The following is a 115343-nucleotide window of genomic DNA, read 5'->3' as shown; positions in this document are numbered from 1 at the left end:
CTGTGTTCTGAAAAGGGGTTACCCGGGTGTTTTGAAGGCAAAATTGATACGGCATTATCGGAATGGCAATCGACAACTTCATGGCAAGAGCGCTGGCGGGTTATCGACTTCAGAATCCTTAACGAATCCATAACGAATTCTTGATAAACCCTGACAATATGGGGTTTTTGACTATATTTGGTTTTTGGTACTGCGAAATGCTAAACACTTGTCGCTATTGGATAAGAACCCACTAATATAACTGCGTTAAGATGAACCCATGACAAGGTTGAGGCTTTGTCTAAACATGTATTTTCATGTTTACACCTCCTTAGTTTAGCCCTCCCGCATATTGAGGGCTTTTTTTTGCCCATTTTTCAATCGTCTTTCAGAATTCCATTCAAGTCCATATCTTCAAGATAATGGGTATCGACATGTTCGGCTTCATGTTTCAAACTTTTTGCCAGCAACGCCACCTTTTGCGCAATCTCATGTTTACATTGTGAGTCCACCACGCCAAGTGCTGCGGCAATCAAAGTTTCCAGTTCTTCGAAATGCTCTTCCGAAATGGTGTCTACCTGTTCCGGTTCCAACATTCTTTTAAAGCGGACGACGACTTCTTTCGCATGTCTTTTGTAATGCATCTCTACACCTCATTCCTTTTTAGCGTGTCACAACCCGCCCTATCAATCATCGGTAAAAATCGCTTCACCACTGGTGACAATAAGGGGGTCAACTTCACCGACAACTTTTGAATCTTTTTCAGCATAATCAAAATGATTCAGCACACAGCGCATGGCTTCCAAGCGCGCACGTTTCTTATCATTTGATTTGATAACCGTCCAAGGTGCATCGGCGGTATTGGTATGAAAAAACATGTCTTCTTTCGCTTGGGTGTAATCATCCCATCTATCCAAAGACGCTAAATCGATTGGGCTTAACTTCCACTGTTTCAAAGGATCGTGTTTACGTTCCTTGAAACGCTTCAGCTGCTCTTTCTGACCGACCGAAAACCAAAGTTTGATGAGCACAATGCCGTCTTCAACCAGCAAGCGCTCGAATTCAGGAGCCTGATGCATAAAGCGGGTGAACTCCAATGGGGTACAAAAACCCATCACACGTTCCACACCAGCGCGGTTGTACCAGGAGCGGTCAAAAAACACCATCTCACCAGCTGTCGGAAAATGCTCAACATAGCGCTGGAAGTACCATTGACCTTCTTCAGTCTCTGTCGGTTTTTCCAATGCCACCACTCTCGCACCACGCGGGTTCAAATGCTCCATGAACCGTTTGATGGTTCCTCCTTTACCGGCGGCATCTCGACCCTCAAACAAAACAATGAGACGTTTACCTTCCTGCCTCATCCAATGCTGCAACTTCAAAAGCTCTATTTGCAGGCTTTGTTTAATTTTCTCATAGTCTTGACATGCCATCTTTTCGTCATAAGGATAGCTAACATCACTTGATTGTATTTTTTTCATTTGCATATGCTCATGCCATCTTGATTTTCATGTGTGACGTCTTCATTCTAACCCTTGTATAATGTCCGAATAATGAATTTTTAATGTTAAAGAGACGTTTCCATGTCGAACCCTGAACTGATACAACGCTATCAACAAGTGCTGGATAAAATCCGTCAACATGATCCTGATCACCATGTTTCATTACTGGCGGTGAGCAAAACCAAACCGATAGAAGACATCATCACTTTGGCGGAAGCCGGGCAAACTTGTTTTGGCGAGAACTACCTTCAGGAAGCATTGGAGAAAATCGAAGTTCGCCCAGATTTGGAGTGGCACTTTATTGGCCCGATTCAATCCAACAAGACGCGTCCCATTGCGGAAAACTTCACCATGGTACATAGTGTGGATCGCTTAAAAATTGCGCAACGTCTAAGTGCACAACGCCCAACAGATTTACCGCCGCTAAAGATTCTGCTTGAAGTCAATATTGATGATGAAGCAACCAAGTCAGGCTTCACACCAACAGAACTACTTTCCGTTGCAAAAGAAGTTGCTCAGTTGCCTAACATCGAATTACGCGGGTTGATGGCAATCCCCTCGCCTCGAACCGGGTTGGAAGAACAGCGCAAACCCTTTAAGAAAATGAAAGATTTGCTAAAAACCTTACAACAACAGCTACCGAATCAAACATTGGATACTTTATCCATGGGGATGTCTGGCGACTTGGAAGCCGCAATTCTTGAAGGTGCCACGATCGTGCGCATCGGCACCGACATCTTCGGTGCTCGAAACTATAACACTCCGTAAATCCTAACTTAACCCGTCATTTCTTCTGCAACGACTTGGCTGTGATAGTCTGACCAGAAATGCGGATTGGCCTTATCCCAAAACCCTTGCCAATCCTCTGGAATGGTGTCGACGTCCAACAACGCGCCAGCAGGCATGACCGGATAAATTTCCGCCAAAGTCTTTACTTGTGTTTCACTGACTCGTCGATAAATATCACTCGCACTGATTTCTGTTGTTGACCTCAAACCCGCCGCTGCTAACATTTGCTTGAAATGGTGAATAACAGAACCCTGATAATTAGCAACCCGTTGTGCCTTACTTGGCACATCGAGCGCTTTAGAACGTCTAGGATTTTGAGTGGCGACCCCCGTTGGACATTTATCTGTATTGCAATGTAATGACTGAACACAGCCGAGTGCGAACATCATCCCCCTCGCGGAGTTTACAGTATCCGCTCCCAGCGCCAACGCACGAAACAAATGAAAAGCAGACAATATCTTACCGGAAGCGATAATACGAATCTGATCTCGCAAGCCACAGCCCACCAAACCGTTATGCACAATATACAACGCTTCTTTTAACGGTGTGCCCATTGAGTTAGAGAACTCAATAGGAGCTGCTCCCGTACCACCTTCACCGCCATCTACGGTAATAAAGTCCGGCACAATTTTGGTCACCAGCATTGCCTTACAAAGTGCAAGAAACTCCTCGGTACGCCCCACCGCCAATTTAAAGCCAACGGGTTTTCCCGATATTTCTCGTAATTCCTCTATAAACTTCAACAACCCGATAGGCGAATCAAATGCACTGTGCATCGGTGGAGAAACCACATCTTTTCCGACTTCCACTCCTCTTATCTCGGCAATTTCTTCCGTCACCTTTGCGCCGGGCAACAGGCCGCCATGACCAGGTTTGGCACCTTGAGACAACTTAATTTCAATCATTCTGACCTGTTCTAATTTTGCCGCTTGAGTGAATTTATGGTGGTCGAATTGGCCATCATGTGTGCGATAACCGAAATATCCGGTGCCGATCTGCATAACCAAGTCTCCACCATTCACGAGATGATAAGGACTCAGCCCGCCTTCACCGGTATTGTGTGCAAAGTTACCTAGCTTGGCACCTAGGTTCAGTGCGCGAATCGCATTTTGACTCAATGCGCCATAACTCATCGCAGAAATATTAATCAGAGCAGAACAGTAAGGATAACGGCAGCGTCCTTCGCCAAGAACCACTCTTGGATCTTCCACCATGGCTTCAACGGGAAAAAGCGAGTGATTCGTCCATTCATATCCGACACGGGTTACATCAAACTGCGTTCCAAACGGGATAGTATCTCTTTCCCCTTTTGCACGCTGATAGACCAAGGAACGGAATTCACGGCTAATGGGCTTACCATTGGTATCATCTTCAACGAAATATTGCTGAATTTCAGGACGAATGGATTCAAATAGATAACGAATATGACCTAAAACAGGGTAGAGTCTGAGAATGGTATGTTGGGTTTGCAAGATGTCATGCACACCAAGCAATAATAGTGGTAGCCAAACAGCGAATGTCCACCAGACTTGGTACCAGAAAAACCCTAACACTGTGATTAAGAGCGTAAAAACAACCGAAAAAATGACAAATGCATCCTGCATCGTTCTCATAAGCGTGCCACCATTTATTATTTTTTACACTCATAGTAAATGGGCTAAGCAAAATAGACTAGTTTTTTTGGCTGATATTTTTGAACGTTGGGAAATAGTTATGGCTGGAGGCAGACCATCCCCCCAACCTGGCAGTTTTTGATTGCTTATCGCTGACACCAAACAATCAGGCGACAGAAACATCCTGATTGGTAGCAGGCGTTGTATTCACGGCATCCGTAGCCGTTTCCTTATTAGGATTGATCACAATACCGCTGGGTTTCAATGTCGTTTCACTCAACGGTACTCTGTTGATAAGTGCATCATGCAAATCTTGAAGTCTTTGCAAAATAATCGACTGCGTTCCTTCTTCAGGGAAACGTGATGCGACCACATCAGCAAGCATTTTTTCAGCAATCTGACGGGCATTGTCAAACTGCTGACTCAAGGTATCGACCACGTTTTGCATTTTTTGCAAATACGCTGGCAATGCTACAACAGAAGAACCAGGGGTAGCGCCATTCGCACTGGCAACATCACTGCTACCTTGTTGCTGATAGGCTGCTGCCTGTTGGTAACTCGCCGCATAGGTTTGTGTTTGCTGTAAATTAACACTCACACTTTGCAACTGACCGAAATCAACATTCAAATCCACCGCTTTTTTGAAGGCTTTCTCAATGTCGCCCTTAAAGAAGTGATTTGCCAAATTATCCACCTGTTGAAAGACATCAAAAATCGCTTTCATTTCATTGTCATTTAAATCACCTTTTACCGAAAAACCGAAACGTTCTTCAAAGGCTGTGGATTCCATTGCTTGTGTGCTTTCAAAATAACGGGCGCCGCTTGGTCCTGACTTGACACTTTGCTGTGTTTGATAGGATTTGTACTCGGCATAAAGCTGGCGGAAGTCGACACTGACTTGGTCACCTTCTTTCGTGGTGAGATTCAAGGTCATGGTATTGCTATAGGCATACTGCGTCTGTGCGCTGGAAGCATAAGATGCCTGTTGCAATGCCTTGGAAGGCGAAAAGCTATCCAATAACGACGAAACCGGAAAACCGGACTTATTTTTGTTGTTGGCGTCTTCATGATCCTGACGGTTCTTCAATAATTCTGACAAAACCGTAGCAGCACGACCACTTTGGCCGAGCAAATCTGAAACACTTTCACTTGATGGCATGATTGAATTTGACACTGGTCTACACCTCACTTTTAGCCTTAAGCGCTACTCGTTCATAAACAAATCGAATTATCGACCGTCAGAACAACACATCCTATTGAGCGCTTGAACGTCCGTGTGAGCGGCATTTATTATTCTGTTTAACTTTTTATCGACCGTTTTTTTAGAACTTTAATGAAATTCAATAAGTTAAGTTCATCCGCCCCAAAAAAGTTTTATGGTGATCTAAGCAAAAAAACACTACAAAAAGTAATGTTATTCAGGCAATATTGAAGACAGTATGACTAAAAGCTATATTTTTAAACATCCGATTTTTGTACCTAACAAGGAAGCTCTTAGACGCTTATGAGAAATAACCAGCCAATAACTAACGAAGAGTACAAAGTTCCACAAGGCATTCACCTTGTTTCAAAAACAGATTTAGTTGGAAATATTATTGAGTGTAATGATGCTTTTGAGGCAGCAAGTGGGTTCACTCGTAATGAACTAATTGGACAACCCCACAATATCATTCGTCACCCCGATGTGCCACCAGTGGTATTTGAGGACATGTGGAAAACGCTCAAAAGTGGTCTTACTTGGAGTCAATTAGTAAAGAACCGTCGAAAAAATGGTGGATTTTACTGGGTTCTGGCACAAGCCACTCCTATTTTTGCAAATGGGAAACCCATTGGTTACATGTCGGTTAGATCTGCCATTAATGAAGAACAAAAGAAAGCTGCAACACAAGCCTATAAGGATATTGCTTCCGGCAAAGCCCATATTCACTATGGACAAATTTATTACGGAATCAACTGGCAAAAGCTCAATATATTCGCAGGCATCAAATTAACAACGCTACTTCCGTCCATTGCGACGATTGCACTCCTTCCTATCATCGCAACCAAATTTTTAGGCGCCCACGTTACACTGGAATATGCAGGGCTTACTCTTTTATTGGGTTCTCTTATTTGGGTTGGTTTTAAGCAAGAACGCAACTATGCGAAGTACACGAAACAGCTTTTGCAACTTGCTAGCGGTGACATATTAAATTCCAAAAATGTTGATGCTAGATCGTCATCTGGAAAACTAATCAAAAGTATGGAATCTGTTTCACTTGCTTACCTAGCAAGCTGCGAAGAAGCGGCTTCACAGCTAGACAAGGCTCGTCAAATGCAGTTAGTTCTTGATAAGACCGACTGCAATGTGATGATTGCTGACAAAAACTACAACATCACCTATATGAACGAGCGGCTAAAAGACCTTTTTGAAGAAAAGTATGAACAGATCAAATCAGAATTTCCCAGCTTTGATATCAAAAACCTGATTGGCTCGAACATAGATATTTTCCATAAAAATCCTGCTCACAATCGAGCCATGCTTGATCAAATGCCTGATGAAATGAAGGCAAATATCAAAATCAGTAATCTCCATTTTGAATTGCACGTTATGGCAATGAAAGATCGTACCGGATCACGTATTGGCACGCTCGTAGAATGGGTAGATCGTACACAAGACCTTGTCATCCTTGAAGAAGTCAAACACACTATTGATTTAATGAAGTTTGGAATCCTAGATAAGCGAATTGATGTTTCAAAAATATCGGGCGTCACCCGTGAAGTCAGTGAATCCATCAATGAATTAATTGATGCTTTAGAAATGCCAATCAACCAGGCCATTAAAGTTGCTACTGATATGGCTGATGGTGTATTAAACCACCACATAGAAACGCCTGCACATGGTCGTTTTGCACTATTGCAAGATGCACTGAATGTTGCTGTCGATAATCTCGGTTCTCTAATTGGGCAAACCAAAAATGCCATAGACAGCGTAAAAGGTAGCGCGCTTGAAATAAGTAACTCAAGCATTGAGCTGAACGACAGAACACAGCAACAAGCAGCCTCCATTGAAGAAACCGCTGCCAGCATGGAACAAATGACCTCCACCGTTAAACAAAACGCAGACAATGCTATTGAAGCCAGCAAAGTCACCAAACACAGCGCTCAACAAGCAGGCAGTGGCGTCACTGTGATGGAAAATGCCATTGCTAGCATGGAACAAATCCATGAATCCAGTCAAAAAATCAACGATATTATCAGCCTGATCGACAACATCGCTTTCCAAACAAATCTGTTAGCACTTAACGCAGCGGTTGAAGCGGCTCGTGCCGGAGAGCATGGACGAGGCTTTGCGGTGGTTGCCGGAGAGGTTCGTAATCTCGCTGGTAAATCAGCGGAAGCAGCAAAAGATATCCGCAACCTTATTGAGGATACGGTGCAGAAGGTTTCCGAAGGAACACAGCATGTCAAAAACTCCGGAGAGGCATTGAATGGTATTGCGGAATCCATCAATAAAGTCAACCAGATTATTGAAGAGATCGCGGCGTCCAGCCACGAACAATCGGAAGGTGTCGACCAGGTTAACTTAGCCATCACAAGCATTGATGGCGCTGTACAACAAAATGCGGCTTTGGTTGAAGAATCAACTGCAACAGCAGAGCAACTTGGCAACATGGCTGAAGCGATGGACCATACTATATTGGCTTTCACTATCAACCATTTCATGTCTCACCTTTACACACCCGCAGAAACCATGGGCTTCGACTTCTCAAGTGCTCGTCGAGGGCACAGACAATGGCGTGTCAAAGTCAGAGCCTATATCAACCATGTGGATATTGACTTTGATCGCAACACAGCATCCGATGGCACTCAATGCGCTCTTGGTAAATGGATTTACGGTCCTGGAAAAGTCGTGAGCCATTTACCGTCATATACGGAACTAGAACACGCTCACTCAAACCTGCATGCTTTCATCGGTTCCGTGCTGGATTTAGTGGATGTCGGTGACGTTGAGAAAGCCACTGAAGAAATGGATAAACTTGAGTCCATGAGCCTAGATGTGATTGATAAAATCACAGCCCTTGAAAAAGATATTGCCATGGGTGGGACAGAAACCCGACATACTTCTCAACCAAAACCTGTGACAAAGACTGTTTCAGCGACGTCAAATTCGGTAAAATCTTCCACAGACAAACCAAAAATAGCGGTAACACATAAACCGGCTTCTGATATCACTCTCCATAGCGATACAGACACCCAAACACCGCCACCTTCCACACTAGAAATGGAAAGTTGCGATGAATGGGGAGAGTTTTAGAGCTGATCAAATGCCATTGTGTTGACCGCTAATAGCAACAGGGAGTGGTTAACACAATGAACTCTAATATCAAAATCAGTTTTATCGGCTCGGGCAACATGGCGCTTAGCCTGATCAAGGGACTTATTGCCAGTGGCTTTCCCGCCACCAATATCATTGCCACCGATCCAAACGAATCTAAAAGACAATCCATTTCCCAAACACTTGGTATCGCCTGCCTGGAAGACAATGCTTCAGCAGTAGCGCAATCCGATATTGTGGTTCTGGCTATTAAACCTCAAGTTTTGCAGAACGTCTGCACAGAAGTCGGTGGTGCCATGCAACAGAAAAACCCGCTTATCATTTCTGTTGCCGCTGGTGTTCGTGCCACTGATATTGTACGCTGGCTTGGCGGCAAGGTTGCCGTGGTGCGCTGCATGCCAAACACGCCTGCGATGATTCAAAGTGGTGCTACAGGACTTTACGCAAACGAGTTCGTGTCCGAAGAACAAAAAAGTCAGGCTGAAAACATTCTTCGAGCGGTTGGAATCACCGTATGGGTCAAAACTGAATCCGATTTAGATACCGTCACAGCGGTCTCTGGTTCTGGACCTGCCTATTATTTCCTATTTATGGAAGCTATGCAAAAAGCCGCTCAAGGTATGGGATTAAGTGAGCAAGCTGCTAGAATTCTGACCATTCAAACTGCGTTTGGTGCTGCAAAAATGGCGCTGGAAAGCTCAGAAGACTGTGCTCAGTTACGTAGAAACGTAACCTCACCGAATGGCACCACTGAAAAAGCCATCCAATCTTTTGAAAGCAATCGTCTGGAGGACATTGTTGCAGAGGCGATGATGTGTGCTAAACTTCGTGCGGAAACGCTGGCAGATGAACTTTCCGACTGCCCGCCACCGAAAAAATTAGAACAGCATTAAACACTTGATCAGTCGTATCAAAATACACAAACGGAGAAGATTATGTCACCAATAGGTCAAGGCGGATTGTTCTTAATCCAGTTTATTGCCGGATTAATCGTATTCTCGCTGATTCTGAGGTTTTTACTCAGAGCAGCTTATGTTGATTGGCGCCATCCAATTGTCACTTTTATCGCCAAAGTCACCAATCCACTTTGCGTGCCTTTCAATAAAATCCTTACCCTTAGAGGTCGCTGGGATTGGAGCGCCCTACTTACCGCACTGGTAATTGAAGGTGTTTCCGCCTACTTGATTGGTTGGCTGGGTGGGCGTGACTACAGCTTCCTTCTGATTGTCATCTATTCTGTTACCGAGCTTTTAAATCAGATATTGGACATGATGTTCTGGATAATCATCATTCAAGCTGTCTTGAGCTGGGTCGTTCAAGGCTACAATCCGAATGTGGCAATTTTTTATCAACTTGCGGAGCCAATATTGCGTCCATTTCAACGAGTTGTTCCTCCGATTGGCGGGCTGGATTTATCCCCTCTCGTTGCGATTCTTGTCATCAAACTTATCCAAATCGTTGTTGTCGGTTCAATTGCACAAATCGGGCAAGGATTAGTTGCTTAATACCCTATAGAATCGAGTAAAATAACGCCCATGAAATCGGTCGGTATCGTCAGTTCCCAAACTTTGCATGTCTCCACACCTTTAAACATGGTGTGCGGTTCCGTATTGCCTGAATACGACATCGCTTATGAGACTTATGGTTCCCTTGACGCAGAAAAATCCAATGCCATCCTAATATGCCACGCTTTAAGTGGTCATCAGCATGTGGCAGGTTTTCATGAAGGGAATAAAAACCCAGGCTGGTGGGATGACTATATTGGCCCTGGAAAAGTTATCGATACTAACCAGTTTTTTGTTGTCTGCTCCAACAATCTCGGCGGGTGCCACGGTTCATCTGGCCCCGCCAGCACCAACCCTGAAACTGGAAAAGTTTACGGCCCTGACTTTCCGATTGTGACCTGCAAAGATTGGGTCAACAGCCAGAATGAACTACGCCAACACTTAGGCATTGACGCTTGGTCAGCCATAATCGGTGGTTCAATGGGCGGTATGCAGGTCATGCAATGGGCAATCGACTTCCCAGATAAAATCAAACATGCTATCGTGATTGCTTCTGCACCTAAGTTATCGGCGCAGAATATCGCCTTTAACGAAGTTGCTCGCCGCGCGATCATGACTGATCCTGAATTCCACGACGGGCGTTTCATTGAAGCCGGAACCACACCAAAAAGAGGCTTGGCGCTGGCTCGTATGCTCGGCCACTTAACCTACTTGTCCGACGATTTGATGGGCACGAAATTCGGTCGTGAACTGCGTGAAGGCAAACTGAACTATAACTTTGAAGTCGAGTTCCAGGTGGAGAGCTATTTGCGCTATCAGGGTGAAAAATTCGCCACCAAGCAGAACTTTGACGCCAACACCTATTTGTTGATGACAAAGGCACTAGACTATTTTGACCCGGCGTCCGAATTTGATGATGACTTAACAAAAGCCTTATCCAGTGCTACCGCGAAGTTTCTGGTTATCGCTTTCACGACAGATTGGCGATTTTCACCGGAGCGTTCGCATGAAATCGTCAAAGCACTGCTTGATAACGATGCAGATGTTAGTTATGCCGAAATCGAATCAAGCCATGGTCATGACGCCTTCTTACTACCAAACGAGCATTATGAAGAGGTCTTCCGCACCTATCTGAGTCAAGTTGTGCAAAAGGACTTAACCGCAAAAGGAGAGCAAGATGTCTAAAGCAACACTATCTCCTGAATTTAAACTGATTTCAAAATGGATTCGAGACGAATCCCGGGTATTGGATCTTGGTTGCGGTGACGGTCAATTGCTGAGCTATCTGAAAACGACTCGCAACACCACTGGCTATGGCATGGAAATCGACCCTAAAAAGAATATCCAGGCCATTGCCGCAGGCATCAATGTTATCCAAAGCAACTTAAACAGCCATGACATCTACGACTATTTTGATGAAGATTCTTTCGACTATGTCATCATGACTCAAGCGCTTCAAGTGGTCAGACGCCCGGATATTTTGCTTGATCAAATGCTAACAATCGGCAAAGAAAGCATTATCACTTTCCCTAACTTTGGGCATTGGCGCAACCGTGCACAACTGTTATTGGACGGCCGTATGCCTCAAAATGATGCATTACCGAATACCTGGTATGACACGCCGAACATCCATCTTTGTACTTTCAAAGACTTTGAAGACTTGTGCGCTGAAAAACACATCCAAGTCGTTGATAGAGCGGTGGTCAATCGTTATCATGAATCCAGTATTTTAATGAAACTGATCCCAAACCTACTGGGTGAAGTTGCTATTTACCGCGTAAAAAGAAAATAAAGCAGGTAAAAACCCAAATTTGCACGGTTATTGCTTTAATTAAGCAATTGTTTATATTTAAGAGTCAACTTATCGCATGAAAACCTGGTTTCTAAAACAGAACTCCCGTCGATATTTCCGTATTGATATGCCTGTTAGGGTTTTTATCGCGCCAAGTTCTCCCATCAAAGACCGTGAAATCTTTGCAACAGGTATCGACTATTTCCCGCCAACAATTAAAAGTCTGATTGCACAGCAGAAACGCGACACCTTGTATTGGCTGGATCGTGTCCAAGATCAAAAAGTTCTGATTACCGAGCTGTTTACCGAAGTTATAGCCTGCATAGAGTTCTTCGGGCAAGGTGCAGAGAAGATTTCCCGAGGGATCAATCCTCGCCTGGATCCGGCTTATTGGCTATCGGTTAATCAACAAAAGCAAGGGTTCACCAAGGTCAACGCCTTGAAAGAATCATCACCTAAGACCTATACTTATTTCAAACATATCGAAGAAAAATATTTGAGATTTTTGAGTGCGATGGTCGAGAGCATCGACAAATCAACTGACCAACATTTCGAAGCCGATCCCAACTTGCCTTTTGCTTTTAAGATCGACGAGATATTGGATCATTTCGCCAAAGAGCAGTTTGAAAAGATCCCTCTGGTTCAGGCAATTGTTGCGCTGTGTGGCTTCATGGAAACCTATTTGGAAGCTTACCGCCAAATCAACGACGATAACATTATGCGTCTTTTCCCAGACCAGTGGAAAGCCGTGAGAGGCAACGTTAGTGCTTGCGGGCTAGCAATGTTGTTCACCAAACGTTTCAAGGAGTTTGAACGCGTCGATATATTCTTCTTTTTCCCAGATGAAAAGCGCGTTTTGCAATTTGATGGAACGGTGGTCGATATTCGCAGTATCAACGATCAGTACAAAGAACGTATCGCGGTGAATTTCGATTTTCCAAATGGTCGTGACCAAGATTTTTTACAGCATAAGATTCAAGAATTTGAACTTGATGAATGCCTTAATTACGAGTTTTAGAGGACACTAGATGCCAGGTACGAATCATAGTATGGAAACAGGGTTTCTCGACCCGTTACCGAATCTGCTGAGACCAGCAGCGGCGGACCTGCTTCAGTACTATCGCCTGAAGCAACTGATCGAGATGCGTAAAGAAGGCCCTTATCCAGAGTTGACCAAACGTTTTCAACTTACCACTGCACAATGGTTCCGTGCGCTGGACGCTGTGATTTTGACCAAAGTAACCTATTTCGATTTGTTTCCTGAAATGAAAACGGAACACATCAAATTGCTACTCAAAGCCATTGGCTTAGCGATGAATGAACCGGGCATCACCATCAGCGAGTTGTTGAAACGCTCAGAAAACCGCTACCTTTATTTTGAAGAATGGCTAAGAAAACTGGTGGAAATCAATCGCGTTAAGATTGCTTTGGCACAACAAAGTCGCGCGACACAAAAGAATCACGTTAGTTAAGCGCTGACGCCCTACTTCATCAACACAAAGTCCATTTCCATCGCGTGCTTGAGTTCTGTGTGCTGAATGAAGTAGGTAATCTTTCTCGCGTTCTCCAAGCTTAGAAAGTCAAACTCCACTAATAAATCGTTTTTAGGCTCGCCTTCTTTCGCATTCTTAGCAGGCTTACTGGCGACCAGCTTACCTCGACAGATGAGAATATCATCCTTCAATCGCATAAACACATTCAACATCGTAAACTTAGGAAACAAGTCATCCGTTTTCGCTCGGAAGCCGCCAGCCGACAGATTCACCTGTCTTAACGGCCAGTTATCGGGATCGGAAATCAACTCACGACTTTCCTTCAACCGGATAAAAACATTCTCCCAAAGATTCAGCTTCTCAATGATCAACACAAACACTTTTGCTGCTGCAACGCCCTGACCACTCAAAGAATCCAAATTCGTTACAAACAAGGTTGGGTCAAACAGCGATTGTGTTTTACGAGGGAATAAGAAAATTTTGCCTTCGATATTGTTCTGAACCGACTCAATCAACTCAGCCAAATGCGCTGAAATACAGTCATCCATCCCCTCAATCAAAGACTTCACTTTTGAGTTGTCTTTTATCGATGGAAAATGCATGCGATTATTTTCACGAATACGGAATTTGTAATCATGCTTAGCAGAGGGGTCTTGATTGGAGATTAAGCAATCCAACAACCAAGCCATAAATTCAATGCGATGATTCAACACATGGAAAATATGCATCATATTGGAGTCGACGGTAAACACCTTCTCTAGATAGCTGTTGATTTGGTCGTTCAAATCCGCCAAATGCACTTCTTCCCGCTGCGACATCAACTGCGTTCTTGAGACGGGATTCAGAATATCCAATTCTTCTACTTTTTCGAAGTAGATCGGAATTTCGACATCATAGCGGAAAAATCGTCTGACATTTGGCATACAAAACCTAGTGCTAATCCTTGTTGTGTTTGACTTTTTAACTGTGTTTTCTAACTTCTATTTAACCTGTATCGACCCCAAACTTCAATATCTGAACGCGTGATCAAATAAAAATCTGCCAGGTTGGGGGAATGGTTATCTCTTAGCCCTAATCTTGTAGTAAGCAGGATTTGAGAAACTGGCTAATGTGCCTGACTTCATCGTAGCAGACTTGGTGTGCCATCGGATAAACATGCCACTCAATCTCTAACCCCAATTTCTCCAGCGTGTTTTTAGAAGCTTCAGCCGCCGCTAAAGGGCAAATAGGATCCGCATTACCATGCCCGTAGAACACCGAGAGATTCATTTGTTCAGCCTTGGGCTGTAAAAATTCAGATGCCTGTTCAGGGTCAGGAAAATACGTGGATAATGCCATGATGCCTGCCAGCGGTCGCTCATAAGTTAATCCTGCATACAATGCTATCACCCCACCTTGCGAGAATCCTGCCAGCAGTATATTTTGACTGTCGATTCCTGCATCCAATTGTTCCTGAATCAGGACATGTACATATTCAACACTTTGGGCAATTCCTTGCCAATCCGTCTCAGCCAGTAAGTTCAAACTTTTAATGTCATACCAAGCCGTCATCGGGTCACCCAGATTCACGGTGACCGGTTGTATGGGAGCCGTTGGGAAAACAAAGCGAATAGCCGCTTCCTGTGGTAAATCCAACTGAGGCAAAATACCCTCAAAATCATGACCATCCGCGCCCAAACCATGCAACCAGATAACACAGTTTTCAGCTTGAGATTGCTTTGGTTCAATCACAATTGGCGACTTGGGAGGACTAAAGGTATTCGACATAAAAAACTCTCTGATATGTTTTGTAGCTAATTTGCTAAAATAAGTCCCATTTTAAAACAGTTGGCTGCGTAAAGAGTAAGCACTATGAACCATTTTTCAAGAATCGGTCGTTTTCTTCTGCTTTCGGCATTGATGACATTGCTACTTGCAGGGTGCGGACGCAAAGCACCACTCTATATTCCAACGGACACTCAAAAGGCTCAAATGGAAAAAGACCAAGCCGAAAGAGACGCCGTACTGAAGGCCAGAGAAGAACGCGCTAAAAAGGCTTTAGAAACAGATAAAGCAAAAACAGCAACCGACGCACAGCCAACAACTGAACAATAACAGGATCATTATGAGTTTTGACGCATTTCAATATCGCAACAATACCCTTCATGCCGAAAATGTTGCTCTGACGGAACTGGCAAACAGCTATGGCACGCCGCTATACGTTTACTCTCGTAAAGCACTGGAATCGCGCTGGACAGCGTTTGACCAAGCTTTCGGCACTCAGCCACATTTAGTTTGCTATGCGGTGAAAACCAACTCAAATCTGGCGGTATTGAACGTGCTGGCAAAACTGGGATCCGGCTTTGATATCGTTTCACAAGGCGAATTGGAACGTGTTCTCAAAGCTGGTGGTGACGCGAAAAAAGTCGTTTTTTCCGGGGTTGCCAAAAAACCTTCTGAAATCCGTCGTGCATTGGAAGTCGGCATTCGTTGTTTCAACATCGAATCCCACGCCGAGCTAGATCGCCTTCAGGAAGTGGCAGAGTCCATGGACAAAGTCGCGCCAATTTCTGTGCGCGTCAACCCGGATGTCGATGCAAAAACCCACCCTTATATTTCTACGGGTTTAAAAGACAATAAATTCGGTGTCGATATTAATACAGCGCCTGCGCTGTATGCAAAAGCACAATCACTATCGCACATTTCCATCCAAGGGATTGATTGCCACATTGGTTCTCAGTTGACGGAAATCGCGCCTTTTGTTGATGCCCTGGAACGTGTCTTGAAACTAAAATCTGACTTGGCTGCACAAGGCATCGAAATCCATCACCTAGACTTAGGCGGTGGACTAGGGATTCAATACACCGATGAGCAACCACCGGAAATCGCAACTTACATTCAAGCATTGCTGACTAAATTGAACGATCCAAGTATCGAAGTCATTATTGAGCCGGGGCGAGCCATTGCCGGTAACGCTGGCGTATTGCTGACAGAAGTGGAATATCTAAAACCGACTGACCACAAGAATTTTGCGATTATCGATGCCGCCATGAATGATTTGATTCGTCCGGCGCTTTATCAATCTCACCAGCATATTCAAGCGGTCACACCAAGAACGGATGGTGAAGACACCAGCTGGGATTTGGTTGGCCCAGTCTGTGAAACTGGCGACTTCCTAGGCAAAAATCGCACGCTGAATTTAAAAGCGGGTGATTTCCTAGCGGTAATGTCTTCTGGCGCCTACGGCTTCACCATGAGCTCAAACTACAATACGCGCCCAAGAGCGGCAGAAATCATGGTGGATGGTGATCAAGCCTTTGTAATTCGTCCTCGTGAGACTTACGAAGACTTGATGGGAACGGAAACCCTACTGCCATAAAAAAATGCCAGGTTGGGGGTGTAGACAAATACCCCGACCTGGCAGATTTTTGATATTTTCTTTTTCGCAATCCAGCTTTCAGCTTGCAGACTTATTCATGTCATTCGCAATTTGCGTTGACCACAAATGAATGCGGCTAAGTTGTTCAGAGGTCGGCAACTGATTCTGCATTTGTCTGACTCTCAAAACTTCCTGGCGAGTTTCATCAAACAAAAAAGCAACCACCTCTTCATTCACCTGCATAGCGTACAGCCCGTTCATTGATTTGTCTGCACTTTGCCAATCGGCAAACCAAGCATGCCCCTGCAGCGCGCTTAAAGCCAAACCCTCTTCGTAGGTGGTCAGCTTTCTAGGAACGTCGGTCAGCGCCAGCTCTTGCTCGCTTGCGTCTCCATTAGTCGCAGACTGCAACCAATCGTTATAAAGCTTTTCGACTTCAACCAAATAGCGGGTATTGGCAATCTTATTGATTTCGGATATCGGCAATGCCAAATGTTCTGCCAAACGATAGACGTCTTCCAACAACGCAATCATGCTCTGGCATTGCATCGGGCGGCATGGCATGGATGCCAGCGCCAAATGCAGACGGCAACCAATCATCTCAGGGAATCTTGCCGCCAAAGACAATGCCATGGAATTAACTCTTGGCAATGCCTGCAATGCATTTAAACGTTTTTCATCCAGTAAACAGACATCAACCTGCTCGGCAATCTGTTGATTAACTTGTCGCAAACGGAGCTTTTTCAAAAAACGGAATGTTTCCACCTTGCCCGGCCAGCCCAGTTGTTCGACCAACTGAGTACGCTTATCGTTCAACATGGAAACCACATCCTCTTCGCTCAGATGTGAGGTCATCAGTCGCCATGCCAGTACCGGAGAATGATCCAACAATTCCAACAACTGAGGATAGCGCCCGACATAATGCAACAGTTTGAGCTGATGGGTCGGAAACAACGCACAACTTTCTCTCACCCAAGCCGGTATTTGCTTTTGCCAATAGGAAAGCTGTGGGTGCGCAGAGGGAGAGAGCAAAGCAAAGTCTTTCGGGTAATCCGGGATTGGATCAGAGCTCAGCATCATACGATCCCAACTTGGAATCGCCATCACACCATGCTCCGGTAAAACTTTGCGGCAATCCACCCACAACTGCTGCTCTTCTTCATCCCAGAAGCAGTTTTGCATCAGTCTTTTCAGCATCAAATTCGACATTGATGCCTTTGGTAAATGGGGGTGCATGATTTGGCTCCGTACCTGCCTTACGCGCTATAGTCGTTCTATTACTTTACCAAGTTTTGCTGACTTTGAAAAAGAATGATTTGAGGTATTCTGTTTCTGCAATCGCAGGATGCACCGGGTGATCCGGACCTTGATGTCCCTGGTCGAACATTTGTATCGTGCGGTCAATATGTTTTGCCGCCGATTGCACTTGTTGCAAAAGGTCGTCACGCGACATGTGATGCGAACAGGAAGCCGAAATCAATACGCCATCGTTTTCCACCAAACGCATTGCCAATTCGTTAATACGACGATAACCTTCTGACCCGGACTTCAAATCCTTTCTGCGCTTGACGAACGCTGGTGGATCGACAATCACCACATCAAATTTTTGCGCTTCACCAACCAAGACTTTCAATACATCGAAAGCATTGCCTTCATAGGTCGTCAACTTGTCGGCCACACCGTTCAGCTCCGCATTAATTTCCACACCATCCAAAGCGGCAGATGAGGCATCAACACAAACCACTTCTGCGGCACCCGCAACCGCGGCTTCCATCGCCCAGCCGCCAAGGTAACTAAAGACATCCAATACACGCTTGCCTTGCACCAAAGATTGCATGCGCTTTCTTGCCATGCGGTGATCATAAAACCAGCCAGTCTTTTGTCCACTCTCCACCGGAATCTGAAATTTGGCGCCATTCTCTTCAATGACAATGCTTTCTGGCAACGTGCCAATCGCAACTTCTTCGTAAGACTCCAAGCCCTCAAGCGCTCTACTGGCAGTATCGTTACGATAGACCAACGCGATAGGATGAAACAGGTTTTCGATGGTCTGCGTGATTTCCGCTTTCATCTTCTCCATACCTGCTGTCGTGATTTGCGCCACAAATACATCGCCAAAACGGTCAATCACCAACCCCGGCAAGCCATCAGACTCACCGAATACCAAACGATAATAGGGCGCATCAAAATTCAGCTCACGTAATGCTAATGCCGCTTGGATGCGTTTTTTAAGGAATGCCTGATTAAACTCTACCTTTGGGTTTCTGCTCAACAAACGTCCGCAGATAAGTGTATTCGGATTGATGTAGGCGATGCCTAACGGCTTGCCATTAGAGGACTCCACTGTCACTACTTGTCCGGACTCAAAGCTCTTCAACGGCGATACTTGAGTATCGACTTCATTACTGTAAATCCACATATGGCCTTGTTTAAGGCGACGGTCTTCGTTTTTCTTCAGCCTCAGTGTCATTGCCAAGTTTGGCGTTTCGGTAGTCATAATTAATCCTGTGTATTTATTTCATCATGCCATGCAAAGCACGGTTTAACAGCAGCCGCTAACGCTTAGTAACCGATTAACTGTTCGTATTCTTCGTCAGTTAAAAACACTTCCAGCTCTTCGCTATCGGCAGGCGCAATCTTTACCAACCAACCACTGTCGTAGGGTTCATAGTTAATTAGGGTCGGGTTGTGGTTGAGCTCTTCATTTACTTCAATTACCTCACCACTGATGGGGGCGAAAATCTCAAAATGGTTTCTTTCGCCTGCAAGCGACATCAACTCCGAGCCTTCGGCCAGCTCTTCCCCCTCTTGCGGCAAGAAGACTTCAACAATATCTCCCAAAGTCTCTTGAGCATAATCTGTCAGTCCCAATGTGACATAGCCTTCGGCATCGACAAACAACCAGAGATGGGCGTCGGAATATAAAAGATGGTGCGGCAAGATACCCATAGACTTTTCTCCACAAAAAACAGGCGTATGCTAACAGATTTGTAGCGGGAATGAATAGCTTTGCAGAACGGTGAATACCGAGTGGCTTAACTGGCAATCACTTCGGTGCGATTTCGACCTTTGTCTTTGGCTTGATACAGCGCCACATCAGCACGTTTGTAGAGCGTAGAAGCGTTATCCCAACGATTGAGCTTGGTTACCCCCAAACTGATCGTCACGGCACGCGGAACGTCAGAATAAGGAATTTCCTGAACAGCTTTTCTTAAACGCTCTGCCGTGGTGGCAGCTTCTTCCAAATCCGTTTCAGGCATCAAGATACAGAACTCTTCGCCCCCAATTCGGCAGAACTTATCGGTATCTCTCAAACTGCGAGCAACTTCTTTCGTCAATATTTTTAAGACGGTGTCACCGATGTCGTGACCAAAGTCGTCATTCACATTCTTGAAGTAATCGACATCAAAGGAAATCAGAGAAAAAGGTACTTGATAACGGTGCGCCCGCTTGATTTCTTCTTCCAAAGTTTCGTTGAAATAATGGCGATTGTAAATACCCGTCAACTCATCATGGATAATCAGGTGTTCCAACTCTTCTTTATATCGAATTTCTTCTGTAATGTCCGTCAGTAGTACACTGATATAGTCGTGACCAAAACTGTTACTGATGCTATTGATCCTGACCTTGAAGGTTCTGATGCCATCTTTTGTCTTCAGTTTCGCCAACAGGGTTTTGTGATGGTCTTGTAGCAAATACTCATGCCAAAGCATGCCATCAACATAACGACTCAAATACCCTTCTTCTTCAACCAACACGTTACTCAAGCAATCGAATTTGTCATTAAACTGCTCGACAGTCGAGATATCATCAAACAATGAGAAGAACTGTCTGTTGGCTTGCACCACGCGGTGCTTATCAGTGACATAAATCACTTCCGAAGATTCATCGAAGATCTGATAGAAGAAGCGGCGTTCTAAATCCGATTTTTTCTTGAAGTAGAACAACAACATGGACAATATCAAGAAAAGTATTGTCGCCGCCATTCCCATTGCATAATTCTTATATAGTTGACGTGTATTAGAGAGGTCAACCACTTTCATCGGTTTGAAGCTCAACCAAACCCCAATCTTTTGACCCAAGATATTTTTCAATGGTGTGGTGATAACCAAAGTACCATCAATAATGATATGACCCTTCGCATGAAACAGTTTGTCCACGCCATACTGAGAAATCATATTCAAAACAGATTTCGAAACCCCTGCATTCGCCACATAGTAACCCTCAACGAATGTGCCTGTGCGCGCTTTAGTCAACTGTGAGCGATAACGTTTATCGACTAGCACCACAGAACTCACACCACTACTGGTTTGCAAATCTCGATCAATAGAGTCAACTTGTGAAATAACGTCCAATATCCCTAAGAGCTTGCCATTTTCATCAAAAATCGGCGCCAAAGATTTAAAGGTCAATGAGAACTTTCCGACACTGAAGTTATTGATTTTTCTAGGATTCTTTAAAACATCCGCAATATCTTTACGCACCATTGCAAGGCTATCGCCTGCCACTGTTGTCCAGCTTCTACCAATGCTCACACCTTTTGTATCAATCACCTGAATCCAGATAGATTTATATCCCGTATGCAGCGCCAGCTCATCGGTGAATTTCTTTAATCTTTCATGCAGATTTGCGGGTCTTTGTTTAAGGACATTACGGAAATCAATAGAGTTGGAAAGCGCGATTGCCAATACCTGCGTCGTCGCTTGTTTCTGACGAACAAGGTTGCCGATAGTTTCATGCAAATACCCTTCATACTGATTAAGTTCATTCTTTTCTGCTTGGGTGATTTGCGAATGGAAAAAGGCATTCAGGAAGAACACCGCAGTCAACACAATGATAACTGCAGACAGCACAAGACGCCGAGTATATGCATTCCAATTTAAGATCAATCCTTCATCCTCGAATAGTACTGACTGACAATAATGTGCGCGTATCTACTAATTTAATCGTAAGCGCTGAAAATGTCTATTTTATTTCTAGCAAATGAGTAAGCCCATCGACAAACGGCTGTGGCTCGAATTGCAGGCTGTTAAAGTAGCGCATTTTACCATTTTATACGCATTATTATTTATTTTAAATATCGGCCTTGATGCCGATTTCTTTACCACCTGAACCCTTGATTTCACACAAAACAAGCCGCACACTAAAAGTGAATTACTGACTGGGTGACGAAGTTCACAACAAATTTCAGACATAAAAAAACCGTCGTAAAGACGGCTTTTGGAATATGGTGGCTACACCGAGATTCGAACTTGGGACCCCATCATTATGAGTGATGTGCTCTAACCAGCTGAGCTATGTAGCCTAAAGAAGTTGCGTATTATAATTTGTTTATGAATCTTGTCAATTGCTTGGCGCGATTTTTCTTCATATTTTGTTAACAAAAACGCAAAATCTACCAGGTTGGGAGCTGGTTGACAACACCCAACCTGGTAGATTTTTAATTAAACTTTACCTTATACATTTGAACTTGTTTGTGTAGTAAGCATCTATCAAACGTTGAAGCGGAAATGCATCACATCCCCGTCCTGTACAATGTACTCTTTCCCTTCCAAACGTTGTTTACCCGCAGCTTTTGCTCCTGAGTCACCTTTATACTCAATAAAGTCAGCATAAGCGGTCACTTCTGCTCGAATAAAGCCTTTTTCGAAATCGGTATGGATAACACCGGCAGCTTGAGGGGCAGTAGCCCCCTTTTTAACTGTCCAAGCGCGCACTTCTTTGACACCTGCGGTAAAGTAGGTTTGTAACCCTAAAAGGTCATAGGCGGCGCGAATTACACGGTTAAGCCCAGGCTCTTCTTGACCCATTTCAGATAGGAATTCTGCTTTTTCTTCGTCATCCAACTCAGTCAATTGCTCTTCAATCTCGGCACAGATCGGAACCACAACAGCACCTTGAGCATCGGCAATTTTTTGTACTGCATCTAAGTGCGGGTTATTTTCAAACCCATCTTCGTTGACGTTGGCAATGTACATCATTGGCTTAATGGTCAACAGGTGCAAATCTCTCAACAGTTGAAGCTCGTCTTTATCAAGTTCAATCAAACGAACCAGTTTACCTTCTTCAACTTCTTTCAATACGCGCTCGTAAACGGCCAGCTTGCCTGCAGCGGATTTGTCACCACTCTTGGCAACACGTTGTACTTTTTGAATGGCCTTTTCCAAAGATTCCATATCGGCAAACATCAATTCCATGTTGATGATTTCGATATCGGAAACCGGATCAACTTTGCCGGCAACGTGAACGATGTCGTCATTATCAAAGCAACGTACAACTTGAACAATAGCGTCTGTTTCACGAATGTTGGCGAGGAATTTATTGCCTAAACCTTCACCTTTAGAGGCGCCTTCAACCAGACCAGCGATATCCATGAAATCAACGGTGGCAGACAACACTCTTTCTGGCTTAACGATTTCTGCCAGCGCATCTTCTCTTGCGTCTGGAACTGGAACTACACCAACGTTTGGCTCAATAGTACAGAACGGGTAGTTAGCAGATTCAATACCGGCATTGGTCAATGCATTAAACAGGGTTGATTTACCAACGTTAGGTAACCCGACGATGCCACATTTAATTCCCATTCTGTTCTCCTAAATCTTAAATTCTGAACGGCTATTTTGTTTCGGTATGCAGTTGATTCATGGCTTTTTCGACATTGCCTACGAGCAAATCGGGCAAGACTCGAGTTGCTTGGTAAATAGCGTCATCAATCTGCTGAAATTCGGTTTTTGAAGGTGCTTTAAGCACAAAGTCGACTACCTGACTTTTGTCACCTGGGTGGCCAATTCCCAACCTTAAACGTTGAAACTCTTTTGTACCCAAAGCGGCAATAGTGTCTCTCAAGCCATTATGCCCGCCATGTCCGCCGCCCTTTTTCAAGCGGGCGACACCTGGCGGCAAATCAAGTTCATCGTGAGCCACAAGAATGGACTCAGGCTCTATCTTGTAGAAGTTTGCCAGGGCTTGGATCGAATGGCCACTTCGATTCATAAACGTGGTCGGCTTCAAAAGCCAACAATCCATCCCGTTTTGTTGAATGCGAGCGGCTTCTCCGAGAAATTTGGTTTCTGGACGAAATTGCGCACTGTATTGCCTGGCAACTTCCTCCACAAACCAAAAACCCGCATTATGTCTGGTCTGTTCGTATTTCGCTCCTGGGTTACCAAGACCGACGATTAACTTAACAGAGGACATATGCGGGCTTTCAGACTAGCTTTTTAGGCGCTTATTAGCGTCTAATTTTACCAATACCTACTACAGCTTGGTCATAGTCAGCACTACCGTGCGTCAAAGCTGTTAGCACAACACCAGCAGGCATTTCCAATTGTGAAAGACGTAGGCTTGTGCCACCTTCCATTTTAGAAACATCAACTGTGATTTTAGTTGGTAGGTCTTTAGCCAAACAACGAACTTCAACAGTTTGTTGCATGAAAGACATCAAACCACCCATTTTCACACCAGGAGAGCTTGCTCTACCTTGGAAGTCCAAAGGTACACGCTTAACGATGTAAGAAGCATCAGACGCTCTTTGGAAATCGATGTGAGAAATCATGCCAGTAGCAGGATGACGTTGTAGATCTTTGATAACGCAGCTTTCTTCATCACCAGCACCTTTAATGGTTAGCACAGTGTTGTACATATCGTTATCTTGTAGTGTGTGCTCAACCGCGTTGCTTGATAGTGAAACAGATTTAGCATCTTTACCAGCACCATAAATAATTGCTGGGATTTTCCCCGCATGACGAAGGCGGCGGCTCGCACCTTTCCCTTCTTCAGTACGAAGTTCTGCAGTCCATACTTGACTCATGTTTTTAACTCCAAAAAAACTGAGAAATCGCTATTTCTCAATATTACAGAAACTCCATGCCCGCGACCAAGCATGGAAATGAAGGCGGTATTATACAGAAAAACGATAAAAATAATAGACTTAGAAACAAAAAAGCCCCGATTTTTCTTCAAGGCTTTTTAGGTATTTGATATTTGTCGTTCTTAGCGAATCGGCATGATCTCAGAAACCGATTCTTCCTGATGAACACGGCGAATGGTTTCACCCAACATCGGCGCGATGGTCACCTGGCGAATCTTGCTGGATTCAATGGCTGCGATTGACAATGGAATCGTGTCGGTCACCACCAACTCAGTCAAGGCAGAGTTATTGATATTTTCTACTGCTGGACCCGATAGTACCGCATGCACAACATAAGCCGTGACGCTTTTTGCACCGTGCTCCATCAATGCTTGAGCCGCTTTACAAAGTGTTCCTGCGGTATCGACCATGTCATCGACCAAAATACAGTCACGACCGGCAACATCACCGATAATATTCATGATCTGTGCTACATTAGCTTTTGGACGGCGTTTATCGATAATCGCCATATCGCAACCTAGGGCTTTAGCAACTGCTCTAGCGCGAACTACCCCACCCATATCCGGTGATACCACCATCATATCGTCTTCAACAATATGTTTAGAGGTACGCATGTCTGCAACCAATGTTGGTGAACCGTAGATATTGTCTACCGGAATATCGAAGAAACCTTGAATCTGGTCTGCATGCAAATCAACCGTGATAACACGGTCTGCGCCTGCTACGGTAATCATATCCGCAGCCAATCTTGCTGTAATCGGTACACGAGCTGAGTGAGGACGTCTATCCTGACGGGCAAAACCATAGTAAGGGACAACTGCTGTGATACGTTTAGCCGATGCACGCTTAAGTGCATCAATCATCACCAACAACTCCATCAAGTTGACAGCAGGTTCTGGTGTACAGGTAGGTTGAAGTACATAGACATCTTTCCCACGAACAGATTCGTTGATCTGTACCATGATCTCGCCATCACTAAAACGACCGACATCAGCTTTGCCTAGAGGGATTTCAATTGAGGAAGAGATGTTCTCTGCTAGACTAACGTTTGCATTACCAGCAAACAATCGGACATTTTTATAGGCCATTCAAGGCGTCTCCTAATGGGTAGGACAAGGAAAAATGTTTTGATGAATTCTGTAAGGATAATGGCTGGGCTAGCAGGATTCGAACCTGCGCATGACGGGATCAAAACCCGTTGCCTTACCGCTTGGCGATAGCCCAACTATATGTGTCATCGAAGACAGGAGCGTATTATCCACTTTATGGAATTCAAATCAAGAGGATTTTAAAAAAATAAATCCTAAACGATGAAGGAATGATAGCAAAATTGGAACCTACTTCTCCAATTGAATTATCAAACCCTGTAACTCTGTATTTTCAGGAAAGTTTCGATGATATTGATTCCAAAGGTTTTTGGCATCATCTTGCTTACCTAGCTTCCATTTCACCTTAATCAGATGAATCAAAACTTCGTCATCTTTCTGCATACTGAAAGCACGTTTTAAATCCGCTTCCGCTTGGTCGTATTTACCCTGTTGGTAATACAACCAACCGCGACTATCCAGTATGTAGTATTCATCCGGTGCAAGCGCTAGTGCTTTTTTCAGCAACTTCTCAGCGTCATCTAAATGTTCATTGCGCTCAACATAGAAATACGCCAAAGCATTCAAGGCTTCAACATTGTCTGGTTCAACCTTCAATGAACGTTTAATATTCGAGACATAAGAATTATATTGCTTCAAGTCATAATAAATCATCGCCTGAGACAACAGCACCGTGACATTTTCTGGTTGCAACTGCAGCGCGGCAGAATACATATTGACGGCTTTTTGCTTTTCGCCCGCTAACTTATAGAAAATGGCTTGTGCACGATACAACTTAACGCGTTGATCATCGTTTCTTGCTTGCAGGCTGTTCAGGATTTCCAGCGTACGCTCCAGCCCAACTTCCGGAAAACGGATTTCGGCAATATGTAGCTGCGCATCCAAGTAATAGTCCGTTGTCTTGACTGACTGATAGTATTTAACGGCCTGCTTGAAATCGCCCTGCCCTTGGCTGGCCAAACCTAAATAATAGTTTGCGGTTGAGCGATACTCAGGCAATTGGCGCAATTGCTTCAGATTGCTAATGGCATCTTTGTAATCTTTGCGTTCTAGCTGCAACAATGCTACAGATAATCTCGAAGTAAATGCTTTAGGTTCGTGTTCCAAAACCTTTAGGTAGCGTTTTTCCGCATCAGCAAAGCGCCCTGCCTTCACTTCTAAGCGCGCAAATTTTTCTTGCAGCTCCCAATCTTCTTCATGATCGTCAAGGTAAGGATGAACTTTTTCCATCCCCAACTCTGGTTGGTCTGACTTCAAATAGGCTGTTGCCAGCAACAAATAAATTTCTCTGTTAATTTTTTCAGGATCAATTGAGTCTTCTGAACTCGTACTGCCACTGCCCTTTTGATACAAATCAGCAGACTTTTCCAACACTGGAATCGCTTTGCGGTAAGCGCCGTAGTTAACAGACGCCAACCCTAATGCAAAATAAGACGCAGGTTCTTTTGGATAGGTGTCTTTTAGCTTAGTTAAAAACTCTAACCCTTTCGCACGGTCAGCCGACTGACTGACTTTTAGCCCGGTTTCAATCAAAACGGACTCAATCGGCGCGCCAGATAAGGTCTTGTAGTGGTCCCACTGCGCCATGGCAGTATTGATGTCACCGGCGCGAACCGACATCAAATAAGATGCTTTCCAAGGCAAAGCTTTGTTTGGTTCAACTTCTCGCCACAAATTGGTGGCATCTTCAATGGCTTGTAAATTAAAAGTCGTCATCGACAATTGGAATGCGCGCTCGGCCAACCCAGGATCTTTCGACTCCTGTGCGGCTGAATACATCAATGGATAGGCAGCAGAAGCTTGGTCGCGCTTGATTAACAATTCAGCAACCATCACTTTATACATAACATCCGGCGGAAAGTGTCGATAAACCACTTTTGGCTCAGGTTTAGTCACTTTTGGCGTGGCGGATTTTGTAGGCGTCTTCCCTGTTTGCCCATCTGGTTTAACGTTTTGACTGCAGGCAGACATCAAAACGATGAGAGAGGTGATGGAGAAAAAGGATAAAATCGTCTTGAAATTTGAAGGGAAATTCTGCACAGAAATCTATCCATAAACTTGCAATTAGATGCATAATTTAGCAAAATTACGCCTCTTTAGCGCAGTATTTTTTCTTTTTTATTAAAAATCGGTTCTTCAATGAAATTATTTGTGTTGGGCGTGAATCATAAAACAGCCCCTGTGGATGTCCGTGAAAAGGTGTCTTTTTCACAGGAACAGGTGCAGCATGCACTCGGAGAACTGAAAGAGAAATGTCCTAGTGATGAATACATGATCCTTTCGACATGTAACCGCACGGAAATCTATTGCAACCTGAAATCCTTAGAAGAAGGTGTCATTGAGCAATGGCTACATGACTACTTCAATCTTCCGCCAGAAAGCCTGCAGGATTATCTCTACAAGAAAACCAACCTCGATGCCATCAAACATATCATGCGTGTTTCTAGTGGATTGAACTCATTGATTCTTGGCGAGCCTCAGATTTTCGGACAGATTAAAGATGCCTACGCGCTGGCGCAAAAGTCGGACAGCATCCACCAACGCATGGACGCTTTGTTCCAACATATTTTCAAAACGGTCAAGCAAATACGCACCGATACGGCAATAGGTTCAAGCCCAGTTTCTGTCGCTTTTTCTGCTGTAGCACTTTCTAAACAGTTTTTTGGTGACCTGTCCGATCAAACGGCTTTGTTGCTTGGCGCCGGAGAAACCATTGAGCTGGTTGCCCGCCATTTGAAAGAGCACCATATCGGCAAGTTGATTATTGCCAACCGTACGTTGGCGAAAGCTCACCAGATCACCGAAGCACTTGGTGGCTATGCGATTGGCTTGAACGAAATCGGTGACCACCTTCATGAAGCAGATATGATTATTGCATCAACTGCAAGCCCGACACCTATTCTAAATCAAAATGATATCAAGGCAGCACTTAAGACTCGCAGACACAAGCCTATGTTTATCGTCGACATTGCTGTGCCTAGAGATATTGCGCCGGAAGTTGGGCAACTGGATAACGTCTACCTTTATACGGTAGATGATCTCACCGCCATCATCGAAGAAAACAAACAATCTCGCAAAGACGCTTCTTTGGAAGCGGAAGAAATCGTCAGTTCTCAAGCTGAAAACTTCATGATGCAATACCATGCATCGCTACAGGCAAGCCCGTTGATACAGCATTACCGTCAGCAAGCCTATCAAGTCAAAGACCATGCGATTGAAGATGCCTTAGCCCTTCTGCAAAAAGGTGAACATCCAGAACAGGTCATCAAAAAGCTGGCTAATCAGCTCACCAACAAAATTCTGCACACGCCAACGGCAAACCTACATCATGCGGGACTTAAAGGTGAGCAACACATCATTGATGCTGCAAAACAACTGTTATTTGAAGCTGACAAACCAAACAACACGCATACTTCTTAGTACGCCACACTTTATAAAGACAACTCGTAATGAAAGACTCTATTCGTAAAAAACTCGACCTGCTCGTAGAACGCTTGGATGAAGTGAACCACCTGATGTCTGATCCTGAAATCATCAGCAATCAGACCAAGTTCATGAACCTCAACAAAGAGCATTCGCAAATCAGTTCCGTGGTGGAAGCCTATACACAGTTTCTACAAGCTGAAAGTGATCTGGACGAAGCCAAGGATATGATTGCCTCTGGCGACCCTGACTTGAAAGAAATGGGGCAAGAAGAGCTTCCAATCCTATCCAAGAAACTTGAAGAACTTGAGTTGGCGCTACAAAAAATGCTGCTTCCAAAAGACCCTAACGATGATTCCAACATCTTTTTGGAAATTCGTGCGGGAACAGGTGGGGACGAAGCCGCTATTTTTGCTGGAGACTTGTTCCGCATGTACAGCCGCTACGCGGAAAACATGAAATGGCAGATTGAAGTGCTTAACGCTCAGGAAGGTGAGCATGGTGGTTATAAAGAAATCATCACCCGAATCATTGGTGATGGCGCTTATTCTCGCTTGAAATTTGAGTCCGGTGCTCATCGCGTACAACGCGTTCCTGCAACGGAAACGCAAGGGCGTGTTCACACCTCCGCAGCAACCGTTGTTATCATGCCGGAAGCGCCTGATGTTGAAGCGGTTGAACTGAACCCTGCTGACTTGAAAGTAGACACCTTTCGCGCCTCCGGCGCAGGGGGACAGCACGTCAACAAAACCGACTCGGCAATTCGTATCACCCATATTCCGACTGGAACGGTCGTTGAATGTCAGGATGAACGTTCTCAGCACAAAAACCGTGCCCGTGCCATGTCACTATTGGCGGCGCGCATCATGGATGAAAAGCAACGTAAGCACGATCAGGAAATCGCACAGGAACGTAAGAGCTTGGTCGGTTCCGGAGACCGCTCCGAACGTATCCGTACCTACAACTATCCGCAAGGGCGCGTTACTGACCACCGCATCAACCTCACGCTTTACAAGCTTGACGATGTTATGCAAGGCGGCTTACAACAAGTCATTGATCCATTAATCAATGAATATCAAGCGGAACAACTTGCCTCCTTGAGCGAGCAATAACAAGGTCAACATGACGATTGCCGAGGCACTCAATCTGGGGCGAAATACCCTAACCTCTGAATCGCCATTACTGGACGCGGAAATCCTGCTTGCCTACACTCTAGACAAAGACCGTACCTACCTTTTTACCTGGCCGGAACATGAGCTTTCCGCCCAGCAGGCAGAACACTTTTCTGAATTGCTGAAAAAACGCCAGGTTGGGGTACCTGTCGCCCACCTCACCGGTAACAAGGAATTCTGGGGATTGGATTTCAAAGTCACTTCTGACACGCTAATCCCACGCCCTGATACAGAAATACTGGTAGAGCAAGCATTGCTAAAAATTAAGCAACTCCATCAAGATGGGCTTAATGCCCGAGTGCTGGACTTAGGCACTGGATCAGGCGCCATTATTTGTGCACTCAAGCATGAAGCACCCTACATAGAAGCTCTCGCGGTGGATCTACAACCAGCGGCGTTGACAGTTGCCAAACAAAATGCCGAGCAACATGGCTTGTCCATTGATTTTCGCACTGGTAGCTGGTTTGAACCCATGGTAAATGCTCGTTTTGAAGTAATTGTTTCCAATCCACCGTATATTGTTGAAAACGACCCTCATTTATCTCAGGGAGATGTTCGCTTTGAACCACTCACAGCATTAACCTCTGGGCAGGATGGATTGGAAGACATACGCACTTTGATATCAGAAAGCAGAAACCATTTAGTTGAAGGCGGATGGCTGTTGATAGAACATGGATTTGATCAAGAAGTTGCCCTACAAAAGCTCTTTGCCGACAACAGTTTTGAACAAGTGGAAACCATTTACGATTACGGACACAACCCAAGAGTGACCCTAGGGCAATATAAGAACAAAAAGGATTCAAGATGAAATCATTGAACGATGACGAACTGAGCCGTTATAGCCGCCAAATCCTACTCTCGGAAGTAGATTATGATGGTCAATTGAAACTCACTCAGTCCCATGCCGTAATTGTCGGCCTCGGTGGCCTAGGTTCACCGGTATCGCTCTATTTAGCTGCTGCCGGCGTAGGTACTTTGAGCCTTATTGATTTTGACAATGTTGATGACTCCAACCTGCAACGCCAAATTGTTCATCGTGAGAACAATATTGGCATGGCAAAAGTCAGGTCTGCCGAAGAAAACCTCAAAGCACTGAATCACTTTGTTGACATCTTTGCCTATGACTACAATTTATCCGAACAAGAGTTTGAAGCCATTATCGAAAAAGCGGATGTCGTGATTGATTGTACTGACAATTTTTCGACACGATTTATGTTGAATCGCCTTTGTTATGCTCAGAAAAAACCTTTAATCTCTGGCGCAGCCATTCGTTGGGAGGGGCAACTGTCGACTTTTGACTTTAGAAAAGACACTTCCCCATGTTATCAGTGCTTGTATAAAGAAGATTCAGGTCAGGAGCTGACTTGTAGCGAAAACGGTGTACTGGCACCCGTAGTGGGTATGGTTGGTTCGATACAAGCAATTGAAGCCATTAAAGCTTTATTAGACAAGCCTACACTGACAGGAAAATTGATGATTTTGGATGCCTATACGATGAATATACGCACCCTTAACTTGAAGAAAGATCCACACTGCCCGATCTGCTCGAGCAACTAACTTAGCGTGAAGTTGGCGGTGCTACTTGTCCGGCTACCGGTCGAGGAGGCTGAGCCACTTTCTTGTTCTTGATCATGATAACCACTCGGCGGTTCAACGAACGTCCATAAGAACTGTTATTCGGCGCAACAGGTTCATTATCCGCTTTACCTTCAATGGTGATGTATTTTTGCTCTACTCCCATATAGATAAAGGTTCTGGCAACAGTTGCCGCCCTAGCTGCCGACAATTCCCAGTTTGAAGGGAATTGGAAGTTAGAAATCGGTACATTATCGGTATAACCGGTGATGGTCATATCCTGTTTGCGCCCTGCAAGGGTTTCACCCAGATTTTCCAACTGTTCTCTAGTTTTGTCAGTAATATTGGCACGCCCACTTTCAAAGAAGCTATCCGATCTCAAAGTAATTTTGATACCTTCTGGCGTTTGCTCAATGTCGATATCTTTTGGATTGACTTTGGCAACTGCATTCTTAACTTCTTGTTCTGTGACGGGCTTTTCTTGCTCAATTGGTGGTTTGATAGGCGCTGTCTGTGCAGTGACATCCTGTTTTAAAACCTTATCTCCCCCGCCACTTTCACCAACAAGGTTCTCAACAAAGGCTTTTCGTTTTTCAGGATCAATAATAGAGGTCAGCCACATGACCAAAAAGAACACCATTAAAACGGTCATCAAGTCGGCAAGTGCAATTTCCCATGCACTGTCTTCTTGTTCGCAATGATTGCCTCTACCTTTTGACATTCTGGATCCACTCATCTCGACGCCTCATAATCACAATTTAAGGACCATCGCGCTTAATTTCAAAATCTGGCGGAATACGTTGTCTACCAATCTCTGCGGCCATACTAGGCGATACCCCATGAGAGAACGCATAAAGGAAAGCCGCCGCCACTTCAAAAATTGCCTGATCCTGACGAATCATCACTTCTGTTGCATGCGTAAAGGGCGCAACAACAGCAAATGAGAAAAAGATACCCGTCAAAGTCCCTACAAGAGCGGCACCGATTGAGCTACCAATTTTTGCCACATCCATGTCACCACCCAACAAATTCATTGTCAGGATAACGCCCATTACCGCAGCCACGATCCCGAAACCAGGCAGTAACCCGGAAATCTTACCGGTCGCGCGCGGCACTTCCATCATAGAATGAATGATATCGTGAATCTGATCTTCTAAATAATGTTTGAAATCCAACGCTTGTGGTGGGTTCAACAATAGGTAAGAAAAGTTATCGACGATAAATTTCTTAAGCTCTCTATGCTTAAGAATCAGTGGATAGTTCATAAAGATTGAACTGTCCTCAGGTGAAGTGATGTGAGCCTCCAACGCAAGAACCCCTTGCGCACGAGCCAAACGGGACAATTCATCCAGTAAGCCCAATAGCTCAACATATATCTTTTTATTGACGCGGCCACCTTTGAAAAAGCGCCCCAAGTAAACCATCGTCTTACCCCAGACATAGACAGGTGTCGCTGCAAGGAACACACCAAATGCAATCCCAAGGATAATGACCAACTCAGAAGGGTGCCATAACGAAGAAAGCACGCCCCCTTCCATGAGGAAACCGCCAATGAAACTTCCGATAATAATCAGTATGGCTAAAGGTTTTGAAATAATATTCATAATGTTTCTACAAGCCTAAAAATCTCTACAGTCGCTTAAGCAACTTTAAGACCAACTTTATTTTTTTAGACTCTATTCCTTAACCAAACGAATTTCAGTGACCTGTTTCAGGGTTCTTGGCAAAGTGACTCCTTTCTTAGCCCTAGCGGAGAAGGCTTCTTCTATTGCCGTAGGGCCGAAAGGCTTCGCATAATCACCGGCAACCAACTCTAATTTAGCGCCAGGACTAAAGGCAAATACTGCCGTCACCGCTTCCCCCTTGGGCATTTGAATCAATTTATTACCTTTCCCTTTTGCGATTTCCGGCAACTCGGATTGTTCAAAAACAAGCATTCTTGGCTCGCTAGTCGTCACAATGACCCAATCTCCTTCTTTCACGATAGAAGGCGGAAGCACTTTTGCGCTCTTATCGACACTTAGTGCCGCTTTTCCGGACTTGTTCTTCGAAGATAAGTTCTCTAACTGGGCAATAAAACCATACCCAGCAGAACTGGCAAGGATAAAGCGATCTTGATCCTGCCCTAAAATTACACTTTCAATACTGGCTCCTGTCGGCAAGCTCAAGCGACCGGTTAACGGCTCACCATGGCTTCTTGCCGAAGGTAAACTATGGGCTGCCAATGCATAAGCCCGCCCAGTCGAATCCAAAAAGATTGCCGTTTGTCGGCTTTGCCCTTGCGCTTGATGCTTGAAGGAATCTCCTGACTTATAACTCAGAGCACGACCGTCAATATCATGACCTTTTGCCGCACGCACCCATCCTGTTTCTGACAGTACAACTGTAACCGCTTCAGACGGCAAAAGATCTTGTTCGCTCATAGCTCGAGCCATTTCAGCGCTAACAATTGGAGAACGACGCTCGTCACCATAAAGCTCAGCATCGGCAATCAATTCTTTTTTCACCAAGGTTCTCATTCTGGTTTCGCTGCCAAGCGTTTTTTCCAGCATTTGACGCTCTTTGTCCAACTCGTTCTGCTCGGTACGGATTTTCATCTCTTCCAAGCGCGCCAAGTGACGTAATTTCAACTCAAGAATGGCTTCTGCCTGTGTTTCCGTTAGGTTAAAACGCTCCATCAAAACCGGCTTAGGCTTATCTTCTTCTCGGATAATGGCAATCACCTCATCAATATTGAGGTAGGCAATTAGCAAACCATCCAAAATATGCAGCCTTGCCAGCACTTTATCCAAGCGGTATTGCAAACGTTTTCTAACGGTCTCAAGACGGAACATCAACCACTCGGTCAAAATATCTTTTAAGCTTTTGACTTGAGGGCGCCCGTTCAATCCAATCACATTCAGGTTAACGCGATAACTTCTTTCCAAGTCAGTGGTGGCAAACAAGTGAAGCATGGCTGCCTCGACATCAATGCGGCGTGAACGTAGTTCGATAACAATTCTGACTGGATTTTCATGGTCAGACTCATCTCGTAAATCTACAACCATCGGCAATTTCTTCGCACGCATTTGCGCGGCGATTTGCTCCAATACTTTGGAACCGGAAACTTGAAACGGCAAGGCATCAACCACCACATTCACACCATCTTCCACTTCGTAACGCGCACGCTGACGAATGGTTCCATTTCCAGTCTGATACAAACGCTGCATTTCGCTTTTTGGTGTGATCACCAACGCACGGTTTGGATAATCCGGCCCCGGAACGTGTTCAAAAATTTCTTCATCGGTAATGTTTTTGTTTTCCAGAATGGCAACGCAGGCGCCGACGATTTCTTTGAGGTTATGAGGCGGGATATCCGTCGCCATCCCTACGGCAATACCAGAAGTACCATTCAATAGAACGTGAGGCACACGAGACGGCAACACACTGGGTTCATTTAGAGAGCCATCGAAGTTCGGTACCCAATCCACCGTACCTTGCCCAATCTCTTCCAGCAACAACTGACTGAATTTTGACAGTTTGGCCTCGGTATAACGCATGGCAGCAAACGATTTCGGATCATCGACAGACCCCCAGTTGCCTTGCCCGTCAACCAATGGATAGCGGAAAGAGAAATCCTGTGCCATCAACACCATGGCTTCGTAACAGGCAGAGTCACCATGTGGATGGAATTTACCTAACACATCCCCAACGGTACGCGCAGATTTTTTGTGCTTTGAAGAAGCCTTCAACCCCAGCTCTGACATCGCATAAATGATCCGTCTTTGAACAGGCTTCAGACCATCTCCGATATGCGGAAGTGCACGATCCAAAATAACGTACATCGCATAATCTAAGTAGGCCTTTTCGGTAAATTGAGCTATGGTTTGATGTTCGATGCCTTCGTAGTTGATTGATTGCTGGCTCATGCGTCGTCTTTTCTCTAAAGGTTTAAATTAGGTTCGTTCGATTATGCTTTGTCAGACATGCTACCAACGGCACAGGAAATAAAAGATTTCGCTTTTGCGCCCACCGAAGCCATTCCCTGAATCGTACCGGCTTCAGGATATCCCATGCCGGCCAATTGTGCTTTAACCTGCTCAACTTGATTTTCGTTGTCGGCCTCAAAGCGGACTTCACCGTTTTCAATATCGACCTGAACATCAGCGACACCTTCCAACGATAAAAGTTTTTTGGTGATGCTATTGGCGCAACCACCACATTTAATATTCTCTACCTGAAGGCTATACATTATGTTATTTCCTCTAAATCCGGTATGATGAATCTTGTCCATGATTATCAAGTTAATTTATCATAGAAATCTATTCGAATAAATGCGCAATCTCTAAACACATGAAATCAATAATACCTAACAGACGCCACTACGAACGGGTTTCGACCGAAAGACCCGTTACCTTATTAACGCCTGAAAACAATACATTACAAGGCAAAATGGTCGACCTTTCCATTCACGGTGCAGGGATTATCGTCTATTCAGAGTACATCACTTGCAAAGAAGTGCAAATCATGTTCAATTTACCGACCAACGGCGGAACGCCACTTACCCTTTCAGCAGTCATCACGCATAACAGCTCAATTAGAGGAGACTGTTTTTTAGGGCTAGAATTCGTCGGGATTCTAAAGAACTACGAATCGGCAATCCACGAATTTATTCGATTTCATCATCGATTGGATTAAAATAACTTTCAAAACGATAATAACTAAGAGTTTCAGAGACACCACATGCTCTTCAACAATCCATCTGTACATACCGAACGTGCTGCAAGGGTCAGAGGCCAAACCGTTACTGTTGACGCTGTCTTAACAGAGATATCCATCAGTGGCGTGGTAGTTATCAGCCCGAAAAGAGCCAGTATCGGCACACGTGTTGAAGTGTTCTTTGAGATTCCTGCAAAAGGCTATTTTAGAGAGCTGAGCACAACAGGATTTGTCGAGCACTTTCACAGTGCGGACAATGGATTTCTATTAGGCATCCGTTTTGAAGACGTTCCTGACGAGATCAAAGACTACATTCAAGACTTTATCGACTATAAAGAACGCCTACATCAGCTTGGCAAAAAGACTCACCACAAACCCGACAACAGCTAACCCCAACCTGGCAGATTTTTATTAACTTTCTCTGCCTAGGTCAAATCTTAAATCACCGCAGCCAAGTCGCCTTTTTCTTCCAGCCACTCTTTACGATCAGCTGAACGCTTCTTCGCCAACATCATATCCATAATGGGAATTGATTCCGCTTCGTCCATGCTCAGTTGAACTAAACGACGAGTTGCCGGCAACATTGTAGTTTCACGTAATTGCGAAGGGTTCATTTCCCCTAGACCTTTGAATCGCGTTACCTGTATCTTACCCGGTAATTTTTCGGTCTCTATGCGATCAATAATCCCTTCTCTTTCAGCTTCATCCAAGGCATAGAACACCTGCTTACCGACATCGACACGATACAACGGTGGCATCGCGACATAGATATGTCCATTTTCAATAAGCGCAGGGAAATGCTTAACAAACAGCGCACAAATCAAGGTAGCGATATGTGCACCATCAGAATCCGCATCCGCCAAAATACAAACCTTACCGTAGCGCAAACCGGACAAATCTCTGGAACCTGGATCAACCCCCACAGCCACACTGATGTCGTGAATTTCCTGTGATGCAAGAACCTGAGAGGAATCTACCTCCCAAGTATTCAAAATTTTTCCACGTAGCGGCATAATCGCCTGATAGTTTTTATCTCGTGCCTGTTTTGCGGAACCGCCGGCCGAATCTCCTTCCACCAGGAATAGCTCGGTCATATTAATGTCCGACTCAGTACAATCCGCCAACTTCCCTGGCAATGCAGGACCGGAAGTAATCTTTTTACGGGTAACTTTCTTGGCTTTCTTATTACGGCTTTGTGCGTTATTGATAACGATTTCAGCAATTTTCTCGGCAATCTCAGTGTGTTGGTTCAGCCACAAACTAAAAGCATCTTTAACCACACCGGAAATAAATGGCACACACTCACGCGAAGACAAACGCTCTTTGGTCTGACCAGCAAACTGAGGTTCTCGCACTTTGGCTGACAAAACAAATGCGACATTTTGCCAAACGTCTTCAGGCGTCAGCTTTATGCCACGCGGCAATAAATTACGGAATTCACAAAACTCACGAATGGCATCAGTCGCTCCCGAGCGTAAACCGTTGACATGTGTCCCGCCCTGTGGGGTAGGAATCAAGTTAACATAACTTTCTAAAAGCGCTTCCGCAGGTTCTGCTAACCAAGCGATCGCCCAGGAAACACCTTCATGTTCCCCATTCACATCCCCAACAAATCCTTCAACCGGGAAACGCTCAATACCATCCAGCGCATGATTCAAATAGTCTCTCAAACCATCTTCATAGTACCATTCGCATTTTTCGTCGCTGATTTCATCAAAGAAAGTTACCTGCAACCCGGGACTCAACACCGCTTTTGCACGGAGCAAATGCTTTAGCTTCGACAGCGCATATTTAGGCGTATCGAAAAAGCTGGCATCTGGCCAAAAGGTAACTTTGGTTCCTGTATTTTTTTTGCCGACTTTGCCTATTTCCGTCAATGGTTCAACAAGGTTGCCGTTTTCAAAAGCAATCTGGTATTTAACACCATCACGTCTAATCTCAACCTCAACACGTTTTGACAAGGCATTGACAACAGAAACGCCCACACCGTGCAAACCACCTGAAAACTGATAGGCCTTATTGGAAAACTTTCCACCTGCATGCAACTTAGTGAGAATAACTTCAACACCAGGCACGCCCTCTTCAGGGTGGATATCTACCGGCATTCCTCGCCCATTATCTTCAATCGACATACCGCCATCTTTATAGTGAGTGACGATAATTTCACTGGCATAACCTGCTAGCGCTTCATCCACAGAGTTGTCGATAACCTCTTGTGCCAAATGGTTAGGTCGAGTGGTATCGGTATACATCCCAGGGCGTTTTCGAACTGGATCCAGCCCTGTTAGAACTTCGATTTCTGAGGCATTATAGTTTCCGCTCACTAGCAACAACTCCTGCAAACAATTTAATGACGATTTTAGCTTTTCGGTAATGCTCGTATGTTGAGTTACAAACGAGTCTCCGCTATATTACATAAAAAAAGAGACAACACCAAGATTCAACCCAAATCATATCTGTGAACAATAGGTTCACTGACATCAAATTAACTCAAAATAGAGACATATCAATGCCGAATCGTGATTATCACTCTGAGAGACGCGAGTACAACTTCGCTTCACTTGATAGAGACCAGATTGACACCAATCCTTTTGAGCAGTTCACGAAATGGATGACTTTCGCTCACCAAGAAACAGAGATTAAAGATCCGACCGCCATGTCAGTCACCACGGTCGATGCTGAAGGACAACCCCACAGTCGAGTCGTACTCTTAAAGGAATTTTCCTCTTCAGGTTTTGTGTTCTACACCAACTACAACAGTGCGAAAGCTCATGAACTTGCAAATAATGCCAAAGCTGCACTCTTGTTTTTCTGGCCAGAGCTTGACCGACAAATTCGCATTGAGGGAACAATTTCTAAAATTGACCCCGAAAAATCCAAGGCTTATTTTCACAGCCGCCCAAGAGGCAGCCAGCTAGCTGCATTAATTTCCGAACAAAGTGAAGTGGTCACAGATCGTGCGACACTTGAGCAGCGACTACAACAAGCTGAAACGACTTACCAAGACCAGGAAATTCCTGCCCCGTCTAACTGGGGTGGCTATCAATTGAAAGCCAATCTTTTTGAGTTTTGGCAAGGTAGACCAAACCGCTTACATGATCGTTTTCGCTACCTAAAAGAAGGCGAGGACTGGCAAATAGATCGCCTTTGCCCTTAAACACGCGTGACCAACTAAAAGCTATGACAAATACCAACCACATGATTGACTTAGAAGCATCCTGGCTATCAAAACTCAAACAAGAATTCGATATGCCCTATATGCAGCAGTTGAAGGCTTTTTTACTCGCGGAAAAACAACAAGGCAAAACCATCTTACCGAAAGGAAGCCTTTGGTTTAACGCGCTTAACTCTACGCCATTCGATCAAGTTAAGGTAGTTGTACTCGGGCAGGACCCTTACCCCACACCCGGACACGCCCATGGGTTAAGTTTTTCTGTACTACCGGGCGTCTCTCCCTTGCCAAAATCCCTACTTAATATCAATCAGGAGCTCTTAACCGATGTAGGCGTGAACAATGCCCATACAGGCTACTTGCAGCCCTGGGCAGATCAAGGTGTCTTGCTACTAAATGCCGTTCTAACCGTGGAAGCGGGTAAGCCCAACGCACACCAAAACAAAGGCTGGGAGCAGTTTACCGATAAAATCGTACATCTATTGGCCGAAAATAATGAGCATTTGGTGTTCATTTTGTGGGGCGCTTACGCTCAGAAAAAAGGAAAATTTATCGACCGAAAAAAACATTTTGTGATTGAGTCTCCACACCCATCACCCCTTTCTGCTTACCGTGGTTTTTTTGGTAGCCAACCCTTTTCTAAGACCAACAGTTATTTGCAACAGCATGGCCAAACACCGATAAACTGGCAACTTCCAGTTGCTTCATCTTAAAAATCCAGAATTTCCACATCTATATACCCCGTTGTTAAAACCCGTTTTTTAGGCAATTACCCCCTATAAAACCGTGGGTTTCTCCACTTTTCACCTAGGTAAGAATCCATAGGTTTTATGCTAGACTGTAAATATTAAAACCAGCACTCTTGTGACCAAACGAGCTTTAATATTATGGACAACAACATCGAAATCCAAAAAGCTGGCTTATGGAGCCGGGCAAAAATATCAACCTTGAGTATCATCTTACTTGTCATGATGGCCGGTGCAGGTGTCTTTTTCACCACCGCCTTTAGTGTTCTCCACATTCAACTAGATCGAGCATTAAAGGACTGGTTGACCATCCAGAAAATTCTGTCTGACACTGGTGCATTAAAGACATCGAACCTTCAAGCACACAGTGACCAACTTTCTCATAGCATTGAGGGCGTAAAGTCTATGACCATTTACTTCATCATTGCTGTGCTCGTTGCTGTCGGTGCTTTTTTCATTTTGATGTATAACACGCTTATTGGAAAAATCGTCAGACCAATCAAAGAAATGGAAAAAGGCATTTTGGAAATCACCTCCACCAATGACTTCTCAAAGGTTTTGAATGCCAAATATCAGGACGAAGTTGGACAGGTCATTCGCTGTTTCAATGGACTGACAGGCGACCTAAAAAACGTATTCGATCGCATCAACAGTAATCTAGAACAAGTAGCAAATGGTAACTTTGAACAACGCTGTACAGTGAATGTTCACGGGGATCTTGAAACCTTGAAAAACCGAGTAAACGCATCTGTTGATAGTGTACATGTCACCATGAATTCTTTGGAAGATATTGGAGATGCGATTTCTAATGGTGACTTCTCCATACGCATGAACCCTGAAGTCAAAGGCAATATCCGCATTAAAATCGACACTGCCATGCAGAACATGGATACCATCATTCAACAAATCAACGGCGTGATGCAAAAGGTAATGGTCTCAGACTTTAGTGAACGTGTTACAGGCGAAGCAAAAGGACAAATGGCAGAACTCAAGTCCTTCATCAATGAAGCGGTTTCCGAAATATCCCAAAGTATTCAGGAACTGAACACTGCAACCAAACACCTGAGCCAAGGTGATCTTGCCTACAGTATGACCAGAACATTCAGTGGTGACTTGAAAGCTTTGCAGGACAACCTGCAGCATGCAGTGAGTCAACTGAATGACTCTATGACACAGGTCATCAGTACCTCGTCAGAAGTCGCGCAAGGGACATTTGAAATCTCTCAAGGCAACGACAACCTATCGGAAAGAACACAATCGCAAGCAGCCTCTTTAGAGGAAACTGCATCGGCTGTCGAGCAAATCACTTCTACGGTACAACAGACTTCCGATCACGCCCAACGCGCACACCAATTGGCTACGGAAACCATGAAACTTGCCAATGATGGTCGTCAGGTTATGCAAAATTCCGTTGAGTCGATGTCTCGCATTCAAGAGTCCAGTGAACGCATCAGTGACATCATTGCACTGATTGACAGCATAGCTTTCCAAACAAACCTATTGGCACTTAACGCGGCGGTTGAAGCTGCTCGTGCCGGAGAGCATGGTCGAGGCTTTGCGGTTGTTGCCGGTGAAGTCCGAAGCCTCGCCGGAAAATCTTCGGATGCCGCCAATGACATTAGAAAGCTCATAGATGAAGTTGTCGCAAAAGTAAATCAAGGGGCTTCGCAACTTAATGAAACCAACGAAGCTTTCGACAAAATCAATCACGGTGTGCAAACTGTAACCGAAATTGTAGCTGAAATCACCGTCAGCGCTAGAGAGCAGGCAACAGGTATCGGTCAAGTAAACCAAGCTATTTCGCAATTAGACAGTGCTGTTCAACAAAATGCAGCATTGGTTGAAGAAACTGCCGCCAACGCGTCTCATCTGACAGAGCAGGCTATAAAACTTCAACAGGATGTGTCTGGGTTTCAAGTAAAGGGAGTAACCTCTCACAAAGGCAATTATGCGCTACCGCACAAAGACTAAATTAGCATAGCAGTTACTTTTCCAACTTCTCTTGATGTGTGAAGTTAGCCGTGATGACAATTTTCACCCGGCGGTTTTTGGCACGACCGTTCAAGGTGTCATTTGAGGCAATCGGACGATACATACCATAACCTGCAATCCCGAATAAATCCTGCGGCAACCCACTCGAAGTGGACAGAAGCTGCATTACACTTTCCGCCCTCATGGTACTTAAGAACCAGTTATTTCTTAGACTTGATTCCGGATTGATTTTTGCATTATCAGTATAACCGGCAATGGAGATTTCCCGCCGTAAATGCAACCCTTGTTTTCCTGCATCATAAGCAATACCAGCAGGCAGGACTTTCGATTGCTCTTCAGTCAACAATGGAACTTTTTTCAATTCTTCTCCCACTTCTGTTAACTCTTTTGCCAGTCTCTCGGATGGTTTAAATCCTCCTTCTACAAAAGCTTGGTCGTTATTAATATTAATCTCCACCCCCAGCGAAGTTCTTTTTACCTTGATGAAAATGGCATCTTTCAATCTATCCGTCAACTCAATAGATATCTGATCTAAGTCATCTTCCAGCCATTTCTGAACTTTTGAAATTTCACCTTTGTTCAACACAATCATCAAAATAAAAAACGTAATCAAAAGCGTGACCATATCGCCAAAAGACAAAAGCCAACCTGACTTGATCTTTTCGGATTTAACACTCATGACTGCTCCTCTGGCCTGGTGATGATTTGAGGCAACAGATAGATTTCAACACGACGATTAATGGGATCCATAGAATTACTGGAAATAGGTCGCAAGCTGCCGTAACCGGCAATACCAAATCGATCTCCGGGAATCTGACTATAGAGCTGAATGTAATTCATAATGGCGTAAGCCCTGAAGCCACTAAGCTCAATATTGCTCTGATATAAAGCGGTTTTTGCCAAAGTGCCTGCATCAGTATGGCCTTCTACACGAAGCGTCATGATCAACTCATCGCCATTCTCAATCTGAATAGCCTTAACCAAAGATTTATGCGTTTGAGCGTAATTTTCAAAACCCACTTGTTTCAGCAATTGAATCAATTGGTTCAAATAGGGTAAATATAAAGGGTTTATTTTTGCACGAGCAGCTGCGAAAAGCTGATTCTTCTCAAAGAGCTCAGGTTTGAAGGTAAGTTTGACACCTTTTGCAACCGTATTATCAACCTCCAACCAGCTCATTCCATCTTTCTGAGCTTGCGTTTTTACATCTCGGTAGAGTGCATTGATGACTTTTTGATAGCTGCGTTTTTCCTGACTGGTTTCGATACCGACTATGGCGATAATAATGACAAACAATGCTAATAGAGAGGTAAACAGCGCGATGAAAATAATTTGAGACGAACGATAGCGCTTAAGCTGTAAAAAGCCGCTCGCTTCGACTTCCGCTTCTTGTTTGGACTGATTAAGGAGCATACGCTTCATGGTTTCTCCTTGGCCTCTAATGAAGCTCTAAATCTAGCTTCTGCTTGGTTTTGTGATTAACGTAGGAAAGTAGACTTTCTTTCATCATCAATGGTGGCAGTTTCTGTTTCAGCCCCATCACACCGTAGATAATGATTTCATCTTTTACCACTTCTGCATCGGAGAGCACTTTTAGCTTCCCTGCCATTGGAATGAAAATAAAATTTGCGAACAGCACCCCATAGAAAGTTGTCACCAACGCCAACCCCATCCCGGTCAACAGCGAGTTCAACATGTTTTCAGACTGCCCAACCACATTGGCAGCATCGCCTCCACCGACCTGTGAAGTCATCATCATAATCAACCCCATTACCGTCCCCATCATACCGAATGCTGGCGCATAGGAAGCCATATTGTTAAAGACATCCTGGCAATTCAAATGGCGCATGCGCATGGAGTTAAGGTGATTCTCAAGACTTAATCGTAGATGTTCTTCATCACGATAAATCATCATTTCTGTCAAAGCAAACGTCAGGAATCGGTCTGACTGATTCTCTATCTCTTTTTCCAAGGCCAATTCTCCCTTGGTATAGGCTAGATGAGATAGATACATGAGTTGTTCGATGATTTTTGATTCCGACTCCGGCTCGGCAACAAGCACTTTACCGATACCTTTGAAGAAACAGGCTATCTGATTCAAAGGATAATTTATGAAAGCGGCAGCGAATGTACCGCCCAAAACCACCAATAAAGCCTGCAAATTAAAGAACGCGGATAGCAATTGACCTGATTTAAAATCGACCATATTGAACAGGACGACAACTAAACCCAGAATTAATCCGATGATGCTCGCTAATTTGCTCATTTATTGTAGGTTTTAAGCACCTCCACTCTCTTCGGGAGGGGACGGTAGGTGCGTTCTAAACCAATCCTCTAGTTGTTGGTTGATTTCTTCAACTGAAAATGCCGTTGGATCAATCGATGGACTGATGTAAACATCTATCATCCCCGGATGGATAAGCAAACTGCCTGAAGGCCAACATTGTCCTGCATTATGCGAAACAAAATAGGTTTTGGCTTTTGATCGATTGGCAAGGATTGCCCCGCCCGTATTGATTTTGCCTATCTTTCCATATGATGTTCGGGTACCTTCCGGAAAAATTACGACCCAAACACCCTCTGCAAGCTTTTCATTCCCTTGATTAATGACTTGCATCATCGATTTTCGGCCAGCTTTACGATCAATCGCAATCGGCCCCATCATCCTTAAACCCCATCCAAAAAAAGGAATTTTCAATAATTCTTGTTTTAATACAAAGGTTTGGCGAGGAAAAAACTCCTGAAACGCAAAAGTCTCCCATGCCGACTCATGTTTAGCAAGGATTACGCCAGGTTGGGATACATCCAGATTTTCGCGCCCGTAGACCTGATACTTCACCCCACAAGTCCACTTCAACCAACGAATCGTAAAACGCGCCCATAGGTGAATGTACGCATAGCGTGCAGAGGGTGATGCAACCCATAAAACCTGAGCAGTCGTCACAAAAAAAATCAGTGTAATAATTTGTCCTGTAAAAAATATGATCGATCTTATTGCTGTCAAAAACTTCATAACAAACTCTCCACAGCCGTCAAAAGATTGTCGTAAACCGGTACATCAGACAATTCAGACGCATTTTTTGCCATCGTTCGTTCGCCCTTGCCGGTTTTAACCAATAGTGGTTGCATGTTCATTGCCTGAGCGACTTGAATATCGGCAATTGAATCGCCAATCATCGGGCATCCGGCCAAAGACACATCGAAGCGATTTTGTATGGCTTGTAGCATTCCTGTACCAGGCTTTCGACAAGGAGAGTTATCTTCAGACACATAAGGCGAGTAGCTAATCCAATCAACTGCAACACCATGCTCGGCTAGCAGTCCAACGAATTTTTGATGCATTGCATGCAACGTCTGACGGGAATAATATCCTCGTCGTACACCGGATTGGTTGGTGGCAATAGCAACTGTCCACCCTGCTTTTTTCAGCTTTGCAATGGCTTCAACACTACCTGATTCGGGAATCCATTCATTCGGGTGTTTGATATAGGCGTCCGAATCCTGATTGATAACACCATCACGATCCAAAACAATGATTTTATTCATAAGACAACAATATACACAAAAGAGAACGGGCGAATGACATCGCCCGTTTGGTTGAATTAAGCTGACAAGCGTGAAATATCAGCAATCTGCAAAAAGAGTTGATAAATCTGGTTTAACAAAGCCAAACGATTGTTGCGAACGTTCAAATCATCTGCCATAACCATGACGTCATCAAAGAATACATCGACAGGCTGACGGATTTTCGCCAATGTCTGCATCGCTTGCGCGTAGTCTCTATCCGCAATCAAACGACTGACTTCTTCTCTCAGCTCATCTAAAGTAGCAAACAGGTTCTTTTCTGCATCTGTTTCGAACAAATTAGTATCAACCGTTTCTGCAAAAGGCTCATCCAACTTTTTCAATATGTTCGAGATACGCTTATTTGCTGCACTCAAACTTTCCGCTTCGTCCATCGCACTGAACTGCTGAACCGCAGCAATACGCTTGTCAAAATCTATCGGATGACTTGGTTCACAAACCCTAACCGCCTCAAACTCTTCAGCTGAAATACCTTTATCAGCATAGTAAGCTTTCAAGCGACTGACAATAAAATCGTAGATATCTGCTGCCAATGCATCCGATGCTTCAACCTCATCATGAAGTTTCAAGCTTTCGCGAATCAGTAACATCAAATCCAGATTCAACTGCTTTTCAATCATGATTCTTAGCAAGCCTAATGCTGAACGACGCAACGCAAAAGGATCTTTATCTCCAGTAGGCACCTGACCCAAACCAAAGATACCGGTAATGGTATCCAGTTTGTCAGCGATCGCCAAAGCCTGCGCAACGCCGGAATTTGGTAAATCATCACCCGCAAATCTCGGCTGATATTGTGCGTCTAACGCATCTGCAACTGCGGCATTCTCGCCTTGCTCCAGAGCATAGTAACGCCCCATAATGCCTTGCAATTCAGGAAACTCACCAACCATTTCAGACATCAGATCACACTTGGATAAACGTGCAGCCCTTTCCAAAAGCTGTGGTTCTTCACCTAATGGCTTGCCGATTTTGACCGCCAAGGTTTCAAGGCGTTCAATCTTATTGAACAGAGTTCCCAGCTTTTGTTGGAAAACAACCGTTTTCAGACGTGGTAAAAAGTCGTCAAGCGATTGCTTACGATCTTGATCCCAGAAAAACTTGGCATCCGACAATCTTGGTCGAATAACGCGTTCATTCCCCTTCTTCACTGAATCCGGGTTATTACTTTCAATATTTGAGAAAGTAATGAACTTCGCCATCAAACTACCGTCTTGGTTTAGCAAGTGGAAATACTTTTGATGCCCTTTCATTGCAGAAATCAGCGCTTCAGACGGTACCGATAAAAATACTTCATCGAAATCACCCACCACAGCCTGCGGCCATTCATTCAATGCTGTGACTTCTTCCAACAGATCTTCATCAATGTCGGCAATACCGCCCAACGACTGTGCAGCCGCTTCAACCTGCTCACGAATCATGTCAGAACGTGAAGCAAAGTCAGCTTTCACTTTCCCTTCTGTTTCCAGTGTATTCAAGTAAACAGAAGGAGAAGTAATTTGAATTTCTTGTGGCGCATGGAATCGGTGACCACGCGTGGTGTTGCCTGTTTTCAACCCTAGAATTTCGGCAGGAACAACGACACCATCCAACAACATCAACGCCCAATGCACTGGACGAACAAACTCAACATCAGACGCCCCCCATCTCATACGCTTCGGTATCGGCAGTTTAGCCAAGGATTGATTGACGATTTCAGGCAACAATACTTCGGCAGCTTGCCCTTGTTGCGCCTGATAGTAAACCATCCAAGTACCCTTATCGGTTTCAACCTCAGAAAGTTCACTGACCTCTGCGCCACAACCACGAGCAAACCCAAGCAAGGCTTTGGTAGGCCGACCTTGGTCGTCAAAAGCCGCTTTTTTCGCGGGCCCTTTTTTCTCGACGGTTTTATCTGCTTGAACACGCTGAAGTTGTTCAACTCTCACCGCCAAACGACGAGGAGAGGCATAGATACTGACTGTGCCATAAGACAACTCAGCCTCATCCAAACCTGCTTGAATACCTGAAGCGAAGGCTTCAGATAATTTTTTCAATGCTTTCGGTGGAAGCTCTTCCGTCCCGATTTCGACCAAAAAATCTGCTGTCGTCATCGTCATTATTGGGCACCTCCATCTTTCACTAATGGGAACCCTAAGGCTTCACGCCCCTCATAATAGGCTTCAGCAATTTGTCTAGCCATTGCTCTTACTCTTCCGATAAATCTCGCTCTCTCGGTCACACTGATGGCATGACGCGCATCCAGTAAGTTAAATGCATGAGAGGCTTTCAATACTTGTTCATAAGCTGGTAAAGGCAACTTGTCTTCTACCAACTTGGCAAAAATCGTTTCACACTCATCAAACGTACGGAACAAAATATCCGTATCCGCCTTTTCAAAGTTGTATGCCGACATTTCGACTTCATTTTGATGGAAAACATCTCCATAGGTGACTTTGCCTTCTGGCCCATTTACCCAAGTCAAATCGTAAACGCTATTCACCCCTTGCAGATACATGGCGATACGTTCCAAACCGTAGGTAATCTCACCTGTCACCGGACGACACTCCAAACCACCAACTTGTTGGAAATAGGTAAACTGAGTCACTTCCATGCCATTCATCCAGACTTCCCAACCAAGCCCCCAAGCGCCCAATGTTGGTGACTCCCAGTTATCTTCCACAAAACGAATATCGTGTTCTAACGGATCAATCCCTAGATTGCGCAAAGAATCCAAATACAACTCTTGAATATTGTCTGGCGACGGCTTCAGCATGACCTGAAATTGATAATAGTGCTGCAAACGGTTAGGATTTTCACCATAACGTCCATCTGTCGGGCGGCGACAAGGCTGCACATAAGCCGCTCTCCACGGCTCTGGCCCGATTGATCTTAGGAATGTGGATGGGTGAAAAGTTCCTGCACCCATTTCGTTATCATAAGGCTGCATGATAACGCACCCTTGTTCAGCCCAATAGGCTTGCAATGTTTGGATTAACCCTTGAAAAGTTAAAATATCGGTTGCTGCGTTTGAAGACACTTGAATTGTTTCCTATCTGAGTGTTTCGGGATGTTTTTTCGTTTAAAATGTTTCTATTCGTGTTCGACACGTAAAATTCTGATAATTATACCAATTTAAAGTCACAAAATTAGGAAGAAAATGCCTGAAAACTACGCAATAGACGCTAAAGGACTTAGATGTCCAATGCCGGTGATCAAACTGCAGCAAGCCATTCGCAATGCAGCGTCGGGTGATACCATCACTATTGAATGCACAGATATGGGAGCCGAAAAGGATATTCGCAGCTGGTGCAAAGTGAACAAGCACCAAATGACAGACTGCTCAAAAAAAGAAGGGGAATTTAAAGGCCAAACAACATCCGTACTATTCATTACAGTTGCTGTCAGATAGCATCAATTTGCCAATCTGACAATTGACTCCGCTAGATTCTATTCCGGTTTTCAGTATAATCAGAAACCATACATTCAAAAATTTCAGTTAGGTAAGAACACTCTCGTGCAGGCTTTCATTAAAAAATTGGGGTTTATCGTCACATCGCTCCTATTGGTGAGTCTCTATGCATTTAATTCTGATGCGAGCCAGCCCTTTGAGAAACAAACCTTACCGCTACCACCACTTCACTCACAACTAGACCCTTCTTTAGGTCTTGATATCTCAAACAAAACTAGCTCAGCTAAATGGGCTAAATACTCGGTCAAGATTCCAAAAAACGGTTCTTTATCCGAGGCGCTGGATAGCCTAGGCATCAGCGCAGCTACAGCCTTTGAAATCAAAAAACTGAAGAATAGCCGTTACTTGACCCAACTCCGTGTTGGAGACACCTTACACATCTGGGTTGATCAAAGCAGAGAACTACAAAAGATTGACTACCCAAGAACTCGCGGGCTTCACTATCAATTAACACGCTCTGACGAAGGGTTCAAAATTCAAGCCGTTGAGCACCCTGTCGAAACCAAAATAGTCTCAACCGCCGGCGTGATCAAGCACTCTTTTTACTTAAGCGGCCAGGATGCAGGGTTAAGTGCAAACACCATTATGAATCTTGCCGACATCTTCAATTGGGAAATTGACTTTATCCGCCAGCTTCGCCCTGGCGACCCATTCAAAGTTATTTACGAACAACGTTTTATTGACGGCCAATATGTCGGCGATGGTGACATCTTAGCGGCAGAAGTAACAACAGCGGGCGATGACAAACACACCGCATTCCTCCTTAGAAGCGCTAAGGGTAAAAACATCGGATACTACGATATCCACAAACACAACTTGAAGAAAGCCTTCCTGCGCAACCCGGTAGACTATGTGCGCATCACCTCCACTTACAAACCAATGAGATTCCACCCAGTACTCAAAAAATGGCGCGCGCACCGTGGCGTTGACTATGGCGGACCTGTTGGCACCCCAATTCACGCAGTGGGTGAAGGTCAGATCGTCAAGCGTGGCTGGAGCAATAGCTACGGTAGAGTCATCTATATCAAACATGCTGGGAAATACACCACGGTCTATGCTCACATGTCGCGTTTTGGAAAATTCAAACAAGGGCAATGGGTAAAACAAGGGCAAGTCATTGGTTACATCGGGCAATCAGGGTTAGCAACTGGCCCTCATCTACACTATGAATTCCGCATTAATGGTCGATTTGTCGATCCCATGAAGGTCAAATTCCCAGACGCTGCGCCGGTTCCGAAAAAGTACCGCACGCAATTTGTCGAGTATGCTGCCTTGATGCATAGCCAACTGGACAGATTAACCCCTCAAAACACGCAACTAGCGAGTCGCTTTGAGTAGCTTTCTCTACTTAGGGTTAATGTCAGGTACCAGCTTAGATGGTGTCGACATTGCGCTGACTGAAATTTCTGATGACTCTCGCACTATTAGATGCCTAGTATTTGACACCATTCCCTACCCGACTGAACTGAAAGACGAGTTACATGCACTAAACTTAAGTAGTGACGTATCACTACACTCGCTTGCCAAGCTACAATCAGAACTCGGTCAACTCTATAGCGATAACATCAACCGCTTCCTGAAAAAAAATGACCTCACTAATCGCCACATTAAGGCCGTTGGTTCACACGGGCAGACTATTTTTCATGACCCAAACGTTTCAATGTCAATACAAATCGGTCACCCGGCCTTTATCGCCAAACAAACCGGCATCAAAACTGTGGCCGACTTTCGCATTGACGACATGGCCAATGGCGGTCAGGGTGCCCCGCTGGCACCGGCATTCCACAAAACACTATTCCAAGAAAACAATGAACGCTTGGCTATTATCAACCTAGGCGGCATCGCCAATGTCTCTTTACTGTCGGAAAACGGGAATGTCATTGGCGCGGACACAGGCCCTGCAAACGGTTTAATGGATGAAATTTGCCAACGGCATCTGGGCATAAATTATGATGCAAACGGTGCTATTGCTGCCTCTCACAACCCCGACCAAACGCTGCTAATGAAAATGCTGGCAGAGCCTTACTTTGCAAAAGCCTTTCCTAAAAGCACAGGAAGAGATTTATTCAATCTGAATTGGCTAAACCAATTCGACACCAAACACCTGTCAACCGAGGTTCTAATATCAACGCTCAACCAACTAACGGTTGAAACGCTTGCGAATGCAATACGTGGCTTTGATGTTGAAAAAGTAATCTTATCGGGTGGAGGCGCTGAGAACAGCACTTTAAAAAGCAGATTACAGACTGCTTTGAACGTTGAAGTACAGACTGCTTTTGATTATGGCGTCAACCCGCACGCCATAGAAGCCATGATGATGGCTTGGCTAGCCGATCAAAGATTGAACAAAAAACCTGTCGAATTACAATCAATCACCGGTGCTTCTAAAGCTTCCATTCTCGGCGGCGTCTGGCTACCTTAACCCCAGAGTATTACACACCGACTCTTTGCAAAAATCTGCCAGGTTGGGTCATGCCTTTCGCAACAAATAAAAATGCCCAACAAAAGTCGGGCATTTAAAATTCAAGCTTGTTCAGCAGGTGGCTATTTATCCATAAAGTCTGGGTCACCGTGACCACGCTGCTCCAATGGAATATAACAAGCACTTCCAACACCTGTGTAAATCTGAGTTGGTCTAAAAATCTTGTTGTCTTGTAACTGTTCACGCCAATGCGCCATCCAACCAGCAGAACGCGCTACCGCAAAAATAGGTGTAAACAAACCAGCGTCAAACCCCATTTCTTTATAAAGAATACCAGAATAGAAATCGACGTTTGGATAAACCCCTTTGTGCCCCAGCAGCTCTTCACAGACTCTTTCAACTTCTTGCGCAGTATCAAACGCGATACTTAGACTGCCAGATTTACTTTTCAAGATATCACTGGATAGCTTTTGCAGAATCGTAGCGCGAGGGTCCTTGGTTTTGTACTCACGATGCCCCATCCCCCAAATCACTTTCTTCTTGGCAAGACGGTCTTCGATATAAGCTCGTGCATTTTCAGGGCGCCCGATCTCGTCCAGCATTTCGATAACCATTTGGTTGGCACCGCCATGTAAAGGACCTGACAAAGAAGCGATGGCAGAAGCAATAACCGAACAAGGGTTTGCCAAAGTCGAACCTGTCACCATTGTGGTGAACGTTGATGCATTGATGGTGTGCTCCGCATGCAAGATCAAGCAAGCGTCCAACAAACGCGCCCAGTCTTTATCCGGCTCTTCACCCGTCACCATATACAAGAAATTTTCGGCATAGCTTAAATCGGTACGCGGTTCGATTGGATCATAACCATTACGCATGTGTTCCCACATAGCAACCAAGGTCCCCATGTGAGCGATGATTTTTACGGTTACGTCATTGATATAGGCTTGGTTTTCAGTACCACCTTTCATATATTCGGTACTTGGATAGAAGCTCGCCAAGCTCGCAACAACCACCTGCAACATGTGCATTGGATGTGTTGTTGACGGTAGATTGCGCATCATTTCACGAATATTGAATTTAGCGCGACGAGATTGACGTAGAGACTGATCAAACGCTCCCAACTCTTCTTTGGTTGGCAAGCGACCGAAGAGTAGCAACAACGTCGTTTCTTCAAACGAAGATTTCTCCGCCAGCTCCATAATATCGTAGCCCCGGTATGACAAAATGCCTTTCTGACCATCAATGAAAGAAATTTCTGATTTGGTAGCAGGGACACCTGCCAATCCTGGGATATATTCCATAAGCCTATTTACAAATTAAACACTAAAAGATGACCCGCAACCACACGTAGTCGTTGCATTCGGGTTTTCAATCACAAAGCGTGCGCCTTGCAAGTCTTCAAGATAATCAATCTTAGCGCCCATCAAGTATTGAAAACTCATTGGATCAATCATTAGTTTGACGCCACTTTTTTCTACAACAGTATCGTCTTCCGCTTGGTTTTCATCAAAAGTGAAACCGTATTGGAAGCCAGAACAACCTCCACCGGTAATGTACACGCGCAGTTTAAGTTCAGGATTACCTTCATCTTCAATCAAACCACTGACTTTTGAAGCGGCGGCATCCGTAAAATTTACTGGAGTTGGGATTTCTGACATAACGACCTCCTTCAGAGCGTTATCAATTCTAAGAAAGGTATTATAACCCAAAACCCTTCTTTTAAGAATGTAAGGACAGCTTTGTCCTAGAAACTAATAGGTTAATTATGGCAATAGCGCTACTTGTTGTAGCCCCGTTGTTTCCGGCAAGCCAAATAAAATATTCATATTTTGCACTGCCTGACCGGAAGCGCCTTTGACCAAGTTATCGATAACAGAAGTTACCACAACCAATGGACTGTCTTCTGGACGATAAATCGCCAAACGACACATATTGGAACCTTTCACCATGCGTGTTTCAGGCAAACTTCCCGCCGGCATTACATCGACAAAAGGTTCATATTGATAAGCAGACTCATACAAAGCCTGGATTTCAGCCTGAGATTTTTCAACTGCCATCGTGGCATAAATCGAGTTTTCCATCCCACGAATCATTGGCACTAGATGAGGAACAAAAGTAAGCCCAACGTCTTTTCCAGCTTGTTGTGCAAGCTTTTCTTTCATCTCTGGCAAGTGACGATGTCCGGCAACGCCATATGCTTTAAAGCTCTCGCTCATTTCTGCGCCCAGCATCGCCACACTAGCACCTCTACCCGCACCGCTTACGCCTGACTTACCATCAGCTATGATTGAGTTCAAATCAATCCAGCCTGCCTTCACCAGCGGTAACAATCCGAGCATAATGCTGGTTGGATAGCATCCCGGATTTCCAATAATGTCAGCCTTTTGAATCGCATCACGGTAATATTCAGGCAAGCCATAAGCGACCTTTGGAAACAAGTGCTTTCCTGTATGCTCGTGCTTGTACCATTTTTGCCAGACATCCAAGTCTTCAAGACGGAAGTCAGCCGCCAAGTCGATAACTTTGACGCCTTTTTTCACTAGCGATTCCGCCATGCTCATCGCTACGCCATGTGGTGTCGCAAAAAACACCACATCGCAAGTTTGTAGTTGCTCGACATCAGGCACCGAAAAACACAGGTCGTAAAACCCTCTTAGGTTGGGATACATATCAGCGACAGCAACCCCTTCTTCACTACGAGAAGTAATCATCGCAACTTCGGCATTCGGGTGGTTTGCCAGAATTCTCAGCAATTCCACACCGGTATAACCTGTTCCACCGACGATTCCAACCTTAATTTGTTTCATTATTTACGACCTTCAAAATTCTTTTAGACAGACCTGTAATTTTGCCAGAAAACAGCAAAAAAATCAGCGTTAGTTTATTCAGCAACCTTTCTTTTAAGGACAAAAAAGCCGGCATAAGCCGGCTTTTTAGAAAGAGCGATGCTCGGTAGATATTACATCATACCGCCCATGCCCCCCATTCCACCTGCTGCGCCAGCATCAGAACCGCCATCTTTAGCTGGAAGATCAGCAATCGCTGCTCCAGTCGTCAAGACAAGTCCTGCGATAGAAGCTGCGTTTTGTAGTGCAGAACGCGTTACTTTAGCAGGGTCAATGATACCTGCTGCAATCATGTCTACATACTCTTCTTTCGCTGCGTCAAAGCCGAAGTTACCTTCACCTTCCATCACTTTGCTAACAATAACAGAACCTTCTAGGCCACAGTTAGTAGCAATTTGACGCATAGGCTCTTCCATTGCACGTAATGCAATCTTAACCCCTACGTCTTGGTCGTTGTTATCGCCCGCCACGTTGATTTTTGATTTAGCACGAACCAAAGCAACACCACCGCCTGCAACGATACCTTCTTGTACCGCAGCACGAGTTGCGTGCAGTGCATCGTCAACACGGTCTTTCTTCTCTTTCATTTCAACTTCAGTTGCCGCACCCAACTTCAATACTGCAACACCGCCTGACAATTTAGCCAAACGCTCTTGAAGTTTTTCTTTGTCATACTCAGAAGTCGTGTTTTCAACTTGAGACTTGATTTGTGCACAACGAGATTCGATATCATCTTTTGAACCCGCACCGTCAATCAACTTCGTTGAATCTTTACCAACAACTACAGACTTGGTTTCACCCAATAGATCCAAAGTTACGTTTTCTAACGTCAAACCAACTTCTTCAGAAATAACTGTACCGCCAGTCAATACCGCCATGTCTTGCAACATCGCTTTACGACGCTCACCGAAACCAGGCGCTTTAACCGCAGCCACTTTCACGATACCACGCATGTTGTTGATAACCAAAGTTGCTAGCGCTTCACCATCAACATCTTCAGCGATAATCAACAAAGGACGACCTGCTTTTGAAACAGCTTCCAAAGTTGGCAGCAACTCACGAATGTTAGAGATTTTCTTGTCATAAAGAAGAACGAATGGCGTTTCCAATTCACAAACCATTTTTTCTTGGTTTGTCACGAAGTAAGGAGATAGGTAACCACGGTCAAATTCCATCCCTTCTACCACAACCAGTTCATCTTCAAGAGAAGAACCTTCTTCAACAGTGATAACACCTTCAGTAGAAACTCTTTCCATTGCGTCTGCAATCATCTTACCGATTGTCGCATCAGAGTTCGCAGAGATCGTACCTACCTGAGCGATTGCTTCAGAAGTTGTACAAGGAACAGACATCGCTTTGATTTCCGCAACAACAGCTTCAACTGCTTTGTGGATACCACGATTCAAATCCATAGGGTTCATACCAGCCGCAACTGCTTTCATCCCTTCACGAACGATTGATTGCGCAAGAACGGTTGCAGTTGTTGTACCATCACCTGCAACATCATTGGTTTGAGAAGAGACTTCTTTAACCATTTGCGCACCCATGTTCATGAACTTGTCTTCAAGTTCGATTTCACGAGCAACAGAAACACCGTCTTTAGTCACAGTCGGTGCACCAAAGCTTTTCTCTAGTACAACGTTACGACCTTTTGGCCCTAGTGTGACTTTAACAGCATCTGCAAGGATGTTAATCCCTTCAACCATCTTTTCACGGGCATCTAAACCAAACTTTACTTCTTTTGCCATTGTGTATTCCTTTTACTTAAATCTATTTGTTCAAATATTTTAGACAATTCTAAAAAATGCACTATCCAATCATTAATCAATGATGGCGATGATGTCGTCTTCACGCATTACTTTCAGCGCTTGACCGTTGTCATCTTTTACTTCTTGACCAGAGTATTGGCCAAAAAGCACTTTGTCGCCTACCTTCACAGTCATAGGGATAATAGAACCGTTATCCGCAGCCTTACCTGGACCAACCGCAACAACTTCACCACGATTTTCTTTTTCTTGTGCAGAACCTGGTAGCAAAATACCACCAGCAGATTCTTTCTGCTCTTCAACTTGGCGAACTACAACGCGATCATGCAAAGGTTTGATATTCATACATTACTCCTAAAAAAATGATTTGATTTCATAAATATATCGCTTTCAATTAGCACTCTATCTATGAGAGTGCTAAACATTTTAGACAATCATTTAAAGCTGTCAAGAATATAGTGACGCTTTTCTGTTTTTCAAGGATAAGAAAGGAAAAATATTGAGCACCCAACCTGGTAGATTTTAATCAAGATCTGCCAGGTTGGGGTAAGCAGAACTCAGACGGGAAAGAAAAGAGATTATTCAGACAATACAAAGTTATCGCAATGAATCAAGAACTCGCCTTCGTTATACCCAAGCAAGGATTCTATTTCTAATGACGGCTTGCCGATAATTCTTTGTGCATCGTCAAAATCATAATTCACCAGACCTCGGCCCACTTCTTGATTCTGCTGATTGACACACACCACCATTTCACCACGACGGAATTGCCCCGAAGCTTCCAACACACCTATCGGCAACAAACTTCTGCCTGTACGTTTTAGCGCCTGTACCGCACCATCGTCCAGCACCAACTGGCCTTTTGCCTGCAGGTGGCCTGCTAACCATTGCTTACGCGCTGTCATTGGCTCCAAATCAGGAATCAACAAGGTGCCGATTTGCTCACCGGACTGCAACCTTGGCAAAATATTCGCCTCTCTACCCGAAGCTATAAAGGTTGCCGTGCCGGAACGAGCTGCACGCTTTGCAGCCATAACTTTGGTGTACATGCCGCCCTTACCTAACAAACCACCTTCTGGGCTCGCCATGGCTTCAATGTCTTTGCGACTCACATGCGCTTCGGAGATGAGTTTCGCATTCGGATTGGTACGCGGATTATCGTCATACAACCCTTGTTGATCGGTCAAAATTACCAAAATATCCGCCGACACCAAATTGGCGGTTAACGCTGCTAAAGTGTCATTATCCCCAAAACGAATTTCATCGGTTACGACCGTGTCATTTTCATTAATGATAGGGATCACGCCTTGCTGAAGTAGTGTCTGAATGGTATTTGAAGCATTCAAATACCGAGCACGATTTGACAAATCGTCATGTGTCATGAGAATTTGTGCCGTTAAAATTTGATGCTTTGAAAAAGCTGATTCATAGGCTTGAATCAAACCCATCTGTCCTACAGCAGCGGCCGCTTGAAGTTGATTGATTTCCGTTGGACGCTTTGCCCAACCTAAACGCTTGATCCCTTCTGCAACTGAGCCGGACGAGACAATCACCACTTCAACTCCCTGATTTCTCAAGGCTACCATCTGCTCAACCCATTGGTTCATTGCGGACAGATTCAACCCTTTGCCATCATCCGTCAGCAAGGCACTGCCGATTTTTACGACCCAACGCTTAGATTTTTTGACTGCTTCTCGACTTTGCACGCTAATTTTTCTCGCTAAAATCCAATGCAATTAATCCAAAATATCGCTTTCGGATGCTTCGTCCGATACTTCTCTGGCATACTGACGATTTTGATGCAGGGCATAGGCAATGTCTTTGACCAAAGCCTCAGTGCCTTCTCTATTGACCGCCGAAATATAATACACAGGTCCTTGCCAATCAATTTGCTGAACAATATTGTCACATAGTTCTTGCGCTTCTTCCGGCAACAAAAGATCTGTTTTGTTCAAAACCAACCAACGCTCTTTAGAGGCAAGATGCTCACTGTACTTTTCCAACTCGGCTTCAATCACACGAATCGATTCGACAGGATCTGACTCATCCATCGGTGCGATATCCACAACATGCAGCAAAAGACCTGTTCTAGACAAATGCTTCAAGAACTGTATACCCAGTCCTGCCCCTTCCGAGGCGCCTTCGATCAAACCAGGAATATCCGCGATAACGAAACTGGATTCAGGCGATACTCGCACAACCCCTAGGTTTGGATAGAGTGTGGTAAAAGGATAGTTTGCAACCTTTGGTCTCGCTGCAGAAACTGCGGTAATCAAACTAGATTTACCTGCATTCGGCAGCCCTAGCAGCCCGACATCCGCCAATACCGCTAGCTCAAGCTGCAGATTTCTTTCTTCACCTGGTTCACCCGGCGTAAATTGGCGAGGGGTACGGTTGGTACTGCTTTTGAAATGGATATTACCCAAACCATGACGCCCGCCCTGTGCGACCAAAAGCACTTGATCATGCTCAATCAGGTCACCGATCAATTCTTCGGTATCGACATCTCGCACTAAAGTACCCACTGGAACTTGGATATACAAATCCTCACCCGCTCGACCCGTTTTCTGTTGCCCCATTCCTGCCTGGCCATTTTGAGCCTTATAGTCACGGGTAAAACGAAAATCCACCAAAGTATTCAGATTGCGATTAGCCTTAAGATAAACACTACCGCCATCACCGCCGTCGCCCCCGTTAGGGCCACCAAATGGAATATATTTTTCACGACGAAAACTCGCCACACCGTTTCCACCTCGGCCGGCGACTACATGGATTGCCGCTTCATCTACAAATTGCATGCCTATCTCTTTTTTGACTTTGCATCTAAATAAAAACAAAAACGAATGCTCCATTATAAAAGCTTTCGTTTCTCAAATATAGTTGGTGAAATTTTCTTTCTTTGGAAACAAAAACGCCCCGTCAATGCGGGGCGTTTTCTTAGTAACAATTAAAGCTGAGCTTACGCAGACGCTTCAATGGTTACATAAGTACGTACTGGCTTACCTTTTGTTACAAAAGCGACTTTACCGTCAGCTGTTGCAAACAAAGTGTCATCCTTACCGCGACCAACATTATCACCCGCGTGGAACTTAGTACCACGTTGACGAACGATGATGCTACCAGCAGAAACTAGCTCACCACCAAAGCGTTTTACGCCTAATCGCTGAGCATTAGAATCGCGACCGTTTTTTGTACTACCTGCAGCCTTCTTATGAGCCATGGTGACAATCTCCTGTTAACCTGTCTACCCCCTACTCAGAAGTAGCTCAAGTTCTATTAATCGAAATCTAAGTATCTAACTCAGAGTATTAAGCAGAAATCTTACCGATTACTACTTCAGTATAGTTTTGACGATGGCCTTGCTTAGAACGTGATTTGTTCTTACGACGACGGAATTTGATGATCGTCACTTTTTTACCACGACCGTTAGACTTAACAGTTGCAGCAACTTTAGCGCCTTCAACAAGTGGAGCACCAACTTTAACATCAGCACCTTCACCAACCATCATAACCTGGTCAAATTCAATTGCATCACCTTCACTTGCGTTTAGGGATTCAACTTTCAATACTTGACCTTCACGGACTCTATATTGCTTACCACCGGTTTTAATTACCGCATACATTCTTGGAAACTCCCGGTTTCATAGTTACCTGAAACATCCCAAATAGCCAACTCATCCAGTCGTTTTTCCCGACCTACTGCTACAATGGCTCAAAGGACTACTTTTCAGAAATTTTTTTAAATTCTGTATTTCACGCCAAATTACGGCAAAGGCGGGATTATAATGAGTTTTTAAACTTAGGTCAATTGAATTTCAAAAAAAATCTAACTAATTAATACGAATGATAAATCCCCTCATCATTTCTTCATTAATTATACCCTTTTCCATATGAAAGCTTTGAATCCGACCCTCATTCATAATAAACTTTGCAAACTTATTTATATTCTAATAAAACTCTATGACTCTTAACGATATTCGCGCACTGATTATTGATGACATCAAACAAATGGATGATTTGATTCTAAACCGTTTGGCCTCAGATGTTGTTTTGATTAATCAAATCGGACACTACATCATCAATAGTGGTGGTAAACGCCTTAGACCCTTGCTGGTTCTTTTATCCGCCAGAACTTGTGGATATCAAGGCAGCCAACATCACAATATGGCTGCGGTCATCGAGTTTATCCACACATCAACACTTTTGCATGACGATGTTGTTGATGAGTCCTCCACTCGTCGAGGCAACAAGACCGCTAATGAAGTTTGGGGCAATGCAGCAAGCGTGCTGGTTGGTGACTTCCTTTATTCCCGATCCTTTGAAATGATGGTTGAACCGGGTTCGATGCGCATCATGGAAATCCTCTCAGAGACCACCAATGTCATAGCAGAGGGAGAAGTACTTCAGTTATTGAATTGTCATGATGCCGACACGACCGCGGAACGCTACCTGGAAGTCATCCATCGAAAAACAGCAAAACTATTCGAAGCCGCTGCTCTTTTAGGACCAGTACTGGCGAACACCCCAGAGTACGAAACGGCTTTCACTCTATACGGCAAACACCTGGGAGCAGCTTTCCAGCTAATTGACGATGCGTTGGACTATATGGCGGATGAAGAAGAACTCGGCAAAAACATCGGTGACGACCTAGCCGAAGGGAAGCCGACCCTGCCTTTGATTTATGTTCTGGAAAATGGATCGGAAGACCAAAAACAGATTATCCGTAGAGCAATCGAAACTGAAGGGCTAAAGCTACTCAAGGAAGTGACGGAAATCATTCAAAACAGTGGTGCAATCGACTACACCGTCCGCTTTGCAAAGGAAGAAGCTGAAAAAGCTAAGCAAGCAATCGGATCACTACCAGAATCTGCATTTAAAACAGCCTTAACCAGTTTGGCGGACTTAGCAGTCAATCGTAACCACTAAATCCATGTCATCCAATCAAGGTGCCATGTTCCTAATTGGCAAACGGCTTTCTTTGCCAAAATGCTTATCAAGGGTCTTTTGTAACTCCATCGCTTCCAACTGCGCGATTTCTTCTGCAACTCTCTCTTCGTATTCCTGACGCTCAACTTCTTTAAAACGCTTATACAAATCAAGATTACCGATTTTGGTTTTATTCCAATCAATGCGTTTTGCAATCCAATTCGAGAAAAAACGAATGACATGACACTCATCAATGCTCGCATACAATAGTTCAGGTTTTGGCCTGTAGCCATGCATACGCTCAACCACAATTAATTGCTGCTTATAACATGGTCTCAAACGAATATAACCTTGAACCGACTCATCAAAACTCGTGGAATAATACAATCGAACCACCTTATTGATACTGAACATGGCTTTCGATAAAATCGTTGACTCATGCTTACCATTCACCCCAACCGTATGAATAAAGATGTTCTGCGTCATCAAAGCACGAGAAAAAGTCTCTACCTGATCAAAAGGCACATCACGGCTTGAGGCAACAAAGGAAGCCCTTTCCTCGTCAAGCTCAGCGGATTTTTTCTCCAATTTTTTGAAGAAATATTTTAATCCCTTGGTAATGTCTTGCTTCTTCATAAACTCAATCTCCCTCTGTAAAAACTTATCGGCAGAGAACAAGCTTACTTAAGCAAAACAAAAAGAATTTTCACTTACAAAAAAACCTCGATTAACGAGGCTTTCCTATCAACATTAATTTTTCGAATAAATTTTCAATATCCATAAAAAAACCCCTTCAAAAAGGGGTTTTAATATTTTTAATCAACAAAATGAACTATTGTATTTTTCAGAACGGAACGTCATCGTCACCAAAGTCATTTTCAGGATAGGCTGGTGCTTGTTGCATCGGCGGGGCTTGATGTTGCATCGGCTGCGGTGCTTGCCCATAGTTAGGCGTAGCTTGTTGTGGCGCAAACCCTTGTCCTGCTGGTGGCATAGAAGAAGGTTGCCCACCCATTCCTGGTGACATACCGCCTGGAGCTTGTCCAAATGCTGCATCTCCTTGACGATTACCACCACCAAGCATTTGCATTTGTCCACTAAAATCAACCACAACTTCCGTTGAGTAACGATCTTGCCCAGAGTTTTGATCTTGCCATTTACGGGTCTGCAACTTGCCTTCAAGATAAACTTGAGAACCCTTCGTGAGATACTGTCCTGCGATTTCAGCAAGCTTTCCAAAAATAACAACCCTGTGCCATTCGGTTTTCTCTTGCTTCTGCCCGGAGTTTTTATCTGTCCAGTTTTCAGATGTCGCAATGCTTAAATTGGCAATCGCGTTGCCATTCGCCGCATATTTCATTTCTGGATCCCGTCCAAGGGTTCCAACCAAAATGACTTTATTCACTCCTCTCACGATTTACACTCCGTCTTATGTTCATTCCAGCTTGATTGATGCAGCCAACCTGGCAGATTGTCACTATCGAATTATCTTTTCTCGATCATTTAGCCATTTATTATAGCGAAGGGTGTTTCACCATGTTTGGAATTTTCAAGCCAATCCTCGTTCAAGGTAATTGATCAGTCCAACTTCATCAATTTTCTTGCGATCTATCTTGAAAAACACGCGATTTTCAGACAGAACAAATACCACTTCGTGAACACCGTCATAGGCCAGCAGCTGCTGAGTAAGGGCAGGTACATCGCCTTGCATCACAATACCTTGAATTGGCACAGAAGCAATACTCAATGGCAATGGTTTTTGCATGGTCGCAGCAACCGCTGCCCACAACAACGCAATAGCAGATGTAAACAGGAAGACCCCTTCAATGCCATGATGCTGATACATCCAACCACCGACAAAACCACCTAGTGCAGCACCAAAAAACTGACTACTGGAGAACACGCCGCTTGCCGTCCCTTTTTTGTCAGCGGGTGACAGTTTTACCACCAGTGATGGCAAAGATGCTTCTAACAAGTTAAATGCCGTGAAGAAAACCATCAAGATTAGGAAAATTGGCCAATACCCCCCGGAGAAACTTAACAGTGCAACCTGTACCAACCCGATGGTAACGATTGATCCGACAAAAATCTCTTTCATCTTGCCTTTGGATTCCGCCATGATAATAAACGGCACCATCAACACAAAAGACAGCAACATCACTGGCAAATACAACTCCCAATCATGTATTGAATCCAAATGCGCAGTATCTCGGATCATCAATGGCACCACCACAAACATCGCCGTCAAAATGGAATGAAGAACAAACACACCCATATCCAGTCGAAGTAGCTGTGTGTTTTTCAATACATCTTTAAATTGGCTCGGGTCAACCTCCGCTTCACGCTGGAAAGACTGATGTTCAATTTTCGGCACCGCGAAAATAACCAAAAAGATACCCGCCAAAGCCAACAGGGCAATCACCCAGAAAATACCTCGAACACCGAACAGCTCACCCAAAATCGGCCCAATAATCAGCGACAAGGTAAATGAAAAACCAATGGTCATCCCAACGATCGACATGGCCCTTAAACGAAATTGCTCCGTCACCAAATCCGCAACAGTCGCCATCAAAACAGCTGCTACCGCGCCCATACCCTGAATCGCTCGACCCACAATCATCATTTCAATCGAATCCGCCATGGCACAGACAATGGAACCAAACATAAACACCAGCATACCGGCAATAATCAGTGGTTTACGTCCAAAGCGATCAGACAGCACCCCATAAGGAATTTGTAAAAATGCCTGTGTTAAGCCATAAATACCCATCGCAATACCGATCTGAGTACCGGTAACATCTTTAAACTCTTGCTGAGCAAAAATAGCAAACACCGGGAAAATCATGAACAAACCCAACATTCGCGTCGCAAAAATACCGGACACTGAAAGGGCTGCGCGTTTTTCCATAGGTTGCATTGTCTGATTCTCTGAGGTCATGTCTTTTCCTAATCTGTTCCATTGAAATTCGTTTGTTAAATCCGTTTACTGAAATCGCTTTCTCAGCCGCCACAGCACAAGACGAATACGCGTCGAATTATAACAAAGGCCGAGGTTTAAAGGATTGAAGAACCCTGCTTTTTGCTATAATGATTGTTTTGATTAATCGTTTTGAGTCCCCTTTTATGCTAGAAGAAATTATCGTCCGTGGAGCCAGAACCCATAACCTTAAAAACATTGACGTCATACTTCCTAGAGATAAGTTGATTGTCATCACTGGATTATCCGGCTCTGGCAAGTCTTCTCTAGCATTTGATACTATTTATGCGGAAGGTCAGCGGCGCTATGTTGAGTCACTATCAGCCTATGCGCGCCAGTTCTTATCCATGATGGACAAACCTGATATAGACCATATCGAAGGGCTTTCTCCTGCAATTTCTATTGAACAGAAATCGACCTCTCACAACCCCCGCTCTACAGTGGGAACCGTAACCGAAGTCTATGACTATTTAAGGCTGTTATTTGCCCGCGCAGGAACACCTCGCTGCCCAACACATGGTTGCGACCTGGAAGCGCAAACGGTTAGCCAAATGGTTGATCACACACTTGAGCTGCCTGAGGGAACTAAGTGCTTGCTTATCGCGCCTGTTGTAAGAGGCAAGAAAGGTACACATATCAACCTCCTCAATGAACTGCAAGCTCAGGGGTATATTCGTGCCAGAATCAATGGCACGCTGATGGAACTAGACGGTTCGATAGAGCTGGACAAAAACATCAAACACAATATTGAAGTCGTTGTCGACCGCTTCAAGATTCGTGACGACATTAAGCAACGTCTGGCAGAGTCTTTTGAAACAGCGTTACACCTTGCAGACGGCATTGCCCAGGTGGTGCCTATGGATGAGAGTGATGATTTTGAGTTATTGTTCTCCGAACGTTTCTCATGCCCACATTGTGGTTATTCCGTTCCAGAGTTGGAGCCCAGAATTTTTTCATTCAACAATCCGCACGGTGCCTGCCCAACTTGTGATGGTTTGGGAATCAAAGAAAGCTTTGATCCAAACAAAGTTATTATCCACCCTGACCTTAGTTTAGCGGGGGGCGCTATTCGAGGATGGGACAGAAGACACAAATATTACTATGACATTCTGAAAGCGGTTGCGGATCATTACAAATTCGATATTGAAACACCTTGGAATGAGCTTTCCGAAAAACATCAGCAAGTCATTCTCTTTGGCTCAGGTAGGGAAAAGCTTCCACTGCCGCATGGCCGCTATTCAGACACCCGTCGTTTTGAGGGTGTCATTCCTAACATGGAACGACGCTTTACTGAAACTGAAAGCAAAAGCGTTAGAGACGAACTAGACAAGTATCGCATCTCCCAACCTTGTAGCAGCTGCCATGGCACAAGACTAAATGAAGCGGCACGCAATGTCTTTGTACAAGACCATTCGCTACCTAGCTTAACAGAGCTTCCAGTTGGGCAATTACACGACTTCTTTTCAAGCCTTACCCTAGAAGGCACCAAAGGACAAATTGCGCAAAAAATCATTAAAGAAGTACATGACCGCTTATCGTTTCTTGTGAATGTCGGTTTGAATTATTTAACGCTCGGCAGAAGTGCTGACACCCTGTCCGGTGGTGAGGCACAACGCATCCGCTTAGCATCCCAAATCGGAGCGGGGCTTGTCGGCGTCATGTATGTTTTGGATGAACCCTCGATTGGGCTACACCAGCGTGACAATGATCGACTTCTCAACACCCTGACACACCTAAGAGACTTAGGAAACACTGTCATCGTTGTTGAACATGATGAAGATGCTATTCGCGCGGCTGACTATGTGCTAGACATTGGCCCTGGCGCCGGTATTCATGGCGGCCGAATTATGGCTCAGGGTACACCAGAAGAAGTCATGGCAACGCCTGCTTCATTAACGGGACAATACCTATGCGGCACACGCAAAATAGAAGTGCCTAGCGACCGCCTACCCTACCCTAAAAAAGTTTTAACCATTGAGGGTGCCTCTGGCAACAATTTGCAGGATGTTACCCTGGAAATACCAGCAGGATTACTCACCTGTATCACGGGCGTTTCAGGGTCTGGAAAATCAACACTCATCAACGAGACGCTCTACAAAATTACGGCAACCAAGCTTAATAATGCTCAACTGGAAGCTGCACCCTATAAGAAAGTCATGGGGCTTGAGCACTTTGATAAAGTCGTCAATATTGATCAAAGCCCAATTGGAAGAACACCTCGCTCAAATCCTGCTACCTATACTGGACTCTTCACCCCTATTCGAGAACTGATGTCTGCCACTCCAGAAGCTCGCACGCGCGGCTACACGCCAGGTAGATTCAGCTTCAACGTTAAGGGAGGGCGCTGTGAGGCATGCCAAGGTGACGGCGTGCTCAAAGTGGAAATGCACTTTCTGCCCGATGTTTATGTCGCCTGCGACACTTGTAATGGCGCTCGCTACAACAGAGAAACCTTACAGATCGAATACAAAGGCAAAAACATTCATGAAATCTTGGACATGACTGTTGAGGATGCCCGTGCATTCTTCGATGCTATCCCAGTCATTGCTCGTAAACTGCAAATGTTAATGGAAGTTGGTCTTGGGTATATCAAACTTGGGCAGAGTGCTACAACGCTTTCTGGAGGCGAGGCTCAACGCGTCAAGCTTGCCAAGGAACTCTCTAAACGTGATACCGGCAATACGCTCTACATTCTCGATGAACCAACAACAGGCCTGCACTTTCACGATATTGAACTGCTGCTCCAAGTCATTAGAAACTTGCGCGACCAAGGTAATACCATTGTCATTATCGAGCATAATCTAGATGTCATTAAAACGGCTGATTGGATTGTGGACCTTGGCCCAGAGGGCGGTTCAGGCGGCGGTGAAATCATTGCCACTGGCACGCCGGAAGAAATTGCAGGGACAGAGCGCTCACATACAGGACATTACTTAAAGCCGCTATTAAATATGACCTGACAACTTTCACCATGAAAAATCTCTATATCATCGCTTTTTCCCTAATCTTAATGGGAAGCACTGATCCTAATAGCTGGCAAAAGCCAGCCTATATTGAAAAAGCGTTTATAGAGATTGCCTTAAAAAATGAATATCAACCTTCAGACATGAGAGTCAATAAATGGGTTACCCCCATTCGCTACCAGACAATTTTTCTTCATCTGAAGCCCTATGCCCCTGCCAAACAAATGATTGATGTTCACATGAGGCAATTGAAGCATATTACTCGCCATGACATCTCGGCCGCAAACAACAACCACCCTGCCAATCTAAAAATCTACATTACCAAAGATAAATATTACAAAGACGTTATCAAGAAATACACCGAGAGCAAGCAGCCGAACCTATCAACTGAGAGTAACTGCATGGCAACAATTCACAAAAATAAACGTCACGAAATTGATGGCGCTGTGGTAGTCATCCCTATTGACTATGCTATGACTAAAGGGCTGCTACCGGCTTGTGTTGTTGAAGAACTTACACAAATCATGGGGTTACCTAATGACTCGGATTGGGTTTACCCATCGATTGCTAATGATGTCAGTAAGATAGAGTTATTATCAGGACTAGACTATATGTTTCTAAAATTACTTTATTCACCTGAACTGAAACCTGGCATGAATTTGCCTGACACTAGGCGAAACATCAAAGCACTAATCAATGAATTCCAGAAACACGGCGTTATAAAGAGAGCGAATATGAAAGTTCGCCAAGAAGGACTTTATCAGCTTCTCTACTAGATATGACAGACGGTCTTTACTCCGCCAAATCCTGAATAACCTTACCAGCGATCATCAAACCAAACATACCCGGCATATAGCTGGCGGTACCATTGACAACGCGCCCTCTTGCCCCTTCTATTGACTCCATAGGGCCAGGTGCTTTGGGTAGCTCAGTAGAAAACACAACTGTCAGTCCTTTTCTATAGCCCTGCTTTCTCAAACGCTGCCTTACTTGGCGTGCTAGTCCACAAGTATGAGTTTTGTTTAGATCCGTCATCAGTATCTTTGTCGGATCAACCCTTCGCCCCGCGCCCATGCTAGCAATCACTTTATAGCCCTTTTCGAGAGCAGTGGATACCAGGTTAACTTTACAATTCAAGCTATCAATAGCATCCACCACGTAATCATAGGGTTGACTAAGTAAACCATCCATATCTTCTGGTTTTAAAAAGCTCTGAATCACCTCAATATCGCAAGTTGGATTAATGTCCAAAATACGCTGTTTCATCACTGCAGCTTTGTTTTGTCCCAATGTAGAGCTTAAGGCAATAATCTGCCGGTTCATATTTGATGGGGAAACTTTATCATGGTCAACAATAGTCAATTTGCCTACACCAGCTCGGGCTAATGCTTCGATAACAAAGCCTCCGACTCCACCAACACCCGCGACAAGTACATGCGAATGAACTAGTGAATTAATTCCATCTTCACCAAATACTAGCAAGCTACGTTCAAATAGTGGATTATTCAGCATCATGATTATTCAATCCTAAAATTAGCCGAGCAGAGTTGTAACTTGTGCTCACAACTTCTTCCAATGAAACCATTTTTATTGCTGCAATCCGCTCTGAAATAGCTTGCAGACGTTGTGGTAAATTCATTTCGGAACCAAATTTTGAATATGGAGCGTCGGTTTCAAGCACAAGAGAATCGAGTGGCGCATACTTTACCAGTTTTTCGTATTTAGTCGACTGAAGATTTAACACCTGAGGCCCAACTCCTAACTTATATCCCATTTCAATGAATGGCTTCGCTTGCTCATGTGAACCAGAAAAGCCATGCATAACAGCACGTTCAATATTATTTTCCTTTAGTTCAGATAAAACCGCATCAAATGCCTTTCTGCAGTGTATTGATAACGACAATCCCCGCTTGGCTGAAAGCTCAACTTGAGCAGCAAAATAGCGTTCCTGTATTGACTGCGTTGAAAGATATTCCTCTGCAAAATCCAGGCCTATTTCACCAAGCACTTTTATGTGTTCTGAACTAACGAGTTCATCAAGCCTAATCAAATCATCTTCAAGCGAATGACTGTTCCGAACAAACCAAGGATGAATACCCAATGCAGGGTAAATATTCTGATAATTAGAAGAAATATCAATATTCGGCAACCAATCTTCTGGTGACTTTGAAACTGACAAGAGCTCTATATGGGAAAGTAAGGGGATGAGACTGGTTATGGTATCGATGTCGAAATCGATGAAATGGCAATGTGTATCAAATAACTTTGACATATAAAAAAGCCAGCTTGCGCTGGCCTTAAAGCTTAAGCTTCTTCAGCTGATTCCACTACTGGACGATCAACCAATTCAACATAAGCCATAGGTGCATTATCACCATCACGGTAGCCGCATTTCAAAATGCGAATATATCCGCCTGGACGAGACTCATAACGAGGTCCCAAATCAGTGAACAATTTACCTACCGCAGCTTTATCACGCAAACGTGAAAAAGCAACTCTTCTGTTATGCACACTATCCTGCTTAGCCAGAGTAATTAATGGCTCAGCAATGGTGCGCAACTCTTTTGCTTTCGCAACAGTTGTTTTAATCACTTCGTGCTCAATCAAAGAAGCCGACATGTTTCTAAACATTGCCTTGCGATGTGAACTATTGCGATTTAATTTACGACCACTTTTACGATGACGCATGAGTGTTTCCTTTAAATTATGCTGACTCTTTGCTGACCAAGCTTGAAGGTGGCCAGTTTTCGAGTTTTGTTCCTAAACCAAGACCTCTTTGTGCAAGCACGTCTTTGATTTCCTGCAAAGATTTTTTACCTAAATTAGGCGTTTTCAATAAGCTTGATTCTGCTCTTTGTACAAGATCACCGATATAGTAAATCTGCTCAGCTTTCAAGCAGTTCGCTGAACGAACAGTCAATTCCAAATCATCTACTGGTTGTAGATAAATAGGATCAAATTCGTTTTCTTCTTCTTCCTGTACAACGATCTCTTTATGCTTCAGATCAACAAACGCAATCAACTGGTAATGTAATACAGTCGCTGCTTGTTTGATTGCATCTTCAGGATCTAGAGTTCCATCAGTTACAACATCAAGAATTAATTTGTCTAAGTCTGTTCTCTGTTCTACACGTGCATTTTGCACTTCATAGCTTACAGTTTGAACAGGGCTGAAACTTGCATCCAGTTTCAATGAACCAATAGAGGTATCATCAGACTGTACCGATGCACGATAACCAATTCCCTTTTCCACTTTTAAAGTCATTGACAACTCAGCGCCTTCGCTTAAGTGAGCAATAACCAAGTCTGGATTCATAACTTCAGTATCATGATTTAGCTGAATATCGCCAGCAGTAACAACAGCTGGACCTTTCTTGCTTAGAGTTAATTCAGCCTCAGAGCTTTCGTTTAATTTAATAGAAACCTCTTTTAAATTAAGAAGAATCTCTAAAACATCTTCACGTACACCTTCAATTGATGAGTACTCATGTAGTACACCATCAATTTGTGCTTCTACAATCGCAGCACCTGGCATTGATGATAAAAGAATTCTTCTTAGAGCATTTCCAAGCGTATGCCCAAAACCACGTTCTAATGGCTCTAAAGTCACACGGCTATGAAAACCATTTACTTTTTTGATATCTACTAAACGTGGAGTCAGTAGCTGCTCTAGCATTTCTTGCATGAGAAGTTATCTCCGTTTCAAAGGGTTACTTAGAGTAAAGCTCTACAATCAAGTTTTCAGAAATATCTGAAGATAAATCAGTACGATCTGGTACAGATTTGAAAACACCTTCAAACTTAGAGGTATCAACTTCTACCCAGCTAACGTTACCTGCTTGTGCACTCAATTCTAGTGCAGTTGCAATACGAGACTGATTGCGTGATTTTTCTCTTATGCTGACAACATCACCTGCAGAAACTTCAAAAGAAGGGATGTTAACAGCCTGTCCGTTTACTTGGATTGCCTTATGAGAAACCAACTGACGAGCTTCAGCTCTTGTAGAAGCGAATCCCATTCTGTAGACAACGTTATCAAGTCTTGATTCTAGAATTTGTAGAAGGTTAACACCAGTTGAACCTTTGCGACGATCCGCTTCTTTATAGTAAAGACGGAACTTCTTCTCAAGAACTCCATAGATTCTACGAACTTTTTGTTTTTCTCTTAACTGTAAACCATATTCGGTAACACGCTTACGACCAGCACCATGCTGACCAGGAAGCTGATCGATCTTACATTTTGATTCGATGCTACGAACACCGCTCTTCAAAAACAGATCAGTACCTTCACGGCGAGACAGTTTACACTTTGGACCAATATATCTAGCCATCTATCTACTACCTCTAATTAAACGCGACGTTTCTTAGGTGGACGACATCCGTTATGAGGGATTGGTGTTACATCAGCAATAGATGTAATTTTGAAACCAACGCTGTTCAATCCTCTAACGGCAGAATCACGTCCTGGCCCTGGGCCTTTAACCATAACGTCCATATTTTTAACACCATACTCTGTCGCTAGCTGACCCGCTTTCTCTGCAGCAACCTGCGCTGCAAAAGGAGTGCTTTTACGCGAACCACGGAAACCACTACCACCAGCAGTAGCCCAACAAAGAGCATTACCTTGACGGTCGGTAATCGTCACAATGGTGTTATTAAAAGTAGCATGAACATGCGCAACTGCATCAGTTACGACTTGTTTGGCCTTCTTTTTAACACGAGTTTTTGCTTTTGCCATATCTATTCTCTAAATTAGTGCTTAACGCTTAATAGGCTTCTTAGGACCTTTACGGGTACGTGCATTTGTCTTAGTACGCTGTCCTCTTAATGGAAGACTACGACGATGACGAATACCACGGTAACAACCCATATCCATAAGACGCTTGATGTTCATAGAAACATCACGTCTCAAGTCACCTTCAATTTTGTAATTCGTTACTTCTGCACGCAGAGCTTCTAACTGATCTTCAGTTAGATCTCGAACCTTAGTAGTTGGATCCAACTTTACAGCATCACAAATTTTTTGAGCTGTTGTTTGACCAACACCGTAGATCGATCTTAATCCAATAACAATATGCTTGTTTTGTGGAATATTTACGCCGGCAATACGAGCCATTTTGCGCTCCTTAACTATCCATCTACCGAAAAACGAGCAATTATACTCACTTTCACTTTAAATTACTAGCGATAATTTGAAGTAAATGTTTGACACTTAAATCAAATTACCTTCCTTTTAAATTTGCTTTCTTCATCATGTTTTCATATTGTCCTGATTGCATATGAGCTTGGACATTTGTCATAAAGTCCATAACAACCACAACGATAATCAACAGGGATGTGCCGCCAAAATAGAACGGTACATTCCAATACAAAATCAAGAACTCTGGCAACAAACACACCAAAGTAATGTAAATCGCCCCAGCAAGAGTCAATCTACTCATGACTGAATCTAGCCTTTTTTCGGTAGCCTTGTAAGGAGGGATACCCTTCAAGAACGCCCCTGATTTTGCTAGATTATTTGCTATTTCTTTTGGATCAAATACGATCGCTGTATAAAAGAAACAAAAGAAAATAATTGCCGCGGCATAAGCCAGAATATATAAAGGCTGACCTGGAGACATCGTTGTTGCAATGTCTTTCAACCATCCCATATTTTCAGCTGATCCAAACCAACCACCAAGGGTCGCCGGGAACAGAATAATGCTTGATGCAAAAATTGGAGGAATAACACCCGCCATATTTAGCTTTAAAGGCAAATGGCTTTGCTGACCACCATAAAGTTTTCTGCCTCTCATCTGTTGGGCATAATGGATAGGTAATCTTCTTTGACCCCTTTCCACAAAAACAACAAATGCGATAACAAGAAATACAAGAATCAACAGAACAAATGCAGTAATTGCATGCATCGCACCTGTATTAACCTGCTCAAAAGTTCCACCTAGTGCTTTAGGAAGCCCCGCAACAATACCTGCAAAAATGATCAGCGAAATACCATTTCCAATCCCTCTTTCAGTGATTTGCTCTCCAAGCCACATCAAGAAAATCGTCCCACTCACCAATGTCGTAACTGCAATCACCTTAAACCAAATTCCTGGTTCAAGCACAACCGCCATACCGTTGATGTTTTGAGATTCCAATGCAATGGAAACACCTAGAGCCTGGAACGTTGCCAACACCACAGTACCATAACGAGTATATTGTGTAATTTTGCGACGCCCAGCCTCACCACCTTCTTTCTTTAACTGTTCCAAAGAAGGCGATACTACCGTCAATAACTGCATAATAATGGATGCAGAAATATAAGGCATAATTCCCAAAGCTAGGATTGATAAACGCTGAAGGGCACCTCCAGAAAACATGTTAAACATGTCTAGAATAGTGCCCTTTTGTTGCTCGAACATTGCAGCTAGTGCAACGGGATCAATTAATGGAACAGGAACATGCGTTCCCAATCTGTATACAATCAACGCTCCCAAAACGAAAAATATTTTTCGACTTAGCTCGTTGGCGCCAGAATTATCAATTGATCTCGTTTTCATAATTAAGCTTCTACTGTTCCGCCTGCAGCTTCAATTGCAGCTTTAGCTCCAGCAGTCGTTCTAATGCCAGATAACTTAACTGCCTTAGTGATTTCACCAGTGTTTACAACTTTTACCGATTTAATGTTATCAGCAACTAAGTCAGCCGCTTTGATTGCAGCCAAGTCAATTACATCAGCATTAACTTTAGTTAAATCATCTAAACGAAGCTCCGCAACAAAACGGGATTTTCTTGAAGTAAACCCAATCTTTGGCAAACGACGTTGCAAAGGCATTTGTCCACCTTCAAACCCGATTTTTGGCATCCCACCTGAACGAGACTTCTGACCTTTATGACCACGTCCAGCCATTTTCCCGTTACCGGAACCTTGACCGCGACCTTTACGCTTAGCGTCAGTCTTTGCACCCTCAGCAGGTTTTAAACTATTCAAATACATCTTAAGCTTCCTCTACTTTTAGCAGATAGGAAACTTTATTGATCATGCCACGATTTTCTGGCGTATCAATAACTGTTACAGTTTGGTGCATTCTTCTTAGACCCAAGCCAGATACACAAGCCTTGTGTGCTGGCAAACGCCCAATAGTGCTTTTAACCAAAGTAACATTCAACGTTTTCTTATCTGACATATTACTCACCTAAAATTTCTTCAACAGATTTGCCGCGCTTTGCAGCAATCATGTCTGGGCTACTCATGCTTGTTAGTGCATTTACAGTTGAACGAACAACGTTAACTGGACGCGTAGTACCAACACATTTTGCTAATACGTCTTTTACACCAGCAGCTTCCAACACCGCACGCATCGCACCACCTGCGATGATACCTGTACCATCAGAAGCAGGAAGCAATACAATGTTTGCAGCACCTTGTTTAAAGTTGATTGGGTATTGAAGAGTTGCTCCGTTTAGATGAACATCTTTCATGTTACGACGCGCTTTTTCCATTGCTTTTTTAATTGCAACAGGAACTTCGCTCGCTTTACCACTTCCGTAACCAACACGACCTTCTCCGTCACCTACAACAGTAAGTGCAGAAAAACCGAATACACGCCCACCTTTTACTACTTTAGCAACTCGGCGAACAGATACCAATTTTTCGATAAGACCGTCTTGACCTTCTTGCATTTCTTTTGAAGACATCGTTATCCCTTCTCTTAAAATTGAAGACCGTTTTCACGGGCTGAATCTGCTAGTTCCTGAATACGACCGTGGTATTTAAATCCAGATCTATCAAATGCAACAGACTCAATACCTGCCGCTTTTGCTTTTTCAGCAATAGACTTACCAACGATTTTGGCAGCATCTTTATTTCCACCAAAACCAACTTCTTTTTTAATATCCGCTTGTACTGTTGAGCTAGCAGCAATAACGGTAGTACCGTCTGCAGAAATAATTTGAGCATAAATGTGCTTAGGTGTGCGATGTACGCACAAACGAGCCACTTTCTGTGCAGACACTTTTGCTCTAATCTTTTTAGCTCTACGTAGTCGGGTAGTTTTCTTATCCATATCTTTTCCCAACCTTTACTTCTTCTTAGCTTCTTTACGAAGGATCCACTCATCAGAGTACTTAACACCTTTACCTTTATAAGGCTCAGGCGGACGATAACCTCTAATTTCTGCGGCTACTTGACCAACAACTTGCTTATCAGCACCCTTAACTACGATTTCTGTTTGAGAAGGAGTTTCTACTGTAATTCCTTCTGGAAGCTCGTGATTAACTGGATGAGAAAAACCTAGGGTCAAGTTAAGAACTTTACCTTGTGCTTGCGCACGGTAACCAACACCGACCAAATTTAGACGCTTTTCAAAACCTTCTGTTACACCAACAACCATGTTGCTGATAATTGATCTTGCAGTACCAGCTTGCGCCCATCCTGTTTTTGTTTCAGTTTTAGGAGAAACATTAACAACTCCATCGTTAACATCAACAACAACAGCATCATTGAACACTTTTGTTAATGCACCTTTTGAGCCTTTTACAGCTACTTCAGTACCATTAACTTTAATTTCCACACCTGCTGGGACAGCAATAGGAGACTTAGCGATTCTTGACATTGCAACTTCTCCTTATGCTATGTAACAAATGATCTCACCGCCAACTCCAGCACTTCTCGCTGCGCGGTCAGACATTACACCCTTAGAAGTTGAAACAATTGCAACTCCAAGGCCACCGATTACTTTTGGTAATTCATCTTTGTTTTTGTAAACACGAAGACCAGGACGACTAACGCGCTTGATCATTTCGATTACAGGCTTACCGTCATAATATTTCAAATCCAAAGCCAACTCAGACTTACCATCTTTTTCATTCACGCTATATGCATTCACATAACCTTCATCTGCAAGCACTTTTGCAACTGCAACTTTTACTTTAGATGACGGCATAATAACACTCGAATGCCCAGCCATCTGGCCATTTCGAATGCGAGTTAACATATCCGCTATTGGGTCAGACATACTCATATTATTTTATCCTTACCAACTTGCTTTTCTTAAACCAGGTACATCACCCTGCATAGCCAACTGTCTTAGCATATTACGTGATAACCCGAACTTTCTATACACACCATGAGGACGTCCTGTCAAACGACAACGATTTTGTTGACGAACAGGTGAAGCATTTCTAGGAAGCTTATTCAACTTCTCAATTGCATCCATTCGCTCTTCAAAGCTCAAAGTCAGATCAACAGATACTTTTTTAAGCTCAGCGCGTTTTGCAGCATATTTAGAAACCGTTTTTGCGCGTTTCTTTTCTCTTGCAATCATTGATTGTTTAGCCATAAGAAACCTCTATTACTTTTTAAATGGGAAATTAAAGGCTTCTAAAAGAGCTTTAGCTTCTTCGTTAGTTGACGCAGTAGTAGTGAAGTTAATGTCCATACCACGAATTTTGTCAACCTTTTCGAATTCAATCTCTGGGAAGATAATTTGCTCTTTAACACCTAGGTTATAGTTTCCGCGACCATCAAATGCATTTGCTTTAACACCTTGGAAGTCACGCACACGAGGTAGAGCAATATTGATCAAACGATCAAGAAACTCATACATTTTCTCGCCACGGAGAGTAACTTTACATCCAAGTGGATAACCATCACGAACTTTAAAGCTTGCAACAGATTTACGAGCAACTGTTCTCAATGCTTTTTGACCAGTAATCGCTTCCATATCAGCAACTGCATTATCAAGGAATTTTTTATCACCAATAGCTTCACCGACACCCATGTTTACTGTAATTTTAGACAGTTTTGGCGCCTGCATTGGAGACTTGTAACCAAACTTCTCCATCAATTGTGGAAGAACTTGATCCTTATATACTTTTTGTAATCTTGCCATATCTAAACCTACTCTTAAGCGTCAACCGCTTTACCATTAGATTTAAAGAAGCGAACTTTCTTATCGTCCTCAACCTTAATCCCAACACGGTCAGCTTTCTTTGTCTCAGGGTTATACAAAGCAACATTTGAAGCATCGATTGGCATTTCCTTAGAAACGATACCACCCTGCTCTCCTGTCATAGGATTTGGCTTAACGTGTTTTTTTGCTAAATTAATCCCATCTACAAGTAATTTACCGTTCTGCATTACGTGAGAAACCGATCCACGTTTTCCCTTATCTTTACCTGCAATAACGATAACCTCATCACCTTTTCTTAGACGATTCATCATTAATTCCTTATAAAACTTCTGGAGCCAATGAAACAATCTTCATGAAACGATCGTTACGAAGCTCACGAGTAACAGGGCCAAAAATACGGGTTCCGATTGGCTCCAGCTTTGCATTCAAAATAACAGCAGCATTGCCATCAAATTTAATTTTTGAACCATCTTGACGTCTAACACCAGAAGCTGTTCTTACAACAACTGCATTATAAACATCACCTTTTTTCACTTTTCCGCGTGGAGTTGCTTCTTTTACAGCAACTTTAATAATGTCACCAACACTTGCATAGCGACGCTTTGAACCACCCAATACTTTGATACATTGGACTCTACGCGCGCCACTGTTATCAGCAACATCAAGCACAGTTTGCATTTGAATCATGATGGAACTCCATCCAAAATTATTTTATAAACAACACAAAAACCACCAAAGTAGCTAGTCCCTATCAAAATAGGCTTGGCCACAATGGCGGTTTTAAAAATTTTGCGTATTATATCAAAATTTTTATCTTATGCAACCCTTATTAAAGAGCTGCTTTCTCATCCACACTTACTAGTGTCCATGATTTGTTTTTTGATAAAGGCTTGCATTCTGCAATCGTTACCTTATCGCCAACACCTGCAGTATTATCTGCATCATGTGCCATTAGTTTTGTAGACTTCTTAACGAACTTCTTGTATTTAGAGTGTTTGATAAAACGTTCGATAGAAACAACAATTGATTTTTCCATCCCGTTGCTTACAACAACACCCTGCATTGTACGTGCTTTATTTTCTTGACCAGCCATTCTTATTTACTCACTTTTTCACGAATGATGGTTTTAACTCTTGCAACAGAACGGCGAACTGTTTTCAATTGAGCAGTGTTTTTCAACTGACCAGTCGCATGTTGCATTCTCAAGTTAAATTGCTCTTGAAGAAGAGCCAACAGCTCTTCTTTAAGCTCTTCAACAGATTTAGTTTTCAATTCTGCAGTCATTTACATCACCGTTCTAGTTACAAATTGTGTTTTGAAAGGTAGCTTAGCTGCTGCAAGCTCAAATGCTTCACGAGCAACCGTTTCATCAACACCTTGCATTTCATAAAGGACACGACCTGGTTGAATTTGAGCAACCCAGTATTCAACAGACCCCTTACCTTTACCCATACGAACCTCTAGTGGCTTATTGGTAATCGGCTTATCAGGGAAAACACGAATCCAGATTTTCGCACCACGGCGAACTTTACGAGTCATAACACGACGACCTGCCTCAATTTGGCGAGATGTCATACGACCACGCTCAACAGCTTTCAAACCGAACTGACCAAAGCTAACCTTGTTACCAACGTTTGCTAGACCACGGTTACGGCCTTTATGCATTTTTCTAAATTTTGTACGTTTTGGCATTAACATAACAAGCTATCCCCTTAATTACGAGCTTTCTTGGCTTTCGCCTGCTTCTTGTCATCACTTACCATAGAGATTTTTTCAAGTTTTTCACCTTTAAAGATCCAAACTTTTACACCAATCTTTCCGTAAGTAGTGTCAGCTTCGAAAGTTGCATAATCGATATCTGCACGCAAAGTGTGAAGAGGAACACGCCCTTCTCTGTACCATTCTGCACGAGCAATTTCAGCTCCATTCAAACGACCAGAAACATTTACTTTAATACCTTCTGCACCAAGACGCATTGCATTTCCGACCGCACGCTTCATAGCACGACGGAATTGAATACGCTTTTCAAGCTGTTGAGCGATACTCTCAGCAACCAATTTCGCATCAAGCTCAGGCTTTTTGATCTCTTCAATAGCAATATTCACTGGCATACCAGTTTTCGCCATCAAAGAAGCCTTCAATTTTTCAATGTCTTCACCTTTCTTACCGATAACGACACCAGGTCTAGCCGTATGGATCGCAACACGAATACCATTAGCCACACGCTCAATATTAATTTTACTTACAGAAGCATGTTTCAACTTCTCGCTAAGTTCTTTACGAATTTCAACATCACTGACAAGAAAATCAGAATAGTTTTTACTATCTGCATACCAGCGAGCGTTCCAATCTTTGGTAATCCCTAAACGAATCCCAATAGGATGTACTTTTTGTCCCATACTGATTCTCCTTACTTATCGCCAACAGTGACTGTAATATGACTTGTACGCTTTAGGATGCGATTTCCACGCCCTTTAGCTCTAGCTCTCATTCTTTTCATAACAGGAGCTTCGTCAACGTAAGCAGAAGTTACTTTCAACTCATCAATATCAGCGCCTTCATTATTTTCGGCATTTGCAATTGCTGAGTTCAGAACTTTACTCATCAGCTGGGCTGCTTTTTTATCACTGAAAGCCAGGATATTAACAGCTGCTTCTACATCTTTACCGCGAATTTGATCTGCAACCAGACGCGCTTTCTGCGGAGAGATGCGGGCAAATCTATGTGTAGCACTTACTTGCATTTAATTTCTCCTTATCTCTTCGCTTTCTTATCGGCCGCATGACCACGGTAAGTACGAGTCATTGAAAACTCACCCAACTTGTGTCCAACCATGTTCTCAGAAACATATACAGGGATATGCTCTTTCCCATTATGAACAGCAATGGTCAACCCAATCATGTCAGGAAGAATCACAGATCTTCTTGACCAAGTTTTGATTGGACGTTTATTACCAGATTCTTGCGCCTCCATCACCTTTTTTGCTAAGTGATGATCTACAAAAGGTCCTTTTTTAACTGAACGTGGCATTCTGTCCTTCCTTATTTGCTGTTTCTACGACGTACAATCATGTTATTTGTACGTTTGTTACTACGTGTCTTCTTACCTTTAGTCGGAACACCCCATGGCGTAACAGGGTTACGACCACCAGAAGTACGCCCTTCACCACCACCATGCGGGTGATCAACCGGGTTCATTGCAACACCACGAACAGTAGGACGAACACCTCTCCAACGTTTTGCACCAGCTTTACCAAGCTTTCTAAGCGCATGTTCAGAGTTACCTACTTCACCGATAGTTGCACGACATTCAGCAAGAATTTTACGCATTTCACCAGAACGCAATTTAACAAGTACATATGCACCGTCACGACCAGCGATTTGAACAGAGGCACCAGCACTTCTTGCGATTTGAGCGCCTTTTCCAGGACGCATCTCAAGCGCATGAACAATGGTACCAACTGGGATATTTCTCAAAGGAAGTGCATTACCAACTTTGATTGAAACTGTTTCACCAGACTCTACAACATCACCTGATTGAATGTTTTTCGGTGCCAAAATATAAGCACGTTCACCATCCGCATATTTCAACAATGCGATGTGCGCAGAACGGTTTGGATCATACTCCAGACGTTCTACAGTCGCAGGAATACCATCTTTTCCACGTTTAAAATCAACCAAACGGTAATGTTGCTTATGCCCACCACCTTGATGTCTTACAGTGATTCTACCATTTGCATTACGACCACCCTTCTTAGACTTTTTCTCCAAAAGCGCAGAATGTGGTTTACCTTTATGCAGGTCAGGCTCAACAATATTGACAACGAAACGACGTCCAGGAGATGTCGGTTTTGCTTTTTTAATAATAGCCATCTACTTAACCCTCTTATTCCGCACCAACAAAGTCAATTTCTTGACCTGGAGCTAGGCGAACAATAGCCTTTTTGATGTCATTACGCTTACCAACACGACCCTTGAAGACTTTCTTTTTACCTTTGATGTTAATCATATTTACTGATTGAACTTTTACATCAAATAATGACTCTACTGCCATTTTTACTTCAGGTTTTGTCGCACTAGGTAGCACTCTAAAAATATACTGCTCAGAAGCATCAGCAAGTCTTGCAGACTTCTCAGAAACATGAGGGGCCAACAAAACTTTTAATATACGTTCTTGACTCATCCCAAATTCTCCTCAATCTGCTTAACAGCTGCTTGTGTTACAACTACTGACTGAAAACCAACCAAACTAACAGGATCAAGTGAACTCACGTCACAAACATCCGCGTTATAAAGGTTACGACAAGACAAATACAAGTACTCATCAAAACCTTCTGTAACAACCAGTGCATCTTTAATTTTCAACGATGCCAATTTGGCATTAAATTCTTTAGTCTTTGGCGCATCAACCTTAAAGTCATCAACAACCACCAAACGACCACTTCTAGCAAGCTCAGAAAAAATAGCGCGCATTGCTCCACGATACATTTTCTTGTTAACTTTCTGAGAAAAATCGCGGTTATGGCCAGGGAATGCACGACCACCACCAATCCACACTGGGCTTCTAGATGTACCAGCACGAGCTCTACCAGAACCCTTCTGTGCCCACGGCTTAGCACCACCACCACTCACTGCCGAGCGATTTTTTTGACCTTTTGTACCAGAACGCGCACCTGCCATATAAGCAGTTACAACCTGATGCACAAGAGGTTCATTAAACTCAACACCGAAAACAGAATCAGACACACTCAATGCACCTGTTTCTTTTCCGCTTGATAATTCAATTAATTTCAAATCCATCATGCCCACCTTACTTAATTGCTTTGCGTACGATTACAGTACAGCCTTTCGCACCAGGCAATGCACCCTTGATCAAAAGCAATGAATTTTCAACATCAACCTTAACCAAATCAAGGTTAAGAGTGGTTTGTTTTACATCACCCATATGACCGGCCATCTTCTTGCCTTTAAATACACGACCAGGCGTTTGGTTTTGACCAATCGAACCAGGCGCACGGTGAGACAATGAGTTACCATGAGTAGCGTCTTGCATTCTAAAATTATGGCGCTTTACTGCACCTGCAAAACCCTTACCTTTGGTTGTTCCTGTAACATCTACTTTTGTTACATCTGTAAATTTTTCAACAGTAATCTCTGATCCCAATTCAAGACCCTCGATATCTGCATCATTTTCAAAACGGAACTCCCACAAACCAAGACCAGCTTCAACACCTGCTTTTGCAAAATGCCCAGCTTCAGGTTTAGAAACACGACCTGCGTGCTTTTTGCCCATGGTCACTTGAATGGCATTGTAACCATCCAATTGATCGTTCTTGATTTGAGTAATACGATTAGGAGAAACCTCCACAACCGTTACAGGAGTAGATACACCGTCTTCATTGAATATGCGAGTCATACCAATTTTGGTACCTACAACACCAATACTCATAACGTTACCTCATTATTATTGCCATTAATCATTACGATTGATGATTAACCTTAAAACCTTCGAATTAACGAAGCTCCAATTGAACATCCACACCAGCTGCTAAATCCAACTTCATCAAAGCATCAACTGTCTTATCAGTAGGATCAACAATATCTAGCAAACGCTTGTGCGTACGAATTTCGTACTGATCACGAGCATCTTTGTTTACGTGTGGAGAAATCAATACTGTAAAACGCTCTTTACGAGTTGGCATAGGAATTGGACCACGAACTTGCGCACCAGTTCTCTTTGCTGTTTCCGTAATTTCACGCGCAGATTGATCAATTAAACGATGATCAAACGCTTTCAAGCGAATACGAATATTTTGAGTCGCCATAACCATTTCTCTTATAACAAAAAAAAGAAAAGCAGCGGCTATTAAAAGCCACTGCTCAGTAGAGGGTGCGGATTATAGCAATAAATAATTAATTTTACAATTAATTTTCTTTACCAACATCCGCTCGACAGATGCGTTAAAAATTCTTATTCAAGAATTTTAGCAACAACACCTGCACCAACTGTACGTCCACCTTCACGGATTGCGAAACGTAGACCTTCTGACATTGCGATCGGGTTGATCAATTCAACTGTCATTTGTACGTTATCACCAGGCATTACCATTTCTGTTCCTGCTGGTAGTTCACACGCACCAGTTACGTCAGTTGTACGGAAGTAGAACTGTGGACGGTAACCGTTAAAGAATGGAGTGTGACGTCCACCTTCATCTTTTGACAATACGTATACTTCAGCTTCAAACTTAGTATGTGGCTTAACAGTTCCTTTGTGAGCCAATACTTGACCACGTTCGATGTCTTCACGCTTAGTACCACGCAATAGGATACCTACGTTATCACCAGCTTCACCTTGATCTAGAAGCTTACGGAACATTTCTACACCTGTTACAGTTGTAGTTGTAGTTGGGCGAATACCAACGATTTCGATTTCTTCACCAACTTTAACAACACCTGTTTCAACACGACCAGTTGCTACCGTACCACGACCTTGGATTGAGAAAATATCTTCTACAGGCATTAGGAATGGCTTGTCTGTGTCACGCTCTGGTGTTGGGATGTAAGTATCTAGTGCTTCAACCAACTCACTGATTTTTGCTTCGTACGCTGGGTCACCTTCGATTGCTTTAAGTGCAGAACCCATGATTACAGGTGTATCGTCACCAGGGAATTCGTACATATCTAGAAGTTCACGAACTTCCATTTCTACCAATTCTAGTAGCTCTTCATCATCTACCATGTCAACTTTGTTTAGGAAAACAACGATGTAAGGTACACCTACCTGACGAGATAGAAGAATGTGCTCACGCGTTTGTGGCATCGGGCCATCTGCAGCAGAACATACTAGGATTGCACCATCCATCTGTGCAGCACCAGTGATCATGTTTTTAACATAGTCAGCATGGCCTGGGCAGTCAACGTGCGCGTAGTGACGAGTTTCTGACTCATATTCTACGTGTGCAGTTGAGATAGTGATACCACGTGCACGCTCTTCTGGTGCGTTATCGATTTGATCGTAACCTTTTACGTCACCACCAAACTTCTTACCTTGTACAATTGTCAACGCCGCTGTAAGAGTTGTCTTACCATGGTCAACGTGACCAATCGTACCAACGTTTACGTGCGGCTTACTACGTTCAAACTTTTCCTTTGCCATTTCTCAAAGTCCTTTAATTAAAAATTAAAAATTAACCTTTTTTCGCTTTAGCGATAATTTCTTCTTGAATGTTTGATGGTGCATCATTGTACTTCAAGAATGTCATACTATAGTTTGCACGACCTTGCGTCAATGAACGCATCTGGTTTGAATAACCAAACATTTCAGAAAGAGGTACTTCAGCCTTAATTGACTTACCAGTAGGAATATCATCCATGCTCGAAACCATACCACGACGACGGTTCAAGTCACCAATAATATCACCCATGTACTCTTCTGGAGTTGTTACTTCAACAGCCATAATCGGCTCAAGAATTACAGGAGATGCCTTTTGAACACCATCTTTGATTGCCATACCACCAGCAATGCTAAAGGCCATTTCGTTCGAGTCAACATCATGGTAAGAACCATCATATAGATCAACCTTAACATCAACAATTGGGTAACCAGCAATAACACCTGATTCAAGCTGAGCTTTACAACCCTTCTCAACAGCACCAATGTATTCACGAGGTACAGAACCACCCACAGTTGAGTTAACAAACTCAAATCCAGACCCTGGCTCCAACGGCTCCATGCGAACCATTACATGACCATACTGACCACGACCACCGGACTGACGTACAAACTTACCTTCAGCCTCAACCGCTTTCTTGATTGTCTCACGGTAAGATACTTGCGGCGCGCCAACGTTTGCTTCAACCTTAAACTCACGCTTCATACGATCAACAATGATATCCAAATGCAACTCACCCATACCAGAAATAATGGTTTGGTTTGTTTCTTCATCAGTATGAACTCGGAATGAAGGATCTTCTGCTGCAAGCTTCTGCAATGCAATACCCATTTTTTCTTGGTCAGCTTTAGTCTTAGGCTCAATTGCAATAGAGATTACAGGCTCTGGGAATTCCATACGTTCAAGGATAATTCTCTTATCCATATCACAAAGAGTATCACCAGTAGTCGTATCCTTTAGACCTACCGCACAAGCAATATCTCCAGCGCGAACTTCTTTAATTTCTTCACGAGAGTTAGAGTGCATCTGCAATAGGCGACCTACTCGCTCACGCTTTTCTTTAACCGAGTTGTAAACAGCACTGCCTGACTCAAGAACACCTGAATAAACACGGAAGAACGTCAAAGTACCAACATAAGGGTCAGTCATGATTTTAAATGCAAGCGCAGCAAATGGCTCATCATCTGATGACTTACGAGACGCCTCTTCACCATCTTCAAGAACACCTTTGATTGCAGGCACATCAATTGGAGCTGGCATATAATCAATAACAGCATCCAAAAGCGTCTGAACACCTTTGTTTTTGAAAGCTGAACCACAGAACATAGGAACAATTTCAACATTGATACAACGCTGACGAATACCTGCCTTAATTTCTTCTTCCGACAAGTCACCTTCTTCAAGGTATTTTTCCATTAGCTCTTCATTAGCTTCAGCTGCAGCTTCAACCATTTTTTCGTGCCACTCTTGCGCTTCATCCACCATGTCAGCAGGAATATCTTCATAGGTATACTTCATACCCATGTTTTCTTCTTCCCAATAGATAGCTTGCATTTTCACAAGGTCAACAATACCACGGAAGCTTTCTTCAGCACCGATTGGCAACTGCATAGGAACAGGGGTAGCACCCAAACGATCCACAACCATTTGAACCACGTTCAAAAAGTTAGCACCTGCACGGTCCATTTTGTTTACAAAGCCCATACGTGGAACGCCATACTTGTCAGCCTGACGCCATACAGTTTCCGATTGTGGCTCAACACCTGATACAGAACAGAAACATGTAACCGCACCATCAAGAACACGTAGCGAACGCTCTACTTCGATAGTGAAATCAACGTGGCCTGGAGTATCGATAATGTTAATACGATGCTCAGGGTAGTTTTGAGCCATCCCTTTCCAGAAACAAGTTGTAGCTGCAGAAGTAATGGTAATACCACGTTCTTGCTCTTGCTCCATCCAGTCCATTGTTGCTGCACCATCATGCACCTCACCAATCTTGTGAGACACACCAGTGTAGTACAGAATACGCTCAGTAGTTGTTGTCTTACCGGCATCGATGTGCGCCATGATACCAATATTACGGTAATGTTCTAAAGGGGTTTTACGAGCCACTTTCTTAACCTTTTTAATTAGCTATAAACAATAAAGGCTCTATAAATAGAGCCAATGATTTTACCAACGGAAATGGGAGAAGGCTTTGTTTGCCTCTGCCATGCGATGCGTATCTTCTTTCTTCTTAATCGCCGACCCTCTGTTATCCAAAGCATCCGACAATTCGCCTGCCAGCCTTAACATCATCCCTTTTTCGCTTCGCTTACGAGCAGCTTCAACAACCCATCTCATAGCCAAAGCCATTTTTCTTTCAGGACGAACTTCTACAGGCACTTGATAAGTTGCACCACCAACACGGCGAGACTTAACCTCTACCATTGGCCCTACATTTTCCAAGGCTTCTTTTAGCAATCCTGCTTGGTCACCACCTTTTTTGCGCTCAACAACAACATCCAATGCGTCGTAAACGATTTTTTCAGCAACCGCTTTCTTACCGCTAACCATAATCATGTTTACAAACTTGGTTAACGTAGTATCACCAAACTTTGGATCAGGTAACACTTGTCTTTTTGGTATTTCTCTTCTTCTTGCCATTCTTACTCTTCCGGTATAAATATTACACTAATAGTCGCAAAACGTATGTTAAAGGCGATTAACCTTTAGGACGTTTCGCACCGTACTTAGAACGACCTTGTCTACGTTTATCAACACCAGCACAGTCTAATGCACCGCGCACTGTATGATAACGCACACCAGGTAAATCTTTTACACGACCACCGCGAATCAAAATCACGGAGTGCTCTTGCAAGTTATGCCCTTCACCACCGATATAAGTAGAAACTTCATATCCATTGGTCAAGCGAACACGTGCAACTTTACGTAGGGCAGAGTTAGGCTTCTTAGGTGTTGTTGTATAAACACGCGTACATACACCACGACGCTGAGGACATGCTTCAAGCGCAGGGACGTTAGACTTTTTAACTTTGTCTTTACGCGGCTTACGCACCAACTGGTTAATAGTAGCCATTAATTCTTACTCCATTTAATAAGATTTTGCTCTTAATAAAAAAATTGAGGGTAATTTACCCCCAAATAAGGTTTGAGGATTTTAGAGATCAAAACCCTCATTGTCAAGTATAAGTTCATGAAATATTTTAAATATTCACAAACTTAAACTATCAACTTTCTTCTGAGTCGTTTAACGCCATATCCACTTCAGCAACAACTTCTTCTTCCGTTGTAGACTCCATAAATACAGACAACTCTCTTTGTGTTTTTTCGTTAGCCAATCTTCTTGCTTGGTGGTAGGCAAAACCTGTACCAGCAGGAATCAAACGACCAACAATGACGTTTTCTTTCAAGCCGACCAGCTTATCAACTTTACCACTTACCGCAGCTTCAGTTAGTACACGAGTCGTTTCCTGGAAGGACGCCGCAGAAATAAATGATTCTGTTGCCAAGGATGCTTTTGTAATACCAAGCAGCACACGTTGGAAAGTAGCGTCAACCTTGCCTTCTTCTCTAGCTTGCTCATTTAATTCAAGAACGCGCGCATACTCAACCTGTTCACCAGGAATCAGATTAGTATCTCCGGCTGTTGAAATCTCAACCTTACGAAGCATTTGACGAACCACTGTTTCAATATGCTTATCATTGATACGCACACCTTGCAGACGGTAAACATCTTGAACTTCATCAACAATATATTGAGTCAACTTCTCTACTCCAAGTAGCCTCAAAATATCATGAGGGTTTGGATTACCATCAGCAACTACGTCACCTCGCTCAACACGCTCACCTTCGAATACATCAACCGTTCTCCATTTTGGAATCAGGGTTTCATGCTGTTCACCAGAATCTTCAGTGATTATCAGGCGTTGCTTACCTTTAGTTTCCTTACCAAAGCTAACCACACCAGAAACCTCAGCCATAATAGCTGGCTCTTTTGGTTGACGAGCTTCAAACAAGTCAGCAACTCGAGGTAGACCCCCGGTAATGTCCTTGGTTTTAGATGACTCTTGTGGAATTCTCGCCAAGGTATCACCGGCACCAATCTCATCTCCTTGAGAAACAACAATGATAGAGTTCTCCGGCAGGTAATACATTGCTGGAGTTTGCGTCCCAGGGAAGAACGCAGGCTCACCTTTCTTATCCACCAACTGAATGTATGGTCTAGCTTCTTTTGAAGCCAACGCTCTATCTTTGGCACCCTTAACAACATGAGTTGTTAAACCTGTCAACTCATCAGTATGCTCTTCTACTGTTCCTTCAAAGTTACCAAACTGAACAGTACCTTCAGCTTCTGTAATAACCGGGTGAGTATGTGCATCCCAAGTCGCCAAAACATCGCCAGAGCTAACTGAAGCACCATCTTTAACATTCAACACAGAACCATAAGAAATCTTATAACGTTCTTTCTCTCTTCCCATATCATCCAATACAGAAACTTCACCTGAACGAGAGGTTACGATCAACTGTTTCTCTGAGTTTGTAACTGTTTTTAAGTTCGCAAACTTAACTTTCCCACTATGCTTCACATCAATTTGGCTTTGCGCTGCAGCAGCAGATGCCGTACCACCGATGTGGAAGGTACGCATTGTTAGCTGAGTACCCGGCTCACCGATTGATTGTGCAGCCATTACACCAACAGCCTCACCCAAATTCACCAAGTGACCTCTCGCCAAATCACGACCGTAGCACTGTTGACAGATACCAAATTTGGTCTGACATGTAATGGTTGAACGCACCATAACTGAATCCACACCAGACTCGTCAATCTGATTAACCAGCCTCTCTGTTAACAAAGTTCCCTTTTCAACAATGACCTGGCCATTTGGCGAAATAACATCTTCTGAAACAACACGACCCAAGATACGATCTTTCAATTCCTCAACAACTTCACCACCTTCTACGTGTGAAGTCATCACAATACCAGCTCCAGTACCGCAATCGTTTTCTGTTACCACTACATCCTGAGCAACATCAACCAAGCGGCGAGTCAGGTAACCAGAGTTTGCAGTTTTCAAGGCTGTATCAGCCAACCCTTTACGAGCACCATGCGTAGAAATGAAGTACTGAAGTACGTTTAGGCCTTCACGGAAGTTCGCTGTAATCGGTGTTTCAATGATAGATCCGTCAGGTTTCGCCATCAATCCACGCATACCACCCAATTGACGCATCTGAGCTACGGAACCACGAGCCCCGGAATCAGCCATCATATAAACTGAGTTAAACGATGTTTGCTGAACTTCTTTACCATCAGCATCAATAACAGACTCGTATTGCAGTTCATCCATCATCGACTTGGTTACCAATTCATTCGTATGAGACCAAATATCAACAACTTTGTTATAACGCTCACCCTCGGTTACCAAACCTTGAGAGAATTGGTTTTGGATCTCTGCAACCTGAGCTTCAGCTCTTGCAATAATTTCTGATTTCGCATCAGGAATCAACATATCATCCGAACAGAAAGACAGACCGGCTAGCGTTGACCATTTAAAGCCTGCATACATCAACTGGTCAGCAAAGATAACCGTTTCTTTTGGACCCAAAATACGATAGCAAGCATTCAATGCATTGGAAATATTCTTCTTGGTCAGGTTCAAGTTCAATAAATCAAAACTCAATCCTTTAGGAAGAATTCTTAGCAACAATGCGCGACCAACTGTCGTATCAATAATACCCTTCTTAACAGACTCCACACCCGCATCATCAACCACAATTTGCTCTAATTTAAGCTTAATGCGAGTATGCAAATGCACTACCTTTGCATCCAATGCACGCTGAACTTCTGGCCAACTTGAGAAAGCTTTACCTTCACCTATTGCATTCACCGCCTCACGAGTAATGTAGTAAAGACCCAATACAACGTCTTGAGAAGGTACGATGATAGGATCACCGTTCGCAGGTGAAAGCAAGTTATTGGTAGACATCATCAACGTTCTAGCCTCCAACTGGGCTTCCAAAGATAGGGGTACGTGCACCGCCATTTGATCCCCGTCGAAGTCAGCATTAAATGCCGAACACACCAATGGATGCAAGTTGATTGCCTTACCTTCAATCAGTACCGGTTCAAACGCTTGGATACCAAGTCTATGCAATGTTGGAGCACGGTTAAGCAGTACAGGATGCTCACGAATAACTTCATCCAAAACATCCCAAACTTCTGGCAACCCTTGGTCAACCATTTTCTTAGCCGCTTTAATCGTTGAAGCCAATCCACGCTTTTGTAACTTGCTGAAAATGAATGGCTTAAATAACTCTAGCGCCATCTTTTTCGGCAAACCGCACTGATGCAACCTCAAAGTAGGACCAACAACAATTACAGAACGACCAGAATAGTCAACACGCTTACCAAGTAGGTTTTGTCTGAAACGACCTTGCTTACCTTTAATCATGTCCGCAAGGGATTTCAGCTGACGCTTGTTTGTACCAGTTACGGCACGACCGCGACGACCGTTATCCAACAATGAATCAACCGATTCTTGAAGCATACGCTTTTCGTTACGAACGATAATATCCGGTGCCATCAAATCCAACAGTCTCTTTAAACGATTGTTACGGTTAATAACACGACGATACAAATCGTTTAAGTCTGAAGTTGCAAAGCGCCCACCATCTAGAGGAACCAGAGGTCTCAACTCAGGAGGAAGAACTGGTAATACATCCAAAATCATCCATTCAGGACGGTTTCCTGATTGTAAAAATGATTCAATTAACTTCAAACGCTTAGAAATTTTCTTCTGCTTAGTCTCTGAGCTAGTTGCTTCCATTTCTTCTCTAAGCTTGGCCGCTTCAGCAGTCAAATCAATAGATTGAAGCATTTTCTTGATAGCTTCGGCACCCATTTGTGCTTCAAACTCATCACCATACTCATCCATTGCATCCAAGTATTCTTCTTCACTCAACAACTGCCATGGTTCAAGTGGCGTCAAGCCTGGATCAACAACCATGAAAGCTTCGAAGTAAAGAACTGCTTCGATTTCTTTCAATGTCATATCAAGCATCAAGCCGATACGCGATGGAAGGGATTTCAGGAACCAGATGTGCGCAACAGAAGTTGCCAAATCAATGTGCCCCATTCTTTCACGGCGCACTTTTGATTGTGTCACTTCAACACCACATTTTTCACAGATAACGCCTCTGTGTTTTAAGCGCTTGTACTTACCACACAAGCATTCGTAATCACGGATTGGACCAAAAATTTTGGCACAGAACAAACCATCTCTTTCTGGTTTGAAAGTTCTATAGTTAATGGTTTCAGGCTTTTTAACCTCACCATAAGACCATGAACGAATTTTCTCAGGAGAAGCAAGAGATACCTTAATCGTATCGAACTCATTCGATACATTTTGTTTTTTTAGAAAACCTAATAAATCTTTCATTATTCTTGCTCCAACTCAATATCAATACCCAATGCACGAATTTCTTTACGCAATACGCTAAAGGATTCAGGGATACCTGGCTCCATATACTCATTGCCATCCACAATGTTTTTATACATTCTGGTACGTCCATTCAAATCATCTGACTTAACTGTCAACATTTCTTGCAACGTGAAAGCAGCACCATATGCTTCAAGTGCCCATACTTCCATCTCACCAAAACGTTGCCCACCAAACTGAGCTTTACCACCCAATGGCTGCTGCGTAACCAAGCTGTATGGACCCGTTGAACGTGCATGCATCTTATCGTCAACCAAATGGTTCAACTTCAGATAGTACATGTAACCAACAGTAACTGGTCTATCAAACTGCTCACCAGTCACACCGTCAAACAAAACCATTTGTCCAGATTCTGGCAAATCAGCAAGGCGTAGTAACGCTTTAATCTGACCCTCAGAAGCACCATCAAAAACTGGAGATGCCATTGGCACACCTTTTCTAAGATTCATTGCTAACTCAGTAATTTCAGCGTCAGACAAGCTATCAAAGTCTACTGATTGCCCCTGAGTTTCGTTATAAATCTTATGCAAGAAAGCTTTCAATTCTTTGATATCTGCCTGCTGCTGTAGCATCGCATTAATCTTGGTTCCAAGACCTTCAGCTGCAAGCCCAAGATGCGTTTCCAAAATCTGACCAACGTTCATACGTGATGGAACCCCAAGAGGGTTCAAACAGATATCAACAGGTCTTCCGGTCTCGTCATATGGCATATCTTCAACTGGGCAGATACGTGAGATGACACCTTTGTTACCATGGCGACCAGCCATCTTATCACCAGGCTGAATACGACGCTTAACAGCAACATAAACCTTAACCATCTTAGAAACACCTGGCTGAAGATCATCACCTTGAGTCAATTTCTTTTTCTTCTCTTCAAATGCTGCGTTGAACTCAGCTTTCTTAGCTGCCAACTGCTTTTCAAGCCCTTCAAGTTGAAGCGCTAAATCTTCATTTTTAACATTCAAACCAAACCATTTAACCGGTTCCATTTCATCCAATGAAGCCGCTGTTAACTTTTTACCATTCGCAAGCGTCTGACCTTCAAGCATTACTTTTACACGAGCCAAAGTATCTGCTTCAAGAATGTTGTATTGCTCATCAATATCCTTACGGACTTTTTGCAACTCTTCTTCTTGGATAGCCAGCGAGCGCGCATCTTTCTTCACGCCTTCACGAGTAAAGACCTGAACATCGATAACAGTCCCTTCAACCCCTTTACCTACACGCAAAGAAGTGTCTTTAACATCAGATGCTTTCTCACCGAAAATTGCACGCAACAGTTTTTCTTCTGGTGTTAACTGTGTTTCACCTTTAGGTGTCACCTTCCCAACAAGAATATCCCCTTGCTTAACTTCAGCACCAACATAAACAATACCGCACTCATCCAATCTTGAAAGCGCAGCTTCACCAACGTTTGGAATATCCGCTGTAATTTCTTCAGGCCCAAGCTTAGTATCACGAGCCAAACAGGTTAGCTCTTCAATATGAATCGTTGTGTAACGATCCTCTTGAACTACGCGCTCTGAAACCAGAATCGAATCTTCAAAGTTGTAACCGTTCCATGGCATAAACGCGATACGCATATTTTGACCAATCGCCAACTCGCCCAAATCTGTTGATGGACCATCAGCCAACACATCACCACGTGAAACCAATTCACCAGCCTTAACGATAGGCTTTTGGTTAATACACGTATTTTGGTTAGAACGCTGGTACTTGATCAGGTTATAGATATCAACACCAGATTCACCTTCAGCAATCTCATCTTGGTTCACACGTACAACAATACGTGCAGAATCTGAAGACACTACTTCACCACCACGCTCAGCAACAACAGTTACACCAGAGTCAATCGCAACAGTTTTCTCGATACCAGTACCAACCAAAGGCTTCTCTGCTCTTAGCGTTGGAACTGCCTGACGTTGCATGTTCGACCCCATCAATGCACGGTTAGCATCATCGTGCTCAAGGAAAGGAATCAAAGAAGCCGCAACAGATACGATCTGTTTTGGAGAAACGTCCATATAGTTGATGTCCGATGAGTTAGATAACGTAAACTCATTTTGATGTCTTGCAGAAATCAAATCATCAACAAAGCGACCTTCTTCATCTAGTTCAGCACTCGCCTGAGCGATTACAAACTGTGCTTCATCAATTGCAGAAACATATTCAACTTCATCAGTAACCTTACCATCAACAACCTTACGATAAGGTGTCTCTAAGAAACCATACTTATTCGTTTTAGCATAAATGGCTAAAGTGTTGATTAGACCGATGTTTGGACCTTCGGGCGTTTCGATAGGACAAACACGACCGTAATGCGTTGGATGAACGTCACGCACCTCAAATCCAGCACGCTCACGCGTCAAACCGCCTGGCCCCAATGCAGAAACACGACGCTTGTGCGTAATTTCTGACAACGGGTTAACCTGATCCATAAACTGTGACAATTGGCTAGAACCAAAGAATTCTTTGATAGCAGCAGAAACTGGTTTAGCGTTAATCAAATCTTGTGGCATCAAACCTTCAGATTCAGCGTTATTCAAACGCTCTTTAACAGCTCTTTCAACACGAACCAAACCAACGCGGAATGCGTTTTCTGCCATTTCACCAACAGCACGAATACGTCTGTTACCCAGTGTATCGATATCATCAACTGTGCTTTGACCATTACGGATAGCCAACAACTCGCGAACAACATCAGTAACATCTTGAGGCTCAAGAACAGGGCTACCTTCATTTTCAGCACGACCTAAACGACGATTCAACTTCATACGTCCAACTGAAGACAAGTCATAGCGAGACTCGTCAAAGAAAAGGCTATTAAACAATGCTTCTGATGACTCTTTTGTTGGTGGCTCACCAGGGCGCATCATTCTATAAATTTCGATTTGAGCTTCCAACTGAGACGTTGTTGTATCAAGATTCAAAGTATCGGAAATATAAGAACCATTCTCCAACTCATCAACAAAAATTGTCTTGAAGGTCAAACCTTTCATTGCTTTGAAAGATTCAATTAAGTCCGCAGTAATAACTTCATTTGTTTTGGCAACAAGTTCACCTGTTGTCTCATCCATAATGCCCGAAGAAAGAACTTTTCCAAGAACAAAGTCTTCAGGAACGTCAAATGTTTTCAGCTTAGCGTCTTTGATTTGCTTGATTGTACGCGCAGTGATCTTGCCACCTGCTTTAACTAGCACTTCATCGCCAGAAACAATATCAAATACAGCTGTTTGACCTTTCAACTGTTCTGGAACAATAGTCATTACAAATTTGCCGTTTTTAACCGCAAATTCGGTATGATTAAAAAACTCATCTAAGATTTGTTCATTGTTGTAACCCATCGCACGAAGGATAACTGAAACAGGTAACTTTCTTCTTCTATCAATACGAACGAATACACAGTCATTATGATCGAACTCAAAATCCAACCAAGAACCACGATAAGGGATAATTCTAGCGTTGAACAACACCTTACCTGATGAATGAGACTTTCCACGGTCACTATCAAAAATTACACCTGGGGAACGGTGTAATTGAGTAACGATAACACGCTCAGTTCCATTAATAACGAAAGTACCATTTTCTGTCATCAAAGGAATGTCACCAAGATAAACTTCTTGCTCTTTAACATCTTTAACAGGACGCTTGCCCGCAGGCGCGTCCTTATCAAACAACACCAAACGCATCTTCACTCGAAGTGGTGAAGAAAAAGTCACGCCACGTTGCTTACACTCTTTAACATCAAATTCTGGCTGCCCCATGGTGTAGCTAACATACTCAAGATCAGCTGTACCAGCAACACCATTGATTGGAAAAACAGATGAGAATGCTGCGTGCAATCCCATCATTTCTCTCTCTAGAGGCTTCTTGTCAATTTGCAAAAACTCTTTGAATGATTCTTTTTGCAAAGACAAGAGGTAGGGAACTTCAAGAATTGAAGCACGAGTTGAAAAATCTTTACGGATACGTTTCTTTTCAGTTAAAGAATAGGCCATTAATTTCCCCGTCCTATTATGAAATTACGAAAACTTTGCGTTTTCCAAAAATGCATAAAACTGTAAAAACAGCGCTAATAACAACTTTGCTATTACTCACACTTTTACACACTACTTAAAACGGCAAAAGGCCGACGCAAAATACGCCAGCCATTTGTCGCTTTTCAGCCGATATAATTAAGTAATTACTTAACTTCGACTTGAATACCAGCTTCTTTAAGCTCGTTAGCCATAGCTTCGGCTTCAGCTTTAGAAACACCTTCTTTAAGAGTGAATGGAGCAGATTCAACCGCTTCTTTCGCTTCTTTAAGACCAAGGCCAGTTGCACCACGAACAGCTTTGATCGCAGCAACCTTGTTGTCACCAGCGCCAGTAAGAACAACGTCAAATTCAGTTTTCTCTTCACCAGCACCTGCACCTGCATCACCAGCAGGACCAGCAGCAACCATAGCCGCAGCTGAAACACCAAACTTCTCTTCCATTGCGCTAACAAGTTCAACAACTTCCATTACTGACATGTTTGCAACGGCTTCTAAAATATCTTCTTTTGTAATTGCCATTTTAATATTCCTTAAATTATGTTTTTACTTATGCCGCAGCAGCTTCTTTTTGTTCTTTGACCGCAGTCAAAGCGCGAGCCAATTTCGCAACAGGCTCTTTCATAACAAATAGAAGTTTCGCCACTGCTTCATCGTAAGTAGGCAGAGCCGCAACAGCCGACAATTGTGAGGCATCCATAACACCTTCACCAATCGACAAAGACTTGACTACCAAAGCTTCGTTAGACTTTGCAAAATCTTTAAAGACACGCGCTGCATTTCCTAGTTCTTCACCAGAAAAAGCAAAAACCAATGGACCAACAAAAGTATCAGCCATGTCTTCAAACTTTGTACCTTGTACTGCACGACGAACAAGTGTGTTTTTAACAACACGAACTTTTACGTTTGCAGTACGAGCTTTTGCACGAAGTTCAGTTAATTGCGCTACTGACAACCCACGATATTCAGCTGCAACGATTGAACCCGCTTCAGCGATAATTGCTGAAACTTCTTCAACGACAGCCTTCTTACCTTCAATATTGAGTGCCATATAACTTCTCCAATTAGGCTCAAAGAGCCATACCATCTACGTAGGCTTTATACTATTAAGAAGGTAACTTATACCCTCACCTACGGTCTGCGATGGGCACCCAAAAACTAAGTAAACTTAATCTAAGGCGTCCCAAACCGCATTTTCACCTCAAACAAGGCGAAAAATTTCTTACAAGCTAGATTGATCCAACTCGATACCTGGACCCATTGTTGTCGAAACAGAAACTTTCTTCATATAAGTTCCTTTCGCAGAGGCAGGCTTCAAACGATTAAGATCATCCATCAAAGCTCTTAAATTTTCTTTCAACTTATCTGCGTCAAAAGTCGCCTTACCGATAGACGCGTGGACGATCCCAGCTTTGTCTGCACGGAAACGTACTTGACCAGATTTAGCATTTTTAACTGCTGAAGCCACATCAGGCGTAACAGTTCCAGTTTTTGGGTTTGGCATCAAACCACGTGGACCCAAAACCTGACCTAACATACCAACGACGCGCATCGCATCAGGAGAAGCGATAACAACGTCAAAATCCATCATCCCGCCTTTAATTTCTGCAGCCAAATCGTCCATACCGACAAACTCAGCACCAGCATCTTTAGCTGCTTGCGCATTCGCTTCGTTAGTGAACACAGCTACACGAACATCTTTACCAGTTCCGTTTGGCAACACAGTCGCACCACGAACAACTTGGTCAGATTTACGAGGATCAATTCCTAGCTTGATTGCCACATCAACAGACTCTGCAAATTTTGCAGTTGCCAATTCAGACAACAACTCAAAGCATTGAATTGCTTCATAAGCTTTTGTTGAGTCAACCTTTTCAGCAAACAACTTTTGTTTTTTCGTTAACTTTGCCATTCTCAATTACCCCTCAACATTTAAGCCCATGCTACGAGCAGAACCAGCAATAATATTTACTGCCGCATCTAGATCATTAGCATTCAAATCAGCCATTTTAGTATTGGCGATTTCTTCCAATTGCGCACGAGTAACCGTACCCACTTTATTCATGTTAGGAACACCTGAACCCTTTTGGATTCCAGCCGCTTTTTTCAACAATACAGCTGCTGGTGGTGTTTTCATGATAAAAGTGAAACTCTTATCACTATAAACAGTGATTACAACAGGAACTGGAAGGTTCTTTTCCATAGACTGAGTCTGAGCGTTAAAAGCTTTACAGAACTCCATGATGTTCACACCTTTTTGACCCAAAGCTGGACCTACCGGCGGACTAGGGTTTGCATTTCCCGCAGGAACCTGCAACTTGATATAGGCATCAATTTTCTTTGCCATTTTCTTTCTCCTTATGGGTACAAGCGTCTATTCGACTCCCCAGGGTTACAAAAAACTAAATTAGCTTTTTTCGACTTGAGTAAACTCAAGCTCAACAGGCGTTGAACGCCCGAAAATCAAAACAGATACTTGAAGCTTATTCTTGTCGTAATCAACTTCTTCAACCACTGCTTCAAAATCTTTAAATGGCCCATCAACCACTCGAACCATTTCACCTGGCTCATAAATAACTTTTGGCCTAGGCTTATCAACACCATCAGAAACTTTCTGAAGGATGCGGTCCACTTCTTTCTGAGAAATCGGAGCTGGGCGATCTGAAGTTCCACCAATGAAACCCATCACCTGTGGAACACTTTTTACCAAGTGCCAGGTATCTTCACCCATTTCCATTTGAACCAAGACATAACCAGGAAAAAACTTTCTTTCAGAAGTTCTTTTCTTGCCATCACGAATCTCAACAACTTCTTCAGAAGGCACTAAAATATCACCAAACTTATCCTGAAGACTCGCTCTTTCGATGTATTCACCTAGGCTCTTTTTTACTTTATTCTCATAACCTGAATAAGCATGCACGACATACCATCTTTGAGCCATTTCAACCACCTTGTCCTGTTAACAGCTGGACAGCCCACAAAAAGAACATGTCAACCAGCCACAAAAAGATACTCATCACTATTACGACAGCAAATACAATCAGCGTCATCTGAACAGTTTCTTGACGCGTAGGCCAAACAACTTGTCTTACTTCTTTTTTTGCGTTTGACAAATACTTGAATGCCGCTTGACCCTTCTCACTTTGGTAGAAGATAAAGCCCGACAAAGCAACACCTGCAAGCATACCCAAAACTCTGACAACAGCGTGCGCATCTGAGTAAACATAGTAACCAACCACACTAGCGATCAAAACCACCAATGCGGTAACATTTTTTACTGTTTCAGCGGTGTTTCCACCCGTACCTTTTTCTAGTTTTTGGCTCATAGCTATTCGGTTCTAGGTTCTACAATATATAAAAAACAACCTGACAAAATATCAGGCTATTGAAATTTGGCAGGGGTAGAGGGATTCGAACCCCCAACACCCGGATTTGGAATCCGGTGCTCTACCAATTGGAGCTATACCCCTAGAATTTTCGCTTAGCGAAAAAAAGGGGGATTATACAAACTCCCCTCTCAGTTTTCAAGTGCTATTTTGCTTATTCAAGAATTTTAGCAACAACACCTGCACCAACTGTACGTCCACCTTCACGGATTGCGAAACGTAGACCTTCTGACATTGCGATCGGGTTGATCAATTCAACTGTCATTTGTACGTTATCACCAGGCATTACCATTTCTGTTCCTGCTGGTAGTTCACACGCACCAGTTACGTCAGTTGTACGGAAGTAGAACTGTGGACGGTAACCGTTAAAGAATGGAGTGTGACGTCCACCTTCATCTTTTGACAATACGTATACTTCAGCTTCAAACTTAGTATGTGGCTTAACAGTTCCTTTGTGAGCCAATACTTGACCACGTTCGATGTCTTCACGCTTAGTACCACGCAATAGGATACCTACGTTATCACCAGCTTCACCTTGATCTAGAAGCTTACGGAACATTTCTACACCTGTTACAGTTGTAGTTGTAGTTGGGCGAATACCAACGATTTCGATTTCTTCACCAACTTTAACAACACCTGTTTCAACACGACCAGTTGCTACCGTACCACGACCTTGGATTGAGAAAATATCTTCTACAGGCATTAGGAATGGCTTGTCTGTGTCACGCTCTGGTGTTGGGATGTAAGTATCTAGTGCTTCAACCAACTCACTGATTTTTGCTTCGTACGCTGGGTCACCTTCGATTGCTTTAAGTGCAGAACCCATGATTACAGGTGTATCGTCACCAGGGAATTCGTACATATCTAGAAGTTCACGAACTTCCATTTCTACCAATTCTAGTAGCTCTTCATCATCTACCATGTCAACTTTGTTTAGGAAAACAACGATGTAAGGTACACCTACCTGACGAGATAGAAGAATGTGCTCACGCGTTTGTGGCATCGGGCCATCTGCAGCAGAACATACTAGGATTGCACCATCCATCTGTGCAGCACCAGTGATCATGTTTTTAACATAGTCAGCATGGCCTGGGCAGTCAACGTGCGCGTAGTGACGAGTTTCTGACTCATATTCTACGTGTGCAGTTGAGATAGTGATACCACGTGCACGCTCTTCTGGTGCGTTATCGATTTGATCGTAACCTTTTACGTCACCACCAAACTTCTTACCTTGTACAATTGTCAACGCCGCTGTAAGAGTTGTCTTACCATGGTCAACGTGACCAATCGTACCAACGTTTACGTGCGGCTTACTACGTTCAAACTTTTCCTTTGCCATGATGCAAACTCCGTTAATAACAGCGACTGAAAACCGGCCACTATTTATTGGTTAAAATGGAGCTCTCAACCAGGATCGAACTGGTGACCTCATCCTTACCATGGATGCGCTCTACCTACTGAGCTATGAGAGCAAATAACAAAAAGGCCCTCCCTATCGGCCAATAACACAACCAACAAAGAGAGCCTAAAAACTGGAGCGGGTAGGGGGAATCGAACCCCCCTCATCGGCTTGGAAGGCCGAGGTAATAGCCAATATACGATACCCGCAAATTGTAAAACAATGGTGGAGGGTGGTGGATTCGAACCACCGAAGGCTGAGCCAGCAGATTTACAGTCTGCCCCCTTTGGCCGCTCGGGAAACCCTCCGAATTGTTGTGGGGCGTATTTTAATTGAAAAGACTTTTGTGTCAAGTGAAAAACCGTTTTTTTATTAATTTATTTATTCTCGGTAAAGCATGACTCTTTTCAGGCTAAAGGCCTATACACCCCCACACCAATTCAACCTTCTCAAAACTCCAATCTATCCGCAAACTTATCAAGGGCCTCTATTACACACTTCTCATCCTTTTCTCCACCAGGGGCACCAACCGCACCGATTCTCACGCCCTGAGAAATAATAGGAAACCACCTTACATGACAATCAGCCCATCAATATGATTCAACTCTTGGCGGATATCCGGGCGCTGCTGACGAAATGTTCCAGACTTCGGCCCAGACGTCACCGACATATTGGCTTTATCCCTGGCAATCTGCACCGTAAAACGCGCCGCTAAATCATCCCTAAGCGTTGCACGCACAATACCAAACCTATCCACTACAACAGCACTCACTTGATAGCCAGCTTTTCGACACGCCAATACACTCTCTTTAGCAATATCGCTCGCCAACTCCATACCGATATTTTGTGTCGTAACTTTATCACTGGCATTCGCCAAGGCCGAAACCAACAAACCACTAAAAACCATCACCCACTTTTTCATAACACACCTCCAGGTTTAACTATGAAATTCCCATTTCCCGCGCCAAACGCAATAGCTCACTGCGATTTTGCGCACCCGTTTTCCGGTAAATCTCCTTTACATGAAATTTGACCGTATCAATGGAGCGATTCAAATGCTCGGCAGCACTCTTCATGGTATGACCTTGAGCAATCAGTTTCAGCACCGCTGTTTCTTTATCACTCAGCTTCGGCAACTCCTCAAAGGAAGCAGCATGAAAGTTCATCAACTTTCGCGCTAGCGCTGGAGAAAGTGCTGCCATCCCCTTGTAAACATCGTTGATTGCATCAACTAACCCTTGCTGCGGTTCTGTCTTCAGAACGTAACCATCAATCCCCATGCGCATGGCTTTGAAGAAGGTGTCATCTTCATCAAAAACTGTAAAAACCATAACCTTTGCGCTGGAGCGCAGCCCTCTTATCGATGGAATCAATTCTATACCCGCACCATCAGGCAGTTCTAAATCAAGAATATAAAGCTCAATATCCTTTGACAGTTTTTGACGTGCTTCCTGAATATTTTTCGCTGATAGTATCTCGACATCCGAACAGATCCTTTCAAGCGCTTGTCGCAAAAACTCAAAATGCTCTTGCCGGTCTTCCAGCACCAACACTTTTTTAAACATTGGCATTTTTCCAAACTCCTTCTAATGGAAAAGAAAACACCACAACGAATTCATTAGGCGTTTCCTGCACAGTTAACTTCCCGTTCAATTCTTGAATCCTTGTTTCAACATTCATCATTCCAAGCTGGTTAGACTCATGCAAAACTTTGTGTTCTTTTACTTTATTCTCAACTCTCACCTCTAGACGCCCGCCAAATTGATTCACCACCACTTTGACCTGATCCATCTCGGCATGCTTGAGAATATTGCACCCTAACTCTTTCAAAACCTTCAGAACATTACTGACCTCTTTCGACGAAACAACAACATCAGAAGCAATGTTTTTCTCATACCATTCCAACTCAAATCCATGCAACAACAGGCGCTCACGCATTTGTGCCTGCGCCGTCACCAAAAAGCTCTCCAAAGTATTTTCTTCATCAGACAATGCAGACAAGATGCTTTTCAAAGATCCCATCGCACTCAAAGCAAGTTGATATTGGCGCTCGTCTTTTGAACTGCGCATCAACGCAATCAGGTCCTGCGTCAATTCATCATGCAGGTCTCGGCGAATGCGCTGACGCTCTTCTTGAACACCAATCCATCTTTGCCGTTTAGAAGCTTCCACCTCTCTGGCAATATACAAAATCATTTCTGCCCATCGGGCGTCATCGGCAGTATAAGATTCACCGGAAAGCTGCGGATTAAAAACATAATGAGACTGTCCACTCAGAGAGGGAACCATAAATTCGTGTGCGTGAAACAACACTTGCGTGAGAGGTTTGCTGATTTTCTGGTAACTTTGAGGCTTAAAGCGCTGCAGCACTTGCTCAATATAGGCATCTTCCATTTTTGATAGAGGGGCTTTCCTCAATAGAGGTATCAATTGCTCCATCAATTCCAGGCATTTTTTCCCAGCGGGTTGTCTCCTGCGCCAAATATAGAAGGCAAAAACCAAAGACACTATCGCAAGACCTAGGTATCCGACATTCACCATCATTAATTCAAAAAAGCTTTGCAACCCGTTACCTCAACAACGCTATCTTAGACATGCTCTTGGTATTTTAACGCTTTCATAAAACACATGTCCCCGCTTTCACTCACATCCACTCAACACCAGTTACTCTGGCTGGTAAAATACTAACAAAATTTGAACAGGAAAAAGAGTTTGGAAACCCATTGCAACCTAGATGCCTTCAACATCCTTTATCAAGATGAAATCCTTGTCGCCATCCACAAGCCTGCCGGCCTATTGGTTCACCGTTCCCCCATCGACAAACACGAGACCCAGTTTGCCGTGCAAATGACTCGAGATGCCATCAACAAACCTGTTTTTCCCATTCACCGACTAGACAAACCCACTTCCGGCCTACTACTGTTCGCGCTTAATGCCGATGCTGCTCGGCACCTCAGCAATCAATTCATGACGCACAGCATCGAAAAAACCTATCTTGCCTTATGCCGTGGCTGGACACCTGAAAACGGAAACATCGACAAACCGCTTAAATATCAAAAAGACAAAATCGTGGATAAAGACAAGCGTGCAGAAGAGATTTTTCAGGATGCTTTCACCCATTATGAACGTTTGGCGACCACTCAGATTGAGCACAAAATGGGCAGATTCGATTTTCAACGTTACTCCCTAGTGAAACTTCAACCCAGCACCGGGCGCAAGCACCAACTCCGCCGCCACCTCAACCACATCAGCCACCCGATTATTGGCGACGTGCAACATGGCGACCGGAACCACAACCATTTTTTCAATGATTGGCTTGGGTACCATCGCCTTTACCTCGCTGCCACCACTTTGAAATTCACCCATCCAACCACCGGTGAGCAAATAACGCTGACAGCACCGCTGGAAAGCAGTTTCAAACAAACGTTAGACAAACTTTGGTCAAATGACACATTGAATAAACTTTTAGAGTAATGCCGCATTCCACCTTTTGCCCTACCCAACCTGGCAGATTTTTGTCAAAATGAGCACTTCAACAACAAGACAGAAAACTATGACATCATCAAAGCCGACACTTTCCGAGCACTGGCAATCGCTACTCGAATTTGACCAACAACACATCTGGCATCCTTATGCCAAAATGCCAGCCGACACTCCGGCTATCGGCGTTGCCAAAACTCAGGGTTCTATCATCACCCTGGCTGACGGTACTGAGTTGGTCGATGGCATGTCTTCCTGGTGGGCGACGCTTCACGGCTATAACCACCCGAAAATTCAGCAAGCCATGCACGAGCAAATTGATACCATGCCACACATCATGTTTGGCGGTCTGACTCATGAGCCAGCTATTGAGTTATCAAAGCGTCTTGTCAAACTAACCCCAGAAGGATTAGATAAAGTTTTTATGGTCGACTCTGGGTCTGTGGCAATGGAAGTGGCCATTAAAATGGCATTGCAATACTGGGGCAGCAAAGAACAACCAAATAAAAACCGACTCTTGACCGTGCGCAACGGCTACCATGGCGACACCTTTGCCACCATGGCGGTGTGCGATCCCGTCAACGGCATGCATAGCTTGTTTTCAGAGGTACTGACACAACACTACTTCGCCCCTGCGCCACAAATGGGCTTTGAAATTGAATCCAACAATGAAGATATTAACGCTCTCAAGGCCATGCTTGAACAACATCACCAGAACATTGCGGCAGTGACGATTGAACCAATTGTTCAAGGGGCTGGTGGCATGCGTTTCTACCGCCCAGACTACCTCAAACAGCTCCGACAACTTTGCAATGAGTTTGATATTTTGTTGATCGCCGACGAAATCGCGACCGGCTTCGGACGTACCGGCAAACTCTTTGCCTGTGAATGGGCTGGCATCACACCCGACATTATGGCGCTTGGCAAGACCTTGACGGGTGGGCATATCAGTTTGGCGGCAACGCTAGCCACTTCGGACGTCAGTGACACCATTAGCCAAGGAACACCCGGCTTATTAATGCACGGCCCCACTTTTATGGGCAACCCGCTTGCTTGTGCTGCCGCTATAGCCAATATTGATGTTTTAATGAACTCACCCTGGCAGGACAACATCCAACGCATTGAAGAGCACTTTAAAGAAACGCTACTGCCACTTAAAGAATTGGATGGTGTTGCAGATGCTCGCGTATTAGGGGCAATAGGTGTGATTGAACTAGAAAGGAATGACCTTGGCCCGCAAGTTCAGGCAAAAAGCATCGAAAACGGTATTTGGCTCAGACCTTTTGGGAAATTGGTTTACACCATGCCTGCTTATAATATTTCACAGCAGAACTTAACAACCCTCACTAATGGCATTAGCAAAGCCATTCAAAAGGTATAGAAATGGAAATTTATAATATTTTATTACCTTTACTGACACTAATAGTCGGCTCCATACTGACCTACGTATTTACAAAAAAACTAAAACAATCAGAAATTGCACAGCAACGGAAGGAAGAACAGTATTCTAAACTTCTTGTTAAGCTTCAAGGCTTCGTTGGACAAACAGCAAACAAAAAGACTAAAGAAGAGTTTTTTGAAGAATTCTACAAAAGTTGGCTTTATGCTTCTGATGATGTAGTTTCTTCAATTAACAACTTAGTTGAATTCATTAAAAACGAAAAGAACCCTAATCCTGCAGAAGGAAGAAAGATAATCGGAACAATTGTTCTTGCTATGAGAAAAGATTTAAACAAAAAATCCAAACTCACACACTCTGACTTTAACTACACTGACGTGATTAATTAAATGGTTTTTTCCCAACGGCCACGTAAGAATCAACAGGCACACTATCTTTAACATCTACAGATACATCTGTAAAACCAACAGATTCAAGCAGCGCTACAACGTCCTGTTGTGTGTAACGCAAAAAGACTTCTTGATTCAACTGCATCTGATCTATCTGCGTTTTGTCGCGAAAGCCCATCACAAACAATCCGCCGGGTTTCAGCACACGAAGCACTTCTTTCAGATGCGGTGCGGGCGGATGCCAGAAATAGAGTGTATTGCCCGTCACCACCTTATCAAAGTGATTATCTTCATAAGGCATCTTATCGCTACAACCTTCACACAACTCCAGACAACCCGATTCGATATGCGGTTGATTGCGAATGGTCGCCTGCTCAATCATGGTTTTAGAGAAATCAATGCCATGCACTTTGCCTTCTTCAATACGTTCAGACAAATCCCCCAACATCACCCCCGGACCAAAACCGATCTCAAGAATGCAATCCGTTGGTTTGACATCCAGCTTTTCAAGCATAAAGGCATTCAAAGCTGCATTTCCGTGAACAAACATCGGCTGCAAAATATACTTTCCTAAAAACCCTGTTGGTTTTCTTGCCTGATGCGCCAAGGTCTTTTCAGAAACTAAATATTTGATAACTCTCATGAGTCGACTAAACATTTTGGGTGACATTTTTTAAACTCCAGAAAACAAAAAAAGCCACCGATTGGTGGCTTTTATTGATGAATCATGATGCCAATCAGGCTTCAATTATTTCATAGCTATGCGTCATTTCCGCTGTTTTTTCCAACATTTTGGAAACCGAGCAGTACTTCTCAGCAGACAACTCAACGGCACGGGCAACTTTCTTTTCATTCAAGTCTGTGCCCGTCACTTTGAAGTGCAAGTTGATTTTGGTATAAACCGCAGGTACGGCGTCGGCACGCTCAGACGTGATTTCCATCTGACAGTCCTTAACGTCTTGCTTACCTTTTTCCAACATCATGATGACGTCAATACCAGAGCAGCCGCCCAAGCCCATCAGCAACAATTCCATAGGGCGAGAACCACGATCTTCCCCACCTACTTCCTTAGATGCATCCATCATCACTTTATGACCGGTTGATGAGGTTGCTTCAAAGGCTTTTCCGCCTTGCCACTTTACTTGAATTGCCATGAACGACTCCTTGTTTTGCTTATAACGCTTCAGTTGTCGGATCAAAGATATCCTCTACAACCACTATTTTTGGCTTAGGATAATAGTTAAATTCCGTTGCAGATGCAATGGTGTAGGCACCCATCTGCTTACCGATCAAAATATCACCCACTTCCAGTTCTGGCAGCTCGATATCTTCGGCGACCACATCAATGGAGTCACAAGTTGGCCCTGCCAACACGCTTGGGTAAAACTCCCCTAGCGGATCAAACGGCTTCAACGGCGCAATCGGGTAAGAAGCATGATCAAACATTTGACCACTGAACCCACCATAAACACCATCATCCAAATAGTACCAAGTACGTGACCCACGTTTGGCCTTACCAACCACAGAAACCACTTCGATCATTGACGGCGCAGAAATAAAACGACCTGGCTCCGCAAAGACTTCAATATGCTCTGGTAGTTCCGACAAGGCTTCCATTACCGGTGCACAGAATTCTTCAATCGGCGTGACTTCTTCCTGATATGAAACCGGGAAGCTTCCGCCAATATCCAAAAATTTCCACTTCACGTTGTTCATGACTTTCATTGCTGCAACGCTTGAGCGAATTGCATTAACCTGCGTTGCAGGAGAAAGTGACTGCGATCCTACATGGAAAGACAAACCAACAACTTCAATACCGTTACTCTGCGCCATTTCAACAAGCACAGGTAATTCTTCTAAAGAACAACCGAACTTACGCGACAAGTCGACAACGGCTTGTTTACTGCGGAAACTGACACGAATAATTAACTCGACCTGCCCTGCATATTTGTAGAACTTCTTCATTTCTTCGAAGTTATCTACCACAAAGCGTTTGCAGCCAAACTCAAGTGCGCGCTTGATTTCTTTATCTTTCTTAATCGGATGTGTATGAATGCATTGATCGCCTTTAATGCCCAAGGATTCAACCAACTCAACTTCACCAATGGTCGCCAAATCAAAATGACATCCCAATCCTTTCAGACGCTTAATCAGCTCTGGATGCGACAAAGATTTTAGCGCATAAAACAACTTCACCCCAGGTAACGCAGCCTGTAGGGATTTGTATTGATAATCAACTTCTTCCAAGTCAAGCACCATAAATGGTGTTTCATGCTTGGCAACCAACTCTTCTAAACTAGCACGGTCAAACTGCTCTAGTTCATCCGGGTGACTTTGTTCAGCAAAATGCTGAACCAGCTCTTGTGAGTCCATCAGCTTATTATTCCTTGATCACATCCAATACGTATTGCGGTAGTGCAAAAGCACCTTTGTGCAATGCTGGGGTATAAAAACGCGTCGTGATCCCTGAAGCCTTGAAACGCTCTGCTATCACTTCTTGCGACACTTCTTTTAATGCCAAGTTATCCGTTGCCCATGCAAAGGTCATGATCCCGCCTACATAAGTCGGTACAGCACCTGAGTAAAAGCTCGCTTGCTTGAACAAAGGGGATAGACGTTTGAATGTCGTCGCCACTTCATCCGTTTGCATAAAGCTCACACCATTTTGCGCAACAAATACACCGTCTTCAGTGAGACAGTTTTTGATACCTTGGTAAAAACGAGACGTGAACAATACTTCACCCGGCCCCATAGGATCCGTTGAATCAGAAATGATCACATCGAATTTTTCAGTACATTCGTTAACAAAATCAACACCATCAGCAATCACGATGTTGGCTTTCGGACTATCATAAGCGCCCGCGGAATGATTCGGCAAATATTGAATACACATATCAATCACTTGTTGATCGATTTCAACCTGCGTGACCGACTCGACTTCTGGGTGTTTCAACACTTCACGTAAGATACCGCCGTCACCACCACCGATGATCAACACTTTTTTAGCATTGCCATGTGCAAACAAAGGCACATGCGTCATCATCTCGTGGTAGATAAACTCATCTTTCTCAGTGGTTTGAATAACACCATCCAGCGCCATGACAGTACCCCATTGGTCATTTTTGAAAATGACCAACTTCTGATGTCCGGTGTCCACCTCAAACAACACTTCGTTCATCACGAACTGTTGTCCCCAAGTAGGGTAAAGGGTTTCCAGATAATTATTCGCCATCTTTTTCCACCTCACCTCTTAGCATCGTATCTAATTTTACATCAGATGGCGTGAAGGCTTCTCTTAGCACTTCGATTGCTTTTTCAGGCTCGGAATCACCACACATGAAAACATCAAATGCGGCATAGTTTCTTTCAGGCCAAGAGTGCACACTGATATGAGACTCAGCCAAAACGGCAACACCAGAAATCCCACCATTTGGTGTGAAGTGGTGTAAGTGAATATGTAGCAAGGTTGCCTTAGCCTTCTCTACGCCTTCGCGTAAAGCCTGCTCCATCAATTGCAAATCATCCAAACGGCTCGCACCCCAGAAATCCGCAATCAAATGGGTACCAGCAAAGGTTTTACCATCACGGCAAATAAAGTGATCTAGCGTTTGATCTTCTACTGCTTGATCATGGGTCGGCCAAGTGTCATCGATAACAGTTGTTTTTTCAATGACTTCAAAATGGTCATTAGCTGTGACCAAAATATTTTCAGCATGTGGTGACATTATCAGAATACCTTTATAAAACACCCGCATGAAGTTAGAAGTGAATACGGATGAATGATTAATAACAATTCAGATGAACAAAGGCTAGTCCACTGAACCCCAACCACGCCCTTGAAAACTATTTTCTTGGCGTGAGGTTTAACCATTTTTCTTTCTGTTTCCTTCGGTCAGACCGTTAGGTTTCTGTGTGAAAAAGGAGAAGCGTATTATTCCGCTTTTGTAACGATTTGCAAGTAATATTTTTATTACAAATCAATGAAATGGAAATAAATTTTTCCATGAAAGGCATTGCCAGCCTTTTATCGCCCATTTAGCCATATGTTGCACTGAATTAAAGGCCGGCAATCAAAATTAAAACACCTTATTTCGGTTCGCCAGCGCCAAAGTTATCAACAACATAATCAATATCTTTATCACCACGACCTGACAGGTTAATTAGCATCGTGCAACCAGGTTGTTCTTTCGCATGCTTCATTGCCCAAGCTACCGCATGCGAGCTTTCCAGCGCCGGAATAATACCTTCTAGACGAGACAGTTTATAGAATGCATCCAATGTCTCATCATCTGTTACGGCGTGATAGTTCACTTTACCTGCTGTTTTCAGGAATGAATGCTCTGGGCCAACGCCAGGATAATCCAAACCGGAAGCAATGGAATGCACCGGTGCAGGATTACCCTCTTCATCTTCCAACAACAAACATTTGAAGCCATGAATCATTCCCGGTTTACCATAAGTCATGGTGGCAGAGTGCTCACCTAACTTTGTGCCACGCCCAAGTGGTTCAACGCCGTTCTTAACGACTTGCTCATCGTCCATAAACCCGGCAAACAATCCCATGGCATTGGAACCACCACCCACACAAGCACCGACATGATCCGGCAACTCACCTGTCATTTCCAAATACTGTTCACGTGCTTCAAAACCAACAACCGATTGGAAGTCGCGCACCATCAATGGGAAAGGGTGTGGTCCCACAACTGAACCAATGGCAAACAGCGCTGTATCCGCTTGAGGAACGTAAGATTGGAACGCCGAATCCACCGCCTCTTTCAAACTACGCCCACCAAAACCAACAGGAACAACCGTTGCGCCCAACAGCTTCATGCGCGTGACATTGGGGGCTTCTTTGGCAATGTCGATTTCACCCATGTGAATTTCACATTCCATTCCGAAGTAGGCAGCAGCTGTTGCCAATGCAACACCGTGCTGACCCGCGCCGGTTTCGGCAATCAACTTGGTTTTACCCATATGTTTCGCCAATAGCGCTTCAGCCATACAGTGGTTCAACTTATGTGCACCGGAGTGATTCAAATCTTCACGTTTCAAATAAATATGTGCACCGACTTCCTTACTCAGGTTATGCGCATAATAGACAGGCGTTGGACGCCCTTGATAATGCTTGCGGATGTATTTCAACTCATTTAAAAAGTCTGCCGAACGCCCCAACTCTCTGTAGGCTTTGTTGATTTCTTCAAAGTGCGGAACCAATTCCGGTGGCAAAAAAGCACCACCAAAGTCACCAAAATACCCATCTTTATTCGGTAAATTTTTTAAATAAGACACCTGTTATCTCCTTTTCAATATCAAACCACCTTCATAGCGTTTTCAAAGGATACACAGAATAAAAAAAGACTGCTAGAGATTTTTAATAAGGGGGGATTGAAGGTGGAACAGCTGGCGCCACTCCACTCAAGAGGTTCTTGCGGTTATTTAAATAACTCAGCCAGTTTTTCGCCCGGGTTGTCAGCGCGCATAAATGCTTCACCAACAAGAAAGCTATTCACGTTATGCTCACGCATTTGCGCGACATCGCTAGGTGCCAAGATACCACTCTCGGTAATGACGATACGGTTATCTGGAATCATTTCCAGCATTCTGAACGTGGTTTCCAAAGAAACATCAAACGTATGCAAGTCACGGTTATTGATACCAATCATTGGTAACGGCAACTGCAATGCTCGCTCCATCTCTTCTTCGTTATGTACTTCAACCAGCACATCCATACCCAATTGCAAGGCGGTTTGCGTCAACTCATACATTTGTGCATCGCCGATGGCGGCGGCAATCAATAGAATACAATCTGCACCAATCGCACGGGCTTCATAAACCTGGTAGTCATCCACAATAAAGTCTTTACGGATAATCGGCAAATCAACCGCTTCGCGCACGGCTTGCAAGTATTCGTTAGCCCCTTGGAAAAAGTCTCTATCGGTCAAGACGGACAAACAAGCAGCGCCATGCTCCTGATAGCTCTTGGCAATTTCTACAGGTTCAAACGGGTCACGCAGAACGCCCTTACTTGGAGAGGCCTTCTTGATTTCGGCAATCACCGCAGACTTACCTTCATCCAGTTTTGCCTGTAACGCATCGGCAAAACCTTTAGGTTGGGGCATCATCATTGCCTTTTGCTTCATCTCGCGCAGAGAAATTTTCTCGCAACCTTCTTGGATTTCTTCCAACTTACGGAAAATGATTTTCTTTAGAATGTCAGGGGTCTGGTGCGCTTTCATTGCGTAACTCTTCTTGTTATTTTTGACTTAAAATCTGCCAGGTTGGGGTCTTATATTGGCAGATTATTTGAATGCTTGGGTTTTGTCGATAAAGGCATGAAACTTTTGCATGACCTTACCTTCGGTAATCAAACGCTTTGCAATCAAAACACCTTCGGCATAGTCTTTAGCCATGCCCGCAGTGTAAATCGCTGCGCCTGCATTCAAGCAGACGATGTCTTTGGCAGCACCTTCATCGTTAGCAAACACAGCGGTGATGATATTGACGCTCTCTTGTGCCGATTCAATCGCCAATTCAGACAAGTCCGCATGATCCATATCATAATCATAAGGATCGATTGTCCACTCGGTAATCACGCCATCTTTCAGCTCAACCACGTGCGTCAGACTGGCAATGGAAATCTCATCCATCCCATCTTCAGCATGTACCACCATGACATGTTTGGAGCCCAGTGCCTGCAACACTTGTGCAAATGGCATCAACAAATCTTTACTGTAAACACCCAAAACTTGGTTTGGCGCAGCCGCTGGATTGGCCAAAGGCCCCAAAATATTGAACAGGGTTCTAACACCGAGCTCTCGCCTAACTCCGACAACATGCTTCATTGCGGAGTGATGGGCTGGCGCAAACATAAAGCCGATACCCAATTCTTTCACGCATTCCGCAACTTGCTCTGCCGTTAAATCAAGATTGACACCTGCGGCTTCAAGCACATCTGCACTACCAGATTTGCCTGCATTGCTACGACCACCGTGCTTGGCAACCTTAACGCCAGCCGTTGCCGCAACAAACGCTGATGCGGTAGAGATATTGAAGGCATTAATGCCGTCACCACCCGTACCACAGGTATCCAAAAGGTGTTCATTGTCTTCAATCACAACTTTCGTAGAAAGACTGCGCATTACTTTGGCGGCAGCAGTCATTTCTTCCACTGTTTCGCCTTTGACTCTCAGGGCAATCAGGATAGCAGCGGTTTGCGCATCTGTGGTTTCGCCGGACATCAACGCATTCATGACCATTTCCATCTGTTCAGAAGTAAGGTCCCTTCGATCCAATAATTGATTCAGTACGTCTTTCACATTCATTGAAACCACCTCTACTTTTGCCCGTTATTTTGTTCTAAGAAATTTTTCAGCATGGCATGACCTTGCTCGGTAAGAATCGACTCAGGGTGGAATTGCACCCCTTCAATCGGCAGGGTTTTATGACGAACCCCCATGATTTCATCAAAATTACCGTCTTCATCCTGTGTCCAAGCAGTGATTTCCAAACACTCCGGCAAAGTCTCCTTTTCAATCACAAGTGAATGATAGCGCGTGGTTTGCACAGGGTTTGGCAACCCAGTGAAACAGCCTACATTATGGTGATAAACAGGAGAAGTTTTGCCGTGCATGACGTGCTTGGCGCGAATGATGTTCCCACCGAATGCCTGACCGATGGATTGGTGCCCAAGGCAAACGCCTAAAATCGGCACTTTACCCGCAAAGTGATGAATAGCTTCCACGGAAATACCGGCTTCTGTCGGCGTACAAGGGCCAGGAGAAATCACCAAATAATCCGGGTTAAGGTTTTCAATGGTCTGCAAATCAATCTGGTCATTGCGATACACTTCAACCTGCTGACCCAACTCACCGAAATACTGCACCAGGTTGTAGGTGAAGGAATCGTAATTATCAATCATCAATAACATAATTTTTTCTCCGGCTAACTAGCGATGCCCAGCATCAGGATTTGCTGCTTTCAAACCATTTTGAACAAACTCGACGGCTTTAAATACCGCACGCCCTTTGTTCATGGTTTCATCCCACTCTGACTGAGGCACAGAGTCAGCCACGATACCGGCACCCGCCTGCACGAATAATTTCTTATCCTTGATGACCGCGGTGCGAATAGCGATGGCGGTATCCATATTACCGTGCCACCCAAGGTAACCGACGGCACCGGCATAAATACCACGTTTAACGGGTTCCAGCTCATCGATAATTTCCATTGCACGGATTTTCGGCGCGCCTGAGACCGTTCCTGCTGGGAAAGTTGCACGCAACACATCCATCGGACTCATGCCCGGCTTCAAATCGCCGTTCACATTGGAGACAATATGCATCACATGCGAATAACGCTCGACCACCATTTTCTCTGTCAACTCGACACTACCGACCTGCGCGATACGACCGACATCATTACGTCCCAAGTCAATTAGCATCAAATGCTCGGCAATCTCTTTAGGGTCTGCCAGCAAATCTTCTTCCAGCGCTTTGTCTCTCTCAGGTGTTGTGCCACGACGACGTGTACCAGCAATCGGACGAACCGTTACTTTATTGTCTTCCAAGCGCACAAGAATTTCAGGAGATGAACCGACAATTTGCAATTCGCCCAAATCTACGAAGAACATGTAAGGTGAAGGATTCAGATGACGCAATGCACGATACAGGTCCATTGGTTCGTGTTCGAAATCCACGGACATTTGTTGGGAGATAACAATCTGCATGGCATCACCCGCCAAGATGTACTCTTTGATACGGGCAACTGCTTGTTTGAATTCTTCTTCACCAAAACTGGAATGAAAGTCCTGTTCACCTAACAGCTTCGAAGGTTCAGGTTCACTTGGTACCGGCATTGCGGTGCGAATTTGATCTGCAATTTCCGAAATGCGCTTTTGCGCTTTTGCTTCTGCATCAGCCTGCGACAAATCAGCATGCACAATGATATGCAACTGGCCACTTAGGTTGTCGAACACCACCACTTCTTCAGAAACCAACAATACGATGTCCGGCGCTCCGATGTCATCACGTTCAGGAACGGAGTTCTGAAGACGTTTTTCCATATAGCGCACGGCGTCATAACCGAAATAACCGACCAAGCCGCCGCTGAATGCTGGCATGCCTGCTTCTGGGTACACCTTGAAACGGTTTTGGAAAGCTTCTATCCAAGCCAGCGGATCATCAGAGACTTGCTGCTCAAGAACCGCATCACCATCCATCAGCGTAATCTGATGACCTTTCACGATCAGACGTTTGGAGCATGGCAAACCGATAATAGAGTAACGACCCCATTTGTCACCACCCTGCACGGATTCAAACAAGTAGCTTTGCGGCTGGTTGGCGACCTTATGGTAAACGCTCAATGGGGTTTCGTAATCGGACAGCATGGTATGCATGACCGGAGTGGTTTTGTAGCCTTGGTTAGCCAGTCGGCTAAAATGTGGATTGCTCATTTTGTTGATCTCTCAATTAACTGTTTCGGATGTTTGTTTGCTGTCTTTCATATCTTTTCAATCGCCAAAGTTGCCACAAACCCTGTACTGAGCACCATAAGGGTTTAGTCACAACAATGAAAAACGATTTGATAAAAGACATATCTAACAAGCTTCCTTTAGTTAATTTTGAATCAATTTGCCGATTCTAAGTAGTTCGGCAAC

Annotated in this window: 124 protein-coding genes and 6 tRNA genes (2 of these 130 cut by a window edge); 29 read left to right on the top strand and 101 right to left on the bottom strand. The window is 43.8% G+C overall.

Annotated elements, in window-relative coordinates; genetic code table 11:
• Positions 1–144: the end of a hypothetical protein gene (locus tag HVMH_RS02160; RefSeq protein WP_029910269.1), read on the top strand. It extends 474 nt beyond the left edge of the window; the window shows 144 of its 618 coding nt (coding positions 475–618); its start codon lies off the left edge, out of view; the stop codon is at positions 142–144.
• Between the two features lie 212 nt (positions 145–356).
• Here HVMH_RS02160 and HVMH_RS02155 read toward each other — a convergent pair whose 3' ends face one another.
• Both HVMH_RS02155 and ppk2 read right to left on the bottom strand, forming a co-directional pair.
• Positions 357–623, bottom strand: a complete 267-nt coding sequence (locus tag HVMH_RS02155; RefSeq protein ID WP_155837668.1) for a hypothetical protein — start codon at positions 621–623, stop codon at positions 357–359.
• 42 nt (positions 624–665) lie between these two features.
• Positions 666–1460, bottom strand: coding sequence for a polyphosphate kinase 2 (gene ppk2 / locus HVMH_RS02150; RefSeq protein WP_029910275.1), 795 nt, complete (start codon positions 1458–1460; stop codon positions 666–668).
• Positions 1461–1562: 102 nt separating this feature from the next.
• Here ppk2 and HVMH_RS02145 point away from each other — a divergent pair, with 102 nt between their 5' ends.
• Positions 1563–2249, top strand: a complete 687-nt coding sequence (locus HVMH_RS02145; protein ID WP_029910279.1) for a YggS family pyridoxal phosphate-dependent enzyme — start codon at positions 1563–1565, stop codon at positions 2247–2249.
• An 8-nt stretch (positions 2250–2257) separates the two neighbouring features.
• On the opposite strand, the gene HVMH_RS02140 is transcribed toward HVMH_RS02145, so the two are convergent.
• Complete coding sequence (locus HVMH_RS02140; RefSeq protein ID WP_155988741.1) at positions 2258–3883, bottom strand: FMN-binding glutamate synthase family protein; 1626 nt, start codon at positions 3881–3883, stop codon at positions 2258–2260.
• A 166-nt stretch (positions 3884–4049) separates the two neighbouring features.
• The gene (locus HVMH_RS02135; RefSeq protein ID WP_155837669.1) at positions 4050–5057 is read right to left on the bottom strand and encodes a hypothetical protein; all 1008 of its coding nucleotides are present in this window, start codon (positions 5055–5057) and stop codon (positions 4050–4052) included.
• Positions 5058–5387: 330 nt separating this feature from the next.
• Here HVMH_RS02135 and HVMH_RS02130 point away from each other — a divergent pair, with 330 nt between their 5' ends.
• The 7 genes from HVMH_RS02130 to HVMH_RS02100 all read left to right on the top strand — a co-directional run bounded on the left by HVMH_RS02130 (position 5388) and on the right by HVMH_RS02100 (position 12967).
• Positions 5388–8177, top strand: a complete 2790-nt coding sequence (locus HVMH_RS02130) for a methyl-accepting chemotaxis protein (RefSeq protein WP_051623024.1) — start codon at positions 5388–5390, stop codon at positions 8175–8177.
• 56 nt (positions 8178–8233) lie between these two features.
• On the top strand, positions 8234–9091 hold the full coding sequence (proC, locus tag HVMH_RS02125; protein WP_029910292.1) for a pyrroline-5-carboxylate reductase: 858 nt from the start codon (positions 8234–8236) through the stop codon (positions 9089–9091).
• A 42-nt stretch (positions 9092–9133) separates the two neighbouring features.
• A complete protein-coding gene (locus tag HVMH_RS02120) occupies positions 9134–9703 on the top strand; it encodes a YggT family protein (protein ID WP_029910295.1) in 570 nt (189 codons plus the stop codon).
• A gap of 30 nt (positions 9704–9733) precedes the next feature.
• Positions 9734–10888: a homoserine O-succinyltransferase MetX gene (gene metX, locus HVMH_RS02115; RefSeq protein WP_029910298.1), complete on the top strand. Its 1155-nt coding sequence runs from the start codon at positions 9734–9736 to the stop codon at positions 10886–10888.
• On the top strand, positions 10881–11495 hold the full coding sequence (metW, locus tag HVMH_RS02110; RefSeq protein ID WP_029910300.1) for a methionine biosynthesis protein MetW: 615 nt from the start codon (positions 10881–10883) through the stop codon (positions 11493–11495). The genes metX and metW overlap by 8 nt, the downstream gene beginning before the upstream one ends.
• Before the next feature lie 76 nt (positions 11496–11571).
• On the top strand, positions 11572–12513 hold the full coding sequence (locus HVMH_RS02105) for a PilZ domain-containing protein (protein ID WP_029910304.1): 942 nt from the start codon (positions 11572–11574) through the stop codon (positions 12511–12513).
• A 10-nt stretch (positions 12514–12523) separates the two neighbouring features.
• Entirely contained in the window at positions 12524–12967 is a 444-nt protein-coding gene (locus HVMH_RS02100; protein WP_051623025.1) for a hypothetical protein, read from the top strand.
• Between the two features lie 11 nt (positions 12968–12978).
• Here the strand turns inward: HVMH_RS02100 and HVMH_RS02095 are convergent, their stop codons facing one another.
• Positions 12979–13911, bottom strand: coding sequence for a hypothetical protein (locus tag HVMH_RS02095; RefSeq protein WP_029910311.1), 933 nt, complete (start codon positions 13909–13911; stop codon positions 12979–12981).
• A 148-nt stretch (positions 13912–14059) separates the two neighbouring features.
• Positions 14060–14755: an alpha/beta hydrolase gene (locus tag HVMH_RS02090; protein WP_051623026.1), complete on the bottom strand. Its 696-nt coding sequence runs from the start codon at positions 14753–14755 to the stop codon at positions 14060–14062.
• Between the two features lie 84 nt (positions 14756–14839).
• Here HVMH_RS02090 and lptM point away from each other — a divergent pair, with 84 nt between their 5' ends.
• On the top strand, positions 14840–15082 hold the full coding sequence (lptM, locus tag HVMH_RS02085) for an LPS translocon maturation chaperone LptM (protein ID WP_029910317.1): 243 nt from the start codon (positions 14840–14842) through the stop codon (positions 15080–15082).
• A 10-nt stretch (positions 15083–15092) separates the two neighbouring features.
• Positions 15093–16346 carry a diaminopimelate decarboxylase gene (gene lysA, locus HVMH_RS02080; protein WP_029910321.1) on the top strand — a complete coding sequence of 418 codons (1254 nt, stop codon included), beginning with the start codon at positions 15093–15095 and terminating at the stop codon, positions 16344–16346.
• A gap of 78 nt (positions 16347–16424) precedes the next feature.
• Here the strand turns inward: lysA and HVMH_RS02075 are convergent, their stop codons facing one another.
• From HVMH_RS02075 to HVMH_RS02025, 11 genes are all read right to left on the bottom strand, one after another.
• Positions 16425–17582 carry a hypothetical protein gene (locus HVMH_RS02075; RefSeq protein ID WP_232087790.1) on the bottom strand — a complete coding sequence of 386 codons (1158 nt, stop codon included), beginning with the start codon at positions 17580–17582 and terminating at the stop codon, positions 16425–16427.
• Between the two features lie 46 nt (positions 17583–17628).
• Entirely contained in the window at positions 17629–18843 is a 1215-nt protein-coding gene (locus HVMH_RS02070) for a class I SAM-dependent rRNA methyltransferase (protein ID WP_081822718.1), read from the bottom strand.
• A gap of 65 nt (positions 18844–18908) precedes the next feature.
• Positions 18909–19295: a glycine cleavage system protein GcvH gene (gene gcvH, locus HVMH_RS02065; protein ID WP_029910331.1), complete on the bottom strand. Its 387-nt coding sequence runs from the start codon at positions 19293–19295 to the stop codon at positions 18909–18911.
• A gap of 86 nt (positions 19296–19381) precedes the next feature.
• Positions 19382–21235 (bottom strand): diguanylate cyclase, encoded by a 1854-nt coding sequence (locus HVMH_RS02060; protein ID WP_081822719.1) that lies wholly within the window; start codon positions 21233–21235, stop codon positions 19382–19384.
• A gap of 339 nt (positions 21236–21574) precedes the next feature.
• Positions 21575–21651: transfer RNA gene (locus tag HVMH_RS02055), tRNA-Met, on the bottom strand.
• A gap of 187 nt (positions 21652–21838) precedes the next feature.
• Positions 21839–22930, bottom strand: coding sequence for a redox-regulated ATPase YchF (gene ychF / locus HVMH_RS02050; RefSeq protein ID WP_029910339.1), 1092 nt, complete (start codon positions 22928–22930; stop codon positions 21839–21841).
• 31 nt (positions 22931–22961) lie between these two features.
• Positions 22962–23543, bottom strand: a complete 582-nt coding sequence (gene pth / locus HVMH_RS02045; protein ID WP_029910342.1) for an aminoacyl-tRNA hydrolase — start codon at positions 23541–23543, stop codon at positions 22962–22964.
• A 34-nt stretch (positions 23544–23577) separates the two neighbouring features.
• Positions 23578–24156 (bottom strand): 50S ribosomal protein L25/general stress protein Ctc, encoded by a 579-nt coding sequence (locus HVMH_RS02040; RefSeq protein WP_029910345.1) that lies wholly within the window; start codon positions 24154–24156, stop codon positions 23578–23580.
• 182 nt (positions 24157–24338) lie between these two features.
• Positions 24339–25304 carry a ribose-phosphate pyrophosphokinase gene (locus tag HVMH_RS02035; RefSeq protein WP_029910349.1) on the bottom strand — a complete coding sequence of 322 codons (966 nt, stop codon included), beginning with the start codon at positions 25302–25304 and terminating at the stop codon, positions 24339–24341.
• Positions 25305–25365: 61 nt separating this feature from the next.
• A tRNA-Gln gene (locus tag HVMH_RS02030) sits at positions 25366–25440 on the bottom strand.
• 113 nt (positions 25441–25553) lie between these two features.
• Positions 25554–27362 carry a tetratricopeptide repeat protein gene (locus tag HVMH_RS02025; protein WP_029910352.1) on the bottom strand — a complete coding sequence of 603 codons (1809 nt, stop codon included), beginning with the start codon at positions 27360–27362 and terminating at the stop codon, positions 25554–25556.
• Positions 27363–27461: 99 nt separating this feature from the next.
• On the opposite strand from HVMH_RS02025, the gene hemA reads away from it, so the two are divergent.
• Genes hemA through HVMH_RS02005 form a run of 4 tightly spaced genes read left to right on the top strand, consistent with a single transcriptional unit; the run spans position 27462 to position 31474 of the window.
• Positions 27462–28742 (top strand): glutamyl-tRNA reductase, encoded by a 1281-nt coding sequence (gene hemA, locus HVMH_RS02020; RefSeq protein WP_029910355.1) that lies wholly within the window; start codon positions 27462–27464, stop codon positions 28740–28742.
• Between the two features lie 29 nt (positions 28743–28771).
• A complete protein-coding gene (gene prfA, locus HVMH_RS02015; protein ID WP_029910358.1) occupies positions 28772–29857 on the top strand; it encodes a peptide chain release factor 1 in 1086 nt (361 codons plus the stop codon).
• 10 nt (positions 29858–29867) lie between these two features.
• Positions 29868–30725, top strand: coding sequence for a peptide chain release factor N(5)-glutamine methyltransferase (gene prmC / locus HVMH_RS02010; RefSeq protein WP_029910360.1), 858 nt, complete (start codon positions 29868–29870; stop codon positions 30723–30725).
• Entirely contained in the window at positions 30722–31474 is a 753-nt protein-coding gene (locus HVMH_RS02005) for a HesA/MoeB/ThiF family protein (RefSeq protein ID WP_029910362.1), read from the top strand. Before prmC ends, HVMH_RS02005 begins: the two co-directional genes overlap by 4 nt.
• A gap of 1 nt (position 31475) precedes the next feature.
• Here HVMH_RS02005 and HVMH_RS02000 read toward each other — a convergent pair whose 3' ends face one another.
• From HVMH_RS02000 to HVMH_RS01985, 4 genes are all read right to left on the bottom strand, one after another.
• Entirely contained in the window at positions 31476–32228 is a 753-nt protein-coding gene (locus HVMH_RS02000) for an OmpA/MotB family protein (RefSeq protein WP_232087789.1), read from the bottom strand.
• Positions 32229–32250: 22 nt separating this feature from the next.
• Positions 32251–33096 (bottom strand): motility-associated protein, encoded by an 846-nt coding sequence (locus tag HVMH_RS01995; protein ID WP_081822720.1) that lies wholly within the window; start codon positions 33094–33096, stop codon positions 32251–32253.
• 72 nt (positions 33097–33168) lie between these two features.
• Entirely contained in the window at positions 33169–35400 is a 2232-nt protein-coding gene (gene parC / locus HVMH_RS01990; RefSeq protein ID WP_029910371.1) for a DNA topoisomerase IV subunit A, read from the bottom strand.
• Between the two features lie 41 nt (positions 35401–35441).
• Positions 35442–35723, bottom strand: a complete 282-nt coding sequence (locus tag HVMH_RS01985; RefSeq protein WP_029910374.1) for a heavy-metal-associated domain-containing protein — start codon at positions 35721–35723, stop codon at positions 35442–35444.
• A gap of 101 nt (positions 35724–35824) precedes the next feature.
• Here HVMH_RS01985 and HVMH_RS01980 point away from each other — a divergent pair, with 101 nt between their 5' ends.
• Positions 35825–36169: a PilZ domain-containing protein gene (locus HVMH_RS01980; RefSeq protein WP_081822721.1), complete on the top strand. Its 345-nt coding sequence runs from the start codon at positions 35825–35827 to the stop codon at positions 36167–36169.
• Positions 36170–36214: 45 nt separating this feature from the next.
• Entirely contained in the window at positions 36215–36580 is a 366-nt protein-coding gene (locus HVMH_RS01975; RefSeq protein WP_029910377.1) for a PilZ domain-containing protein, read from the top strand.
• Positions 36581–36627: 47 nt separating this feature from the next.
• Here the strand turns inward: HVMH_RS01975 and parE are convergent, their stop codons facing one another.
• Positions 36628–38514 (bottom strand): DNA topoisomerase IV subunit B, encoded by a 1887-nt coding sequence (gene parE, locus HVMH_RS01970; protein ID WP_029910380.1) that lies wholly within the window; start codon positions 38512–38514, stop codon positions 36628–36630.
• A gap of 185 nt (positions 38515–38699) precedes the next feature.
• Here parE and pdxH point away from each other — a divergent pair, with 185 nt between their 5' ends.
• The 3 genes from pdxH (at position 38700) to HVMH_RS01955 (ending at position 42079) form a co-directional block, all read left to right on the top strand.
• The gene (gene pdxH / locus HVMH_RS01965) at positions 38700–39347 is read left to right on the top strand and encodes a pyridoxamine 5'-phosphate oxidase (RefSeq protein ID WP_029910381.1); all 648 of its coding nucleotides are present in this window, start codon (positions 38700–38702) and stop codon (positions 39345–39347) included.
• A 23-nt stretch (positions 39348–39370) separates the two neighbouring features.
• Positions 39371–40075 (top strand): uracil-DNA glycosylase, encoded by a 705-nt coding sequence (gene ung, locus HVMH_RS01960; RefSeq protein ID WP_051623219.1) that lies wholly within the window; start codon positions 39371–39373, stop codon positions 40073–40075.
• Positions 40076–40249: 174 nt separating this feature from the next.
• On the top strand, positions 40250–42079 hold the full coding sequence (locus HVMH_RS01955) for a methyl-accepting chemotaxis protein (protein ID WP_232087788.1): 1830 nt from the start codon (positions 40250–40252) through the stop codon (positions 42077–42079).
• 13 nt (positions 42080–42092) lie between these two features.
• On the opposite strand, the gene HVMH_RS01950 is transcribed toward HVMH_RS01955, so the two are convergent.
• From HVMH_RS01950 to glyQ, 7 genes are read right to left on the bottom strand one after another with little or no spacing between them, the layout of a single operon-like run.
• On the bottom strand, positions 42093–42779 hold the full coding sequence (locus HVMH_RS01950) for an OmpA/MotB family protein (RefSeq protein WP_029910390.1): 687 nt from the start codon (positions 42777–42779) through the stop codon (positions 42093–42095).
• A complete protein-coding gene (locus HVMH_RS01945) occupies positions 42776–43522 on the bottom strand; it encodes an OmpA/MotB family protein (RefSeq protein ID WP_029910393.1) in 747 nt (248 codons plus the stop codon). Before HVMH_RS01945 ends, HVMH_RS01950 begins: the two co-directional genes overlap by 4 nt.
• A gap of 16 nt (positions 43523–43538) precedes the next feature.
• Complete coding sequence (locus HVMH_RS01940) at positions 43539–44366, bottom strand: motility protein A (protein ID WP_029910396.1); 828 nt, start codon at positions 44364–44366, stop codon at positions 43539–43541.
• A 12-nt stretch (positions 44367–44378) separates the two neighbouring features.
• Positions 44379–45113 (bottom strand): lysophospholipid acyltransferase family protein, encoded by a 735-nt coding sequence (locus tag HVMH_RS01935; RefSeq protein WP_029910399.1) that lies wholly within the window; start codon positions 45111–45113, stop codon positions 44379–44381.
• The gene (gene gmhB, locus HVMH_RS01930; protein ID WP_029910404.1) at positions 45110–45646 is read right to left on the bottom strand and encodes a D-glycero-beta-D-manno-heptose 1,7-bisphosphate 7-phosphatase; all 537 of its coding nucleotides are present in this window, start codon (positions 45644–45646) and stop codon (positions 45110–45112) included. Before gmhB ends, HVMH_RS01935 begins: the two co-directional genes overlap by 4 nt.
• A 56-nt stretch (positions 45647–45702) precedes the next feature.
• Positions 45703–47781, bottom strand: coding sequence for a glycine--tRNA ligase subunit beta (gene glyS / locus HVMH_RS01925; protein WP_197942626.1), 2079 nt, complete (start codon positions 47779–47781; stop codon positions 45703–45705).
• Positions 47781–48701, bottom strand: a complete 921-nt coding sequence (glyQ, locus tag HVMH_RS01920) for a glycine--tRNA ligase subunit alpha (RefSeq protein WP_029910409.1) — start codon at positions 48699–48701, stop codon at positions 47781–47783. Before glyQ ends, glyS begins: the two co-directional genes overlap by 1 nt.
• Positions 48702–48821: 120 nt before the next feature.
• Between glyQ and HVMH_RS01915 the strand changes: the two genes are divergently transcribed.
• The 3 genes from HVMH_RS01915 (at position 48822) to HVMH_RS01905 (ending at position 51555) form a co-directional block, all read left to right on the top strand.
• Entirely contained in the window at positions 48822–49073 is a 252-nt protein-coding gene (locus HVMH_RS01915; RefSeq protein WP_081822722.1) for a sulfurtransferase TusA family protein, read from the top strand.
• Positions 49074–49178: 105 nt separating this feature from the next.
• A complete protein-coding gene (locus HVMH_RS01910; protein WP_029910415.1) occupies positions 49179–50471 on the top strand; it encodes a peptidoglycan DD-metalloendopeptidase family protein in 1293 nt (430 codons plus the stop codon).
• Positions 50464–51555: an anhydro-N-acetylmuramic acid kinase gene (locus HVMH_RS01905; RefSeq protein WP_269473358.1), complete on the top strand. Its 1092-nt coding sequence runs from the start codon at positions 50464–50466 to the stop codon at positions 51553–51555. Before HVMH_RS01910 ends, HVMH_RS01905 begins: the two co-directional genes overlap by 8 nt.
• 122 nt (positions 51556–51677) lie before the next feature.
• Here HVMH_RS01905 and HVMH_RS01900 read toward each other — a convergent pair whose 3' ends face one another.
• The 9 genes from HVMH_RS01900 to rplU all read right to left on the bottom strand — a co-directional run bounded on the left by HVMH_RS01900 (position 51678) and on the right by rplU (position 59790).
• A complete protein-coding gene (locus tag HVMH_RS01900) occupies positions 51678–52856 on the bottom strand; it encodes a citrate synthase (RefSeq protein ID WP_029910421.1) in 1179 nt (392 codons plus the stop codon).
• A 15-nt stretch (positions 52857–52871) separates the two neighbouring features.
• Positions 52872–53213 (bottom strand): iron-sulfur cluster insertion protein ErpA, encoded by a 342-nt coding sequence (gene erpA / locus HVMH_RS01895; protein WP_029910425.1) that lies wholly within the window; start codon positions 53211–53213, stop codon positions 52872–52874.
• Between the two features lie 105 nt (positions 53214–53318).
• Positions 53319–54362 (bottom strand): N-acetyl-gamma-glutamyl-phosphate reductase, encoded by a 1044-nt coding sequence (gene argC / locus HVMH_RS01890; RefSeq protein WP_029910428.1) that lies wholly within the window; start codon positions 54360–54362, stop codon positions 53319–53321.
• A gap of 152 nt (positions 54363–54514) precedes the next feature.
• Positions 54515–56149, bottom strand: a complete 1635-nt coding sequence (groL, locus tag HVMH_RS01885; protein ID WP_029910431.1) for a chaperonin GroEL — start codon at positions 56147–56149, stop codon at positions 54515–54517.
• Positions 56150–56221: 72 nt separating this feature from the next.
• Positions 56222–56512: a co-chaperone GroES gene (locus HVMH_RS01880; protein ID WP_029910434.1), complete on the bottom strand. Its 291-nt coding sequence runs from the start codon at positions 56510–56512 to the stop codon at positions 56222–56224.
• 233 nt (positions 56513–56745) lie between these two features.
• The gene (gene proB / locus HVMH_RS01875) at positions 56746–57873 is read right to left on the bottom strand and encodes a glutamate 5-kinase (RefSeq protein ID WP_029910437.1); all 1128 of its coding nucleotides are present in this window, start codon (positions 57871–57873) and stop codon (positions 56746–56748) included.
• Positions 57874–57903: 30 nt separating this feature from the next.
• Entirely contained in the window at positions 57904–58965 is a 1062-nt protein-coding gene (gene cgtA, locus HVMH_RS01870; protein WP_029910439.1) for an Obg family GTPase CgtA, read from the bottom strand.
• A 161-nt stretch (positions 58966–59126) separates the two neighbouring features.
• Positions 59127–59387, bottom strand: coding sequence for a 50S ribosomal protein L27 (gene rpmA, locus HVMH_RS01865; RefSeq protein WP_029910443.1), 261 nt, complete (start codon positions 59385–59387; stop codon positions 59127–59129).
• Positions 59388–59475: 88 nt separating this feature from the next.
• On the bottom strand, positions 59476–59790 hold the full coding sequence (gene rplU / locus HVMH_RS01860) for a 50S ribosomal protein L21 (RefSeq protein WP_029910447.1): 315 nt from the start codon (positions 59788–59790) through the stop codon (positions 59476–59478).
• 337 nt (positions 59791–60127) lie between these two features.
• Between rplU and ispB the strand changes: the two genes are divergently transcribed.
• Positions 60128–61093 carry an octaprenyl diphosphate synthase gene (gene ispB / locus HVMH_RS01855; RefSeq protein WP_029910451.1) on the top strand — a complete coding sequence of 322 codons (966 nt, stop codon included), beginning with the start codon at positions 60128–60130 and terminating at the stop codon, positions 61091–61093.
• A gap of 15 nt (positions 61094–61108) precedes the next feature.
• Here the strand turns inward: ispB and HVMH_RS01850 are convergent, their stop codons facing one another.
• From HVMH_RS01850 to HVMH_RS01840, 3 genes are all read right to left on the bottom strand, one after another.
• Entirely contained in the window at positions 61109–61729 is a 621-nt protein-coding gene (locus HVMH_RS01850; RefSeq protein ID WP_029910454.1) for a hypothetical protein, read from the bottom strand.
• 208 nt (positions 61730–61937) lie between these two features.
• Positions 61938–62507: a single-stranded DNA-binding protein gene (ssb, locus tag HVMH_RS01845; RefSeq protein ID WP_029910457.1), complete on the bottom strand. Its 570-nt coding sequence runs from the start codon at positions 62505–62507 to the stop codon at positions 61938–61940.
• 135 nt (positions 62508–62642) lie between these two features.
• A complete protein-coding gene (locus HVMH_RS01840; protein ID WP_029910460.1) occupies positions 62643–64031 on the bottom strand; it encodes an MFS transporter in 1389 nt (462 codons plus the stop codon).
• 185 nt (positions 64032–64216) lie between these two features.
• On the opposite strand from HVMH_RS01840, the gene uvrA reads away from it, so the two are divergent.
• Together uvrA and HVMH_RS01830 are read left to right on the top strand one after the other, a co-directional pair.
• Complete coding sequence (gene uvrA, locus HVMH_RS01835; protein WP_029910463.1) at positions 64217–67030, top strand: excinuclease ABC subunit UvrA; 2814 nt, start codon at positions 64217–64219, stop codon at positions 67028–67030.
• An 11-nt stretch (positions 67031–67041) separates the two neighbouring features.
• On the top strand, positions 67042–67809 hold the full coding sequence (locus HVMH_RS01830; protein ID WP_051623029.1) for a DUF2927 domain-containing protein: 768 nt from the start codon (positions 67042–67044) through the stop codon (positions 67807–67809).
• Positions 67810–67825: 16 nt separating this feature from the next.
• On the opposite strand, the gene HVMH_RS01825 is transcribed toward HVMH_RS01830, so the two are convergent.
• From HVMH_RS01825 to HVMH_RS01585, 49 genes are all read right to left on the bottom strand, one after another.
• Positions 67826–68548, bottom strand: coding sequence for a tRNA threonylcarbamoyladenosine dehydratase (locus tag HVMH_RS01825; RefSeq protein ID WP_029910468.1), 723 nt, complete (start codon positions 68546–68548; stop codon positions 67826–67828).
• Complete coding sequence (locus HVMH_RS01820; RefSeq protein ID WP_081822723.1) at positions 68535–69305, bottom strand: TatD family hydrolase; 771 nt, start codon at positions 69303–69305, stop codon at positions 68535–68537. Before HVMH_RS01820 ends, HVMH_RS01825 begins: the two co-directional genes overlap by 14 nt.
• Before the next feature lie 32 nt (positions 69306–69337).
• Positions 69338–69721 (bottom strand): 50S ribosomal protein L17, encoded by a 384-nt coding sequence (gene rplQ / locus HVMH_RS01815; protein ID WP_029910474.1) that lies wholly within the window; start codon positions 69719–69721, stop codon positions 69338–69340.
• A 16-nt stretch (positions 69722–69737) separates the two neighbouring features.
• A complete protein-coding gene (locus HVMH_RS01810; RefSeq protein ID WP_029910476.1) occupies positions 69738–70718 on the bottom strand; it encodes a DNA-directed RNA polymerase subunit alpha in 981 nt (326 codons plus the stop codon).
• A gap of 25 nt (positions 70719–70743) precedes the next feature.
• A complete protein-coding gene (rpsD, locus tag HVMH_RS01805; RefSeq protein WP_029910479.1) occupies positions 70744–71364 on the bottom strand; it encodes a 30S ribosomal protein S4 in 621 nt (206 codons plus the stop codon).
• 17 nt (positions 71365–71381) lie between these two features.
• Positions 71382–71771, bottom strand: a complete 390-nt coding sequence (rpsK, locus tag HVMH_RS01800; RefSeq protein WP_029910482.1) for a 30S ribosomal protein S11 — start codon at positions 71769–71771, stop codon at positions 71382–71384.
• A 21-nt stretch (positions 71772–71792) separates the two neighbouring features.
• Entirely contained in the window at positions 71793–72149 is a 357-nt protein-coding gene (gene rpsM, locus HVMH_RS01795) for a 30S ribosomal protein S13 (RefSeq protein ID WP_029910486.1), read from the bottom strand.
• A gap of 106 nt (positions 72150–72255) precedes the next feature.
• Complete coding sequence (secY, locus tag HVMH_RS01790; RefSeq protein ID WP_029910489.1) at positions 72256–73572, bottom strand: preprotein translocase subunit SecY; 1317 nt, start codon at positions 73570–73572, stop codon at positions 72256–72258.
• Between the two features lie 2 nt (positions 73573–73574).
• Positions 73575–74009: a 50S ribosomal protein L15 gene (gene rplO / locus HVMH_RS01785; RefSeq protein ID WP_029910492.1), complete on the bottom strand. Its 435-nt coding sequence runs from the start codon at positions 74007–74009 to the stop codon at positions 73575–73577.
• 1 nt (position 74010) lies between these two features.
• Positions 74011–74199, bottom strand: coding sequence for a 50S ribosomal protein L30 (gene rpmD / locus HVMH_RS01780; protein ID WP_029910501.1), 189 nt, complete (start codon positions 74197–74199; stop codon positions 74011–74013).
• Position 74200: 1 nt separating this feature from the next.
• Positions 74201–74710 (bottom strand): 30S ribosomal protein S5, encoded by a 510-nt coding sequence (rpsE, locus tag HVMH_RS01775; RefSeq protein ID WP_029910503.1) that lies wholly within the window; start codon positions 74708–74710, stop codon positions 74201–74203.
• A 14-nt stretch (positions 74711–74724) separates the two neighbouring features.
• Positions 74725–75078 (bottom strand): 50S ribosomal protein L18, encoded by a 354-nt coding sequence (gene rplR, locus HVMH_RS01770; RefSeq protein WP_029910505.1) that lies wholly within the window; start codon positions 75076–75078, stop codon positions 74725–74727.
• A gap of 15 nt (positions 75079–75093) precedes the next feature.
• Entirely contained in the window at positions 75094–75627 is a 534-nt protein-coding gene (rplF, locus tag HVMH_RS01765; RefSeq protein WP_029910507.1) for a 50S ribosomal protein L6, read from the bottom strand.
• Between the two features lie 12 nt (positions 75628–75639).
• Positions 75640–76035 (bottom strand): 30S ribosomal protein S8, encoded by a 396-nt coding sequence (gene rpsH, locus HVMH_RS01760; protein WP_029910510.1) that lies wholly within the window; start codon positions 76033–76035, stop codon positions 75640–75642.
• Between the two features lie 12 nt (positions 76036–76047).
• Positions 76048–76353: a 30S ribosomal protein S14 gene (rpsN, locus tag HVMH_RS01755; protein WP_029910512.1), complete on the bottom strand. Its 306-nt coding sequence runs from the start codon at positions 76351–76353 to the stop codon at positions 76048–76050.
• A gap of 12 nt (positions 76354–76365) precedes the next feature.
• Positions 76366–76905 (bottom strand): 50S ribosomal protein L5, encoded by a 540-nt coding sequence (gene rplE / locus HVMH_RS01750; protein ID WP_029910514.1) that lies wholly within the window; start codon positions 76903–76905, stop codon positions 76366–76368.
• 14 nt (positions 76906–76919) lie between these two features.
• Complete coding sequence (gene rplX / locus HVMH_RS01745; protein WP_029910516.1) at positions 76920–77234, bottom strand: 50S ribosomal protein L24; 315 nt, start codon at positions 77232–77234, stop codon at positions 76920–76922.
• Positions 77235–77244: 10 nt separating this feature from the next.
• Positions 77245–77613 carry a 50S ribosomal protein L14 gene (rplN, locus tag HVMH_RS01740; RefSeq protein WP_029910519.1) on the bottom strand — a complete coding sequence of 123 codons (369 nt, stop codon included), beginning with the start codon at positions 77611–77613 and terminating at the stop codon, positions 77245–77247.
• A gap of 142 nt (positions 77614–77755) precedes the next feature.
• Positions 77756–78019: a 30S ribosomal protein S17 gene (gene rpsQ, locus HVMH_RS01735; protein WP_029910522.1), complete on the bottom strand. Its 264-nt coding sequence runs from the start codon at positions 78017–78019 to the stop codon at positions 77756–77758.
• A gap of 2 nt (positions 78020–78021) precedes the next feature.
• Complete coding sequence (rpmC, locus tag HVMH_RS01730) at positions 78022–78210, bottom strand: 50S ribosomal protein L29 (protein ID WP_029910525.1); 189 nt, start codon at positions 78208–78210, stop codon at positions 78022–78024.
• Positions 78211–78624 carry a 50S ribosomal protein L16 gene (gene rplP / locus HVMH_RS01725; protein ID WP_029910528.1) on the bottom strand — a complete coding sequence of 138 codons (414 nt, stop codon included), beginning with the start codon at positions 78622–78624 and terminating at the stop codon, positions 78211–78213.
• Between the two features lie 14 nt (positions 78625–78638).
• Complete coding sequence (rpsC, locus tag HVMH_RS01720; RefSeq protein ID WP_029910531.1) at positions 78639–79325, bottom strand: 30S ribosomal protein S3; 687 nt, start codon at positions 79323–79325, stop codon at positions 78639–78641.
• A gap of 11 nt (positions 79326–79336) precedes the next feature.
• On the bottom strand, positions 79337–79669 hold the full coding sequence (gene rplV / locus HVMH_RS01715) for a 50S ribosomal protein L22 (RefSeq protein ID WP_029910534.1): 333 nt from the start codon (positions 79667–79669) through the stop codon (positions 79337–79339).
• An 11-nt stretch (positions 79670–79680) separates the two neighbouring features.
• Entirely contained in the window at positions 79681–79956 is a 276-nt protein-coding gene (gene rpsS, locus HVMH_RS01710) for a 30S ribosomal protein S19 (RefSeq protein WP_029910537.1), read from the bottom strand.
• 11 nt (positions 79957–79967) lie between these two features.
• Positions 79968–80798, bottom strand: coding sequence for a 50S ribosomal protein L2 (gene rplB / locus HVMH_RS01705; protein WP_029910541.1), 831 nt, complete (start codon positions 80796–80798; stop codon positions 79968–79970).
• Positions 80799–80811: 13 nt separating this feature from the next.
• Positions 80812–81108, bottom strand: coding sequence for a 50S ribosomal protein L23 (gene rplW / locus HVMH_RS01700; protein WP_029910545.1), 297 nt, complete (start codon positions 81106–81108; stop codon positions 80812–80814).
• Positions 81105–81725, bottom strand: a complete 621-nt coding sequence (rplD, locus tag HVMH_RS01695) for a 50S ribosomal protein L4 (RefSeq protein ID WP_029910549.1) — start codon at positions 81723–81725, stop codon at positions 81105–81107. The genes rplW and rplD overlap by 4 nt, the downstream gene beginning before the upstream one ends.
• Before the next feature lie 10 nt (positions 81726–81735).
• Positions 81736–82374, bottom strand: coding sequence for a 50S ribosomal protein L3 (gene rplC / locus HVMH_RS01690; protein WP_029910552.1), 639 nt, complete (start codon positions 82372–82374; stop codon positions 81736–81738).
• Positions 82375–82438: 64 nt separating this feature from the next.
• Positions 82439–82750, bottom strand: coding sequence for a 30S ribosomal protein S10 (gene rpsJ / locus HVMH_RS01685; protein ID WP_029910554.1), 312 nt, complete (start codon positions 82748–82750; stop codon positions 82439–82441).
• 146 nt (positions 82751–82896) lie between these two features.
• On the bottom strand, positions 82897–84081 hold the full coding sequence (gene tuf, locus HVMH_RS01680) for an elongation factor Tu (protein ID WP_029910557.1): 1185 nt from the start codon (positions 84079–84081) through the stop codon (positions 82897–82899).
• A 31-nt stretch (positions 84082–84112) separates the two neighbouring features.
• On the bottom strand, positions 84113–86212 hold the full coding sequence (fusA, locus tag HVMH_RS01675) for an elongation factor G (protein ID WP_029910559.1): 2100 nt from the start codon (positions 86210–86212) through the stop codon (positions 84113–84115).
• A gap of 60 nt (positions 86213–86272) precedes the next feature.
• Positions 86273–86746 carry a 30S ribosomal protein S7 gene (gene rpsG, locus HVMH_RS01670; RefSeq protein ID WP_029910562.1) on the bottom strand — a complete coding sequence of 158 codons (474 nt, stop codon included), beginning with the start codon at positions 86744–86746 and terminating at the stop codon, positions 86273–86275.
• Positions 86747–86804: 58 nt separating this feature from the next.
• On the bottom strand, positions 86805–87179 hold the full coding sequence (gene rpsL / locus HVMH_RS01665) for a 30S ribosomal protein S12 (protein ID WP_029910566.1): 375 nt from the start codon (positions 87177–87179) through the stop codon (positions 86805–86807).
• A gap of 151 nt (positions 87180–87330) precedes the next feature.
• Positions 87331–91539 (bottom strand): DNA-directed RNA polymerase subunit beta', encoded by a 4209-nt coding sequence (gene rpoC, locus HVMH_RS01660; protein WP_029910579.1) that lies wholly within the window; start codon positions 91537–91539, stop codon positions 87331–87333.
• Positions 91539–95597, bottom strand: a complete 4059-nt coding sequence (gene rpoB, locus HVMH_RS01655) for a DNA-directed RNA polymerase subunit beta (RefSeq protein ID WP_029910583.1) — start codon at positions 95595–95597, stop codon at positions 91539–91541. The genes rpoC and rpoB overlap by 1 nt, the downstream gene beginning before the upstream one ends.
• Positions 95598–95782: 185 nt before the next feature.
• On the bottom strand, positions 95783–96157 hold the full coding sequence (rplL, locus tag HVMH_RS01650; RefSeq protein ID WP_029910586.1) for a 50S ribosomal protein L7/L12: 375 nt from the start codon (positions 96155–96157) through the stop codon (positions 95783–95785).
• 28 nt (positions 96158–96185) lie between these two features.
• Positions 96186–96686: a 50S ribosomal protein L10 gene (gene rplJ, locus HVMH_RS01645; protein WP_029910589.1), complete on the bottom strand. Its 501-nt coding sequence runs from the start codon at positions 96684–96686 to the stop codon at positions 96186–96188.
• 171 nt (positions 96687–96857) lie between these two features.
• Positions 96858–97547 (bottom strand): 50S ribosomal protein L1, encoded by a 690-nt coding sequence (rplA, locus tag HVMH_RS01640; protein WP_029910592.1) that lies wholly within the window; start codon positions 97545–97547, stop codon positions 96858–96860.
• Between the two features lie 6 nt (positions 97548–97553).
• Complete coding sequence (gene rplK, locus HVMH_RS01635; protein WP_029910595.1) at positions 97554–97982, bottom strand: 50S ribosomal protein L11; 429 nt, start codon at positions 97980–97982, stop codon at positions 97554–97556.
• Between the two features lie 60 nt (positions 97983–98042).
• The gene (gene nusG, locus HVMH_RS01630; protein WP_029910598.1) at positions 98043–98576 is read right to left on the bottom strand and encodes a transcription termination/antitermination protein NusG; all 534 of its coding nucleotides are present in this window, start codon (positions 98574–98576) and stop codon (positions 98043–98045) included.
• Position 98577: 1 nt separating this feature from the next.
• Positions 98578–98961, bottom strand: coding sequence for a preprotein translocase subunit SecE (gene secE / locus HVMH_RS01625; RefSeq protein WP_029910601.1), 384 nt, complete (start codon positions 98959–98961; stop codon positions 98578–98580).
• Positions 98962–99028: 67 nt separating this feature from the next.
• Positions 99029–99105, bottom strand: a tRNA-Trp gene (locus tag HVMH_RS01620).
• A 70-nt stretch (positions 99106–99175) separates the two neighbouring features.
• Positions 99176–100360, bottom strand: coding sequence for an elongation factor Tu (gene tuf / locus HVMH_RS01615; protein WP_029910557.1), 1185 nt, complete (start codon positions 100358–100360; stop codon positions 99176–99178).
• A gap of 57 nt (positions 100361–100417) precedes the next feature.
• A tRNA-Thr gene (locus HVMH_RS01610) sits at positions 100418–100493 on the bottom strand.
• Between the two features lie 61 nt (positions 100494–100554).
• Positions 100555–100629, bottom strand: a tRNA-Gly gene (locus tag HVMH_RS01605).
• Positions 100630–100643: 14 nt separating this feature from the next.
• Positions 100644–100728, bottom strand: a tRNA-Tyr gene (locus tag HVMH_RS01600).
• A gap of 263 nt (positions 100729–100991) precedes the next feature.
• Positions 100992–101342, bottom strand: coding sequence for a GlcG/HbpS family heme-binding protein (locus tag HVMH_RS01595; protein ID WP_232087787.1), 351 nt, complete (start codon positions 101340–101342; stop codon positions 100992–100994).
• A 19-nt stretch (positions 101343–101361) separates the two neighbouring features.
• The gene (locus HVMH_RS01590) at positions 101362–101991 is read right to left on the bottom strand and encodes a response regulator (protein WP_029910605.1); all 630 of its coding nucleotides are present in this window, start codon (positions 101989–101991) and stop codon (positions 101362–101364) included.
• Positions 101978–102859, bottom strand: coding sequence for a sensor histidine kinase (locus HVMH_RS01585; protein WP_029910608.1), 882 nt, complete (start codon positions 102857–102859; stop codon positions 101978–101980). The genes HVMH_RS01590 and HVMH_RS01585 overlap by 14 nt, the downstream gene beginning before the upstream one ends.
• 273 nt (positions 102860–103132) lie before the next feature.
• On the opposite strand from HVMH_RS01585, the gene HVMH_RS01580 reads away from it, so the two are divergent.
• From HVMH_RS01580 to HVMH_RS01570, 3 genes are all read left to right on the top strand, one after another.
• Positions 103133–103894: a pseudouridine synthase gene (locus HVMH_RS01580; RefSeq protein ID WP_029910611.1), complete on the top strand. Its 762-nt coding sequence runs from the start codon at positions 103133–103135 to the stop codon at positions 103892–103894.
• 79 nt (positions 103895–103973) lie between these two features.
• Positions 103974–105281 carry an adenosylmethionine--8-amino-7-oxononanoate transaminase gene (gene bioA, locus HVMH_RS01575; RefSeq protein ID WP_029910614.1) on the top strand — a complete coding sequence of 436 codons (1308 nt, stop codon included), beginning with the start codon at positions 103974–103976 and terminating at the stop codon, positions 105279–105281.
• 2 nt (positions 105282–105283) lie between these two features.
• Complete coding sequence (locus HVMH_RS01570) at positions 105284–105688, top strand: hypothetical protein (protein WP_029910617.1); 405 nt, start codon at positions 105284–105286, stop codon at positions 105686–105688.
• Here HVMH_RS01570 and HVMH_RS01565 read toward each other — a convergent pair.
• The 11 genes from HVMH_RS01565 to HVMH_RS01515 all read right to left on the bottom strand — a co-directional run.
• On the bottom strand, positions 105681–106358 hold the full coding sequence (locus HVMH_RS01565) for a class I SAM-dependent methyltransferase (protein WP_051623030.1): 678 nt from the start codon (positions 106356–106358) through the stop codon (positions 105681–105683). The genes HVMH_RS01570 and HVMH_RS01565 overlap by 8 nt on opposite strands.
• A gap of 67 nt (positions 106359–106425) precedes the next feature.
• Positions 106426–106842, bottom strand: a complete 417-nt coding sequence (locus HVMH_RS01560; RefSeq protein ID WP_029910624.1) for an OsmC family protein — start codon at positions 106840–106842, stop codon at positions 106426–106428.
• 19 nt (positions 106843–106861) lie between these two features.
• The gene (locus HVMH_RS01555) at positions 106862–108061 is read right to left on the bottom strand and encodes a type III PLP-dependent enzyme (protein WP_029910627.1); all 1200 of its coding nucleotides are present in this window, start codon (positions 108059–108061) and stop codon (positions 106862–106864) included.
• Between the two features lie 7 nt (positions 108062–108068).
• On the bottom strand, positions 108069–108920 hold the full coding sequence (gene speE / locus HVMH_RS01550) for a polyamine aminopropyltransferase (protein WP_029910630.1): 852 nt from the start codon (positions 108918–108920) through the stop codon (positions 108069–108071).
• Complete coding sequence (gene speD / locus HVMH_RS01545; protein ID WP_029910631.1) at positions 108910–109413, bottom strand: adenosylmethionine decarboxylase; 504 nt, start codon at positions 109411–109413, stop codon at positions 108910–108912. The genes speE and speD overlap by 11 nt, the downstream gene beginning before the upstream one ends.
• 361 nt (positions 109414–109774) lie before the next feature.
• Complete coding sequence (gene trpB, locus HVMH_RS01540; protein WP_029910635.1) at positions 109775–110977, bottom strand: tryptophan synthase subunit beta; 1203 nt, start codon at positions 110975–110977, stop codon at positions 109775–109777.
• A gap of 143 nt (positions 110978–111120) precedes the next feature.
• Entirely contained in the window at positions 111121–111924 is an 804-nt protein-coding gene (gene trpC / locus HVMH_RS01535) for an indole-3-glycerol phosphate synthase TrpC (RefSeq protein WP_029910639.1), read from the bottom strand.
• Positions 111925–111987: 63 nt separating this feature from the next.
• Complete coding sequence (gene trpD, locus HVMH_RS01530) at positions 111988–113010, bottom strand: anthranilate phosphoribosyltransferase (protein ID WP_029910641.1); 1023 nt, start codon at positions 113008–113010, stop codon at positions 111988–111990.
• Positions 113011–113021: 11 nt separating this feature from the next.
• Positions 113022–113615 (bottom strand): aminodeoxychorismate/anthranilate synthase component II, encoded by a 594-nt coding sequence (locus HVMH_RS01525; protein WP_029910645.1) that lies wholly within the window; start codon positions 113613–113615, stop codon positions 113022–113024.
• 18 nt (positions 113616–113633) lie between these two features.
• Positions 113634–115139 (bottom strand): anthranilate synthase component I, encoded by a 1506-nt coding sequence (gene trpE, locus HVMH_RS01520; RefSeq protein WP_029910648.1) that lies wholly within the window; start codon positions 115137–115139, stop codon positions 113634–113636.
• 173 nt (positions 115140–115312) lie between these two features.
• Positions 115313–115343 carry the end of a phosphoglycolate phosphatase gene (locus HVMH_RS01515; RefSeq protein WP_029910651.1) on the bottom strand. Its footprint extends 656 nt past the window's final position, so the window shows 31 of its 687 coding nt (coding positions 657–687); its start codon lies off the right edge, out of view; its stop codon occupies positions 115313–115315.

This window comes from Hydrogenovibrio marinus (assembly GCF_013340845.1).
Lineage (GTDB): Bacteria > Pseudomonadota > Gammaproteobacteria > Thiomicrospirales > Thiomicrospiraceae > Hydrogenovibrio > Hydrogenovibrio marinus.
Note: the sequence above shows the minus strand (reverse complement) of the source record. Positions and strands in the feature narration are given on the sequence as shown.

Bases quoted from the DNA above. Each gene is read 5' to 3' on its own strand.
- parC (WP_029910371.1), bottom strand. From the start codon at position 35,400: ATGAGCCAGCAATCAATCAACTACGAAGGCATCGAACATCAAACCATA.
- rplA (WP_029910592.1), bottom strand. From the start codon at position 97,547: ATGGCAAAGTTAACGAAAAAACAAAAGTTGTTTGCTGAAAAGGTTGAC.
- rplU (WP_029910447.1), bottom strand. From the start codon at position 59,790: ATGTATGCGGTAATTAAAACCGGTGGTAAGCAATATAGAGTCCGTGAA.
- prfA (WP_029910358.1), top strand. From the start codon at position 28,772: ATGAAAGACTCTATTCGTAAAAAACTCGACCTGCTCGTAGAACGCTTG.
- ispB (WP_029910451.1), top strand. From the start codon at position 60,128: ATGACTCTTAACGATATTCGCGCACTGATTATTGATGACATCAAACAA.
- rpoC (WP_029910579.1), bottom strand. From the start codon at position 91,539: ATGAAAGATTTATTAGGTTTTCTAAAAAAACAAAATGTATCGAATGAG.
- trpD (WP_029910641.1), bottom strand. From the start codon at position 113,010: ATGAATGTGAAAGACGTACTGAATCAATTATTGGATCGAAGGGACCTT.
- rpsH (WP_029910510.1), bottom strand. From the start codon at position 76,035: ATGAGTATGTCTGACCCAATAGCGGATATGTTAACTCGCATTCGAAAT.
- HVMH_RS02140 (WP_155988741.1), bottom strand. From the start codon at position 3,883: ATGAGAACGATGCAGGATGCATTTGTCATTTTTTCGGTTGTTTTTACG.
- rpsD (WP_029910479.1), bottom strand. From the start codon at position 71,364: ATGGCTAGATATATTGGTCCAAAGTGTAAACTGTCTCGCCGTGAAGGT.
- rplK (WP_029910595.1), bottom strand. From the start codon at position 97,982: ATGGCAAAGAAAATTGATGCCTATATCAAGTTGCAGGTTCCTGCGGGA.
- HVMH_RS01915 (WP_081822722.1), top strand. From the start codon at position 48,822: ATGCCTGAAAACTACGCAATAGACGCTAAAGGACTTAGATGTCCAATG.
- HVMH_RS02095 (WP_029910311.1), bottom strand. From the start codon at position 13,911: ATGCCAAATGTCAGACGATTTTTCCGCTATGATGTCGAAATTCCGATC.
- rplW (WP_029910545.1), bottom strand. From the start codon at position 81,108: ATGAGTCAAGAACGTATATTAAAAGTTTTGTTGGCCCCTCATGTTTCT.
- rplC (WP_029910552.1), bottom strand. From the start codon at position 82,374: ATGAGTATTGGTGTTGTAGGTACCAAAATTGGTATGACTCGCATATTC.
- HVMH_RS02000 (WP_232087789.1), bottom strand. From the start codon at position 32,228: ATGAGTGGATCCAGAATGTCAAAAGGTAGAGGCAATCATTGCGAACAA.
- HVMH_RS01810 (WP_029910476.1), bottom strand. From the start codon at position 70,718: ATGCAAGAAATGCTAGAGCAGCTACTGACTCCACGTTTAGTAGATATC.
- gcvH (WP_029910331.1), bottom strand. From the start codon at position 19,295: ATGGGTATCTTGCCGCACCATCTTTTATATTCCGACGCCCATCTCTGG.
- HVMH_RS01595 (WP_232087787.1), bottom strand. From the start codon at position 101,342: ATGAAAAAGTGGGTGATGGTTTTTAGTGGTTTGTTGGTTTCGGCCTTG.
- rplP (WP_029910528.1), bottom strand. From the start codon at position 78,624: ATGTTAATGCCAAAACGTACAAAATTTAGAAAAATGCATAAAGGCCGT.
- HVMH_RS01940 (WP_029910396.1), bottom strand. From the start codon at position 44,366: ATGAGCAAATTAGCGAGCATCATCGGATTAATTCTGGGTTTAGTTGTC.
- rpsC (WP_029910531.1), bottom strand. From the start codon at position 79,325: ATGGGACAAAAAGTACATCCTATTGGGATTCGTTTAGGGATTACCAAA.
- rpsQ (WP_029910522.1), bottom strand. From the start codon at position 78,019: ATGGCTGGTCAAGAAAATAAAGCACGTACAATGCAGGGTGTTGTTGTA.
- groL (WP_029910431.1), bottom strand. From the start codon at position 56,149: ATGGCAAAAGAAGTAAAGTTTGGTTTAGATGCCCGTGAAAAGATGGTT.
- glyS (WP_197942626.1), bottom strand. From the start codon at position 47,781: ATGACGATGACGACAGCAGATTTTTTGGTCGAAATCGGGACGGAAGAG.
- HVMH_RS01590 (WP_029910605.1), bottom strand. From the start codon at position 101,991: ATGCCAATGTTTAAAAAAGTGTTGGTGCTGGAAGACCGGCAAGAGCAT.
- nusG (WP_029910598.1), bottom strand. From the start codon at position 98,576: ATGGCTCAAAGATGGTATGTCGTGCATGCTTATTCAGGTTATGAGAAT.
- HVMH_RS02105 (WP_029910304.1), top strand. From the start codon at position 11,572: ATGAAAACCTGGTTTCTAAAACAGAACTCCCGTCGATATTTCCGTATT.
- rplQ (WP_029910474.1), bottom strand. From the start codon at position 69,721: ATGCGTCATCGTAAAAGTGGTCGTAAATTAAATCGCAATAGTTCACAT.
- HVMH_RS01585 (WP_029910608.1), bottom strand. From the start codon at position 102,859: ATGGAGCAATTGATACCTCTATTGAGGAAAGCCCCTCTATCAAAAATG.
- metX (WP_029910298.1), top strand. From the start codon at position 9,734: ATGAAATCGGTCGGTATCGTCAGTTCCCAAACTTTGCATGTCTCCACA.
- pdxH (WP_029910381.1), top strand. From the start codon at position 38,700: ATGCCGAATCGTGATTATCACTCTGAGAGACGCGAGTACAACTTCGCT.
- HVMH_RS01555 (WP_029910627.1), bottom strand. From the start codon at position 108,061: ATGGACTCACAAGAGCTGGTTCAGCATTTTGCTGAACAAAGTCACCCG.
- pth (WP_029910342.1), bottom strand. From the start codon at position 23,543: ATGTCCTCTGTTAAGTTAATCGTCGGTCTTGGTAACCCAGGAGCGAAA.
- gmhB (WP_029910404.1), bottom strand. From the start codon at position 45,646: ATGAATAAAATCATTGTTTTGGATCGTGATGGTGTTATCAATCAGGAT.
- rpsG (WP_029910562.1), bottom strand. From the start codon at position 86,746: ATGGCAAGAAGAAGAGAAATACCAAAAAGACAAGTGTTACCTGATCCA.
- HVMH_RS02145 (WP_029910279.1), top strand. From the start codon at position 1,563: ATGTCGAACCCTGAACTGATACAACGCTATCAACAAGTGCTGGATAAA.
- HVMH_RS01830 (WP_051623029.1), top strand. From the start codon at position 67,042: ATGAAAAATCTCTATATCATCGCTTTTTCCCTAATCTTAATGGGAAGC.
- bioA (WP_029910614.1), top strand. From the start codon at position 103,974: ATGACATCATCAAAGCCGACACTTTCCGAGCACTGGCAATCGCTACTC.
- rpsN (WP_029910512.1), bottom strand. From the start codon at position 76,353: ATGGCTAAACAATCAATGATTGCAAGAGAAAAGAAACGCGCAAAAACG.
- HVMH_RS02035 (WP_029910349.1), bottom strand. From the start codon at position 25,304: ATGGCCTATAAAAATGTCCGATTGTTTGCTGGTAATGCAAACGTTAGT.
- HVMH_RS02070 (WP_081822718.1), bottom strand. From the start codon at position 18,843: ATGACTACCGAAACGCCAAACTTGGCAATGACACTGAGGCTGAAGAAA.
- rplB (WP_029910541.1), bottom strand. From the start codon at position 80,798: ATGGCTATTATTAAAAAAGCAAAACCGACATCTCCTGGACGTCGTTTC.
- rplV (WP_029910534.1), bottom strand. From the start codon at position 79,669: ATGCAAGTAAGTGCTACACATAGATTTGCCCGCATCTCTCCGCAGAAA.
- HVMH_RS02130 (WP_051623024.1), top strand. From the start codon at position 5,388: ATGAGAAATAACCAGCCAATAACTAACGAAGAGTACAAAGTTCCACAA.
- HVMH_RS01955 (WP_232087788.1), top strand. From the start codon at position 40,250: ATGGACAACAACATCGAAATCCAAAAAGCTGGCTTATGGAGCCGGGCA.
- HVMH_RS02155 (WP_155837668.1), bottom strand. From the start codon at position 623: ATGCATTACAAAAGACATGCGAAAGAAGTCGTCGTCCGCTTTAAAAGA.
- lptM (WP_029910317.1), top strand. From the start codon at position 14,840: ATGAACCATTTTTCAAGAATCGGTCGTTTTCTTCTGCTTTCGGCATTG.
- proC (WP_029910292.1), top strand. From the start codon at position 8,234: ATGAACTCTAATATCAAAATCAGTTTTATCGGCTCGGGCAACATGGCG.
- cgtA (WP_029910439.1), bottom strand. From the start codon at position 58,965: ATGCAATTTGTAGATGAAGCGGCAATCCATGTAGTCGCCGGCCGAGGT.
- HVMH_RS02100 (WP_051623025.1), top strand. From the start codon at position 12,524: ATGCCAGGTACGAATCATAGTATGGAAACAGGGTTTCTCGACCCGTTA.
- rplN (WP_029910519.1), bottom strand. From the start codon at position 77,613: ATGATTCAAATGCAAACTGTGCTTGATGTTGCTGATAACAGTGGCGCG.
- HVMH_RS01525 (WP_029910645.1), bottom strand. From the start codon at position 113,615: ATGTTATTGATGATTGATAATTACGATTCCTTCACCTACAACCTGGTG.
- ung (WP_051623219.1), top strand. From the start codon at position 39,371: ATGACAAATACCAACCACATGATTGACTTAGAAGCATCCTGGCTATCA.
- rplE (WP_029910514.1), bottom strand. From the start codon at position 76,905: ATGGCAAGATTACAAAAAGTATATAAGGATCAAGTTCTTCCACAATTG.
- rpsK (WP_029910482.1), bottom strand. From the start codon at position 71,771: ATGGCAAAAGCAAAAACTCGTGTTAAAAAGAAGGCCAAACAAGTCGTA.
- rpmC (WP_029910525.1), bottom strand. From the start codon at position 78,210: ATGACTGCAGAATTGAAAACTAAATCTGTTGAAGAGCTTAAAGAAGAG.
- HVMH_RS01820 (WP_081822723.1), bottom strand. From the start codon at position 69,305: ATGTCAAAGTTATTTGATACACATTGCCATTTCATCGATTTCGACATC.
- HVMH_RS01880 (WP_029910434.1), bottom strand. From the start codon at position 56,512: ATGAATATCAAACCTTTGCATGATCGCGTTGTAGTTCGCCAAGTTGAA.
- rpsM (WP_029910486.1), bottom strand. From the start codon at position 72,149: ATGGCTCGTATTGCCGGCGTAAATATTCCACAAAACAAGCATATTGTT.
- rplR (WP_029910505.1), bottom strand. From the start codon at position 75,078: ATGGATAAGAAAACTACCCGACTACGTAGAGCTAAAAAGATTAGAGCA.
- uvrA (WP_029910463.1), top strand. From the start codon at position 64,217: ATGCTAGAAGAAATTATCGTCCGTGGAGCCAGAACCCATAACCTTAAA.
- metW (WP_029910300.1), top strand. From the start codon at position 10,881: ATGTCTAAAGCAACACTATCTCCTGAATTTAAACTGATTTCAAAATGG.
- secE (WP_029910601.1), bottom strand. From the start codon at position 98,961: ATGAGCCAAAAACTAGAAAAAGGTACGGGTGGAAACACCGCTGAAACA.
- HVMH_RS01985 (WP_029910374.1), bottom strand. From the start codon at position 35,723: ATGTATAGCCTTCAGGTAGAGAATATTAAATGTGGTGGTTGCGCCAAT.
- lysA (WP_029910321.1), top strand. From the start codon at position 15,093: ATGAGTTTTGACGCATTTCAATATCGCAACAATACCCTTCATGCCGAA.
- speD (WP_029910631.1), bottom strand. From the start codon at position 109,413: ATGTCACCACATGCTGAAAATATTTTGGTCACAGCTAATGACCATTTT.
- HVMH_RS01840 (WP_029910460.1), bottom strand. From the start codon at position 64,031: ATGACCTCAGAGAATCAGACAATGCAACCTATGGAAAAACGCGCAGCC.
- HVMH_RS01995 (WP_081822720.1), bottom strand. From the start codon at position 33,096: ATGAATATTATTTCAAAACCTTTAGCCATACTGATTATTATCGGAAGT.
- rpmD (WP_029910501.1), bottom strand. From the start codon at position 74,199: ATGTCAGATAAGAAAACGTTGAATGTTACTTTGGTTAAAAGCACTATT.
- ychF (WP_029910339.1), bottom strand. From the start codon at position 22,930: ATGGGAATTAAATGTGGCATCGTCGGGTTACCTAACGTTGGTAAATCA.
- tuf (WP_029910557.1), bottom strand. From the start codon at position 84,081: ATGGCAAAGGAAAAGTTTGAACGTAGTAAGCCGCACGTAAACGTTGGT.
- rplO (WP_029910492.1), bottom strand. From the start codon at position 74,009: ATGTATTTGAATAGTTTAAAACCTGCTGAGGGTGCAAAGACTGACGCT.
- argC (WP_029910428.1), bottom strand. From the start codon at position 54,362: ATGAAACAAATTAAGGTTGGAATCGTCGGTGGAACAGGTTATACCGGT.
- HVMH_RS02120 (WP_029910295.1), top strand. From the start codon at position 9,134: ATGTCACCAATAGGTCAAGGCGGATTGTTCTTAATCCAGTTTATTGCC.
- trpC (WP_029910639.1), bottom strand. From the start codon at position 111,924: ATGAAAGCGCACCAGACCCCTGACATTCTAAAGAAAATCATTTTCCGT.
- ppk2 (WP_029910275.1), bottom strand. From the start codon at position 1,460: ATGAAAAAAATACAATCAAGTGATGTTAGCTATCCTTATGACGAAAAG.
- secY (WP_029910489.1), bottom strand. From the start codon at position 73,572: ATGAAAACGAGATCAATTGATAATTCTGGCGCCAACGAGCTAAGTCGA.
- HVMH_RS02040 (WP_029910345.1), bottom strand. From the start codon at position 24,156: ATGAGTCAAGTATGGACTGCAGAACTTCGTACTGAAGAAGGGAAAGGT.
- HVMH_RS01950 (WP_029910390.1), bottom strand. From the start codon at position 42,779: ATGAGTGTTAAATCCGAAAAGATCAAGTCAGGTTGGCTTTTGTCTTTT.
- HVMH_RS01900 (WP_029910421.1), bottom strand. From the start codon at position 52,856: ATGGAATATATCCCAGGATTGGCAGGTGTCCCTGCTACCAAATCAGAA.
- rplX (WP_029910516.1), bottom strand. From the start codon at position 77,234: ATGAATCGTCTAAGAAAAGGTGATGAGGTTATCGTTATTGCAGGTAAA.
- rpoB (WP_029910583.1), bottom strand. From the start codon at position 95,597: ATGGCCTATTCTTTAACTGAAAAGAAACGTATCCGTAAAGATTTTTCA.
- tuf (WP_029910557.1), bottom strand. From the start codon at position 100,360: ATGGCAAAGGAAAAGTTTGAACGTAGTAAGCCGCACGTAAACGTTGGT.
- HVMH_RS01935 (WP_029910399.1), bottom strand. From the start codon at position 45,113: ATGAAGTTTTTGACAGCAATAAGATCGATCATATTTTTTACAGGACAA.
- rpsL (WP_029910566.1), bottom strand. From the start codon at position 87,179: ATGGCTACTATTAACCAGTTGGTGCGTAAGCCGCGTAAAGACAAAGTT.
- prmC (WP_029910360.1), top strand. From the start codon at position 29,868: ATGACGATTGCCGAGGCACTCAATCTGGGGCGAAATACCCTAACCTCT.
- rplF (WP_029910507.1), bottom strand. From the start codon at position 75,627: ATGTCAAGAATCGCTAAGTCTCCTATTGCTGTCCCAGCAGGTGTGGAA.
- rpsJ (WP_029910554.1), bottom strand. From the start codon at position 82,750: ATGGCGACTCAAAATATTCGTATTCGCTTGAAAGCGTTTGATCATCGT.
- HVMH_RS02005 (WP_029910362.1), top strand. From the start codon at position 30,722: ATGAAATCATTGAACGATGACGAACTGAGCCGTTATAGCCGCCAAATC.
- HVMH_RS01980 (WP_081822721.1), top strand. From the start codon at position 35,825: ATGAAATCAATAATACCTAACAGACGCCACTACGAACGGGTTTCGACC.
- HVMH_RS02075 (WP_232087790.1), bottom strand. From the start codon at position 17,582: ATGCACCCCCATTTACCAAAGGCATCAATGTCGAATTTGATGCTGAAA.
- hemA (WP_029910355.1), top strand. From the start codon at position 27,462: ATGAAATTATTTGTGTTGGGCGTGAATCATAAAACAGCCCCTGTGGAT.
- HVMH_RS02090 (WP_051623026.1), bottom strand. From the start codon at position 14,755: ATGTCGAATACCTTTAGTCCTCCCAAGTCGCCAATTGTGATTGAACCA.
- HVMH_RS01560 (WP_029910624.1), bottom strand. From the start codon at position 106,842: ATGGCAATTCAAGTAAAGTGGCAAGGCGGAAAAGCCTTTGAAGCAACC.
- rplD (WP_029910549.1), bottom strand. From the start codon at position 81,725: ATGGATTTGAAATTAATTGAATTATCAAGCGGAAAAGAAACAGGTGCA.
- speE (WP_029910630.1), bottom strand. From the start codon at position 108,920: ATGGCGAATAATTATCTGGAAACCCTTTACCCTACTTGGGGACAACAG.
- HVMH_RS01570 (WP_029910617.1), top strand. From the start codon at position 105,284: ATGGAAATTTATAATATTTTATTACCTTTACTGACACTAATAGTCGGC.
- HVMH_RS01975 (WP_029910377.1), top strand. From the start codon at position 36,215: ATGCTCTTCAACAATCCATCTGTACATACCGAACGTGCTGCAAGGGTC.
- HVMH_RS01565 (WP_051623030.1), bottom strand. From the start codon at position 106,358: ATGTCACCCAAAATGTTTAGTCGACTCATGAGAGTTATCAAATATTTA.
- rpsE (WP_029910503.1), bottom strand. From the start codon at position 74,710: ATGTCTTCAAAAGAAATGCAAGAAGGTCAAGACGGTCTTATCGAAAAA.
- rpmA (WP_029910443.1), bottom strand. From the start codon at position 59,387: ATGGCTCATAAGAAGGCTGCAGGTAGTACAAAAAACGGTCGCGATTCT.
- trpE (WP_029910648.1), bottom strand. From the start codon at position 115,139: ATGAGCAATCCACATTTTAGCCGACTGGCTAACCAAGGCTACAAAACC.
- HVMH_RS01825 (WP_029910468.1), bottom strand. From the start codon at position 68,548: ATGATGCTGAATAATCCACTATTTGAACGTAGCTTGCTAGTATTTGGT.
- rplL (WP_029910586.1), bottom strand. From the start codon at position 96,157: ATGGCAATTACAAAAGAAGATATTTTAGAAGCCGTTGCAAACATGTCA.
- HVMH_RS01850 (WP_029910454.1), bottom strand. From the start codon at position 61,729: ATGAAGAAGCAAGACATTACCAAGGGATTAAAATATTTCTTCAAAAAA.
- rplJ (WP_029910589.1), bottom strand. From the start codon at position 96,686: ATGGCACTCAATATTGAAGGTAAGAAGGCTGTCGTTGAAGAAGTTTCA.
- rpsS (WP_029910537.1), bottom strand. From the start codon at position 79,956: ATGCCACGTTCAGTTAAAAAAGGACCTTTTGTAGATCATCACTTAGCA.
- erpA (WP_029910425.1), bottom strand. From the start codon at position 53,213: ATGTCAGAAATCCCAACTCCAGTAAATTTTACGGATGCCGCCGCTTCA.
- HVMH_RS01945 (WP_029910393.1), bottom strand. From the start codon at position 43,522: ATGAAGCGTATGCTCCTTAATCAGTCCAAACAAGAAGCGGAAGTCGAA.